Annotated in this window: 103 protein-coding genes and 2 tRNA genes (1 of these 105 cut by a window edge); 50 read left to right on the forward strand and 55 right to left on the reverse strand. The window is 71.1% G+C overall.

Annotated features, from left to right (window positions below; translation table 11 throughout):
- Nucleotides 1-55: 55 nt before the first annotated feature.
- The gene (locus ACFFRH_RS03975) at nt 56-382 is read right to left on the reverse strand and encodes a hypothetical protein (RefSeq protein ID WP_344743124.1); all 327 of its coding nucleotides are present in this window, start codon (nt 380-382) and stop codon (nt 56-58) included.
- Between the two features lie 344 nt (nt 383-726).
- Entirely contained in the window at nt 727-990 is a 264-nt protein-coding gene (locus tag ACFFRH_RS03980) for a helix-turn-helix domain-containing protein (protein ID WP_386155037.1), read from the reverse strand.
- Between the two features lie 9 nt (nt 991-999).
- On the opposite strand from ACFFRH_RS03980, the gene ACFFRH_RS03985 reads away from it, so the two are divergent.
- Nucleotides 1,000-1,191, forward strand: coding sequence for a hypothetical protein (locus tag ACFFRH_RS03985; RefSeq protein WP_386155093.1), 192 nt, complete (start codon nt 1,000-1,002; stop codon nt 1,189-1,191).
- Between the two features lie 213 nt (nt 1,192-1,404).
- Nucleotides 1,405-2,148, forward strand: a complete 744-nt coding sequence (locus ACFFRH_RS03990) for a helix-turn-helix domain-containing protein (RefSeq protein WP_344743122.1) — start codon at nt 1,405-1,407, stop codon at nt 2,146-2,148.
- Nucleotides 2,149-2,345: 197 nt separating this feature from the next.
- Here ACFFRH_RS03990 and ACFFRH_RS03995 read toward each other — a convergent pair whose 3' ends face one another.
- Nucleotides 2,346-3,050, reverse strand: coding sequence for a CPBP family intramembrane glutamic endopeptidase (locus ACFFRH_RS03995; protein ID WP_386154300.1), 705 nt, complete (start codon nt 3,048-3,050; stop codon nt 2,346-2,348).
- An 11-nt stretch (nt 3,051-3,061) separates the two neighbouring features.
- Nucleotides 3,062-3,655 (reverse strand): hypothetical protein, encoded by a 594-nt coding sequence (locus ACFFRH_RS04000; protein ID WP_386154303.1) that lies wholly within the window; start codon nt 3,653-3,655, stop codon nt 3,062-3,064.
- A 22-nt stretch (nt 3,656-3,677) separates the two neighbouring features.
- Here ACFFRH_RS04000 and ACFFRH_RS04005 point away from each other — a divergent pair, with 22 nt between their 5' ends.
- The gene (locus ACFFRH_RS04005) at nt 3,678-4,118 is read left to right on the forward strand and encodes a hypothetical protein (RefSeq protein ID WP_386154306.1); all 441 of its coding nucleotides are present in this window, start codon (nt 3,678-3,680) and stop codon (nt 4,116-4,118) included.
- Between the two features lie 348 nt (nt 4,119-4,466).
- Here ACFFRH_RS04005 and ACFFRH_RS04010 read toward each other — a convergent pair whose 3' ends face one another.
- Nucleotides 4,467-4,880 (reverse strand): PIN domain-containing protein, encoded by a 414-nt coding sequence (locus ACFFRH_RS04010; protein ID WP_344743120.1) that lies wholly within the window; start codon nt 4,878-4,880, stop codon nt 4,467-4,469.
- Nucleotides 4,877-5,140, reverse strand: a complete 264-nt coding sequence (locus ACFFRH_RS04015) for a CopG family transcriptional regulator (protein ID WP_344743119.1) — start codon at nt 5,138-5,140, stop codon at nt 4,877-4,879. Before ACFFRH_RS04015 ends, ACFFRH_RS04010 begins: the two co-directional genes overlap by 4 nt.
- Before the next feature lie 540 nt (nt 5,141-5,680).
- Between ACFFRH_RS04015 and ACFFRH_RS04020 the strand changes: the two genes are divergently transcribed.
- On the forward strand, nt 5,681-8,791 hold the full coding sequence (locus tag ACFFRH_RS04020) for an ATP-binding protein (protein ID WP_344743118.1): 3,111 nt from the start codon (nt 5,681-5,683) through the stop codon (nt 8,789-8,791).
- Between the two features lie 6 nt (nt 8,792-8,797).
- Here ACFFRH_RS04020 and ACFFRH_RS04025 read toward each other — a convergent pair whose 3' ends face one another.
- Nucleotides 8,798-9,646 carry an ABC transporter permease gene (locus ACFFRH_RS04025; protein ID WP_344743117.1) on the reverse strand — a complete coding sequence of 283 codons (849 nt, stop codon included), beginning with the start codon at nt 9,644-9,646 and terminating at the stop codon, nt 8,798-8,800.
- Entirely contained in the window at nt 9,643-10,611 is a 969-nt protein-coding gene (locus tag ACFFRH_RS04030; protein WP_344743116.1) for an ATP-binding cassette domain-containing protein, read from the reverse strand. Before ACFFRH_RS04030 ends, ACFFRH_RS04025 begins: the two co-directional genes overlap by 4 nt.
- 470 nt (nt 10,612-11,081) lie before the next feature.
- Here ACFFRH_RS04030 and ACFFRH_RS04035 point away from each other — a divergent pair, with 470 nt between their 5' ends.
- Nucleotides 11,082-11,492: a VOC family protein gene (locus ACFFRH_RS04035; RefSeq protein WP_344743115.1), complete on the forward strand. Its 411-nt coding sequence runs from the start codon at nt 11,082-11,084 to the stop codon at nt 11,490-11,492.
- Nucleotides 11,493-11,780: 288 nt separating this feature from the next.
- On the opposite strand, the gene ACFFRH_RS04040 is transcribed toward ACFFRH_RS04035, so the two are convergent.
- From ACFFRH_RS04040 to ACFFRH_RS04070, 7 genes are all read right to left on the reverse strand, one after another.
- Nucleotides 11,781-12,341, reverse strand: a complete 561-nt coding sequence (locus ACFFRH_RS04040; protein ID WP_386154313.1) for a YciI family protein — start codon at nt 12,339-12,341, stop codon at nt 11,781-11,783.
- A 245-nt stretch (nt 12,342-12,586) separates the two neighbouring features.
- Complete coding sequence (locus ACFFRH_RS04045) at nt 12,587-14,947, reverse strand: SDR family NAD(P)-dependent oxidoreductase (protein ID WP_344743113.1); 2,361 nt, start codon at nt 14,945-14,947, stop codon at nt 12,587-12,589.
- The gene (locus tag ACFFRH_RS04050; protein ID WP_344743112.1) at nt 14,944-16,278 is read right to left on the reverse strand and encodes a cytochrome P450; all 1,335 of its coding nucleotides are present in this window, start codon (nt 16,276-16,278) and stop codon (nt 14,944-14,946) included. The genes ACFFRH_RS04045 and ACFFRH_RS04050 overlap by 4 nt, the downstream gene beginning before the upstream one ends.
- Nucleotides 16,275-19,241 (reverse strand): KR domain-containing protein, encoded by a 2,967-nt coding sequence (locus ACFFRH_RS04055; RefSeq protein WP_344743111.1) that lies wholly within the window; start codon nt 19,239-19,241, stop codon nt 16,275-16,277. Before ACFFRH_RS04055 ends, ACFFRH_RS04050 begins: the two co-directional genes overlap by 4 nt.
- Complete coding sequence (locus ACFFRH_RS04060) at nt 19,238-22,342, reverse strand: SDR family oxidoreductase (RefSeq protein ID WP_344743109.1); 3,105 nt, start codon at nt 22,340-22,342, stop codon at nt 19,238-19,240. Before ACFFRH_RS04060 ends, ACFFRH_RS04055 begins: the two co-directional genes overlap by 4 nt.
- The gene (locus ACFFRH_RS04065; protein ID WP_344743108.1) at nt 22,339-23,685 is read right to left on the reverse strand and encodes an acyltransferase domain-containing protein; all 1,347 of its coding nucleotides are present in this window, start codon (nt 23,683-23,685) and stop codon (nt 22,339-22,341) included. Before ACFFRH_RS04065 ends, ACFFRH_RS04060 begins: the two co-directional genes overlap by 4 nt.
- Before the next feature lie 566 nt (nt 23,686-24,251).
- Nucleotides 24,252-24,554, reverse strand: a complete 303-nt coding sequence (locus ACFFRH_RS04070) for a hypothetical protein (RefSeq protein ID WP_344743106.1) — start codon at nt 24,552-24,554, stop codon at nt 24,252-24,254.
- Between the two features lie 446 nt (nt 24,555-25,000).
- Between ACFFRH_RS04070 and ACFFRH_RS04075 the strand changes: the two genes are divergently transcribed.
- From ACFFRH_RS04075 to ACFFRH_RS04090, 4 genes are all read left to right on the forward strand, one after another.
- Entirely contained in the window at nt 25,001-25,447 is a 447-nt protein-coding gene (locus tag ACFFRH_RS04075) for a cytidine deaminase (protein WP_344743105.1), read from the forward strand.
- 256 nt (nt 25,448-25,703) lie between these two features.
- Entirely contained in the window at nt 25,704-26,384 is a 681-nt protein-coding gene (locus tag ACFFRH_RS04080; protein ID WP_344743104.1) for an NADPH-dependent F420 reductase, read from the forward strand.
- A gap of 506 nt (nt 26,385-26,890) precedes the next feature.
- Nucleotides 26,891-27,055, forward strand: a complete 165-nt coding sequence (locus ACFFRH_RS04085) for a hypothetical protein (RefSeq protein WP_386154323.1) — start codon at nt 26,891-26,893, stop codon at nt 27,053-27,055.
- 139 nt (nt 27,056-27,194) lie between these two features.
- Nucleotides 27,195-27,830 carry a GNAT family N-acetyltransferase gene (locus tag ACFFRH_RS04090; protein WP_344743101.1) on the forward strand — a complete coding sequence of 212 codons (636 nt, stop codon included), beginning with the start codon at nt 27,195-27,197 and terminating at the stop codon, nt 27,828-27,830.
- Between the two features lie 38 nt (nt 27,831-27,868).
- On the opposite strand, the gene abc-f is transcribed toward ACFFRH_RS04090, so the two are convergent.
- The 4 genes from abc-f to sigJ all read right to left on the reverse strand — a co-directional run bounded on the left by abc-f (nt 27,869) and on the right by sigJ (nt 32,327).
- Nucleotides 27,869-29,536, reverse strand: a complete 1,668-nt coding sequence (gene abc-f, locus ACFFRH_RS04095; RefSeq protein ID WP_386154326.1) for a ribosomal protection-like ABC-F family protein — start codon at nt 29,534-29,536, stop codon at nt 27,869-27,871.
- A 464-nt stretch (nt 29,537-30,000) separates the two neighbouring features.
- On the reverse strand, nt 30,001-30,447 hold the full coding sequence (locus tag ACFFRH_RS04100) for a phospholipase (RefSeq protein WP_344743099.1): 447 nt from the start codon (nt 30,445-30,447) through the stop codon (nt 30,001-30,003).
- 364 nt (nt 30,448-30,811) lie between these two features.
- Nucleotides 30,812-31,168 carry a hypothetical protein gene (locus tag ACFFRH_RS04105; protein ID WP_344743098.1) on the reverse strand — a complete coding sequence of 119 codons (357 nt, stop codon included), beginning with the start codon at nt 31,166-31,168 and terminating at the stop codon, nt 30,812-30,814.
- A gap of 205 nt (nt 31,169-31,373) precedes the next feature.
- Nucleotides 31,374-32,327 (reverse strand): RNA polymerase sigma factor SigJ, encoded by a 954-nt coding sequence (sigJ, locus tag ACFFRH_RS04110; protein ID WP_344743097.1) that lies wholly within the window; start codon nt 32,325-32,327, stop codon nt 31,374-31,376.
- Nucleotides 32,328-32,621: 294 nt separating this feature from the next.
- On the opposite strand from sigJ, the gene ACFFRH_RS04115 reads away from it, so the two are divergent.
- The 3 genes from ACFFRH_RS04115 to ACFFRH_RS04125 all read left to right on the forward strand — a co-directional run bounded on the left by ACFFRH_RS04115 (nt 32,622) and on the right by ACFFRH_RS04125 (nt 35,730).
- Entirely contained in the window at nt 32,622-33,128 is a 507-nt protein-coding gene (locus tag ACFFRH_RS04115; RefSeq protein ID WP_344743096.1) for a carboxymuconolactone decarboxylase family protein, read from the forward strand.
- A 353-nt stretch (nt 33,129-33,481) separates the two neighbouring features.
- Nucleotides 33,482-34,984, forward strand: coding sequence for a CehA/McbA family metallohydrolase domain-containing protein (locus ACFFRH_RS04120; RefSeq protein WP_344743095.1), 1,503 nt, complete (start codon nt 33,482-33,484; stop codon nt 34,982-34,984).
- Between the two features lie 296 nt (nt 34,985-35,280).
- Nucleotides 35,281-35,730, forward strand: a complete 450-nt coding sequence (locus ACFFRH_RS04125; protein WP_344743093.1) for a phosphatase domain-containing protein — start codon at nt 35,281-35,283, stop codon at nt 35,728-35,730.
- 89 nt (nt 35,731-35,819) lie between these two features.
- Here the strand turns inward: ACFFRH_RS04125 and ACFFRH_RS04130 are convergent, their stop codons facing one another.
- The 5 genes from ACFFRH_RS04130 to ACFFRH_RS04150 all read right to left on the reverse strand — a co-directional run bounded on the left by ACFFRH_RS04130 (nt 35,820) and on the right by ACFFRH_RS04150 (nt 39,120).
- Complete coding sequence (locus tag ACFFRH_RS04130; RefSeq protein ID WP_386154333.1) at nt 35,820-35,948, reverse strand: hypothetical protein; 129 nt, start codon at nt 35,946-35,948, stop codon at nt 35,820-35,822.
- Nucleotides 35,949-35,987: 39 nt separating this feature from the next.
- Nucleotides 35,988-36,167: a hypothetical protein gene (locus tag ACFFRH_RS04135; RefSeq protein ID WP_386154336.1), complete on the reverse strand. Its 180-nt coding sequence runs from the start codon at nt 36,165-36,167 to the stop codon at nt 35,988-35,990.
- A gap of 200 nt (nt 36,168-36,367) precedes the next feature.
- On the reverse strand, nt 36,368-37,624 hold the full coding sequence (locus tag ACFFRH_RS04140) for a Dyp-type peroxidase (RefSeq protein ID WP_344743090.1): 1,257 nt from the start codon (nt 37,622-37,624) through the stop codon (nt 36,368-36,370).
- A gap of 28 nt (nt 37,625-37,652) precedes the next feature.
- Nucleotides 37,653-38,360: a copper chaperone PCu(A)C gene (locus tag ACFFRH_RS04145; protein ID WP_344743089.1), complete on the reverse strand. Its 708-nt coding sequence runs from the start codon at nt 38,358-38,360 to the stop codon at nt 37,653-37,655.
- 193 nt (nt 38,361-38,553) lie between these two features.
- Entirely contained in the window at nt 38,554-39,120 is a 567-nt protein-coding gene (locus tag ACFFRH_RS04150) for an MFS transporter (protein WP_344743088.1), read from the reverse strand.
- A 318-nt stretch (nt 39,121-39,438) separates the two neighbouring features.
- Here ACFFRH_RS04150 and ACFFRH_RS04155 point away from each other — a divergent pair, with 318 nt between their 5' ends.
- The 3 genes from ACFFRH_RS04155 (at nt 39,439) to ACFFRH_RS04165 (ending at nt 42,180) form a co-directional block, all read left to right on the forward strand.
- Nucleotides 39,439-40,131: a DUF998 domain-containing protein gene (locus ACFFRH_RS04155; protein WP_344743086.1), complete on the forward strand. Its 693-nt coding sequence runs from the start codon at nt 39,439-39,441 to the stop codon at nt 40,129-40,131.
- Nucleotides 40,132-40,183: 52 nt separating this feature from the next.
- Entirely contained in the window at nt 40,184-40,558 is a 375-nt protein-coding gene (locus ACFFRH_RS04160) for a YciI family protein (protein WP_344743085.1), read from the forward strand.
- A gap of 362 nt (nt 40,559-40,920) precedes the next feature.
- Nucleotides 40,921-42,180, forward strand: coding sequence for an RNA polymerase sigma factor (locus ACFFRH_RS04165; protein WP_344743083.1), 1,260 nt, complete (start codon nt 40,921-40,923; stop codon nt 42,178-42,180).
- 81 nt (nt 42,181-42,261) lie between these two features.
- Here the strand turns inward: ACFFRH_RS04165 and ACFFRH_RS04170 are convergent, their stop codons facing one another.
- Complete coding sequence (locus tag ACFFRH_RS04170) at nt 42,262-42,771, reverse strand: winged helix-turn-helix transcriptional regulator (protein WP_344743082.1); 510 nt, start codon at nt 42,769-42,771, stop codon at nt 42,262-42,264.
- Nucleotides 42,772-42,868: 97 nt separating this feature from the next.
- Between ACFFRH_RS04170 and ACFFRH_RS04175 the strand changes: the two genes are divergently transcribed.
- From ACFFRH_RS04175 to ACFFRH_RS04185, 3 genes are all read left to right on the forward strand, one after another.
- Nucleotides 42,869-43,555: a DUF899 domain-containing protein gene (locus ACFFRH_RS04175; RefSeq protein WP_344743080.1), complete on the forward strand. Its 687-nt coding sequence runs from the start codon at nt 42,869-42,871 to the stop codon at nt 43,553-43,555.
- A gap of 61 nt (nt 43,556-43,616) precedes the next feature.
- Complete coding sequence (locus tag ACFFRH_RS04180; protein ID WP_344743079.1) at nt 43,617-44,138, forward strand: pyridoxamine 5'-phosphate oxidase family protein; 522 nt, start codon at nt 43,617-43,619, stop codon at nt 44,136-44,138.
- Nucleotides 44,139-44,598: 460 nt separating this feature from the next.
- Nucleotides 44,599-44,883 carry a YiaA/YiaB family inner membrane protein gene (locus ACFFRH_RS04185; RefSeq protein ID WP_344743078.1) on the forward strand — a complete coding sequence of 95 codons (285 nt, stop codon included), beginning with the start codon at nt 44,599-44,601 and terminating at the stop codon, nt 44,881-44,883.
- A gap of 74 nt (nt 44,884-44,957) precedes the next feature.
- Here ACFFRH_RS04185 and ACFFRH_RS04190 read toward each other — a convergent pair whose 3' ends face one another.
- Nucleotides 44,958-45,287: a Rossmann-fold NAD(P)-binding domain-containing protein gene (locus ACFFRH_RS04190; protein ID WP_344743077.1), complete on the reverse strand. Its 330-nt coding sequence runs from the start codon at nt 45,285-45,287 to the stop codon at nt 44,958-44,960.
- 188 nt (nt 45,288-45,475) lie between these two features.
- Between ACFFRH_RS04190 and ACFFRH_RS04195 the strand changes: the two genes are divergently transcribed.
- From ACFFRH_RS04195 to ACFFRH_RS04205, 3 genes are all read left to right on the forward strand, one after another.
- A complete protein-coding gene (locus ACFFRH_RS04195) occupies nt 45,476-46,027 on the forward strand; it encodes a TetR/AcrR family transcriptional regulator (protein WP_344743076.1) in 552 nt (183 codons plus the stop codon).
- Nucleotides 46,028-46,584: 557 nt separating this feature from the next.
- Entirely contained in the window at nt 46,585-46,938 is a 354-nt protein-coding gene (locus tag ACFFRH_RS04200; protein WP_386154346.1) for an STAS domain-containing protein, read from the forward strand.
- A 142-nt stretch (nt 46,939-47,080) separates the two neighbouring features.
- A complete protein-coding gene (locus ACFFRH_RS04205) occupies nt 47,081-47,278 on the forward strand; it encodes a hypothetical protein (RefSeq protein WP_344743074.1) in 198 nt (65 codons plus the stop codon).
- A gap of 146 nt (nt 47,279-47,424) precedes the next feature.
- Here ACFFRH_RS04205 and ACFFRH_RS04210 read toward each other — a convergent pair whose 3' ends face one another.
- Nucleotides 47,425-47,907, reverse strand: coding sequence for a MarR family winged helix-turn-helix transcriptional regulator (locus ACFFRH_RS04210; RefSeq protein WP_344743073.1), 483 nt, complete (start codon nt 47,905-47,907; stop codon nt 47,425-47,427).
- 151 nt (nt 47,908-48,058) lie between these two features.
- Between ACFFRH_RS04210 and ACFFRH_RS04215 the strand changes: the two genes are divergently transcribed.
- Entirely contained in the window at nt 48,059-48,502 is a 444-nt protein-coding gene (locus ACFFRH_RS04215; protein ID WP_344743071.1) for an HGxxPAAW family protein, read from the forward strand.
- 515 nt (nt 48,503-49,017) lie between these two features.
- Here the strand turns inward: ACFFRH_RS04215 and ACFFRH_RS04220 are convergent.
- Complete coding sequence (locus tag ACFFRH_RS04220; protein ID WP_344743070.1) at nt 49,018-49,590, reverse strand: hypothetical protein; 573 nt, start codon at nt 49,588-49,590, stop codon at nt 49,018-49,020.
- A gap of 49 nt (nt 49,591-49,639) precedes the next feature.
- Here ACFFRH_RS04220 and ACFFRH_RS04225 point away from each other — a divergent pair, with 49 nt between their 5' ends.
- From ACFFRH_RS04225 to ACFFRH_RS04235, 3 genes are all read left to right on the forward strand, one after another.
- Nucleotides 49,640-49,912 (forward strand): STAS domain-containing protein, encoded by a 273-nt coding sequence (locus ACFFRH_RS04225; RefSeq protein ID WP_344743069.1) that lies wholly within the window; start codon nt 49,640-49,642, stop codon nt 49,910-49,912.
- A 534-nt stretch (nt 49,913-50,446) separates the two neighbouring features.
- Entirely contained in the window at nt 50,447-51,130 is a 684-nt protein-coding gene (locus ACFFRH_RS04230) for a hypothetical protein (RefSeq protein WP_344743068.1), read from the forward strand.
- A gap of 51 nt (nt 51,131-51,181) precedes the next feature.
- Nucleotides 51,182-51,814, forward strand: coding sequence for a thymidylate synthase family protein (locus ACFFRH_RS04235; protein WP_344743067.1), 633 nt, complete (start codon nt 51,182-51,184; stop codon nt 51,812-51,814).
- A 136-nt stretch (nt 51,815-51,950) separates the two neighbouring features.
- Here ACFFRH_RS04235 and ACFFRH_RS04240 read toward each other — a convergent pair whose 3' ends face one another.
- From ACFFRH_RS04240 to ACFFRH_RS04255, 4 genes are all read right to left on the reverse strand, one after another.
- On the reverse strand, nt 51,951-53,201 hold the full coding sequence (locus tag ACFFRH_RS04240; RefSeq protein ID WP_344743065.1) for an ankyrin repeat domain-containing protein: 1,251 nt from the start codon (nt 53,199-53,201) through the stop codon (nt 51,951-51,953).
- 165 nt (nt 53,202-53,366) lie between these two features.
- Nucleotides 53,367-55,607 (reverse strand): heavy metal translocating P-type ATPase, encoded by a 2,241-nt coding sequence (locus ACFFRH_RS04245; protein WP_344743140.1) that lies wholly within the window; start codon nt 55,605-55,607, stop codon nt 53,367-53,369.
- A 337-nt stretch (nt 55,608-55,944) separates the two neighbouring features.
- Nucleotides 55,945-56,964 carry a DUF8832 domain-containing protein gene (locus ACFFRH_RS04250; RefSeq protein ID WP_344743064.1) on the reverse strand — a complete coding sequence of 340 codons (1,020 nt, stop codon included), beginning with the start codon at nt 56,962-56,964 and terminating at the stop codon, nt 55,945-55,947.
- A gap of 309 nt (nt 56,965-57,273) precedes the next feature.
- Nucleotides 57,274-59,910, reverse strand: a complete 2,637-nt coding sequence (locus tag ACFFRH_RS04255; RefSeq protein ID WP_344743138.1) for a GcvT family protein — start codon at nt 59,908-59,910, stop codon at nt 57,274-57,276.
- 105 nt (nt 59,911-60,015) lie between these two features.
- Here ACFFRH_RS04255 and ACFFRH_RS04260 point away from each other — a divergent pair, with 105 nt between their 5' ends.
- A complete protein-coding gene (locus ACFFRH_RS04260; RefSeq protein ID WP_386154354.1) occupies nt 60,016-60,966 on the forward strand; it encodes a phosphotransferase in 951 nt (316 codons plus the stop codon).
- The gene (locus ACFFRH_RS04265) at nt 60,967-62,535 is read left to right on the forward strand and encodes an amino acid permease (RefSeq protein ID WP_344743062.1); all 1,569 of its coding nucleotides are present in this window, start codon (nt 60,967-60,969) and stop codon (nt 62,533-62,535) included. It begins immediately after the preceding gene.
- A 34-nt stretch (nt 62,536-62,569) separates the two neighbouring features.
- On the opposite strand, the gene lipB is transcribed toward ACFFRH_RS04265, so the two are convergent.
- Complete coding sequence (gene lipB / locus ACFFRH_RS04270) at nt 62,570-63,208, reverse strand: lipoyl(octanoyl) transferase LipB (protein WP_344743061.1); 639 nt, start codon at nt 63,206-63,208, stop codon at nt 62,570-62,572.
- Between the two features lie 125 nt (nt 63,209-63,333).
- On the reverse strand, nt 63,334-63,519 hold the full coding sequence (locus ACFFRH_RS04275; protein ID WP_344743060.1) for a PspC domain-containing protein: 186 nt from the start codon (nt 63,517-63,519) through the stop codon (nt 63,334-63,336).
- Nucleotides 63,520-63,734: 215 nt separating this feature from the next.
- Between ACFFRH_RS04275 and ACFFRH_RS04280 the strand changes: the two genes are divergently transcribed.
- Both ACFFRH_RS04280 and ACFFRH_RS04285 read left to right on the forward strand, forming a co-directional pair.
- Entirely contained in the window at nt 63,735-65,294 is a 1,560-nt protein-coding gene (locus ACFFRH_RS04280; protein ID WP_386154359.1) for a M28 family metallopeptidase, read from the forward strand.
- A 100-nt stretch (nt 65,295-65,394) separates the two neighbouring features.
- Nucleotides 65,395-66,897 carry a M28 family metallopeptidase gene (locus tag ACFFRH_RS04285; RefSeq protein ID WP_344743057.1) on the forward strand — a complete coding sequence of 501 codons (1,503 nt, stop codon included), beginning with the start codon at nt 65,395-65,397 and terminating at the stop codon, nt 66,895-66,897.
- Between the two features lie 348 nt (nt 66,898-67,245).
- On the opposite strand, the gene ACFFRH_RS04290 is transcribed toward ACFFRH_RS04285, so the two are convergent.
- Complete coding sequence (locus ACFFRH_RS04290; protein ID WP_344742722.1) at nt 67,246-67,878, reverse strand: mycothiol-dependent nitroreductase Rv2466c family protein; 633 nt, start codon at nt 67,876-67,878, stop codon at nt 67,246-67,248.
- A gap of 187 nt (nt 67,879-68,065) precedes the next feature.
- Here ACFFRH_RS04290 and ACFFRH_RS04295 point away from each other — a divergent pair, with 187 nt between their 5' ends.
- Nucleotides 68,066-68,896 carry an undecaprenyl-diphosphate phosphatase gene (locus ACFFRH_RS04295; protein WP_344742721.1) on the forward strand — a complete coding sequence of 277 codons (831 nt, stop codon included), beginning with the start codon at nt 68,066-68,068 and terminating at the stop codon, nt 68,894-68,896.
- 150 nt (nt 68,897-69,046) lie between these two features.
- On the opposite strand, the gene ACFFRH_RS04300 is transcribed toward ACFFRH_RS04295, so the two are convergent.
- Both ACFFRH_RS04300 and ACFFRH_RS04305 read right to left on the reverse strand, forming a co-directional pair.
- Nucleotides 69,047-70,255 (reverse strand): extracellular catalytic domain type 1 short-chain-length polyhydroxyalkanoate depolymerase, encoded by a 1,209-nt coding sequence (locus tag ACFFRH_RS04300; protein ID WP_386154363.1) that lies wholly within the window; start codon nt 70,253-70,255, stop codon nt 69,047-69,049.
- A gap of 169 nt (nt 70,256-70,424) precedes the next feature.
- Nucleotides 70,425-72,260 carry a helix-turn-helix domain-containing protein gene (locus ACFFRH_RS04305; RefSeq protein ID WP_344742719.1) on the reverse strand — a complete coding sequence of 612 codons (1,836 nt, stop codon included), beginning with the start codon at nt 72,258-72,260 and terminating at the stop codon, nt 70,425-70,427.
- 155 nt (nt 72,261-72,415) lie between these two features.
- Between ACFFRH_RS04305 and ACFFRH_RS04310 the strand changes: the two genes are divergently transcribed.
- The 9 genes from ACFFRH_RS04310 to ACFFRH_RS04350 all read left to right on the forward strand — a co-directional run bounded on the left by ACFFRH_RS04310 (nt 72,416) and on the right by ACFFRH_RS04350 (nt 83,209).
- The gene (locus ACFFRH_RS04310; protein ID WP_344742718.1) at nt 72,416-73,462 is read left to right on the forward strand and encodes an ABC transporter substrate-binding protein; all 1,047 of its coding nucleotides are present in this window, start codon (nt 72,416-72,418) and stop codon (nt 73,460-73,462) included.
- A complete protein-coding gene (locus tag ACFFRH_RS04315) occupies nt 73,459-74,313 on the forward strand; it encodes an ABC transporter permease (RefSeq protein WP_344742717.1) in 855 nt (284 codons plus the stop codon). Before ACFFRH_RS04310 ends, ACFFRH_RS04315 begins: the two co-directional genes overlap by 4 nt.
- The gene (locus ACFFRH_RS04320; RefSeq protein ID WP_344742716.1) at nt 74,310-75,137 is read left to right on the forward strand and encodes an ABC transporter permease; all 828 of its coding nucleotides are present in this window, start codon (nt 74,310-74,312) and stop codon (nt 75,135-75,137) included. The genes ACFFRH_RS04315 and ACFFRH_RS04320 overlap by 4 nt, the downstream gene beginning before the upstream one ends.
- Before the next feature lie 29 nt (nt 75,138-75,166).
- On the forward strand, nt 75,167-75,904 hold the full coding sequence (locus ACFFRH_RS04325; protein WP_344742715.1) for an ABC transporter ATP-binding protein: 738 nt from the start codon (nt 75,167-75,169) through the stop codon (nt 75,902-75,904).
- Nucleotides 75,901-76,911: an amidohydrolase family protein gene (locus ACFFRH_RS04330; RefSeq protein ID WP_344742714.1), complete on the forward strand. Its 1,011-nt coding sequence runs from the start codon at nt 75,901-75,903 to the stop codon at nt 76,909-76,911. The genes ACFFRH_RS04325 and ACFFRH_RS04330 overlap by 4 nt, the downstream gene beginning before the upstream one ends.
- Nucleotides 76,904-78,115, forward strand: a complete 1,212-nt coding sequence (locus ACFFRH_RS04335) for an FAD binding domain-containing protein (protein WP_344742713.1) — start codon at nt 76,904-76,906, stop codon at nt 78,113-78,115. The genes ACFFRH_RS04330 and ACFFRH_RS04335 overlap by 8 nt, the downstream gene beginning before the upstream one ends.
- A 25-nt stretch (nt 78,116-78,140) precedes the next feature.
- Nucleotides 78,141-78,581 (forward strand): cupin domain-containing protein, encoded by a 441-nt coding sequence (locus ACFFRH_RS04340; RefSeq protein WP_344742711.1) that lies wholly within the window; start codon nt 78,141-78,143, stop codon nt 78,579-78,581.
- A 303-nt stretch (nt 78,582-78,884) separates the two neighbouring features.
- A complete protein-coding gene (locus tag ACFFRH_RS04345; protein WP_386154371.1) occupies nt 78,885-81,683 on the forward strand; it encodes an ATP-dependent RNA helicase in 2,799 nt (932 codons plus the stop codon).
- 119 nt (nt 81,684-81,802) lie between these two features.
- A complete protein-coding gene (locus ACFFRH_RS04350) occupies nt 81,803-83,209 on the forward strand; it encodes an amidase (RefSeq protein WP_344742709.1) in 1,407 nt (468 codons plus the stop codon).
- A gap of 222 nt (nt 83,210-83,431) precedes the next feature.
- On the opposite strand, the gene ACFFRH_RS04355 is transcribed toward ACFFRH_RS04350, so the two are convergent.
- The 4 genes from ACFFRH_RS04355 to ACFFRH_RS04370 form a co-directional block, all read right to left on the reverse strand.
- The gene (locus ACFFRH_RS04355; RefSeq protein ID WP_386154375.1) at nt 83,432-84,400 is read right to left on the reverse strand and encodes an aldehyde dehydrogenase family protein; all 969 of its coding nucleotides are present in this window, start codon (nt 84,398-84,400) and stop codon (nt 83,432-83,434) included.
- 182 nt (nt 84,401-84,582) lie between these two features.
- On the reverse strand, nt 84,583-86,010 hold the full coding sequence (locus ACFFRH_RS04360) for an aldehyde dehydrogenase family protein (protein ID WP_386154378.1): 1,428 nt from the start codon (nt 86,008-86,010) through the stop codon (nt 84,583-84,585).
- Nucleotides 86,011-86,019: 9 nt separating this feature from the next.
- The gene (gene deoC, locus ACFFRH_RS04365) at nt 86,020-86,958 is read right to left on the reverse strand and encodes a deoxyribose-phosphate aldolase (RefSeq protein ID WP_386154381.1); all 939 of its coding nucleotides are present in this window, start codon (nt 86,956-86,958) and stop codon (nt 86,020-86,022) included.
- A 109-nt stretch (nt 86,959-87,067) separates the two neighbouring features.
- The gene (locus tag ACFFRH_RS04370; protein ID WP_344742707.1) at nt 87,068-87,565 is read right to left on the reverse strand and encodes an NUDIX domain-containing protein; all 498 of its coding nucleotides are present in this window, start codon (nt 87,563-87,565) and stop codon (nt 87,068-87,070) included.
- Nucleotides 87,566-87,877: 312 nt separating this feature from the next.
- On the opposite strand from ACFFRH_RS04370, the gene ACFFRH_RS04375 reads away from it, so the two are divergent.
- From ACFFRH_RS04375 to ACFFRH_RS04390, 4 genes are all read left to right on the forward strand, one after another.
- The gene (locus tag ACFFRH_RS04375) at nt 87,878-89,194 is read left to right on the forward strand and encodes a sensor histidine kinase (RefSeq protein ID WP_386154384.1); all 1,317 of its coding nucleotides are present in this window, start codon (nt 87,878-87,880) and stop codon (nt 89,192-89,194) included.
- A 172-nt stretch (nt 89,195-89,366) separates the two neighbouring features.
- Nucleotides 89,367-89,528, forward strand: a complete 162-nt coding sequence (locus ACFFRH_RS04380; RefSeq protein ID WP_386154387.1) for a hypothetical protein — start codon at nt 89,367-89,369, stop codon at nt 89,526-89,528.
- Between the two features lie 112 nt (nt 89,529-89,640).
- Nucleotides 89,641-92,529, forward strand: a complete 2,889-nt coding sequence (locus ACFFRH_RS04385) for a helix-turn-helix transcriptional regulator (RefSeq protein WP_386154390.1) — start codon at nt 89,641-89,643, stop codon at nt 92,527-92,529.
- A gap of 46 nt (nt 92,530-92,575) precedes the next feature.
- Nucleotides 92,576-93,175 (forward strand): helix-turn-helix domain-containing protein, encoded by a 600-nt coding sequence (locus tag ACFFRH_RS04390; protein ID WP_344742773.1) that lies wholly within the window; start codon nt 92,576-92,578, stop codon nt 93,173-93,175.
- A 38-nt stretch (nt 93,176-93,213) separates the two neighbouring features.
- On the opposite strand, the gene ACFFRH_RS04395 is transcribed toward ACFFRH_RS04390, so the two are convergent.
- From ACFFRH_RS04395 to ACFFRH_RS04415, 5 genes are all read right to left on the reverse strand, one after another.
- Nucleotides 93,214-95,001, reverse strand: coding sequence for an ABC transporter ATP-binding protein (locus tag ACFFRH_RS04395; RefSeq protein WP_386154393.1), 1,788 nt, complete (start codon nt 94,999-95,001; stop codon nt 93,214-93,216).
- A 1-nt stretch (nt 95,002) separates the two neighbouring features.
- Nucleotides 95,003-95,842: an ABC transporter permease gene (locus tag ACFFRH_RS04400; protein WP_386154396.1), complete on the reverse strand. Its 840-nt coding sequence runs from the start codon at nt 95,840-95,842 to the stop codon at nt 95,003-95,005.
- A 94-nt stretch (nt 95,843-95,936) separates the two neighbouring features.
- A complete protein-coding gene (locus ACFFRH_RS04405) occupies nt 95,937-96,899 on the reverse strand; it encodes an ABC transporter permease (RefSeq protein ID WP_386154399.1) in 963 nt (320 codons plus the stop codon).
- On the reverse strand, nt 96,899-99,028 hold the full coding sequence (locus ACFFRH_RS04410) for an alpha/beta hydrolase family protein (protein ID WP_344742779.1): 2,130 nt from the start codon (nt 99,026-99,028) through the stop codon (nt 96,899-96,901). The genes ACFFRH_RS04405 and ACFFRH_RS04410 overlap by 1 nt, the downstream gene beginning before the upstream one ends.
- The gene (locus ACFFRH_RS04415) at nt 99,025-100,665 is read right to left on the reverse strand and encodes an ABC transporter substrate-binding protein (protein ID WP_344742781.1); all 1,641 of its coding nucleotides are present in this window, start codon (nt 100,663-100,665) and stop codon (nt 99,025-99,027) included. Before ACFFRH_RS04415 ends, ACFFRH_RS04410 begins: the two co-directional genes overlap by 4 nt.
- 127 nt (nt 100,666-100,792) lie before the next feature.
- On the opposite strand from ACFFRH_RS04415, the gene ACFFRH_RS04420 reads away from it, so the two are divergent.
- Entirely contained in the window at nt 100,793-101,029 is a 237-nt protein-coding gene (locus ACFFRH_RS04420; protein WP_386154403.1) for a glutaredoxin family protein, read from the forward strand.
- 30 nt (nt 101,030-101,059) lie between these two features.
- Here ACFFRH_RS04420 and ACFFRH_RS04425 read toward each other — a convergent pair whose 3' ends face one another.
- From ACFFRH_RS04425 to ACFFRH_RS04460, 8 genes are all read right to left on the reverse strand, one after another.
- Nucleotides 101,060-101,629, reverse strand: a complete 570-nt coding sequence (locus ACFFRH_RS04425; protein ID WP_344742783.1) for a TMEM165/GDT1 family protein — start codon at nt 101,627-101,629, stop codon at nt 101,060-101,062.
- Nucleotides 101,630-102,029: 400 nt separating this feature from the next.
- Nucleotides 102,030-103,067 carry a UDP-N-acetylmuramate dehydrogenase gene (locus ACFFRH_RS04430; RefSeq protein WP_344742784.1) on the reverse strand — a complete coding sequence of 346 codons (1,038 nt, stop codon included), beginning with the start codon at nt 103,065-103,067 and terminating at the stop codon, nt 102,030-102,032.
- Between the two features lie 53 nt (nt 103,068-103,120).
- Entirely contained in the window at nt 103,121-104,389 is a 1,269-nt protein-coding gene (locus ACFFRH_RS04435; protein ID WP_344742785.1) for a glycosyltransferase family 2 protein, read from the reverse strand.
- A gap of 245 nt (nt 104,390-104,634) precedes the next feature.
- On the reverse strand, nt 104,635-105,063 hold the full coding sequence (locus ACFFRH_RS04440; RefSeq protein ID WP_344742787.1) for a MaoC family dehydratase: 429 nt from the start codon (nt 105,061-105,063) through the stop codon (nt 104,635-104,637).
- 1 nt (nt 105,064) lies between these two features.
- Entirely contained in the window at nt 105,065-105,511 is a 447-nt protein-coding gene (locus ACFFRH_RS04445; protein ID WP_344742788.1) for a MaoC family dehydratase N-terminal domain-containing protein, read from the reverse strand.
- 320 nt (nt 105,512-105,831) lie between these two features.
- Complete coding sequence (rpmG, locus tag ACFFRH_RS04450; RefSeq protein WP_030921771.1) at nt 105,832-105,996, reverse strand: 50S ribosomal protein L33; 165 nt, start codon at nt 105,994-105,996, stop codon at nt 105,832-105,834.
- An 80-nt stretch (nt 105,997-106,076) separates the two neighbouring features.
- Nucleotides 106,077-106,150: transfer RNA gene (locus ACFFRH_RS04455), tRNA-Met, on the reverse strand.
- 212 nt (nt 106,151-106,362) lie between these two features.
- Nucleotides 106,363-106,435, reverse strand: a tRNA-Thr gene (locus ACFFRH_RS04460).
- Between the two features lie 624 nt (nt 106,436-107,059).
- Here ACFFRH_RS04460 and ACFFRH_RS04465 point away from each other — a divergent pair.
- The 5 genes from ACFFRH_RS04465 to ACFFRH_RS04485 all read left to right on the forward strand — a co-directional run bounded on the left by ACFFRH_RS04465 (nt 107,060) and on the right by ACFFRH_RS04485 (nt 111,552).
- Complete coding sequence (locus ACFFRH_RS04465; RefSeq protein ID WP_344742789.1) at nt 107,060-107,371, forward strand: hypothetical protein; 312 nt, start codon at nt 107,060-107,062, stop codon at nt 107,369-107,371.
- A 373-nt stretch (nt 107,372-107,744) separates the two neighbouring features.
- A complete protein-coding gene (locus ACFFRH_RS04470; RefSeq protein ID WP_344742790.1) occupies nt 107,745-107,996 on the forward strand; it encodes a hypothetical protein in 252 nt (83 codons plus the stop codon).
- Nucleotides 107,997-108,443: 447 nt separating this feature from the next.
- Complete coding sequence (locus ACFFRH_RS04475; protein ID WP_344742791.1) at nt 108,444-109,736, forward strand: PP2C family protein-serine/threonine phosphatase; 1,293 nt, start codon at nt 108,444-108,446, stop codon at nt 109,734-109,736.
- Between the two features lie 109 nt (nt 109,737-109,845).
- On the forward strand, nt 109,846-110,253 hold the full coding sequence (locus ACFFRH_RS04480; RefSeq protein ID WP_344742792.1) for a YciI family protein: 408 nt from the start codon (nt 109,846-109,848) through the stop codon (nt 110,251-110,253).
- Nucleotides 110,254-110,295: 42 nt separating this feature from the next.
- The gene (locus ACFFRH_RS04485; protein ID WP_386154412.1) at nt 110,296-111,552 is read left to right on the forward strand and encodes an RNA polymerase sigma factor; all 1,257 of its coding nucleotides are present in this window, start codon (nt 110,296-110,298) and stop codon (nt 111,550-111,552) included.
- Between the two features lie 66 nt (nt 111,553-111,618).
- Here ACFFRH_RS04485 and ACFFRH_RS04490 read toward each other — a convergent pair whose 3' ends face one another.
- The gene (locus ACFFRH_RS04490) at nt 111,619-112,677 is read right to left on the reverse strand and encodes an LLM class flavin-dependent oxidoreductase (protein WP_344742793.1); all 1,059 of its coding nucleotides are present in this window, start codon (nt 112,675-112,677) and stop codon (nt 111,619-111,621) included.
- Between the two features lie 791 nt (nt 112,678-113,468).
- On the opposite strand from ACFFRH_RS04490, the gene ACFFRH_RS04495 reads away from it, so the two are divergent.
- Nucleotides 113,469-113,512, forward strand: partial view of a glycosyltransferase family 2 protein gene (locus ACFFRH_RS04495; protein WP_344742794.1) — the beginning only. It continues 1,219 nt past the right edge of the window; 44 of the gene's 1,263 nt are visible here — the first part of the coding sequence; it begins with the start codon at nt 113,469-113,471; its stop codon lies off the right edge, out of view.

A 113,512-nucleotide genomic window follows, 5' to 3' on the forward strand; every position in this document is an offset into this window, starting at 1 on the left:
CCGGCCACCGACTCGACGCCCGAAACGGCAGCCGCCTAAGATCAGCCCGCGGCACCTACCTCGTCGAGCCTTTTACACCGCTCCGAGGACGCGACCCAAACCGTGACGACCTGTAGGCGACGTAGCCACAAGGCAAGCTTGCTGTCTCCTCCACGGTCGGATCCAGCTCGACGACATGGCGAACATGGCTGATGATCGAGGCCGTCGGATCGCTCGCATCCGTGACGCCATCGCCAATCATCCAGTCGTTCTCTTCGTCGTGGATCACGATGAGTACAGGAAACTCACCACTTACAACCGTGCGCTGAACCACTGCTCCCAACTCCGGAGGGAACCTGTCATCAGGAAACGGGAAGGGTGTATCTCTGATGACCTCACTCATGATGGAGAGTCTTCCAGGCGTGCCCGTTGCGTGCCCGTCAGGAGGGTGGAACAAGGGGGACTCGCGGGGAACCACGGGTACTCGCCCCGCTCCCCCGCAGGTCAGCGTCTTCCCAGCTCAGCAGCCAGGGGTAATAGAGACTTCCCAAGCTGACAGCGCGGGTTCGATTCCCGTCACCCGCTCCAAGACCGAAGGCCCGGCTCAAGAATGTGATCTGGAGCTGGGCCCTTCCTCGTTCCCCTGGCGCCGGCGACTCCCCGAGCAAGCCTCTAACGGCTGAAGACCGCTACCGCGGAAGGAACAGCGGAAGCCTACGGTCTGAGCCTCGAAGTTACGCCTGCGACTTATGCGTTCGTGAGCTGTCGGTGATGCACTGTTAGGGGCTCGATTTCAGTGGTGTCGTCGTCGACGACGAGCTCGACGCGGAACCGAACCCCCATTGCCGCCCCAAGGCGCAGCAGTGTCGCTATATCCGGAATGCCACCACCGCCCTCGATGCGAGACAGGGCGGGCTGTGACATCCCGGAGCGCTCCGCTACGACCTTCTGAGACAAGCCTCGGCGCTTACGGATTTCACTCACTACCACTCCGGGATCGGCTATCACCATCCCGCCGACGTGCACTGTGGCAAGGCCGGCATGGTCCGCGATCGGCGCGCCCACGTCCTGTCCAGTGCCCAGGCCGCCTATCCCGAGCGTTTCGCCTCCGGCGGCACGCCCACCCCGCCCGGCCTGCCCGGACCGGCATGGATCAACAAGCCCAACGACCTAGACCAGAAGGACGAACAAGAAAAGCCGACACAGAATTAGACCAGCTCAGCTGCCCTGATCAAATTGACAGGTTCCGGGACGCTGCCCCGGAAAGATCTGGCCGAGCGTGGTCGCCTGTGTCTTCGACGAGCATGATGATGGTCGTCTGGTCTTGCAACGAGGATCGACGACCCGGCGGTTGAGCGTGCCCCTGGGGCATGAGCTGGGCTCGATCCAGGACGATCCGGCGCGACATCAGAGGAGGACCTGGGCATGGCCTGGAGCACGCGACAGCTCGCCGACCTCGCCGGCACCACCGTCAAGACGGTGCGGCACTATCACCGAATGGGGCTGCTCAAGCTGCCCGACCGAGCGCCCAACGGGTACAAGCAGTATCAGACGACGCACTTCGTCCGGCTGCTTCAGATCAAGCGGCTGACCGAGCTCGGACTGTCGCTCGCCCAGATCCGAGCGATGGGGAGTGCGGACGAGGAGCCCGACGAAGCCATCCGCGTGCTCGACGCCGAACTGGCAGGCACGATCGAGCGCCTGCAACGGATCCGCGCGGAGTTGGCGGTCATCCTCGAGTACCGGGTCCCCCTGGACACCCCGGTGCCGTTCGGCCCGGTCGCCGAAGGACTGTCGGAGCGGGACCGGGCCTTGCTGACCGTGTTCTCGGGGGTGCTCAAGGACGACGCGCTCGACGACCTCCGTCAGCTGATGACAGAGGTCACCGGGGGCAAGGCCGAGGACGAGTTCTACCACCTCCCAGCGGACGCCGACGACGCGACGATCGAGGCCGTCGCGCGCCATCTGGCCGAGTCGATCCGGCGGAGCCAGGCCCGGTTCCCCTGGATGGCGGACCCCGGCTCCGCGGCGACGCACAGCCCGGGCTTCACCGAGGCCGCGATCGGGTCCGCTTTCGCCGAGCTGTTCAACGCCGCCCAGCTGAAGGCACTCGCTCGCGCCCAAGCGCTGATCGAGGAGACGGAGCCGCCAGGGAGGCGGGAACCGTGAACCTCTTCAAGCCCCGCCAGGCTCACGTGGAGTGCCCGTCCTTCTCCTACAGCCGGTGATCGTCGCGCTCGCCGGTGCCATCAACGCACCAGGACCGCGTACGGCCACGCAGCGGTAAGAGGCGATCGACCCCGTCCCCGACAAGATCGCGGCACTCATGCGTGAGATCTCGACCGCGGGGAGGCTCGTCGAACGGCTCAGTATCCGATGCTGTGGTACAGCAAGCTCGCACTGTTGTGGACGACGTGGATGACCACGGCCGGCCAGATCGAGCCGGAGAGTCGGAACAGCAGCCCGGCGCCGAGCCCGACGACGAACGCGATCGGCATGATGCTGTTGACGCCGTGCGCGACGGCGAAGACCGCCGCGCTCACGATCACGCCGATCCAGGTGCCCCAGCGGAACAGGAAGCTCGCGAACACGCCGCGGAACAGGACCTCCTCGCCGAAGGGCGTCAGCAGGCCGCCGAGCACGATCGTCACCACGAGGGAGAGCGCGCCCGCGCGCGCAGCGTCGCGATAGCCCTCCTGGAGGCTCTCCGACCCGGGGAAGAACGGGTCGAAGATCGCCGAGACCGGCCAGCTGAGCGCGAAGCACGCGAGGCCGATCGCGATGGCCGCGAGCAGCCAACCAGGATGAACGCGCCGCATCCCGAACGGGCGGACGTCGCGGATGCGGATGAGCACGGCGACGGCGAACGCTCCGAGCGGCGCGAGGCCCGAGACAAGGAAGTTCGCCTGGCCGGGCGAGACCGGGGAGCCGGCCGGCAGCAGGTAGGCGATCGTCGCCCCGACCCCGTACAGGATCGCGGCCGCGAGCACGGCGACGCCGAGCTCGGGCCAGCCGGGCCGGGCGGGCGTGCGGCGGCTCTGGTTCATGGGGGCTTCATTCACGGTGTTCATGGCAACGAGTCTCATCCGTGCCCTAAGGGCATGGTCAAACCGACGGTCCCCACCATGGAAGTGGGCTTACATCGACCGCATGGGCGTTGTTGTGCTTGGCGCCTGCTTGCGGCTGAACTCCGGCCCCAGTCTCGCGCCCGCTGGTGGTCGCAGCCAAGAGCAATGAGATCCCCGCGTTCACGCTCTTGCTGTCCAGGCTTGACCTCACCAGCGGGGTCAGCACCGCCGACGCCCTGCACACCCAGCACGAGCACGCCCGGCAGATCGTCGCGGCCGGAGGGCACTACCTGTTCATCGTCACGGACAACCAGTCCGCGCTGCTGCGCCGGCTCAAGGCTCTGCCCTGGCGCGAGGCCATCCTCAACGACCGCACCGACGAGACCGGGCACGGCCACCGCGAGATCCGCCGCATGAAGATCTGCGCCGTCCGCCCGGGCCTGCCCTTCCCCCATGCCGCCCAGGCCATCCAGATCAAACGCCGCCGCACCGACCACACCACCGGCAGACGGGGCTTCCCCCTGGCTGAGCGGAGCCCTCGGCGAGGTCGGCATCGGTGTCGCACGCACCGACACCTTCCTCGGCTCGCGATATCGCAGAATCGCCAAACGAAGAGGAAAACGCCGAGCTTTGGTCGCCGTCGGCAACTCCGTCCTCACCATCGCATGGCATCTGCTATCCGACCCCGACGCCCGCTTTCACGACCTCGGCGCGGGCTTCTACGAATCCCGCCTTAACAAAGATGGTGTTCCGACTTCCCCCTTCCCCGGCTTCGGCTCCGTCGAGGATGCCCGACTGTTCTGCCAGGAGTTCTACGCCTGGTACAACCACGAGCACCATCACTCCGGGGTCGGCTGTCACCGCCCGGTTGACGTGCACTACGGCCGCGCTGTCGCCGTCCGCGATCGGTGGGCCGTCATCCTGGCCGCCGCTCAAGCCGCTCACCCTGGACGCCACACCACCGGCGGCACGGCCCCCCCCACCCCGCCCGATCTGCCTGGTCCCGGGTGGATCAACAAGCCCAAGAACGAGAACCAGAAGGACACCACAGAGAAGCCGACACAGAATTAGCCAAACTTAACTGCCTTGATCGAATTGGCAGGTTCCGCCCATGTTGTGAGGTGGAGTCGGGGCGACAGCCGTGCAATTAGCGTGCAATTAGACAGGGTGACGAGGGGGCAACCACGGTCACTCACGACCAGTCGAACCCCCAGCTCAGCCGTCTCACCTGCCGTGCTCGATGCACTTCCCAAGCCGACAGCGCGGGTTCGATTCCCGTCACCCGCTCCACACTTCAAGGCCCAGGTCAGGGATGGATTCCTGACCTGGGCCTTAGTTGTTTCCAGGGCTGTTCGATCTTCTCGGGCCATTGGCTCTCGTTGCTCCCACCGCTCCGTCATGCTTGTCATCGCGCGCAGCTCAGACCTTGATGACGATGACGCGTCCGCCGCACAGGGCGGCGAGGTCCTCCGGGTCGGAGGTGAGAACCGTAACGGGGCCGGGGGCAGCGAGGGCGGTTGCGCTGAGCATCGCATCGATGGCGTACTTGTGCCCGTGCAGGCCGGCGCCAGACAGAAGTGTGGCGGCGTGGCGGGCGATCGGTTCGGTGACCGGTTCAACGACAAGGCGGGACAGCGACCACTCCAGAGCCGGCCGGTTGATGCGGGGGTGGACCACTTCGACAAGGGTGGCGGCGGAGGTGATGACGCGGAGGTCGTCGGCGCGGGCGAGGGCGAGCCATGTGGTGACCGTGCGGTCACGCAGGACGACTTTGGCCAGTCCCTCGCTGTCGAGGACCAGCGTGCCGCCGGGGGTGGCGGGAGAACGGGTCATGCAGCGTCCGCCCCACCTTGGGCCTGCCCCTGCCGGGCCTGGTTGAGTTGGTCGCGCAGGGCCTGGACTTCGTCGTCGGCAATGGGGCCATGCTCGGCCTCGGCGACCTGGATGAGTTCGCTGAGGTTGTCGCGCTCGATCTGGCGGGCGACGGCGGCGGCGACGTAGGCAGAGAGACCGGAAGGGCCGCTCCGGGACCGTGCGGCCTCCGCGATGTCACGCGGCATGGTGATCGAATACTTGCCGGTAGGCTCACTCATACTCTCTATCCTACCTTCTATGCCCCTGGCAGCGATGGCCGCACCCAGCGGGAATGAGCACCAGGTCTGTCCCGCATCCACTTCTCGATCTTGGTTACTCGTCCAGGTCTCCTGGGCGGCGTTGATCACGTGCCTGATCCGTGCCAGAACAGGCGGAGAACACCAGTCATCCACAGGGACTCACGGGGAACCACACCTCGTCTACCCACACACCTGCTTTCCCAGCTCAGCCCGCCAACATCAGCAGCCGATTCCCAAGCTGACAGCGCGGGTTCGGTTCCCGTCACCCGCTCCAGACGAAAAGGACCAGGTAACAGACGGTTTTCCGATCCGGGCCTTGATTGTTTTCAGGGCCATGTCGGTCTTCCGCGCCCGTTACGTACCCGATCCCGATGGATCTTCTTGCCTGAGGGCTGGTATGCGCGTCGCGGATCAAAGGGGCGCGGGTCAAAGGGGCGCGGGTCAAAGGGGCGCGGGTCAAAGGGGCGCGGGTCAAGAGCGAGAACGGGTGGAGGGCTCGGTGAAGCCTAAACTTACGTCATGCCCATCTACCTGAGCCTGCTCGACGGTGTGCGGTGGCGGGGGCAGCCGGTGGTCGGCGAAAGGGCTCAGGCGCTGCTCGCAGCCCTCGCCCTCGCCTGCCGGACCGTGAACGCGGACCAGCTCGTCGCGGAGGTCTGGGCGGACAGCGAACCGGCCAATCCAACGAAGGCGCTGCAGGTCCTGGTGTCCCGGACCAGGTCGATCGTGGGGCCGGAGGCGCTGGTCACGGAAGGGGGCGGCTACCGGCTCGAGGTTCCGCGCGACCTGGTCGACGCCGGTCGGCTCCACGGTCTGGCGGACCGGGCGCCGAGACTGCTCGTCGAGAATCCGGCCGCCGCCATCGTGGCGGCGGAGGAGGCGCTCGCGCTGGGCATCGGGGCGCTGCCGCCCGAGGGCGACGGCCCGCTGGCCGAGGTGCGCCGGTGCGCGGAACGCGACCTGGCGTCCGCGCGGGTCGTGCTCGCCCGGGCCCGTAGCCGGAGCGGCGACCACGGCCCCGCCCTGCCCGAGCTCGAGGAGGCCGTGCGCGTCCGCCCCGAGGACGAGGGGCTGCTCGCCGACCTCCTGCACAGCGAGGCGGCGGTGCGCGGAACGGGCGCCGCGCTCGACCGCTTCGAGCGCTACCGGTCGGACCTGCGCGACCGGCTCGGCGCCGACGTCGGCCCGGAGCTGCGGCGGATCCATCGTGAGCTGCTGGCGCTCGACAGCCCCGTGCGTGCCGGCGTGCGGTTCGACGCGACCCCGCTGCTCGGCCGCGACGACGACCTCCGACGGGTGCGGGCACTGCTCGCCACCTCCCGGGTGGTCTCGATCCTCGGTCCGGGAGGGCTCGGCAAGACCCGGCTCGCCCATGCCATCGCCCGTGAGGCCCAGCAACCGGTGGTGCACTTCGTCGAGCTGGTCGGCGTGACCGCGCCCGAGGACCTGGTCGGTGAGGTCGGCTCGGCGCTCGGCGTCCGCGACTCGGTGACCGGACGCCGCACGCTCACCCCGCGACAGCGCGCCGACATCCGTGCGCGGATCGCCCAGCAGCTCGATCTCGCCCCCACGCTGCTGGTGCTCGACAACTGCGAGCATCTGGTGGAGGCTGTCGCCGACCTGGTCGCCTATCTGGCCGCGACCACACGGGAGCTGCGCGTCCTCACCACAACCCGCTCGCCGCTGGCGATCGCCGCCGAACGCGTCTATCCGCTGCCCCAGCTGGGAGCCCGTGAGGCCGTCGAGCTGTTCCACGACCGCGCGACCGCCGCCCGGCCCGGTGTGCGCCTCGACGAGGACGACGTGCGCGCCGTCGTGGTCCGCCTGGACGGCCTGCCGCTCGCGATCGAACTGGCCGCCGCGAAGGTGCGGGTGATGTCACCGGCCGAGATCGCCCGCCGGCTGGAGGACAGGTTCACGCTGCTGCGCGGCGGCGACCGGAGCGCCCCCTCCCGGCACCAGACGCTGCTGGCGGTGATCGACTGGTCCTGGAACCTCCTCGGCGAGCGGGAGCGCCGGGCCCTGCGCCGCCTCTCGGCCTTCCCGGACGGCTTCGTCCTCGACGCGGCGGAGGAGGTACTCGGCGACGACGCTCTCGGCGACGTCGAGGAGCTCGTGGAGCAGTCCCTGCTCACCGTCGTGGAGACGGCCGACGGTGTCCGGTACCGCATGCTCGAGACGGTGCGCGAGTTCGGCCGGATGCGGCTGGACTCGGCAGGCGAGACCGTCGGGGCGCGCGCCGCCGTACGCGGGTGGGCCGTAGGGTACGCCGACCGGCACGGTGTCCGGCTGTACTCGCCGGAGCAGGTCGACGCGATGGACCGGCTGCGTCCGGAGGAGACGAACCTCGCCGACATCCTGCGAGAGGCACTCACCGAGCCCGACCCCGAAGCGGTCGTGGTGCTGTTCTCCGCGCTGGGCGGCTACTGGACGATCCGCGGGGACCACCCGCGCAGCATCGTCCTCACCCCGGCCGTCACCGCCGCGCTGAGCGGCTGGGCGCCTCCGCCCCGGCTCCTCGACCGGACCCGGCTGGCCCTGAGCATCGCGCTGTTCGGCACCGTCGTCTTCCCCTTCGAAGGGTCCGGGACACTGACGCGGCTGCTGTCCGGGCTGGGCGTCGACTCGGCGAACCCGGCCGTCCGGGCGCTGGTGACCACCCTGCTCACCATGGTGTCGGATCCCGAGGGCGGCCTGGACGAGCTGGCCGCCGATCCCGATCCGCTGATCCGCCGGATCGCGCTGCACTGGCTGAGCCACGGCCGGGAGAACGTCGGCGACCCGGCCGGCGCGATCGAAGCCGCCCGAGCCGCCCTCGAACTCACCGGCGACGACGGCGGCCCCTGGCACCGGGCGGTGCTGCACACCCAGCTGGCCGGCCTGTACGCGCACCTCGATGACTCCGCGTCGGCGTCCAGGCATGCCACCCAGGCGCTCCCGGTGCTCGAACGCCTCGGGGCGGTGGAAGACGCAGTCCAGATCCGCGCCGCCCTCGCCATGACGGCGCTCGCCGAGGGGCGCCGTGACGAGGCCGCACGGATGATCGACCACCTGGAGACGCTCACTTCCCAGAGCGCCTACGGCGCGGTCCTGTCGATCGCCACCGCCAGAGCCGAGCTCGCCCTCGCCGACGGCGACATCGCCGGAGGGCTGCGGAGGCACCGCGAGACCGCCGAGATGCTCCGGAACCTGCGCGGCCCGGGCACTCCGGACGGTTTCCCACCGTGGGCCGTCCTGAGCGAGGTCATCACGCTCGCCGCCTTCGCACAGTACGGCGAGGGCGACGACGGCGCGGACCTCTTCGAGTCGCTGCGGGCCGAAGTCCTGGCCGCGTCCGACCTGGACCAGGCTTTCCGGGACCTCCCGGTGCTGGGGATGGTGTTCGCCGGGCTGGGCATCTGGGGTCTGCGGAAGGGGGCGCTGCCCGCCGAGGAGGCGGTCCGGCTGCTCGTGCTCGCCGACCGGTTCGCCTACAACCGGTTCACCCCGACGATGCGGTGGTCGGTGCTGTCCGCGCACGCCGAACGGGTCGCCCCCGGCGCCATCTCCCGGATCGAGGCCGAATACGGAGAACGACGCGGCCCCGGCCTGCTGGCCGAGGCCCGTACCGTCCTGGAGCGGGTGGCCTGACACCGCCTACATCTTGCGGGAGTAGGAGCGAACCGCCAGTGGAGCGAAGATCGCGACGATGACCACGCAGCCGAGGACCGCCCAGCCCACCTCGGCCGTCACGGCTCCGTCGTTGAGCAGGTCGCGCACCGCGGAGACGACGTGCGACACCGGGTTGACCTTCACGAACGCCTCCAGCCAGCCGGGCAGCGTCTTGGCGGGGACGAAGACGTTGGACAGGAAGGTGAGCGGGAACATGATCATCATCGAGATGCCCTGGACACTCTGCGCCGAACGCGCCATCGTGCCAAGCCAGGTGAAGATCCACGCCAGCGACCAGCCCGCGATCACGGTGAGCGCGATGCCCCCGATGCAGCCGAGCACACCGCCGCCAGGGCGGTAACCGATGAGCAGGCCGGTGACGAGCGTCAGCACCGACGCGATGCCGTAACGGATCAGGTCGGCGATCATCGGGCCGGCCAGGGGGGCGATCCTCGCGATCGGCAGGGACTTGAAGCGATCGAAGACCCCCTTGTCCATGTCTTCGCGCAGCTGCACGCCTGTCGCCATGCAGACGGTCAGGGCCGTCTGGGCGAGGATGCCGGGGATCAGCGTCGGAAGGTAGTTCGACACGCTGCCGGAGATCGCGCCGCCGAAGATGAACGCGAACATCGCGGTGAACAGCAAGGGCTGTATGAGGACGTCGAAGAACTGCTCGGGTTTGCGGCGCATCTTCTTCAGGGCTCGCCATGCCATCGCCAGGACCTGGACCCAGGTCGCCTGGAGCGAACTGCGGGACGTGGTGCGGGCGACCACGGCAGACGGGTCGATGCGCTGGGGGTCGAGGGTGGTCGGGGTCATGGTGCTCGTGGTCATCGGACCGCCTCCATCTGGGGTTCGTCGGCGCTGTGGCCGGTCAGCGCCAGGAAGACCTCGTCCAGCGTCGGCTTGGCGACGCTTACCGAGGAGATGCCGAGACCTGCTTCTCGCAGGCCGATCAGGACGTCCGCGGCCCGGTCGGGGTCGGGGAGAGGGATGTTCATCCGTCCTGATTCCGGGGACAGGACCGGGTCCTCACCCAGCAGTCGGCCGACGATGCTCGCGGCCAGGGCGATGTCGGAGCCGTCCGCGAGCCTGAGCTGCAGGGTCGAGTCACCGACCTGGGTCTTCAGGGCGTCGGGGGTGTCTTCGGCGACCTTCCGGCCTCGGTCGATCACGGCCACGCGGTCGGCCAGCTGATCGGCCTCGTCCAGGTACTGGGTGGTGAGGAGGATCGTGGAACCGTCGGTGACCAGCTCGCGGATGGTGTCCCACATCTGGCCCCGGGTTCTCGGGTCGAGGCCGGTCGTGGGCTCGTCCAGGAAGATCAGGGGCGGGCGGGTGATCAGGCTCGACGCCAGGTCCAGCCGGCGGCGCATGCCGCCGCTGAAATGGGCCAGGGGACGGTCGGCCGCCTCCTGGAGGTCGAAGCGTTCGAGCAGGTCACCGGCGATGCTCTTGGCTCGGGTGCTCGTCAGGCCCTGCAGGCGGGCGAACAGCCAGAGGTTCTCCCGGCCGGTCAGATCCTCGTCCACCGAGGCATACTGGCCGGTGACGCCTACCAGCTGCCGGATCCGGTGAGGTTCCCGCCGGACGTCGACACCGAAGATCTCCGCATGGCCGCCGTCGATCGGGAGCAGGGTGGTGAGCATCCGGAGCATGGTGGTCTTACCCGCCCCGTTGGGGCCCAGGACTCCGAAGATCTCGCCTTGCCGTACGTGAAGGTCGATTCCGTCCACGGCCCGGAAGTCTCCGAAGGTCTTGACCAAACTGTCGGCCCGGACGGCGCTGAGGTCCGCCATGGCGCGTCTCCTCTCTCCGCCGGGTATCTCCCGGCGTCCGAGGAAAGCTTCCGCGTTGCCGGCTTCGTCACGGCTTCACGCTGGTTTCGCTGCTGACGTGGCGGTTTCACCGGCTCCGGTGTCCTTCTCCACCACGGCATGTTTTCGCCGCCGGGTGGCTGGATCCGATGTTCCCTGACTGGACCGGCGGCGATGATCCAGAACAACTGCGGGAACCTCGAAGAGCTCGGCATGCTCCGTGAGGCGGCGTGGGCGCCGGTCCCGGTCGGCGGGCCGTGTGGCGGGAACGCGGACCGCCCGCCGTACGCGGCACCCGCCGTACCCGGCCTCATCCACCGACCAAGGACACGCCGTCGACGACCCCGCTACCGCGTCCCCCCAGAAGGCAGCTCGGGCAAGGCTCCTGTGGCCACCCGGTTCCCGCATCGCGGGCAATGCCTCCATCGAGGAGCTTGTGAAAAGATCGTGGGATGCTGCGACTCACCGATTTCATCATCGACTGCCCGGACACGATGAAGCTGGCGGCCTTCTACTCCGAGGTGACGGGACGGCCGGTCAAGGAAGGCAGCGACGAGAGCTGGGCCGGCATCAAGTTCGGCGAGGTCGAGCTGGCCTTCATCCGGGTGGACGACTACCGCGCTCCGCAGTGGCCCGACAGCGAGCACCCCAAGCAGTTCCACCTCGACTTCGAAGTGGACGAGATCGAGTCCGAGCAGCGCCGCGTCCTCGACCTCGGCGCGACGCTGCGGCAGGACTTCATCGGACCCAACGGCTACGGCTGGCGGATCTACACCGACCCGATCGGCCACCCCTTCTGCCTGTGCCGCAACAAGGGCGTCACCTGGACCGACCAGGGCCCGATCTGGCCCAAGCGCGACTAGCGGCTGTCTCAAAGCCACATGCCCTGCCGCGCGACGACTTTGAGGCAGGTCCTGGCTACGCTGATCTTCGTGCACCGACCTGCGGAATCATCCTGACCCGCACCCCTGTTTTCCCTGCTCAGGATGGCAGGGTCAGTAGATGATCCCCGAGCTGACAGCGCGGGTTCGATTCCCGTCACCCGCTCCACGCTTCAAAGCCCAGGTCGGGGATGGGTTCCCACCTGGGTCCTGGTCGTTTCCAGGGACGTTCGGATCTCCGTGGGTCTCCGTGGGTCGTCAACTCGATGATCACTTGATGGGCGTCTTGCCGGGTCTGCCGCCGAAGCGCCAGGGATGCGACTCCGTACGGCCGTCGGCGCCGACAGGCAGCAGCGTCGCGGCGGCTTCCCGGTCCGGCGCCTCCACCATGGCCGCCCGGCCGATCCGTGTCTCGCCGTCGAGGGAGAGCAGCTCGCCGTACACGATCAGGTGTTTCGACGGGGCCGGCGCGGGGCCGGACCCGCCCGTGGTGATCACCAGGAACCGGCCGTAGCCGTCGACGGCCTCGGTGAAGTCCCACATGGTGCGGCCCAGGACGTTGTGAAAGCGGCACAGCAGCACCGACTCGAAGACGCCGGCGCGGTAGTACGGCTCTTCGTAGGCGAAGGTACGGGCGGCCTCCTCGTCAGGAAGATCGACGATGTGCAGGCTGCCCGTCGACTCGGCGTCGTCTCCATGGCCGGTCAGCGTGGGACCGCGGGCGACCAGCAGTTCCCCGTACCCGTCCATGAAGGACCAGTGCTCGCCGTTCAGGCTCATCTTGAGCCCGAAGGAACCGGGGCGGTCACGGCCGTACACGAAATACTCCACGGTCGTTCAGGGTAGATGATCGTGACGGTACGCCCCTGGCGGCCTCGTGGAGGAAGAGCTCGGCCAGTGCGGGGGCCAGCACGAGCGTTGGTCCCGTCCCCGTCCGTTCGAATCCGATCCGTGTGCCGTCGCGTGACTTTGCCGTCGCCATGGTGATCCCTTCACCACAGTGGCTTCGGACGCTACGGAGCTCCGCCGACAATTCGGGACAGGGGAAAAGTCACAGGCATGTACGTCACAGGTCGTCAGCTCCCCTGTTCCACCCGCGCGATGAACAGGACGGGCTCGCCCGCCCGCGATCCGGACCACCCACCTTCCACGGGCAGCAGCCGGTCCACGTGCTGCGCCCCTGGACGGGGCACGATCCGGTCGATGGTGAGGAGGTCGCCGGTCACCGGGCCGGCCGCGCGGACGGCGGCCTCCAGGGCGGCGGGCGCGATGCCGTGGGCGGGTGGGAAGGGGGTCGTCCACAGGTCGGCGGCCGTCACGGCGGGCAGCGGGTCGTTCGCCGTCCCGAGGACGAGCCCCGACCAGGCCAGGCGGCCGCCCCCGTGCGCCTCGACGACGAACGGGGCACTGTGCTCCTTGACGACGGGCGGGGCGGGGGGCAGGGGCGGGAGCTCGGGGGGTTCCTGCTGGTAGAGCAGGCGCATCGAACCGGCGACCGCGCCGTCGGCGGCGGTGATCGTGACGTGGACCGTCCAGCCCTCGTCCGTCATCTCACCCACTGCCGACGTGGTGAACCGGCCATCGTCCAGGACCGGCGCCGTCTCATCCACCGCCGACGTGGGGAACTTCCCACCGTCCAGGACCAGCGCCGACGGGTGTACCCGTATGTCACGGACCGAGGCCAGGTGCTGCAGCGGCCAGCCGGGCGGGACGACCCAGTCGGCGACCGAGCACGCCTGCTCCAGCAGTACCGACACCGGCAGCGCCGGTCGGCCGTCCACCGTGAAGTCGGCCAGGCAGGGGTGGGAGCCGGGCCGGTGGACGATCGAGCCGCGCAGTGAGCGGAAGGGGCGGAAGTCCTCGACCTCGCCGAGGAAATGCGCGAGGCCGTGCAGCCGGGGCAGGTCGGGGTGGCCGGTGAACAGCCAGAAGCCGCGCAGCTGGGTGGGCACCAGCGCGCCGCCCACCTGGCCGATGAACATGACCTCGCCGGTGCCGCCGGAGCGCAGCTCGTCGATCCAGCGGCGTACGCCCTCGGCGGGGTCGAGGGTGGACACGTAACGGACCGCCGCGTCGTAGTTGGCGATCACGCCCAGGCGCTCCCACGTCGGCCAGCAGAGCGTCTGCGTCGGCAGCCCGTACGTGTTGCGCGCCCAGAACCCCAGCCGCGACAGCGCCTCGTTGCCCGCCGCGTAGTCGATCTGACCGATCATGCCGCCCATGCGCCCGGCCAGCGACCCCACGTTGCAGAAGACCTTGAGCGCCGCCCGCCGCTCCGGGGTGGCGAGCACCGCCCTGGTCAGGGACGCGAACCCCGACACCTTCACCTCGACGGTGCGCACGACCTCCTCGGTGGTCTTCCCGTCGAGCCTGGTCGGCAGGTCGATGCCCGCGTTGTGCACCACCACGGCCGGGGCGGGGAGCCGGGCGAACAGGGCGTCCACCTGTTCCTGCCGGACGCAGTCGCACGCCTCGTACGCGATGCGCAGGCCGTCCCGTTCGGCGGCGGCCAGGTTGGCGGCGACCTGGCGCAGCTCCGACTCGCGCTTGAGCGCCGCCCGCGTCTCCCGCAGGGCGTCGGCGGTGCGGGCGGCGGCGATCCTGGCGCGGCGGTGGCCGTCGTAGCGGTCGTCCGGCAGCGTGAGCCAGTCCGCGGCGGGCAGCTCGTCGCGGCCCGTCACCACGACGCGGCAGCCGAACCGCTCGGCCAGCCCGCGCGCCAGGGCGAAGCCGACGCCGCGCGCGCCTCCCGAGATCAGCACCAGGTCGTCGGCGTCCAGGTCCAGGCGCGGCGGCGGTTCCAGGCTCGGCAGGGCGGTGAGCGCGTGGCGCACGCCCCGCCGGTAGCCGATCTCGAACAGGTCCCACGCCGCCAGCTCCGACTCCAGCAGCCCGGCGAGCCCGTCCGGGTCGGCGGAGTCGACGTCCAGTACCTTCACGGCGAGGTTGGGCAGCTCGCGGGGCAGGCACTTGGCGAACCCCGCCCAGATGCCGCCCAGAGGCGTGTCGATCGGCCCGTCGTCGTAGCCCATCAGGCCGCCCAGGTGGGTGACCGCGACGTAGCAGCATCGGTCGGCGCGCGACTCCGCCTGCCAGGAGGCGTAGCGGCGCTGCACCATGCGGGTGGTCCTGGCCAGCGCGTCCCGCCACTCGCCGCCGCCGAGCCGGTACGGGACGCCGGTGACGTTCAGGTCGACGATCCCGTCCCAGTCGTCGTGCTCCGGCTCGCGGCCGGGGGCGCACACGTCGGCGCCGAGGCGGCTCGCCAGCCGTACGGCCAGGTCGGTGTCCGAGCCGACGACCAGCAGCCGCCGCGCCACGGGGGACGGCGCCGGGAGCGGGTGCGGCACCGGCTCCCAGACCATGCGGCGCACGGGCCGCACGAAGGAGCCGGTCTCGAACGAGACCAGGTGCGGCCGGACCGCCGTCGCGGTCATGCCCGCTCCTGTACGACCGCCGGGAGCCCCGAGCTGGGGAAGAGAGTGATGTAGTGGCCGCTGCTCACCTGGCGCGCGCCCGGCAGCCGCAGCCGGTAGCGCCGCGACAGCATCGCCACCGCCGTCACCAGCGTCGCCATCGCCAGTCCCTTGCCGACGCACATGCGCCGCCCTCCCCCGAACGGCAGGAAGGCGTGCTTGTGCCGCTGGTCCTGGGCGTCGCCCAGGAAGCGCTGCGGGTCGTAGGCCTCCGGGTCCGCCCAGTGCTCGGGCGAGCGGTGCGTGCCGTACACGCTGAGCAGGACCGTCGTGCCCGCCGGGACGTGCCGCCCGGCCAGGGTGTCCGGCTCGACGGCGTCGCGGGGGAACTGCCAGACCGGCGGGTGCAGGCGCAGCGCCTCGTTCACCGCGGCCGTGGTCTGGGGCAGCTCGCCCAGCCGTTCGAGGTCGGGCGGCCCGTCGGCCAGCACCTCGTCCACCTCGCGCTCGACGGCGCGGCGGGCCTGCGGGTGGCGGGCCAGCTCGTACATGGTCCAGGCCAGCGCCTGACCGGTGGTGTCGGAGCCGGCCAGCAGCAGCGTGCGCAGGTTGTCCGACACCTCCGTGTCGGACAGTCCGGCGTCCAGCAGCAGCCCGGCGGCGTCCGTGCCGTGCTCTCCGGCGGCCCGCCGCTCCTCGATCACCTCGCGGATGATGGTGTCGAGCACCCGTTCCGACCACTTGCGGTCGCGGTGGTAGCGCGTCGGCACGAAGGACGGGATCAGCGCCGAGAGGCCCTTGATCGTGCTGGTGTATATGACCTTGTTGGCGATCGCGGCGGCCCTTGTGTAGTCGGTGCCCGACAGGTCACGGCTGACCAGCGCCATGCCCATGACCCGCGCGGACACGTCCATCAGGCCCGGCGCGACGTCCACGACCGCGCCCGAGGCGGCGTGCTCCGACCAGCTCCGCAGCAGTTTCTCCGTGGCGGTGACCGCCTCGCGGGCGCTGCCGGTCACCCGCCGCGGGGTGAAGGCCGGCTGCACCGCCTTGCGCGGGCCGCGCCAGTCGTCGGTGTCGAGCGTCAGCAGGCCCGACCCCATCATGCCGAAGAACCCCTGGTAGAGGGTGCCGCGCTGGTAGTTGTCCGGGTTGACGCGCAGCACCCGCTCGATCGCCTCCGGCTCGGTGACCTGGACGAACGGGATGGGCAGCTGGACCGACACCAGCGAGTCGCGCTCCTGCATGGACAGCGTGTAGGCCAGCGGGTCCTTGAAGTAGGGGATGGCGTCGCCGATCACCGGCAGCCCTCGCGGGCCGTGGGCGACCGGGCAGGTCCCTTCGGGGTTCATCGGCGCTCCTCGCGGTCGAATCGCTCGTCGAATCTCTCTCTGTCGACGTACTCGCCGGTCTCCTGGTCCACGTAGCCGACGATGGCGCCGATGATGTCCTTCACCTGCAGCAGTACCTCGCCGCTCGACGCGACCGCGATGGCCCGGTTGTCCGGTTCGGGGTCCTCCAGGTCGAGGTCGACCGGGGTGACGTACAGCTCCACCGGCTCGGTCAGCGCGGCCAGCGTCAGGTCGGTGTGCCCGCCGTACAGGTCGACGCGGCGGATCGAGCGGGGGATCGCGACCGGCGTCCAGCGGCCCGCCACCCGCTCCAGGACGGCGACGCGCACCAGGCCGTCCAGCGTCACGGACGGGACCAGCAGGTCGGGGAACCAGCGGCGCAGCGCGGGCGCGTCGAGCGCGAGCCGGCCGCGCCGTCCCAGCGGATGCGTGCGGGTGCCGGTCGTGGACTCGAACACCTCGCGCAGCAGGACGTCCGACCCCGGGACGTGGTACGGGTCGCGCAGCGGCCTGCTCCCGTGCTCGTCCCAGTGCGTCCACGAGGGGCCGGGCACCGGGGCGTCGCGCAGCCGTACCGTGACCGAGAAGTGCAGCCGGTCGCGGGCGACCGTGACGCCGTTCGGGGCGACCACGTCCCCCAGCACCCGAACGGCCACCACCGACTCGCGTTCGTCGGCGCGCAGCAGCCTGGCGGTGAGCCGCTTCACCTCCGGCCGGTCCGCGCGGTAGATGCGCAGGAACGACTCCAGCCGCAGGTCCTCGAAGACGACCGGCACCCGGCCCGGCACGAGGGAGACGGCGGCCTGTGCCGCCAGCTCCGGGACGAACGTGCCCGGCAGCGTCGGATACCCGCGGACCTGGTGGAGGTCGAGGTATCCGTCCCGGTCCAGGGAGAACGTCCGCTCGGCCACCAGCTCGGCGGCGTCGCGGCGCAGCACCCGGTCGATGTACGGCAGGGGCCGCGTCACGCCCGCCGAGAACTCCAGGAACTCCGGCACGGCGGCCCTGATCGCGGCCCGCTCCTTGGCGCCGAAGAACACGGTGACGGGCGCGTCCGGGGCCGCTGCCAGCTCGGCCATGAAGTGCTCGACGCCCTCCTCGGTCGGCGTCGGCGTGAACTCTCCGCTGCCCTCCAGGAAGTCGCGCATCAGCGGCGACGCGCCGAGGCCGATGTCGCGCCAGAGCGTCCAGCCGATGGTGAACTCGCCGGTGGCGTTCATCGCGGCCGTGTTGAGGAAGTCGTTGGCGGCGCCGTAGTCGGTCTCGCCGCGCTGGCCCGTCAGCCCGATGAACGAGCCGAAGTTGCACCACAGGCGCGGCTCGCGGCCCCGGGTCGCCTCCTTCAGGTTCAGGTACGTGCGCACCTTGAGGTCGCGCACCACCCGGAAGTCCTGGACGGACTTGGCGGTGACGTCGGAGGCCCGGTTCGTACCCGCGATGTTGAGCAGCAGGTCGATGGGGCCGTCCACGGTGGCGAGGGCCCGTTTGACCGCGTCGCCGTCGCGCAGGTCGCAGCGCAGGTAGCGGACTCGCCCCGGCCCGCACAGCCGTTCCAGCCCGGCCAGCGTGCGCCGGATCTGCCGCGCCTCGCCGAGCCGGTCGTACCGGGCGTTCGCCTCCGGCACCGAGGCCCCCTGCCGCATCTGGGCGCGGATGAACGCGCTGCGGTCGAGTTCCTCGTCGGCGTCGTCGGGGAGCTCGGAGCTGCCCAGTATCACCAGGCGCGGACGGTGGCGCGCGGCCAGCGCCTCCAGCACCGGGGCGCCGATGCCCCGCGCCCCTCCGGCGGCCACGACCAGCGCGTCCTCGCCCAGCGACGGGATCGCTTCCCCGCCGTGAGGTGGGACCGCTTCCTCCCCGTGAGATGGGGTCGCGGACGGCGGGGCTTGGGACTGCCGGGCCGGGGACGGCAAGGCTTGGGACTGCGGGGCCGAGGGGCTCGGGACCGAGGATCGCGGGGCCTGGGGTCGCGGGGCCTGGGGTCGCGGGGCCGGGGTGGGCACCGCTCTCGGTGTGAGCCGCAGGCCCCCCGCGTGATAGGTCACCGGGATAAGCCGCCGCGCGCCCAGCTCGGCGCTCACCGTGGCCAGCACCTCGTCGAGCGGCACGTCCTCGTGCACGGTGGCCAGCACGTCGGCGCCGGGGAACTCCAGCGCCAGGCTCTTGACCAGGCCCGTGAACAGGCCGGTGAACGGCAGCGGCACGCCCGCCGCCGTCACGCCGCCCACGACGCTCACCACGAACGAGCCGCCGTCCAGGTGGGCGGCGCACTCCTTGGCCTTCAGGAACATGCGTTCGTGCAGGCCGAGCAGGTCATCGACCGCCTCCGACCAGCGAGCCGCGCGCAGGCGGGGGTCGGTGGCGTCCACGATCACCCTGACGTGCGCGGACACGCCGTCGTCGCGGCCCGCCCTGAAGCGCGGCGCGTTGGTGAGCACGACGGCGTCCGGCGGGATCGCGGGCGGGGCCGCGCGGACGGGACGGCGCGGGTCGGGGGCGAGCTCGAACACGTGACGGTCCAGCAGCCGCTCCGGCTCGTGCCGCGCGGCAGGCATGGGAGGTCGCGTGTCCTGCGCGGCGGGTACGAGGGGTCTCGTGTTCTGGGCAGCGGGTCCGGTCTTCCGCGCGTCCTGCGCGGCGGGTTCTACCTTCCGCGCGTCCTGCGCGGCGGACTCGGCCTCCCGCGCGTCTCCCACGGCAGGTCCGGGAGGTCGCGTGTCCTGCGTGTCCTGCGTGGCGGGTCCGGAAAGTCGCGTGTCCTGCGTGGCGGGTCCGGGAGGTCGTGTGTCCTGCGTGGCGGGTCCGGGAGGTCGTGTGTCCTTTGCGGTGGGTCTCCTCAGGGTGATGAGGCGCGCGCCGGTGCCGGGATCGGGCCTGAGCTCGATCGTCCCGTCGCCGCCGCCCTCCAGGAACGCGATCAGCTCGCGGGCGCCCTGCGCGCCCAGGAGGTTCGCCCTGCTCATGCCGTGGCCTCCAGTCTCTCCTCGGTGACCGTCTCGACGGACACCTCGGCCAGCACCGGCAGCCCCTCGGCCAGAGCCAGCGACTCGCGGGTGACCGCGAACAGGAACGTGCCCTCGCCGATCGGCCCGCAGCCGAGCAGGTCGCTCCACGACCGCAGGCTGTTGCCGTTGCTCCCCGCCACCAGGGCGACGTCCACGTCGCCGAAGTCCAGGTAGCGTCCGGCCAGGTCGAAGGCGTCGGCCAGCGAGGCGGCGCCGCCGTCCACGGCGATGTTGAGCCCGCGCAGGTCGAAGTAGCCGCTCAGCCGGGCGGCGATGACGTTCGGCATCTCGCCGGGGAAGGCGTCCTCGTCCGGCGGGCCGATGAGCCCCGTCACGCGCTCGCGCAGCTCCGCCGCCCGCTCGCCCGCCAGCTGGTCGAGCTCGTCCAGGTAGGCGCGCACGGCGTACAGGACGGCGTTGCGCGTGGGCCCGGTGTGCCCCACGACCACGCCGGTCGTGCGGCTGTGACGGGCGCAGAACTCGCGGACGCGCGGCTCCAGCCGCTGCATGCACTCGATGATCATGAGCTGGGTGCGGTCGGTCGCCCGGATCGTGGACGCCGGCAGCCGCAGGCGGGCGAACGGCGGATGCGGATAGCGGTCGCCGAACGAGTCCGGCTGGAGGTGCCGTCCGCGCGCCCACGCGCCGACCTGCTCGTTGTCCTCGGCCCCGGGCACGTGCGCCGACCAGCCCACGATCACCATGGGCTCTCCGTTCCTGGCCCCGTAACCCGCCCGGGCGGGCCGGGCGGGCCGGGCGGGCCGGAACTCCTGCACCAGCAGGTGCGCGTTGGTGCCGCCGAAGCCGAACCCCGACACGGCGGCCGTACGCGGCCCGTCCGGCCGGGACGGCCACGGCACCGGCCGGGTGGGGATGGTCAGATTGCACGTCTCCAGGCCGAAGGCGTCCGGCGCGGCCGAGAAGCGGTGCTGGGGCGGGATCATCTCGTGCCGCAACCCCAGCAGCGCGTGGATCACCGACACCACGCCCGCCGCCCAGCCGGTGTGGCCGATCAGCGACTTGTTCGAGGTCACCCGCACCTGGCGGGTCCCGCTGTAGGCGGCGCGCAGGCTCAGGAACTCGGCCTCGTCGCCCGCCGGGGTGCCCGTGGCGTGCGCGATCACCCAGTCGACGTCGTCGGCGCCGACGCCCGACTTGCCGAAGGCTCGGGCGATCGCCAGCTCCTGGCCCGCGCTGGACGGCGCGTAGATCGCTTTGCCCTTGCCGTCCGCCGAGAGCCCGACGCCCGCGATGAGGCCGTGCACGGTGTCGCCGTCCGCCAGCGCCCGCGACAGCCGCTTCAGCACCACGACGCCTGCGCCGTCGGAGAACAGCACGCCGTCGGCGCTCCTGTCCAGGGCGCGGACCTCGCCGCCGCGCGACAGGCCGTGCAGCTTGGAGAACAGCACCGAGCCGCCGGGGGCCAGCGCGAACGCGCCGCCGCACACGGCGACCTCGGCCCGGTCCGCCAGGAGGTCGCGCAGCCCCAGATCGATGGCGTAGAGGGAGGAGGAGCACGCGGTGTCCACCATGAGCAGCCGTGTGTCCGCCGGGAGCAGGCCCTCGATCGCGCCCGCGCCCACCCGGTGCGGGAACGGCTCCGACCGGGAGGTGTCGCCGTGCGGCAGCACGCCGGGGCCGCCGAGCTCCCGGTCCACCAGCGCCTCCTGGAGGTGCTGGCTGCCGTCGGGGGTGTAGCCGAAGCAGGCGGTGAAACGGTCGGTGTCCCGCCTGCTCACGCCCTCCAGCGCCTGGTGGACGCTGTGCCGCAGCCACAGCGTGGTGTGGTCGAGCCCGGCGTCCGGGCGTTCGGCGGCCAGGGCGGGGTGCGGGGTGAAGTCGGTGATGAAGCCGGAGCGGCGCTGGTAGGTCTTGTCAGAGGCGCCGGGATCGTCGTCGTGGAAGCTCGCCAGCGGCCAGCGGTCCGGCGGGACGTCCACGAACAGGTCGGCACCGTCGGTGAGCAGCCGCCAGAAGGCCTCGGGGTCGGCCGCGCCCGGCACGGCCAGCCCCATGCCGACCACCGCGATCGGGTCCACGCCCTGGATCCGCTCCGTACGCGGCTCAGGGACGGGCTCGGGCGCGGCCTCGGACACGGGCTCGAACGTGGGCGCGGGCGCGGGCTCAGACGCGAACGCGGGCCTGGGCTCAGACACGGGCTCGGGCTTGGGCTCAGACACGGGCTCGGGCGCGAACGCGAACGTAGGTGCGGGCTCGGGCGCGGACACAGGCCGCGACCGTGCGGACTCCGGCGCGGACTCCGGTACGGCCCCTGGCGCGTGTTCTGGTACGGGGTCCGGTGACAGTGCCGCACGGTGCAGCGACATGCCGCCGTCCGCGACCACCGTCTGCCCCGTGACCCAGGCCGCGCCCGGCGAGGCCAGCAGCAGCACCAGGTCCGCCAGGTCGGCCGGGGTCGCGAGCCGGCCCATCGGGGTCGCGGCCACGGCGTTCGCGCTCATCGAGTCGAACCCGGGGAACATCCGCCCGACCGGGTTGTCCAGCAGCCCGGCGGAGGCGGTGTTCACGCGGATCCCGTCGGGCGCGAACTCGGCGGCCAGGTAGCGGGTCAGCGCCTCCAGCGCCGCCTTGGACAGCCCCACCGGCAGGTAGTTCGCCGGCGCGTACAACGCCCCGACCGAGGAGACGTTGACGACGCAGCCCGCGTCCGAGCGCGCCAGCAGCGGACGGGCGGCGCGGGCGCACCACAGCGCGCCCTTGACGTTGGTCTCGTACGCCTGATCCAGGTGCTCCTCGGTGAGCTCGTCCCAGCCGACGAAGGTCCCCGCGGCGGCGTTGTTGACCAGCAGGTCCAGCCGTCCGTACGCCGAGGTCACCTCGTCGAACATCCGGCGCACCTGGTCCTGCTTGGCCACCGACGCCCTGATCACCCGGACGCCGCCGCCCAGCTCGGCCGCGAGCGCCTTGGCCGCGTCGTAGGAGTGGAAGCAGTTCAGCACCACCGTGGCGCCGGCCTCGGCGAGCGAGCGCACGAGGTGCGCGCCCACGCTGCCCGCGCCGCCCGTGACGAGGGCCACCCGGCCCTCGAACGCCGTCATGCCGCGTCCGCCTTGGCCAGCGAGTCGACCACGAAGTCCACCACCTGGCCGAAGGTGCGGTAGTCGGACATCCGCAGGTTTTCGGGGCGCGGGCCCAGATCGAACAGGAGGCTGAGCCGGCTCATGAGTTCCACGCGCTTGACCGAGTCGACGCCGAGGTCGGCCTCCAGCTCGGCGTGGTCCTCGAAGACCTCCTCCGGGTACTCCAGGGTGGTGGCGTAGAGGTCGCGCACGCGGGCGGCGATCGCCTCCCTCGACTGCGCGACGGCGCTTTCGGCTTCAACGGGGACAGCGGGAACATTGAGGCTCTCGGCGAGGACCGTCTGAGTGGTGGCAGTGGTGGCAGTGGTGGCAGTGGTGGCAGTGGTGCCGCCAGTGGTGACCACCCGGGTGATGGCGCCGTCGGTGGGAGTCGCCCGAGGTGCGGGGTCCTCGACGGCCACCGATCGGGGGGCGGGGTTCTCGACGGTCACCGACCGGAGAGCGGAGTCCTCGGCGGTCACCGACCGGGAGGCGGGGTTCTCGACGGTCACCGACCGAGAGGTGGCGGCGGGGGCGAGGAAACGTCCGGTCTCCCGCAACGTGTCCACGTCCGGCAGCAGCGGCGTGTGCACGGACGCGGTCCGGTGCGCCGACCGCACCCGTGACGTCAGCGCCCGCCCCGCGCCCACCTCCACCCAGACGCCCGCACCGGAACGGTGCAGCCGCTCCACGGCGGCGCCGAAACGCACCGGCGTGACGAGATGGGAGGCGAGCAGCTCGCCGAGGTCGTCCGAGTCACGGTAGTAACGGCCCAGGATGGGCGAGAAGACGGGCACGTCCAGCCCGCGCCGCCCGTACCCGGTGAGCCTGCGGCCCAGTTCCTGCCCGGCTGCGGCGAGCAGCGGGCTGTGGAACGGATGCGACGCGCGCAGCGCGGTGGCGGACAGGCCCACGGCGTCGGCGATCGCGGACGTGCGCCGCAGCGCGTCGGCCGGTCCCGACACCACCGTCTGCTCCGGCCCGTTGTCCACCGCGATCACGGCCCCGGAGGTGGGCAGCAGGTCCAGGATCTGCTGGGCCCGCTCCGCCGCGCAGCCCAGCGCCAGCAGCCCGCCGCCGCTGCTGTCGTGCTCGCGCAGCGCGATGACGCGGTGGCAGAGGATCTCCGCGCCCTCGGCGACGTTCAGCGCGCCACCGGCGACCAGCGCCGCGATCTCGCCGAGGCTGTGCCCGACGAGCACGCTGAACCGCGCCCCCTCCTCGGTGAGCGCACGGTGGGCCGCGGTGGACGCGGCGAACACGGCCAGTTGCAGGACGTCCGGCGCCTCGTCCAGCAGCCGCTCCAGGGAATCGCCGGACAAAGCGCGATCCAGCCCTTTGCCCAGCATTCCCCTGGCTACGTCGTCAATGATTTCAATCGCTTCGGCCGGGCCATTTCCATATGCTTTCAGCCGCTGTAGAGCATTCGGCGCATAGGCGCCTTGACCTGGAAAAAGACCGACTACGATCTCGATGGTGTTCAGCATTGTCTTCCCCTTCCCGAGCACGACGAATAGGCGGATGCGTCGCCTCTGGTGATCCCCGTGAAAAAGTGCGTGCGGGGGATTGACACATCCGACGATAACCACGGCCGTGATGCGCGGGACACCCCTAAGGTCTTATCTCTGGGGTGATCGGCCGGGCGCTCGTTCGCGGCGCGACCAACCTCACGTCGGTGCCGTACGCGGTGTGACGTGAGCTGTGACGCCGGGTCGGAGACCAGGACACCGGGTCGTTCGGACCGGCCGTGTACCGTCGCACCACTGCGGGCCGACGATCACCTTCCCGTGGCCGTCCGCCGCCCACGGCCGGGGACTCCAGAGGGCGGCCCCATGCCGGAACAGGCGGGGAACCACGGTCACTCAGGGGAATTCGAAGCCTTCACGGCTCAGGGCGAGGTGGACTCGTTCGGAGGGCTCACCCTGTCGCGTGCCGCGACAGCCAGGGCGATGAAGTCACGAAAACGCGCGAACTCCGCCCGGTCCATCTTCAGTCTCACCCCACCCACGACCTGATCGTCGCCCTGCCTGGCACCAAGCCGAACCTTGAACCCGTCGCCGTGCGGCTGGACGTCCACCCCGAGAAACGCGACGTGGTAACGACTGCTCTCGGAGAGACCCCGGTGGAAGATCTCAAGGGTCCTGCCGTCCTGCACCAGGATGTAATCGTCGAGCTGAAACTCCGCTGCCATAGCTCCCGCTTCGAAACCGTATAGATAACAATGCTCCCGACTGTCCCATACGATCGGGGGCCGCACACGAGTGAGACAGCCGTCGTGACGGCTCCGCGAACACGGGCGGTCGCACAACCACGACACTCCCGGTGTCATGCCTCATGACCTGGGGCCGCACTGTGGCGGTGTCCCGAACCGACCTCGGCGAGATCGAGCACCCGGCGCGCGAGATCGTCCTACCCGCTGGGCACCGGTGCCGGGGTGAGCCGCTCGCGAGCCGCAGAGCCGACCGAGCGGGCATGGGAGCGGGAGCACATCGCAGCGGGAGCACATCGCGGCGGGAGCACATCGCGGCGGCGGCCGAGGATCGCACCCTGATCGCGCGACACGCATGACGTCGTCACCCATTCCGTCGGACCGATGGCGGTGCGGGCCGAGGGACGGTGGTGTGCCACGATTCCCACATGCAGCTCGATCAGAATCTTGTCGACGCGGCCATCGCGCAAATGGATCGGCGATGGCCTCCCGGGGAGCAGGGGGGCGCCGCGGCCGTCTACCTGGATGACGGGCACATCCTCACCAGCGTCGGCCTGGACAACCTCAACGGCGGGGTGTCCCTGTGTCACGAGACCGGCGCCATCTGCCAGGCCTACACTCTCGACAAGAAGATCACCGCCTCCGTGTGCGTGTACCGGGACCCCGGACGCGAGCGCGTCCTCGTCCTTCCTCCGTGCGGCATCTGCCAGGAACGTCTGGCCCTGTGGGGGCCTGATGTCCAGGTCGGTGTGCCCGACGACTCCAGCGCCACAGGATGGGGCGCTCGCACCCTTCGCGACGTGAACCCGTTCTACTGGGGATCGCAGTTCACCGAGGACGGGGCCTGGCCCGCCCCTGAGGTCCACTACTCCTGACCGGCGCGGTACGGCCCTCAGGGGCCGTGATCCCGGCCGGCGCGCCTGACCGGACTGCGGTCGTCGTGCCGTCGGCGGGAGACCCGACCTGCCCGGACATCCTCCGTTTTCTCAGCTCGGAACGGCAGGGCGAGCAGATGGTCCCCGAGACGACAGAGGAAAAGACCGTCAAGTCGTCCGCGGTGGCCGGAACCGCGGGCTCGGCCGCGGGAGGCGGCGGGGAATGCCGGGTACGGCGCGGAAGTTGGTGGTTGTCATGACAACCATTGGACTCATCGGCAGCGGAAACATCGGCGGCACGGTCGCCCGGCTCGCCGTCGCGGCGGGCTATGACGTGGTGCTGAGCAACTCACGCGGCCCCCACACACTGAAGGAACTGGTCGACGAGCTCGGGCCGAGGGCCAGTGCCGCGATCTCCGCCGAGGCCGCCGAGGCCGGTGACCTGGTGGTGGTCAGCGTCCCGCTCCGGGCTTATCTCGACGTACCGGTGGAGCCGCTCGCCGGCAAGACCGTCCTCGACACCAACAACTACTATCCCCAGCGGGACGGGACCTTCCCGGAGCTCGACGCCGGATCCACCACGTCCAGCGAGCTGCTGCAGCGGCACCTGACGGCGTCAAAGGTCGTCAAGGTCTTCAACAACATCTACTTCGAGCACCTGCGGGCGCTGGCCCGGCCCCCCGGCGCGGCGGACCGCAGTGCCCTGGCGATCGCGGGCGACGACGTCGGCGCGAAGGGGGAGGCGACCGCGTTCCTCGACCGGATCGGCTACGACACCGTCGACGCGGGAGCACTCGCGGACGGGTGGCGTTTCCAGCCGGGAACCCCCGCGTACGGCTTCGTCTACGCGGGTGGGATCGAGAACTTCTGGGAGTCTCCGGGAGTGCCCTTCGACGGCGCGGCGCTCCGCGCGAAGCTGGCCGAGGCCCGGCGCTGACACCCGGGCCGGCCGGGGCATCAGCGCGCCGACCTGCCCTTCGGCGGCGCGGGCCCGGTCCTCGCTGCTCTCTTCGGGCCGGGCCGGGCCGGACCAAGCCGGGCCAAGCCGAGGCGGGGCAGGGCAGGGCAGGGCGCCGAGCGCCGCCGCCCGCAACGGTCGTCACCCGGCCGGAGCGGCTCAGACCCGTCTCCCGATCCGCTGTCTTCCGGCCGTTGCGTCGAGCACGGCGGCGGGCACGACGAGCGCCTCGGAAGATGACCGAGCGCGTACCCCGTGATGCGGGGCGCTCGATCGCCGCGGCGCCCGCGAGCGCAGGAGGAGCAGCACTATGTCGGGGGAAACCGCCCAGGAGGTACGGTGCCGGGGAGGAGGGCAGACGCCATATGGCAGATGAGCGGATTACGACAATCGGCAGATGCTACGTATGCAAGCGCACCTTCGGTTTCATCCCGGCGAGCGTCACGACAGTCACGATCGACCCCCAGACCGGCCTTCCTCCCGGTATGACGGTGCTGGCCACCTTCCGCGAACCGACACCGGAGGCGACGGCCAGATCGGTCCAGGAGCCCGTCTGTCCCGACTGCCTGGACAGGGCGAAGCAGTTCCTGGAACTCACCCGGTCGCCCGCTCCTCCCTTCGAGAAGTGGCACAACCCTGACCGCGGCTGACCACCCGGCCGGACCTGTGACAATCCCCCGGACAGCCGGGTAACCACACAACCGGGTAACCACACAGCCGGATCCCCGTCGCCCCTCGTCGAGTGGAAATCCCGTGGCGGTCCCGGCCGCCGGTGGTGAGGATTCCGGCATGCGTATCTTCCTGGAGACCGACCGGCTCGTGCTCCGCGCGTTCACCGAGGCCGACGCGGACCACCTGCTCGCGCTGGACGACGACCCCGACGTCATGCGCTTCATCAACGGCGGCCGCCCCGCGAGCCGCGTGGCGATCCGGACGCACACCTTGCCGCGCCTCCTCCACGACCACCCGTGCTTCGGCACCCGCGGCTACTGGGCGGCTGAGGAGAGGACCACCGGCACCTTCCTGGGCTGGTTCGAGTTCCGGCCGCTGGCCGACCACAGCCCCGCCGTGGCCGAACTCGGTTACCGGCTGAACAGGGCCGCCTGGGGCGTCGGCCATGCCACGGAGGGATCGCTCGCCCTGGTCGACAAGGGATTCACGGACCTCGGGGTGGAACGAGTGACCGCGAACACCATGGCCGTCAACACGCGATCCCGGCGCGTGATGGAGAAGGCCGGCCTGTCGTTCGTCCGCAGCTTCACCGAGGACTGGCCGGAGGCGATCGAGGGCTCCCAGCACGGCGAGGTCGAGTACGAACTCACCCGGGCCGACTGGGAGCGGCGCCGGCAGGCGTCGGTGTCGAGACAGAGCTCCGCGAACGCGTACCGCGGGGCCTTCAGCTCCAGCTTCCCGCCGAGGTCGTGAACGAATGCCTCCCGGCCCGCTCGTACGCCACGGCGAGGTCATCCGCGCCCGAAGCCGTCCCCGGGTGCCTCGGTCGCCGTCGGGGCTCCCGTCTCCAGCAGCCGGCCCTCGGAGAGCCGTAGCCAGCGGTCGATCTTGATCTCCGCGAGGAAGCGCTCGTCGTGGCTGACCACCACGAACGCACCCTCGTAGGCGCTGAGCGCGCTCTCCAGCTGGCCGACGCTGACCAGGTCGAGGTTGTTGGTGGGCTCGTCCAGCAGCAGCAGCTGGGGCGCCGGTTCCGCGTACAGCACGCAGGCCAGGGTGGCGCGCAGCCGCTCACCGCCGGACAGCGCTCCGACCGGCAGGTGAACGCGGGAGCCGCGGAACAGGAAGCGGGCGAGCAGGTTCATCCGGTCGGCCTGCGGCATCCCCGGGGCGAACTCGGCCAGGTTCTCCGCCACGGTCCGGCCGAGGTCGAGCAGGTCCAGCCGCTGGGACAGGTAGGCGACCCGGCCGTCGGCCCGCCTGGCCTGGCCGCCCTCCGGTTCCAGGTCGCCGTTGACCAGGCGCAGCAGGGTGGATTTGCCGGCGCCGTTGGGGCCGGTCAGCGCGATCCGCTCCGGCCCCCGGATCGTCAGGTCGGCGCCCTCTCCCGCGAACAGGGCCCGCTCACCGTAGCGGACCTGCATCCCCTCACCGAGGAAGACCGTGCGTCCGGCAGGGACGTTGGTCCCGGGCAGTTCCAGCGTGATCTTCTGCTCGTCGCGCAGGGCGCGGCCCGCCTCGTCGAGCCGGGCCTTGGCGTCGCTGACCCGCGCGGCGTGCATCTCGTTCGCCTTGCCCGCCGACTCCTGGGCGTCGCGTTTCATCGTCCCGGCGAAGATCTTCGGCAGCCCGGCGTCCTTGAGGTTGCGGGCGGCGTTGCCGGCCCGGCGCGCAGCCCGCTCCCGGGCCTGCTGCATCTCCCGCCTCTCCCGCTTGACCTCCTGCTCGGCGCTGCGGACGTTCTTCTCCGCGACCTCCCGAGCGGCGCGCACGGCCTCCTCGTAGGCGGTGAAGTTCCCGCCGTAGGAGCGGACCTCGCCCCGGTCGAGCTCGGCGATGCGGTCCATCCGGTCCAGCAGCGCCCGGTCGTGACTGACCAGCAGCAGGCAGCCGTTCCAGTCCTCCAGCACGCCGTAGAGCTTGCGGCGCGCGTCCAGGTCCAGGTTGTTGGTCGGTTCGTCGAGCAGCAGGACGTCGGGCCGCTTCAGCAGCTGTGCCGCCAGGCCGAGGGAGATGACCTGGCCGCCGCTGAGGGTCTCCAGGCGCCTGGAGAAGGAGAGCTCCCCGAGGCCGAGCCGGTCCAGCTGGGCACGGGTGCGCTCCTCGATGTCCCAGTCGTTGCCGATCGTGGTGAAGTGCTCCTCGCTCGCGTCCCCGGACTCGATGGCGTCCAGGGCCCTGATCACCGGAGCGATCTCCAGCACCTCGGCCACGTTCAGGTCACCGGTCAGCGGCAGGCTCTGCGGGAGGTAGCCGAGCACGCCCTGGACGGACGCGGTCCCGCCGCCGGGCCGGTACTCGCCGGCGATCAGCTTGAGCAGGGTGCTCTTGCCGGCTCCGTTCGGGGCGACGAGGCCCGTACGGCCGCCGCCCACGGTGAAGGAGAGATCCTGGAAGACCGGGGTGTCGTCGGGCCAGGAGAAGGAAAGGTTCGAGCAGATGATGAACGCATCGGACATGCGAGAAAACCTCGTGTGGGATGCGGGCGCGCGAAGGCCGCCCAGCCGGGGAACAGGAATCGGTGAAACGACGACAGGGCCACGGCGACAGCGCTTCTACGCGCCGGCCGGTGGCCGATCACTTCCGGTATCACCCGGAGATGTCGTCGTCACCTATCACGTCTGATCTCCCTTTTGCCCTATCACTCGCGGCCCCATCATATGGGATGTGACGGGGAGGGTGAGCAAGATCCCCCTACGGAGCGTGCGCGCGCCGACCGGGGATCCGGCCACGCCCCGGGGTGGTTCCAAGGCCGTGGCCGCCGACCGGCACGAACCCGACCGGCACGAACCCGGGTGAGCGCGAACCCGGGCAAGCGCGAAGCCGGGCCGGTACGAGACCGGCCCGGCATACGTCGGCAGGAGATCAACGAGAGATCAGCGGGACGCGACGATCCCTCGTCCGCGAGGAGCAGCGGGACGGATCACACCCCCGCGTCCTGGTTGGCCCGTTCCGCGGCCTGGCGGATCCGCTCGATCTGCGCCCCGGTGACGTTGAGGGTGCCGAATTCCTTGACCGCCTGGTAGTAGGTCCAGGCGAGGCTGTTGCAGGTGCCCCTGGGGATGGTGGAGTATCCCGCGCAGACCTGCTTCATGTCGAAGTAGAACGCGTCGTCGATGCGCGCCTTGTTCGCCGGGAACTGACTCACCGCCTTGTAATTGCGGTAGCCGAAGTCGTGGCGCCGGCACGGCATTCTGAAGTCGAAGCCGAGCGGCTGGTCGGGGCTGCTCGAACACAGATCGGTCGACCAGTCGAAGGCGTAGTCCCCCCAGGCACCCTGGTTCTGCCAGGCGGACAGCCAGCTGGCGGCGCTGGCCGCCGTGGGCTGGCTGAAACTCGAAAGTGCGGCGAGCTTTTGCTCCAGTGTCACCGCGTGGGCGGGCGGCGTTAACCCGAGCAATGCGAGGAGAGAGAGGGCTACGGTTGCGAGGGCGCGTTTGACCATGGACTCTGCCTTTGTCCGGGGGGTGACCTCTCGCGGCAGGAGTCTGCCACGGCCTAACAATGAGGCGAAATATCCGGTGACGCCGGAACAGATCTTCGTCAACATCGGCGCCGATATTCGTAAACGGCAGCTCTTTACAATGTTTACAAACTCAAGTAAAAGCTGTTTTCGGCTTCGCGCGGGCGAGTGGCCGTCCCCTCCGCGGAGAGGACTGACCGCGATCGCCGGGTCGTCGTCACGTCCGGCCCACAGGCGATGACCAGGACGGCCGGGTGCCGCGTGGACGTCGTCACCCCTGCGCCCTGCGGCGGCCCGCCGAGACCTGGCTGAGCTGGAGGACGCTCAGGCCGAACAACAGCACGCCCAACGGGACGTGCAGGGTCTTCACCTGCGCGATGCCCAGCGCTATCTGCGCCAGTACGAGCCCCAGGAACCCGGCCGCGTACAGGATGGGCCTGGGCGAACCGCCACCGGGACGCCACAGCAGGATCGCGATGACCAGGTGCGACACCGCCACGGTGAACACCCCGTACGCCGAGACGCTGTGCAGCGTTCGTCCGCCGGGCGAGGACAGCAACAGTCCTGCGGTGATCGGTGCGGCGAAGAGGGCCAGGGTCTGCAGGGTGACCGCGACACGCAGGAACACGGGTGTCTCCTTGACTGCTACGGGACGGGTGAAGATGGCGACGACGGCCGACGAGCCGATCGGCGCGGCCCTCCTCGTCGTGCTCGGGTCGAGAGGGTCGGGAGGGTCGGGAGGGTCGAGAGGACCAGAAGAATCGGGAGGATCGGGACCCCGGCCGGGCGTGTCGCGCGCGTGGCGCAGCGGCTTCGGCCGCGTCCGGCCGCTCCTAGTGCTGTTGCCCCACGGTCCAGGGCCGGAGCTTCTCGGGGTTGCGTACCGCCCAGATGCGCGTGATCCGGTCGTCCGCGACATGGAACGCCATCACCGTCACGGTGACGCCGTCCCGCTGGGCCACGAGGCCGGGCTGGCCGTTGACCGTGCGCTCCAGGATCGTCAGGCTGGGCACCATGTCGACGATGTCGACGGCGTAGCGCGCGATCCTCTCGCGGCCCTCGACCGGGCGGAGCACCGCGCTGACCAGGCCGCCGCCGTCGGTGACCGCCGTGGCGCCGGGGGCGAGCAGGCCGATGAGGGCGTTGATGTCCTTGGCCTCCCAGGCCAGCTTGAAGTCCCTGACGATTTCGGCCTGCTGGGCCGTGGGAGTCGCGGGAGCCCGCGAGGCGCGGATGCGGCGGCGGGCCGAGGAGGCCAGCTGGCGACAGGCCGCCGGGGTACGGCCGACGATCTCGGCCACCTCCGCGAAGGGGTAGCGGAAGACGTCGTGCAGGACGAACGCGACGCGCTCGGCCGGGGTCATCGATTCGAGCACGACGAGGAAGGCCATGTTGATCGACTCGTCGAGAGTGACCCGGTCGGCCGGGTCCGCCGGGTCCGCCGTGGTGCCGCCCGGCCGCCCGTTGATCCACTCGGTGCGATCGGGCAGCGGCTCGGGAATCCACTCACCCACGTAGCGCTCGCGACGGGCCCGTGCCGAGCCGAGCAGGTCCAGGCAGACGCGGCTGGCGACCGTCGTCAGCCAGCCGCCCGGGGACTCGACGGCCTCCCGCCGCTGCCGGGACATGGCGTACCAGCGGGCGTAGGTCTCCTGGACGACGTCCTCGGCATCGGCCAGGGAGCCGAGAAGGCGGTAGGCGAGATTGATCAGCTGACGCCGCTCGCTGACGATCGCGCTCAGGCCCGGATCGAGCCGGTCGTCTCCCGGCCCGGATGGGGTGGTCATGGTGTCGTCGGCTCCCTCGGTCGCGGCTGCCCTCACCCGTTCGACGAGACAGCGCCCCGAACTGTGAGGCGGCGCGCCGCCTCACATTCCCGGCGGTCGTGTCGTCGGACTCCTGAGACACCGTCCAGCACGCGAGAAGGCCCGGCGACCCCGGGCCGTACGCGGATCGCCGTCGAGAACCCGCGCCGGGACGTGTGGCCGTCCCCGTGGGCGGCCACTTCGTGACGGCGGTCCCGCCCCACCGGGTCGCGAGCCTTGAGAGCACCGCTGATATCGAGAGAGGAAGACCTCGTGATGTCCACATCCACGACGACCGAGCAGAACGACCTCCGGTCACGTCTGCCCGACCCCGCCCAGTTCTTTCCCGAGGCGGCGACGATCGCCGGGGCGATGGCCAAGGCCACCCTGAACGGTTCGATCCCGCGGACCACCGTCGGCCTGGTGCAACTCCGCGCCGGGCAGATCGCCGGCAGCACCTACCACACCGTCCGGCAGACGGGCGGCCTCCGCGAGGCCGGGGAGACGGAGGAGCGCATCACCGCCGTGGCGTCCTGGCGGGACGCCCCCTACTTCACCGACGCCGAACGGGTCGCGCTGGAGCTCGTGGAGGCCGTCCTCACCCCGAACCCGTCCGGGGAGCGCGTCCCCGACGAGTTGTACGCCAGAGCCTGCGCCCACTACGACGACACGGCGCTCTGGACACTCACCCTGGCGATCGCCCAGATCTGCTTCTTCATCCCCGTCGCTCTCATCGCCAAGCCGATCCCCGGCGAGGCTCCGGGGAAGAACTACCGCAGGTAACGCCTGTCGGCCCAGGGTGAGAACACGCGACCGCGCCTCCCCCTGGGCCGTGCCCGGCTCTGCGCCAACTCCGGCGTGCCTCGACCCGAGAGTCCGGCGAAGCCCCGAAACTCCGAAGCCCCACGTGGTCCGGAACCGTCACGGCGCCGCGCGTGGTCCGGAGCCGTCACGGCGCCGCGCGTGGTCCGGAGCCGTCACGGTGCCACGCGGCCGGCGGATGCCACACGGAGATGATTTATAACCTTCTGAGGCAGTTGTTCTTTACTGTCCCGTTCCCTGTTCACGCTGCGTTCAGCACGGCCTTCGAGACTCGCGGATTGGCACCCAACTGCAGATGACCGAAAGGCTTCCTCGTGAAGGACCAGAACATCGAAGACCCCGAGCGCTCGTCGCTCTCGCGGCGCCGGTTGGTCAAGTACGCCGGCCTCGGGGCGACGCTCGTCGCCGCGAGCCCGCTGGCGACCGGCAACGCGGCGTGGGCGGAGGAGAACCCCGAGCTCGCGAGCGAGAACCGCGGCAACTCCCGCAACCGGGTGTGGCGCGCCGGTGACCACCACGTGCACTCGGAGTACAGCGGCGAGTTCGACACCTCGACGAACCCGCCGAAGTTCCACAAGGGCGCCGACGCCGTGTACCCGATCGTCACCAACGCGATCATGGCCAAGTATTTCGGCCTGAGCTGGGCGATGTGCACCGACCACGGCGGGCCGACGCACTCGAAGGTGAACCTTGAGCAGGCCTACCCCGACCTGCTGCGCTCGCGTGTCCTCGTGCCCGAGGTCCTCCAGTTCTGGGGGATGGAGTTCGACGCCCCGGCGCTGGACCACCACACGCTGATGATTCCCCACCACTCCGATGAGGCGCAGCAGCTGTTCGAGCTGGAGAGCCGCTTCGCCAAGCACGACGCGTTCCCCGCCGACCCCGGCCGCGACACCGAGGCCAAGATGGTGGAGTTCCTGAAGGCCGCGAAGGGCATGCGGCAGAAGCCGCTGGTCATCGCCCACCACGCCTCGCGGTCGGCGCCCGGGCTCGGCGTCTACGGGCAGGACACCCCCCGGGAGTTCCGCAACGGCAACAACGCCGCACCGGAGATCTACGTCGGCTTCGAGGGCGCCCCCGGCCACCAGGCGGGCCCGCTCAACGGCGGCGCGCGCGGAGGGTACGGCAACCACCCGACGTACGGCGGCTTCGACCAGATGACGGCCCGCGTCGGCGGTCTCTGGGACTCGCTGCTCGGTGAGGGCCGGCGCTGGTGGATCACCGCGACCTCGGACTCGCACGTGCACTGGACGCGCGGCGGCTCCGACTTCTGGCCGGGCGAGTACAGCAAGACCCACGTGCTGGCCAGGCAGGACTACGCCGACATCATGGACGGCCTCCGCAACGGGCGGATCTGGGTCGGCACCGGCGACCTGATCACCAGCCTCGACGTCACGGCGAGCACCCAGGGCCGCCAGGCCACCACGGGCGAGACCCTCACCGTGAGCCGCCGCAACCGCACCGACGTCGACATCGAGATCAGGTTCCGGCCGCTGGAGGGCAAGAACGCCAACGGCGACCACCCGGAGGTCCGGCGCGTCGACCTGATCACCGGTCAGATCACCGGCCCGAGCGGCAACCTCGACGCCGACACCAACCCCACCACGAAGGTCGTGGCCCGGTTCGGCCCGCGCGACTGGCGCAGGTCGGGACGCGAGTACGTCATCCGCCACACCCTGCGCGACGTGCAGGGCGACTTCTACGCCCGCGTACGTGGCACGAGCACCGACGAGGCCGAGCCGCTCGCCGACGGCAAGGAGAGCCCCTGGGAAGACCTGTGGTTCTACTCGAACCCGGTCTTCGTCCAGTACCGATAGCCCTCGCCGTCCGGGCGACCCCTACTGACCAGGAGGACCACCTTCACCGTCACGCACGGCCGAAGCGGGCCTGAGGGGGGCGGAGCAGGACTGAAGCGGGCCGGAGCAGGCCGAAGCAGGACTGAAGCGGAGCCGATGAGCCTGCCCTCGTCCCTGGAGCGGACCCGACGGACCTGGCCCTCGTCCCTGGAGGGAACCCGGCGGACCTGGCCCTCGTCCCTCCCGCAGGGCAGACCTGACGGGAGGGACGAGGGTTCCGCCGCGACCGGCCGGCATCCGTGAGCGACAATCACCTCATGACGGCATCACTGACCGGCGCGGTCCGGTTCCCCGACGGTGTCCGGATTCGCGGCCGGGGGCTGCGCGATGCCACCCCCACCGGCCCGGCCCCCGACTTCGCGCTCTATCTCGGTTCGGCACGCCTCCGGCGCCGCCACCAGAGCGCTCTGCCGTGGCCGCACGAATGGATCCGCTGGCCGGACTTCCTGCTGCCCGTGGACCGGCACGCGGCCGCCCGCTCCATCGTCCACCTGCACGACCAGGCGAGGTCGGGGCTCGGCGTCGAGGTCGCCTGCGGCGGCGGGGTCGGCAGGACCGGCACCGTCATGGCCTGCCTGGCCACCCTCACCGGCCTGCCCCCTCGACAGGCCGTCGAGTGGACACGTGAGCACTACCACCACCGCGCGGTCGAGACACCCTGGCAACGGCGGTGGGTGACGTGGTTCTCCATCCACACCGGTACGTGACCCCGCGAGGCACCCGTCCCAGAACATGACCCCGCGAACCGGAAGCCTCGCCCGGTAGCGTCCGGGGGTCGTCCCAGTCCGCGCGTGCGTCACCGGGCGAGCGCGGCATGCGGAGGAAGGGAGTCGGCCATGCCGGGGAGAAGCTCGTACGAGCCGGGAACGTTCTGCTGGGCGGACCCCATGGCGCCCGATCCGGAGACCGCCACGGCTTTCTGCACCGCCCTGTTCCGCTGGAAGGGCGACACCGGCCCCGCCCTCTACGCGGAGTGGCGCACGCCCGGTGGCACGCCCGCCGGGTGGATGACCCGGATGGACGAGCGGTGGCCCGCCGAGACCCCGCCCCGCCGGACGGCCGCCTTCACGGTGTCCGGCTGTGACGCCGTCGCGACGCGCGCCGCCGAGCTGGGCGGCACGGTGACGGTGGCGCCCCGTGACATCCCGGCGGGACGGTTCGCACTGCTCGAAGGCCCTCAGGGCGGTCGCTTCCCGGTCATCCAGCCTGAGCCGCTGACCGGTTCCCGGTGGTTCGAGGAACGGGCTCTCCGGGTCCGGGGAGGCCCGCGGAACGCGGGACGGCCGCCGTACGCCCGTGACGGCCGTGGGCATCACGGGTGTCACGGGCGTACGGCGGCCCCTGTCACGCGAGGAGGCTGTCCCCGATCCAGCCGTTGGGGGAGCAGCCCGGCGGGATGGCGAAGACGGCCGAACCGATCGGGGTCGTCCACTCGTTGAGCAGGTCGGCCTCGGCCAGCCTGCGCTGGATCGGGACGAACTGCCGGGAGACGTCGGCCTGGTAGGAGGCGAACAGCAGCCCGGAGTCGGCGTGCCCTTCCGGGGTGAGCCCCTCGTCGTAGTTGTAGACCCTGCGCAGGATCCGCAGGTTCGGGTCGGCGACATGGGCCCGGCGGATGTGGGCCTGCTCGGAGATGACGGGGAAGCCGATCGCGTTGAGCTTCTCGAAGTCGGCCACGTCATGCTCGTCGCGCCCGGTGAGCGGGGCGCCGTTGTCCAGGCGCCGGCCCACGCTGAACTCCTTGGCCACCCGGTCCACGGCGTCCCAGGTCTCCATCTCCACCCGGATGCGCCGCAGCACCAGCGTGGTGCCCCCGCGCAGCCACTCGGGGCCGTCGCTCACCCACACGGCCCGGTCGAACCCGGGGGCGCCGGGTGCCGGGTTGACGGTCCCGTCGAGCTGGCCCATGACGTTGCGCTGGGTCAGCCCGGCGGGCTGGGTGCCCGCGCCGCGCCGGAAGCCCCGCTGGGTCCAGCGGACCTTCGCGAAGGAGCGGGCGTCCTTGACGATCATGCGCAGGGCGTGGGTCAGGGTGAGGGCGTCGTCGGCGCAGATCTGCAGCAGCAGGTCCCCGCCGCTCCACTCCTTCCTGAGCCTGTCGACCGCGAAGGCGGGCAGCGGCGCCGCCGCCTCCGGACGGCGGTCGGCGAGCCCGGCCGCCGTGAAGAGGCCGGGGCCGAACCCGAAGGTCACGGTGAGCCGGGCGGGCAGGACGGCCAGCTCCGGCTCGGTGTCGGCGAGAGCCGGCCTGCCCTGGGTCAGCCGCCGGGCGTCGTCGGTGAGCAGCCGCATCATCCGGACCAGCGCCTCACGGCCGGTGTCCGGCAGCAGATCCAGGCCGACGAACACCCCGTACGTCTGGGGCGCCGTCGCGACCCCGGCCTGGTGGATCCCGTCGAAGGGTTCCGTCGCGGAACCGGCGGGACCGCCGGTTCCGCCGGAACCTCCGGAGACGGGGGACGCCGCCGAGGCGGCCTGGGGATCGGTTCGGGGGGCGACCGGGGGGACAGCCTGGTCGGGGGCGCACCCGGCGAGGGCGCCGACCGCGGTGGCGGCGCCTCCCGCGAGCAGTCCCCTACGGCTGAGTCGGGGTTCCCGCATGGGTTCTTCTCCGTTTCCCGCTTCCCGCTCAGCCGTTGCCCTCGCCCATGTCCATGCCCTTGTCGTCACCCATGTCCATGCCGGGCTGGTAGTCCTCCTTGCCCCCGGCGAAGTCCTTGCCGACCGCGGTGAACTCCATGGTCTTGCCGTCCTTGAGGGTGAGGGTGAAGGGAATCTGCGCGCCGGGCTTCACCGGTTCGGTGATGCCCATCAGCATGATGTGGTCGCCGCCGGGCTGGAGGTGGTGGGTGCCCCTCGCGGGAATCACGATCCCGCCCTCCTTGGGCCGCATGATCATCTTTCCCTTGGAGTCGACGACCTCGTGCAGCTCGATCTTCGGAGACAGCGGCGAGGCGCCGGAGACGACCGTCACCTCGGCGTCGGTGTTGTTGACCAGGGTGCCGAAGGCGGCGCTCATCCCCTTCTTCGCGGTCTTCACCCACGGATCGGTGATCGTCAACCCGGCGGCGGCGGCCGTGGAGGGGGTGGCGGCGGAGGAGGTGGCGGGCGCGGCGACACTCGGGGCGGTGGCCGGTGCCGTACCGCCCTGGGAGCCACACGCGCCCAGGACCATCACGGCCGCGATCAGGACGCCCGCGGGTGCGGTACGGCGGACTACGGCGCGGTTGACTCCGCGACGGCTGATCACGGCGAGGCCGGTTCCGGCGCGGCTGACTCCGTGACGGCTGATCACGGCGAGGTCGGTTCCGGCATGGTTGACACGACGAGCAGACACGTTGACGCCTTTCTTCTGGCCGGACCGGCAGGCCGCGGCGGAACGCCGCCTCGACAGGGCCATGCCGGACACGCGGCCGGGATTGTCACACTGATTCGGTCCGCCGATCGGCCGTAAGGCCGCGTCGGCGCGGGCCCGCGCGTGCGTGCGCGCGGGTTCGGGAACGAGTCACGCCCCCGGGTGACCTGGGCGGTCAGCCGGAGGTGACGGTGACGATCCGGGGAGGGCCGCGCCGGCTGACGACGTGGCGCAACGCGGCCGAGCGGAGGACGCCCGGCTCGATCGCGCCCGCGGTGAGGAAGGACGTGTACGCCGGGGTCACGACCACGACGAGCACGCGGCGCAACCGGGCACCGAGCCGCCGGAGCAGTGCCCACAGCACCGCCTCGCCGCGCGCCAGCCACAGCGCGGTCAGCCCGACGGCCCAGCCGTGCGCCACCAGCATGCCCAGGCCGGGCAGCAACCCCGAGTGGACGTGCCCGATCATCTCGGCCATCTCGGCGGGGGACGCGGCGTGCGCGAGGGAGAACAGCACGTGCACCCCGGCCTGCACGCCCGCGAGCAGCGGCAGGATCACCGCCAGCGTCCGTTCGCGCCCCGAGGCCGCGAGGGCCGCGACGAAGGCGAGCACCAGGGCCACGGTCGCGGTCGGCACGGAGACCGAACCTCCCGCGAGGACGTGCGCCATCACGCTCAGCCCCAGGCAGACCGCGGCGAAGGCGGCCGCGCGGGCGAGGCGGAAGGGCAGCGTCGCGGGCATGATGAGGAAATCATCCCACGCCACCCCGGCGGTACGAAGTCCGGCGCCCACGGCGGTTCGCGCCCGCGCCACCGCCGCGTGTCTCCGAAGCCCCGGGGCGTCTCCCCCGCCGCGGATCGCGATCGCTCCGCCCGCGCCCGCCCACCCGAACCACTGTTCTCGCAGCTCAGAGCGGCAGAGGTCCTTCGGAAGACATCGGCTCAAAAAATCTCGAAAGAAATCCGGCCGCCGTGTCGAATCGGGCCGGGCCCGTTCGAAGCGTAGTCAGAGGGCCGGGAGGAACACGGGAACCGGCCCGGGACACGTGAGGAGAGGGCCATGGTCCAGCAGACGACGAGCACCGCGAACACGGTGACCTGCGACCCGCAGACGAGCGTCACCAGGTCGCTCCTGGGCTACGGCGTCATCGCCGGGCCGGTGTACATCGCGGTGTCCCTCGCCCAGGCGCTGACCCGCGAGGGCTTCGATCTCACCCGCCACGCGTGGAGCATGCTCGCCAACGGCGGCCTCGGCTGGATCCAGATCGCCAACCTCGTCGTCGCCGGACTGGCGAGCATCGCGTGCGCGGTCGGCCTGCGCCGGGCGCTGGCCCCGGGACGCGGCGCGACCTGGGCTCCCCGGCTCGTCGGCGCGTACGGGGTGAGCCTGGTCGGCGCGGGGATCTTCCGGGCGGACCCGGGGATGGGCTTCCCCGCCGGGACGCCCGAGGGCCCGGGACCGGTCAGCTGGCACGGGATGCTCCACTTCGCCTGCGGCGCCGTCGGCTTCCTGTGCGTGATCGTCGCCTGCTTCGTCATCGGCCGCCGGTTCGCCGCGGAGGGCCGTACGAGATGGGCCGTCCTCTCAAGACTCGCCGGTGCGCTGTTCCTCGTGACCTTCGCCGCCATGGCGAGCAGCGGAGGCGCCGTCTGGGCCAACCTGGCCTTCGTCACCGGGATCGTGGTCATCTGGGGCTGGCTCTCGGCCCTCTCGCTCCACCTCTACCGGCGCACCGCGTCCCAGCACGCCTGACCCGACCAGACCGTTCAACAAACCACAGAACACAGGACAAAGGAGATACACGATGCGATACATGGCCACCCTCAAGGTCACCCACCAGCCCGACACCCCGCCGCCCGCCGAGCTGATGGAGGCCATCGCCAAACTCGGCGAGGAGGCCACCAGGGCGGGTGTGCTGCTCGACACCGCCGGGCTGGCGCCGAGCACGCAAGGCGCGCGGATCGAGCTCACCGGCGGCAGGCTGAGCGTCACGGACGGCCCGTTCGCCGAGGCCAAGGAGCTGATCAGCTACGCCGTCTACCAGGTCCGGTCGAAGGAGGAGGCCGTGGAGTGGGCTTCCCGCTTCATGAGGCTCCACCGCGACCACTGGGAGGGCTGGGAGGGCGAGAGCGACCTCCACCGCGTCTTCGGCCCCGAGGACTTCGCCGCCCCCGCGTAGAGCCACCGTCCGAAGCCGTCACTCGAAGCCACGTCCGAAGCCACGTCCGAAACCGTCGCCGCCCCGGCCGAAGTCCCATCGGGACCCCCGGCCGGGGCGTCGCGTTGCACGGCACCCCAGATGCCCAGACGGCCAGGCGGCCAGGCGGCCAGACGCCCGGCTTCACCGGTCTCACGCCTGGGGCACTCGCGTCTCCCCGGCGTCCTCCCCGACTCCGGCCCGGCCCCGCCCCGCTCGTCCAGGAAAGCCCGGGAAGGGCGCCGGGAAGGATCGCCGGAAAGGACGGCCAGGGAGCCGGGAAGGACGCCGGGGAGGGGCAGGGCGGTGTCGCGGGCGGGGACGAAGTGCTTGGATCGGGGAGCATGACGGTTGGGAGCCCTCACCGGGTGGTCGAGGCGGTTTGGCGGATCGAGTCCGCGAGAGTGATCGCGGGGCTCGCCCGGATGGTGCACGACGTGGGACTGGCCGAGGAGCTGGCGCAGGACGCCCTGGTCATCGCGCTGGAGCAGTGGCCCAGGACGGGCGTACCGGACAACCCCGGTGCCTGGCTCATGCTCACCGCCAAGCACCGGGCGATCGACCTGCTGCGCCGCAGGAGCCGGTACGAGCAGAAGCTCGAAGAGGTCGGCCGGGACATGGAGATCCGCCAGGAGTCGGCCGAGGCAGAGCTGGACGACACCCTCGACGATCACATCGGTGACGACGTGCTGCGCCTCCTCTTCACCGCCTGCCACCCCGTACTGTCCACGGAAGGGCGTCTGGCGCTCACCCTGCGCCTGCTCGGCGGCCTGACGACGGAGGAGATCGCGCGCGCCTTCCTGGTGCCCGAGCCGACCGTCGGACAGCGGATCTTCCGGGCCAAGCGCACCCTCACCGAGAAGCGGGTACGGATCGAGATGCCCACCCCGGCCGAGCTGGGCGACCGGCTCTCGTCGGTCCTGGAAGTCGTCTACCTCATCTTCAACGAGGGCTACTCGGCGACCGCCGGTGACGACTGGATGCGTCCCTCGCTCTGCGAGGAGGCGCTGCGCCTGGGCCGGATCCTGGCGGGTCTCATGCCGGGGGAGTCCGAGGTGCACGGCCTCGTCGCCCTGATGGAGATCCAGGCGTCCCGCACGCGCGCCAGGACGGGACCGGGCGGCGAGCCGGTCCTGCTGCTCGACCAGGACCGGGGGCTGTGGGACCGGCTGCTCGTCCGCCGCGGGCTCGACTCGCTCGCCCGCGCCGAGGGGCTCGGCACGCTGGGGCCGTACGGCCTGCAGGCCGCGATCGCCGCCTGCCACGCCCGCGCGCCGTCCGCCGACGACACGGACTGGGAGCGGATGGCCGCCCTGTACCGGGTGCTCGCCCACGTCGCCCCCTCACCCGTGGTGGAGCTGAACCGCGCGGTCGCGGTGGGCATGGCCTACGGCCCGGAGCGCGGCCTGGAGATCGTGGACGGGCTGGTGACGGAGCGCGCGCTCAGGGGCTATCCGCTGCTGGCGGCCGTACGAGGTGATCTGCTGGTGAAGCTGGGCCGCCTCGACGAGGCACGCGAGGAGTTCGAACGGGCCGCCGGGCTCACCCGCAACGAGCGCGAGCGGGCCCTCTTCCTCGCCCGCGCGACCGCCACGGACGGTTGACAGGCCTCGCCACACCGCGAGCAGGGACTCCACCTCACCGGCGACCGGCCGCGTCCGGCGCCCAGGGGGCAGGCGCACGTCTCAGGAGTCAGTGTGTTCGTACCGGTCCGTGCCGGTCCGATCGTGTGAGGCGGCCGGGGGCCCGGCCCCGGGGCCGGGCAGCACGTCGACGTCGGCCGCGCTCATCGGCCGGTCGCACACCGAGCAGCGCAGCTCGACGTGGCTGATCTCGCCACAGGCGTGGTGGCGGTAGAGCACCGGCGGACCGGCCTCGCCCGCCGTCCACCGGTCGCCCCAGCGCACCATCACCAGGAGCAGGTCGCACAGCTCCAGGCCCTTGGCGGTCAGCGTGTACTCGTGGCGGGGTGGCCGGCTCGAATACTCCCGCCGCTCCAGCACATCGTTCTCGACCAGCCACTTGAGCCGCTCGGTGAGCACCTTGCGTGAGATGTCCAGGCTCTGCTGTATCTGGTCGAAACGGCTGATACCGACATAGATGTTCCGCAGGATCAGTGGCGACCACGGCTCCCCGATGACATCCAGCGTGCGGGCGATCGAGCAGGCCATGTCACCGAATCGGGTTCGCTGCATGAGAGCAGTCTAGGCGAGAGGGTTCCCTTAAGGAACGATCCCCTGTTACCGTTTCCCCAGTAAGTTCCTTTAGGGAACTCGTTGGAGGGAGCACGTCATGAACCATCCCCAGGTCGTCTCGGCCCAGGATTGGCGGGCCGCGCGGGAAGCGCTGCTGGTGAAGGAGAAGGAGCACACCCGCGCGCTGGACGCGCTGGCCGCCGAACGGCGCAGGATGCCGATGGTCCGGATCGGAGGAGACGGCGAGGAGGGGGACGGCGGCGGGTACGTGTTCGAGGGCCCGGACGGGCCGGCGAGCCTGGTCGACCTATTCGACGGGCGGCGCCAGCTCATCGTCTACAGCTTCATGTGGCTGGGCGGCGACACCTTCTGTTCGGGGTGTTCGATGTTCACCGACAACATCGGGCACCTGAGCCACCTCCACGCGCGCGACACCTCCCTGGTGCTGGTGTCCCGCGGCCCACTGGCCGAGATCACCCCGTTCAGGGAGCGCATGGGCTGGACGATTCCGTGGTTCTCCTCGCTGGGCAACGACTTCAACGACGACATGGACGCGGGCGACGGGTTCGCGCTGAACGTCTTCCTGCGCGACGGCGACGCCGTCTACCGCACCTACTCCACCGCGGGGCGAGGAGTCGAACGGCTCGGCAGCGGCTGGACCTTCCTCGACCTGACGCCGTTCGGCCGCCAGGAGACCTGGGAGGACTCCCCCGAAGGCCGGCAGCAGACCCAGCCCTACGCGTGGTGGCGCCTGCACGACGAGTACGACAGGCACGAGGTGTGAGCACCACCCGACCGGCCCTCGCCCGGCAGGGGCCGGGGCTCCGAGGACGAGGAGGTCCGCGATGACCGAGACGACCCCCGTCGCCGAACTTCTGTTCGGCGAGGCCGACGCGACGCCGTTCAGCACGGACGAGGCGACGGTCAAACCATGGGACGAGGCGCGGGCGTGCCTGGAGTCCGCGCCGAAGGCCTGGCTCTCGACGGTGTGGCCCGACGGCCGCGCGCACGCCGTACCCGTGCTGCTGGTCTGGGCCGGCGACGCGCCCTGGATCACCACCCGCCCGACGTCCCGCAAGGCCAGGAACCTCGCCGTCAACCCCCACTGCGTCATCACCGTCGCCGGCGAGACGCTCGACCTCGTGGTCGAGGGGAACGCCACCCGGGCACGGGACGAGGACGAGCTCAGGCGGGTGGCCGCCGCCTTCGGGACGAAGTACGAGTGGGAGCTCGCGGTACGCGACGGCTCCGTCCACGAGGACGGCCTTCCCGGCTCCCCGGAATACGGCTTCTACCGGGTCACGCCCACGCGTGCCTTCGGTTACGGCGCGGACGGCAGGACGGCGACACGCTGGCGGTTCGGATGACCAGGGCCGCCCGGCCTCACGCCTGTTCGCGCCCGGCCCGTTCCCCGCGGGAACAGTCCTTGAGCCCGATCGTGTCGTGCAGGCGCACGCCCGTACGCCGGAGCCTGGTCAGGGCGCGGATCACGCCGTGGGGAAGGCGGGCGAGGAGTTCGAACGGGCCACCGGGCTCACCCGCAACGAGCGCGAGCGGGCCCTCTTCCTCGCCCGCGCGACCGCCACCGGCGGTTGACGGGTACCGCCCACCGGCCCCACCGGCCCACCGCTCGGCCAGGGGCCCGGTGCCGCGAGCCGGGGGCCCACGCCCGATGACCCGTCTCACCACCAGGGGCCACCTCACGCCAGGGCCTGTCTCACCGCTGAGAACCCGCCTCGCCTCCGAGGGCCGCAGGCTGTCGTACTCACCGGTAACTAAGTAGCGGCGCTCATGATCCGGGAACGGATCGTCGCGACGATGGTGCGTATGACACGACCGGCGAAAAACACGACGACGACCGCTTTCTACGCGCAGGCCGTCATCTCCTTCGGACTGTCCGTGGCGGCCCTGGGGATCGGTATCGCCTACCTGCCCGTGACCACCTGGGTCCGGTCCTTCATGGGGCTCGGGCTGCTCTACGTGGTGACGTCGACGTTCACGCTCGCCAAGTGCGTCCGGGACCGGAACGAGGAGGCCTCCGTCGTCAGCCGCGTCGACCAGGCCAGGCTGGACAAACTGCTGGCCGAGCACGACCCCTTCAAGAACGACTGACACCCGCACGGACCGCCGGTCGCGCCCGCGCCCGGCGGAGAGCCCTCCGGCGTGGCTCTCGACCAACGCGACTCTCATCCGGAGGACAACGAGCGTCCCGGGCCTGCCGGGGTGGCCGCGTAGTCCTTGAGCTCGATCGTGTCGTGCGGGCGCACGCCCGTACGCCGGAGCCTGGTCAGGGCGCGGATCACGCCGTGGGGAAGGTGGGCGAGCAGCCACGTGCCCCGCAGGGTGGTCCACAGCTGGAACCGGCTGTCCGGCACGAGGGTCCCCGCCATCCTGCGGCCCATCTTCCAGCTGTGTCTCACGTACTCGCCCAGCTCGCTCTCGTACGCGCGGAAGGCCCGCTCGTGGTCGCCGCCGGCCACCGCCAGCTCCCCGGCGAGGACGTAGGCGCCGACCACCGCGAGGCTGGTGTCTTCCCTCCCTCTCAGACCGTTTTACTTAACGGAAGGTAAGTCATCGGGCGTCCTCACACAAGTACTTACCTATCGTTAAGTCAGTCTCCTTCGGCGTGCCGGTACCCTTGGTCCGAGCACGAGGACCCCGGCGCATACGGAAGGTCCGGCGCGAGGACAGGAGAGGGCAACAGGTGGCGAGGCCGTCCGACACCAAGGCGCGCATCCAGGCGGTCGCACGGGAGCTGTTCGCCGAGAAGGGCGTGCAGCAGACGAGTCTGCGCGACATCGCCGACCGGCTCGGGATCACCAAACCCGCGCTCTACTACCACTTCACCTCGCGGGAGGACCTGCTCCTCAGCATCGTCCAGCCGCTGATCGACGACGTCGACGCCTTCCTGGCCGACACGGAGGCGAACGCGCCGCAGAGCCCTCGTGATCTCCTCCAGGGCTACTTCGACATCACCTTCCGGCACCGGGAGGTGACCGTGATGGTGGTACGCGACCTGTCCACCCTGGCCCACCTCGATCTGGGTTCCCGCATGGGCAACTGGCGGCGGCGGCTCATCGCCCTGCTGCTCGGCCCGGATCCCGACCTGGCCGCCCGCGCCCGCGCGGTCGTGGCCATCGGCGGGCTCTCGGACTGCACCGTGGAGTTCGCCGACGTGCCGGCCGCGACCCTCGGCCCCCCGGCGGTGGCCGCCGCGCTGGCGGCACTCGGGTCCGGCCCCCCGGCGACCGGGTGAGGCCCGCGTACGACGAACCGGCCGACGTGGATCCCCCCGAAAGCCCGAAGACCCGAAGGCGCGAAGACCGGCGCACGCCCCGACGGAACCCCCGAGAACCGGCGTCGGTCTCGGCGGAGCCCCAACGAACGGCGCAAGCCCGACGAAAATCCGAGGAACGGCGTCGGTCTCGGCGGAGCCCCGAGAGCCGATGCAAGCCCGACGGAAACCCGAGAACCGACGCACACCCTGACGAAAACCCGAAGATCGACGTGAGTCCCCGCGGAAAGCGGAAATCCGAGGGCCGGAGTGAGCCCCGGCGGAAACCGAGGACTCCCGGAAGACGGATCCGCCGGATCGGAGCCCGGCTGAAAGCGAATTCACCGGGCCGGGCACCGGTGACACGCGGACCCGCCGGTACCGGAAACGTCGGTGACGGCGAACAGGCACCACGGAAACACACCCTGGTGTGGCACACTTTCGACATCGCCACAGCGGCGTCGATCGGTCACACCGCCCGCCCCATTTCAACGGACGCTCCACGGGCCGATGCCCGCGGCCGCCGATCGGAGGTCCATATGGACCTGTCCACGCACGCCCACCCAGACTGGATGGTCTGCGACGTCGCAGGGGAGATCGACATCTTCACCGCCCACGCGCTCCGCGAGCACCTGCTGGCCGCGCTGGGCCGTCCGGGATACCGGCTCCTTCTCGACATGTCCATGGTCACCGCCATGGACCCCAGCGGGGTGGCCGTGCTGCTCTCCACCCTGCGCAGGGCCGTACGGCACGGCGGCACGCTGCGGCTGATCGCGCCGACACCGGTGGTGCGCGGGCTACTGAAGGTCAGCGGGCTGTCGGGAAAGTTCGCCGTCAGCGCCGACCTGGCCGGGGCACGGATCGCGGAGCCGCTGCCCGCCGGCGTCGGGTGAACCTCCGCCCGCACCCGTCGTTCCGGTCCGGGGAGCCCTCCCTCTCGGAAGGCGGAGCGGCTCCAGGCCCACGTAAATTGATTTATTAGTAAAAAGAGCGAGGAAATATCATAAAAGCGTCAAAAGAGTTTAAAGTTAGCTCATGGTGACTCACCGCACGGCGGTCGTGCCGGCAGACGCCGAAACTCCCGGCAAGTGTCTCTGCGGTCATCCGGCCGACTACGTGATCGAAACGCGCTGGTTCTCCGGCAGGCACTCCCGCGATCCGGTCTGCGCGCCCCATGTCACCGAGGTCCTCCAGGGGATCGCGAAGCAGAACGCGCGCCGCGACGGAGGATGAACGTTCGACGGGAACCGGCCGCGAGCTCGCCCGTGCGCCGCACCAGCCCTCCGGGTCGCCCCCTTCATCCGTTCTCCCCTCCCTCCCGAGCGGCGAGCACATAAGGCCGCGGGTACGGCGACCAGGCTCGGACACGACCTCCGGCCTCAGGGAGCCGGAGATTCGCGGATCTCGGCCAGAGAGATCCGCATGGCGTCGGCGGCGCGCGTGAACCAGTCGGAGATGGCGGCCAGCTCCTCCGGACCGTAGCTCTCGAAGAGCTCGGTGAGCCGCCGGTAGGTGGGCTCGTACGCCACCGCGATGCGGGCGGCCGAATCCTTTTCCGGGACGATCCGGACACGACGGCGGTCGTCGGGATCGGGAACGCGCCGGGCGTAACCGGCACCTTCCAGGCGATTGACCACCCCTGTGACGGCCCCCGTGGTGAGACCGGCCAGCTCGGCGAGGCGTCCCGCGGTGAGCGCCTCCTCCCCGGCACCGAGGACGAAGCCCAGACACGTCAGGTCCGTGACGTTGATGCCGAGGCGCTCGGCGAGCGTGTGCTGCCCGACCAGGCTCAACGCGATCAGCTGGTCCATCCGGGCCAGGACCTCCAGCGGCGAGGTGCCTGCGTCCGGCTTGCGTTCCACCACAAACTCTCCTTACCATCTAAGAAACTTAGCTCGTGAGATAAATGATACGGGCGGACTCAACCTAGCGCCCGCCATCCGGCGATCCGCCACGGCCCGCGGAGAGCGGCGAAGGGCGGCGGAGGGCGACGCTCCAGACGGAGGAGACATCGTGGGGATAAGGAAAGACCTCGCGGAGTTGGCGGAGATCCACGAAGAGCACGACATGGGACACACCGTGGCGGGCTGGACCGGCTCGATCGTCTGCATCACCGGCTTCGCGATCTCCGGGGTGGCGATGGTGGCCGCCAGCGTCCCCTTCTTCTGGATCGGCGCGGGGGTCGTGGTCCTGGGAGGTGCCCTGGGGTGGCTTCTCCACCAGATGGGCCTCGGCAAGGAGATCGGACCACGCCCGGCGTCCGAACGGGGCATGCGCCGGCGTCCGGCATCGAGAACGCCGAGAACATCGGGAAGGGCGGGAAGGGCGGGGATACCAGGAGAAGCGGCACGATCCCGTACGGAACCTCACCCATCCGCCCGCGCGGCCCAGCCGGTGACGGCGGTCCAGCCGGTGACGTCGGTCCAGATCACCTCGGGCCCGCGGTCCGGCCTCTGATCCGGCCGTCCCGCACGATCCATCCGGCCCCGGTGTCACCGGAGCGCGCAGGCCGGCCCCTCGACCGAGGGGCCGGCCTGCCGGTTTTCCGGCCCCTTCCCGCCCGCGCCGACTCGCTCAGGACCGTCCCGTTCCGGTCTGGCCGGGCCCGGCGGGGTGGGGTGGGGTGGGACTGTCCGCTCAGTACGTGGCCCGTCCCGCGCGGCGGGGACGTCCACCCGATACGGCCCGTCCCGCGCCGTCCGGGGCGAAGGTCCGATGGTCAGGGCTTCGAGCGGGCGACTCTCCCCCGGCCATCCGCCAGATAGGACGAAGTCGCACAAGTACACTGTAATTCCCCGCCACCGGGGCGACCAGAACTGCATACCTGGTAAGACGGAGGGAACGCCCGCCCTGTGAACTGCGGGTCTAAGGAGTCTTTCCATGCCACCCGAAGGTGTGAACACGCTCTCGATATCGGCCGGTGTACGCGGAAGCGCCATCGTGGTCCGGGCGATCGGCGAGCTCGACTACGACTATGCGCCGATCTTCCGGAGAGAGATCATCCGGGCCTGGAGCATAAGCGCCGGCGACTCGCCCTCCGAGCTACCATCCCCCTCGTCGCTCAACTCGGCCCCCGAACTGACGCCCCCGTCGTCGCTCGACCCGCCGTCCGAGCTCTCGGCTTCTTCGCCACTCGAACCACCGTCCGGGTTCCCGGCTTCTTCGCCACTCGAACCACCGTCCGAGTTCCCGGCGTTTCCGGCGGCGTTCTCCGGCCTGCCACCGCTTCTCCCGGAGACACCGTTCCTCTCGGAGACGTCGCTTCTCCCGGAGACGCCGTTCCTCTCGAACGTCCCGCTCGCCTCAGGAGGTCCGCTCCCCTCGGAGCCACCGTCACCGCTGTCGCCCGAGCCGCCTTCCCCGTTCTTTCCCGGGAGTCCGCCTCCCCCCTCCCCGGAAAGCCCGCCGCCCCCGGGAAACCCGCCACCACTCTTCCCCGATGAACCCTCTCCCCTCTCCCCGGACAGACCACCACCGGACGGGCAGCCATCGGACGGACAGCCATCGGACGGACAGCCATCGGACGGACAGCCATCGCTCTCCACGACGGCCTCGCTCTCTCCACCGCCGCAGGTCCTCTCCTCCTTCGAGTCCTTGGAGGCGTCTCAGGACACGCGTGCCCAGGCCGGGCCCTGGCTCATCCTCGACCTGGAGGGGCTCACCTTCTGCGACTCCACCGGGCTCGCGGAACTGCTGTGGCTCCTGCGCAGGAGCCAGGAGACCCGGACGCGCCTGGTGCTGGCCGGGGCGAGCCGGACGCTGCGCCACATGATGGCCATCACCGGGCTCCTGACCTACTTCACGATGGCCGCCTCCGTGGAGGAGGCCCTGCTGGATGAGGGGTTCAGGACGGCGGAGGGGCCCTGACGCGCGGCGGACGGCGGTTCCGTGCTCCGGTGTGAAGCGGATCTCGCGGTCGTGAGGCGGACCTCACCCTCCGGACTCTCCGGGCCGGAGTTCGCGGTCCCGAGCCGGAGCGGTCCCGGCCCAGAGCCGTCCCGAGCCAGAGCCGTCCCGGGGCGGAGCTCGCGGTCCCGGATCGACGAACCGACTCCGGGGCTGACGAGCCGACTCCGGGGTCGGTGAACCGGCTTCGGCCGCAACGACCGGCGGAGTGGTCGTCCCCGTCCACGGGAGGCGACCTCGCGGAAGGCACCCACGGGAAACACCTCTCGAAAGACACCTCTCGGAAGACAGCCCACGGCGGCATCCAAGGGCGACGCATCCGTACCCAGGGGTGACGTATACGTGGGACCGCGCCTGCGGAAGACGCCGCATAGATGTCTGAGACGTATGTCGTTAAAACGCACTCATTCACCTGACAAGTGGGTCAATATCTTCTTACGGGAAAATCCACTATCCGGCGAAAGTGGGGTCCCGATGCGGAAGATGTCGCCGCGGATGACCGCGGAAGCACTACCCGAGACGCTGGACGGGCTGCCCGTGGCACCCGGGGAATTCCTCGCCCTCGTGTCCGTGGACTTCACCGGGACGTACCAGGTCTACCTGGCGGCCAAGGACGAGCGCATCAAGATGACCCGGCTGTCCATGAGCCTGCTCGCCGCCCCGTTCGCCGCCGCGGTCGCGCTGGCCAGCGCGAAGGTGGTCAGTCCTGCCATGCTGACCACCTGGCACAGCGTCCCCTGGCACCTGTTCGCGATGGTCGCCGCGTTCGGGCTGCTCAGCGTGCTGCCCTTCCTGCGGCTGATCGAGGCGGTCAACGCGCACATGAGGACCGCGCGGGCGATCAACAACTTCCGCCTGCTCTACACGGTCCACCTCAAGGACCAGTTCTCGGCCCTCGGCTGGACCCCCAACCTGCCGGTGGACCCCCGCTATCCGGAAACGTACGCGCCGATGGCCTGGCCGGGGATCAACGTGATGATGCTGGCCCTGGTCAACAGTTCCTACATCGCGGTCGGCGTGCTCGGGATGGTCGGGGCGGCACCGGCCACGGCCCTGCTGCTGGTGATCATCGGCCTGCTCGCGCTGGTCCACTATTTCGTCTACTACGTTCGCGCCAATGTCTCCCGGCAACGCCGGCTCCCACACAACCCCTTCCATTTCCCCAACGTGGAGACCTGAATGTCCGACCTCCTCAGATTCGCGTCTTGTGGGGAGACGTGGATCTGGCTGATGCGACACGTGACACACAACGGCGGGCCCGCCCTGGACGACCGCGGCCCGATCATCGAGGCTCCGGCGGTGCTGTTCGAGGTCACCGGCCTGGCCTGGGACGATCCGGTGCTGAAATGCTACGGTGACGCCGGGAAGATCCCGCTGTACTCCAGCAAGTTCAGCGAACGCTCGGTCGTCCCGCCGTTCAAGTACAGCTACGGAGGGCGACTCCGCCAGTTCCTCGGCGTCGACCAGCTCGGCTGGATCGCCGACGTGCTGCGCGCCAAGCCGTACACCAAGAGCGGCTGGATCTCGCTGACCGCTCCCGGCGAGCCTCCCGACGCGGTGCCCTGCCTGACCAGCCTGGCCTTCAGGCTTCGTGCCGGGCGGCTGGTCATGACCGCCGCCTTCCGGTCGCAGAACGTGTTCACCTCCTATCTGAACTACGTACCGCTGCGCGGCATCCAGAGCGAGGTCGCGGACGACCTCACGGTGGGCTGCGGGTCGATGAGGGTGTTCGTCGACGTGCCGCACATCTACACCGCGGACGAGGCCGCGGTCGGGGAGATCCTCCAGTTGTCGGAACGCGAGGGGTCCGGCACGGGAGACCCCGTACCGGACCCTGATCATCGGCCCTGTCCCATCTTCTGACCCCGCGGACGCGGCGGACCCGGCGGACCCTGCGGACCGGCGACGCGGTGACCGGCCGCCTCCCGGTTTCCGCTGTTCCGGGCGTCGGAGGATCGCGTTTCCCGACGCGAGGGACCGGCGATCACCGGTCGGCGCGTCAGGGCGCGATCCTCGCCCCGGCCTCGGCGAGCATTCCGGCCAGCTCGGGATGCCCGCCGAGCACGGCCAGCTCGTAGGGTGTACGGCCCTCGAAGGCCGGATGGCCCGTGCCGGGGCCGTCGAGGCCCGCGCCGTGCTCGATCAGGAGCCTCAGGCGCCGGGGCCGCCGCCTGATGACCGAGGCGTACACCTCGTCCTGGAGCATCTGCTCCGGTGTCGCGTGCGTGGGACCGAGGCGCCGGTGCCACGACCCGCCGTCCCCCCGGCCGAGACCGTACTCGAAGAGCAGTTCCAGGTGCTCGGTGTCGTCGGAGCCGAACCCGCAGAGCCCCCGGTTGTAGAGGGTCTGGCTGTCGTTGGGATCGGCGCCCGCCTCCAGCAGGAGCCTGGCCAGCTCGGCGGAGCGCGGGTGCGGCGGCTCACCGCGCTCGCCACCGCCGAAGGCCCCGGTGAGCGCGGTGAACGGCGAGGTGAGCCCGTCCCACAGGTATCCCGCGTCCGGATCGGCGCCGTGTGCGAGCAGCAGCCGGGCGGTCTCCGGCGCGTCGCCGCCCTCGACCCGCGAGTACACCAGGTAGAGCAACGGCTCCCACCGGTACGGCCCGCCCTCGGCCCGCGCCTGGCCCGGGTCTGCCGCCAGCGTCGCGGCCATCGCCTCCACCTGACCGGTCGCGGCCATGGTGTGGACGCTCGCGACCGCGAGTCCCGGGTCCAGGGCGAGCGCCCGCGCCGCCTCGCGACGGCGCGACGGGTCGTCGTTCCCGTACGGCAGGCAGGCCAGCCGGAGGAACTCCGCGACCGGGTCCGCGCTCCGGGGCACCAGGTGGGGTGAGCGGGAGTGCAACGCGAGGATGTCGAGGTGGGCGCGGAGCCGGGGCCAGCTCGCGAAGCCGTACGACCTCGCGACCGTCAGCTGTGCGTCGGCCAGCGTGAACCCCTCCGCCGGGCGCGGGGCTCCCTCGGCCGGCGGCGATCCGTAGGGCCGCGCCGAGAGCCCGGGGAGCGGACGCGGGTCTCCCCCGCCCGGCGACCCGGCGGGCCGCGCCCGGAACCCGGGGAGCGGGCGCGGGCCATCGACCTGCGGCGACGCCGCCGGCCGCGCCGGAGGACCGGGGAACGGGCGGCGGTGGAACTCGGCGACCAGCTCCAGCGCGGCGGTGTCGGCGGCACGGACCGCCCTCTTGAGGCGCTTGGCCTGGTTCCTCAGGTATTCGAGGCTGGGGTTGTCGGGAAGACGGCGAACGGGCACGGGGGCCTCCCTTTCGTCACGCCCGACGTCCGCGTGATCGGGCCGAAAAGGAGGTCGGCCGACGAGCAGTGTGGTGCTCAGGTGGGCTCTGCCCTTCCCGCGGACCGGGTGCGCCCTGCCGCGCGGACTCCACCATAACGCCCGTGCCCGCCGTGAGGGCGCCCCTCACCTGAAGCGGCGCAGCCTCAGGCTGTTGCTGACCACGAACACCGAGGAGAGCGCCATCGCGCCCCCGGCGATCATCGGGGTGAGCAGCCCGAGCGCGGCCAGCGGGATGGCCGCGACGTTGTAGGCGAAGGCCCAGAACAGGTTGCCCCTGATGGTGCGCAGCGTGCGGCGGGACAGCCTGATCGCGTCGGCGGCCACCCGAAGGTCGCCCCGGACCAGGGTGAGGTCGGAGGCCTCGATCGCGACGTCGGTGCCGGTGCCCATCGCCATGCCGAGGTCGGCCTGGGCGAGGGCGGCGGCGTCGTTCACCCCGTCGCCGATCATGGCCACGGTACGGCCCTCGGACTGGAGCCGCTTGACGACCTCCACCTTGTCGGCGGGCAGCACGTCGGCGATCACCTCCTCGATGCCGACGGCCTCGGCGACCGTACGGGCCACCGTCTCGTTGTCGCCGGTCAGCAGGACCGGGCGCAGGCCGAGCGCGCGCAGCGCGGCGACCGCCTCGGCCGAGGTGGGCTTGATCGCGTCGGCGACGGTGAGCACCGCGCGGGCCTTCCCGTCCCAGCCGACCGCGACGGCCGTCTCCCCGCGTGCCCGTGCCCGCTCCAGTTCCTCCTCCAGCTCGGGCGGCAGGTGCTGCGACCAGTCGGCGAGCAGCTGGGGCCGCCCGACGAGCACGGCGTGCCCGTCGACGACGCCCTGGACGCCGAGACCCTCGACGTTCGTGAAGTCCTCGACCTGGGCGGTGGAGTTCGCCGCGCGGGCGACGGCGCGGGCCACGGGGTGCTCGGAGGCGCCCTCCAGCGCCCCGGCCAGCCGGAGCACCTCCTCGCGCTCCTCACCGGCGGCGGGGAAGACGTCCTTGAGGGTCATCGTGCCCGAGGTCACGGTGCCGGTCTTGTCCAGGACCACGGTGTCGATGCCGTGGGTCGACTCCAGCGCCTCCGGGCCCTTGATCAGGATGCCCAGCTGGGCGCCCCGGCCGGTGCCGACCATGAGCGCGGTCGGCGTGGCGAGGCCCAGGGCGCAGGGGCAGGCGATGATCAACACCGCCACGGCGGCGGTGAAGGCCGCGGCGGCGCCGGAGCCGGTACCGAGCCAGAAGCCGAGGGTGGCCACGGACAGCGCGATCACGATCGGCACGAACACCGCGGAGATCCGGTCGGCCAGCCGCTGCACGGCGGCCTTGCCGTTCTGGGCGTCCTCCACCAGCCTGGCCATCTGGGCGAGCTGGGTGTCCGAGCCGACCCGGGTGGCCCTCACCACGAGGCGCCCCCCGGCGTTCACGGTGGCGCCGACCACCGCGTCACCCGGCCGCACCTCGACGGGGACCGACTCGCCGGTCAGCATGGACGCGTCCACGGCCGAGGACCCCTCCTCGACCACGCCGTCCGTCGCGATCTTCTCCCCCGGCCGTACGACGAAGAGGTCGCCCACCGTGAGCCCGCCGACCGGGACGACCTCCCCGGAGGCCAGCGTGACGTCCTTGGCGCCCATCGACAGCAGCGCGCGGAGCGCGGCACCGGCGCGGCGCTTGGAGCGGGCCTCGAAGTAGCGGCCCGCGAGGATGAAGGTGACCACCCCGGCCGCGGCCTCGAAGTAGATGCTTCCTGAGCCGTCGCCCCCGGACAGGGTGAACTCGAAGCCGTGCCGCATGCCCGGCATGCCCGCCGTGCCGAGGAACAGGGCCCAGAGCGACCAGGAGAAGGCGGCGATCGTCCCCAGCGAGACCAGCGTGTCCATGGTCGCGGCGCCGTGCCGCAGGTTGGTCCAGGCCGCCCGGTGGAAGGGCCACCCGCCGTAGACCACGACGGGGCCCGCCAGGGCGAGGGAGAGCCACTGCCAGTTGTCGAACTGCAGCGACGGGATCATCGCCATCGCGACGACCGGCACCGACAGCACGGCCGAGGTGATCAGGCGCTGCCTGAGGGGAGCGAGCCCGGCGCGCTCCGTCTCTCTCTCCTCCTCCTCCTCGTCCGTCCCGTTCCGCTCGGTGGACACCGGCGGAGCGGGCGGTTCGGCGGTGTATCCGGCCTTCTCCACCTCCGCGACCAGGTCGTCGGGGGTGACGCCTGCGGGGTAGACGACCTTCGCCTTCTCGGTGGCGTAGTTGACGGTCGCGGTCACGCCGTCCAGCTTGTTGAGCTTGCGCTCGATGCGGGCCGCGCAGGAGGCACAGGTCATGCCGCCGATGGCGAGCTCGATCTCACCGTGGGCGGGTGCTTCGCCGGTGGTCATGGACGTCACGGCCTCTCCTCGTGCCTTCTCTGTCTCTGTCGTCGTACGTGTCGTCTCCGCTGTCGTACGCGGCGTTGTCGTACGCGGCCCGGAGCCGTCGCCGTCTCGGCGCCTTCGACCGTCTCGGCGTCTCCGATCATCGCGACGCCTTCGACCGTCCCGACGGCCGGAGCCGTCATCGGCCGACCGGCCGGGGCCGGAAACCTCGCCGCCGACCTCGCCGCCCCCCGGGGGCGGGCCCGTCCCCCGACCCGGAGCGGGGCGTCGACCCCGCGATGGGTGTGTCCAGGCATGTATCTCTCCTCGTTATGAGAACACCTAACCCCTACGGGGTATTTCACGGCTGGTGGCTGTGCCCGTGGCCGTCCCCGGACGGCGCCGTGGCCGTGCTCCCCTCGGGATCCGGGCTAGTGGCGGCCGTGAACACGGCGGTGCGCACGGTCCCGGCGTGCTTGAAGTCCAGGTAGAGCCCGTAGGTCCCCGCGCTCGGCACCTCGGCGTAGAAGGTGATGTTCGGGCCGGGCGCGGTGCGCCCGTCGTCGGGCGCGCCGTCGGGGTGCACGTGCAGGTAGGCCAGGTCACCGTCGCGCAGCGCGACCAGGTGTCCGTACGCGGCCAGGTAGGGCTGCAGGTCCGTGACCGGCTCGCCGTCCTTGGCGATCGAGAGCGTGAGCATGCTGGTGCGGCCGGGGATGAGATCTCCCGTGAGGGTGACGGTGTAGTCGCCCACCTCGGCGGTCTCGGCCGGGACGGCGGGCGGCTCGGGCCGGTAGTCGCCCGCCACCGACAGGTCCATGCCGAGCGTCAGGGGCTGCGCCCCCTCGGGGGCGAAGTCGGCGAACGCGCGGTACTCCCCGGCGGAGGGGAGTTCGAGCGGGACCGACCAGACGCCGCCTCCCAGCTGGGTGGGGTGCAGGTGCTGGAAGCCCGTCAGATCGCGGCGGACCACGATGAAGTGCATTTTCTTGTCGTGCTGGGTGGTGAAGCCGGTGACGGGGGATCCACCGGGGCCGATCACCGAGAAGCGGAAATCGGTTCGTTCGCCCGCCTTGACCTCGTCGGTCTCCGGCATGAGCATGTATCCGCCCTGGGCGACCTGGAGTCCCGCGGGAAGGGCCGGAGTCCTCGCGGCCGCCGTCTCCTGCCCGGCATCCTGATGGCCGCCGTGGTCCGCGCCCGCCCCGGCGTCCTCGCCCGCGCCCCGCTCGGTGCCGGTGCCGTGAGAGCTCTCGGCCGCCGCGCTCCCCACCGGCCCGACCGGACCGGCCAGCCGCCCCGCCCCCAGGGCTCCGCCGAACACCACGGCCAGCCCCAGCGCGTACGCCCCCACCTTGATCGCGCCGTTCATCTCGACCATCCCTCCTCGATACCCTTAGGGGGTATACGTTCGCTCGACCACAGTGCCACACCACCACCTTTTCGGCAACCCCAGGGGGGTATACCTGACGCCGGTCTCCAGATCACAGGATGGCCGATACGCAGGCCCACGACGGGACCTATGGGAAATCAGGGACGGGTGTCGATCCCTCGCCGCCGGACCCGCGAGGGGCCATGAGGGGCCGCGAAGGGTCGTGAGGGACCGCGATGGGCCGTGAGGCCGGCCGGCCCCCGGCCGACCGGCCTCACGGCGCCCTCCGGGATCCGGCGGAGCCCCTCCGGGGACGGGTCAGGACGGCAGGCGCCGGACGCGTTCCGAGGACGGGTCGTAGAGGGGTTCCGCGGCGACGGCGGCGCCCACCCAGGTGCCGGTGACGCCGACCTCCACGCGGTCGCCGGGGGCGGTGCCCTCCGGCAGGTAGGCGTAGGCGATCGAGCGGTCGACACGGTGGCCGTACCCGCCGCTGGTCACCCGCGAGACGGGCAGGCCACCGGCGCGGACCGGCTCCCCGCCGAGGCAGACCTGGCGGGGGTCGTCCAGGACCAGGCAGAACAGCCGCCGCGCCGACGCACCGGTCCCCGCGCCCGCACCGCCGTCGGCCTTGGCCTTTGTACCGGCACCCGCGCCCCCGTCGGCCCTGACACCGGCCCCGGCACCGACCCCCGCTCCCGCGGCGGCCTCCAGGGCCGCGCGGCCGAGGAAGTCCTTGTCGCGGGCGACCGCGAAGCCCAGGCCCGCCTCGTGGGGAGTGGTCTCCGGGGTGATGTCCATGCCCCAGACGCGGTAGCCCTTCTCCAGGCGCATCGAGTCGATCGCGCGGTACCCGGCCGGGCGCATGCCGTACGGCGTGCCCGCCTCCATGAGCGTGTCCCACAGCGTCAGCCCGTACTCGGACGGGCAGTACAGCTCCCAGCCGAACTCGCCGACGAACGTCACCCGCTGGGCCAGCACCGGGACGTTCCCGACGCTGATCTCCCTGGCCTTCATGTAGCCGAAGGTCAGGTCGTCGCCGGAGACGGAACCGAGGATGTCGAGCGCTCTCGGACCCCACAGGCAGTAGCAGGCGTACGCCGAGGTGACGTCGCGGACGTCGAGGCCCTGGCCGCGGAGCCAGGCCGCGTCGTGGACGCCGAAAGCCGTACCGGTGATCAGCCGGAAGCGGTCCTCCGTCAGGCGGGTGACGGTCAGGTCGGCCTCGATGCCACCGCGCTCGTTGAGGAGCTGGGTGTAGACGACCGAGCCCACCGGCCTGTCGAGCTGCCCGGCGCACGCCCGCTGCAGCCCCTCCAGGGCCCCGGGCCCCGACACCTCCAGCTTGGAGAACGAGGTCTGGTCGAAGAGTCCGGCGGCGTCGCGGGTGGCCAGGCACTCCTCACGTACGGCGGGCGACCAGATCCGGCCCGCCCAGCCGTCCGGGCGGGGTCCCGGGGCGTCCGGGGAGACACCCTGGTCACCGGGGCGAGGACTCCCGCCGTCCGGGTCAGCGGCCCGGCCGTCGGCGTGGAGACTTCCGCCGCCCAGGGGAACAGCCCGGCCGTCGAGGTGGACGGCCTGGTCGTCCACGGGGGGACCGTCGCCGGGCTCGTACCAGTTGACCCGTTCCCAGCCGGACTTCTCGCCGAACGCCGCTCCCAGCTCCACATGGCGCACCCACGCGGGCGAGCGGCGGAGCGGCCGGGCGGCGGTGCGCTCCTCACCGGGGTAGACGATGTCGTAGTACTTGGAGTACGAGTCCAGGGCCTTGGCCCGGGTCCACGACGTGGAGCGGGCGTGACTCCCGAAGCGCCGCAGATCCATCCCGAACATGTCGTACTCGGGCGAGCCATCAACGATCCACTCGGCCATGACCTTGCCCACGCCCCCGGCCGCCGCCAGGCCGTGGACGCAGAAGCCCGCCGCCGCCCACAATCCGCGGACCGGGGTCTCGCCGAGAAGGAACTCGCCGTCGGGGGTGAACGCCTCGGGGCCGTGCACGACCTTCGTGATCTCGGTACGGGCCAGCTCGGGAACTCTCCGCACCGCCGATTCCCACGATTCCTGAAATTTCGGCATATCCGGGGGAAAGACGGTCCGCGGCTCATCCAGGGGAACAGCCGTGTCCCAGATTTCCGGATTCCGAATATATCCGCCTACCAAAATCCCGCCATTTTCTTCCCGGAAATAGACAATGTTGTCCGGATCCCGCACCGTAGGCATGGACGACGGAACCCCGAATGATTCGGTGGTGACATATTGGTGTTTGATCGGCACGACCGGAATATCGACCCCGGCCAGCCGTCCGACCCGTCCGCTGGCCGCGCCGGCCGCGACGACCACGGTCTCCGCGAGGACCGACCACTCCTCGAAATCGCCGGTTCCCCCGGAGTCCCCAGTCCCCGACGCGAGCCGGACCCCGGTGATCGCGCCTTTCGCCACGTCGAGTCCCGTCACGCGCGTCCCGGTGTGAATGCGCACACCCAGCTTCCGCGCCCCGGCCGCCAGCGCCCTCGCCAGCAGCGCCGGGTCCAGCCAGCCGTCCCCGGGCAGCCAGAGTGCGGCTCGCACGTCGTCGGCGCGCAGCAGCGGGAGCATCTCCTTGGCCTCGGCACCGGAGATCACCTCCAGGCCCAGGCCGTAGGTCTCCCCGGCCCCGGCCAGCCGCAGCGACTCCTCCACCCGCTCGGGCGTGGTCGCGAGGCGGAGGCCGCCCACCCCGTGCCATCCCGGGTCCAGCCCGGTGAGCTCGGCCAGTTCGGGGTAGAGACCGGCCGAATACATGATCATCTTGGTCTGGGTGACCGTGGAGCGGAGCTGGCCCACGAATCCCGCCGAGTGCCAGGTGGTTCCCTCGGTGAGTTCGTGCTGCTCGACGAGGATCACCTCGGTCCAGCCAAGCCTCGCCAAGTGATAGGCAACGCTACAACCGGCCACCCCGCCGCCGACCACGACGGCTCGCGCGGAGCTGGGAAGTTTCAAGGCGCGCAACCCCTCTGTAACAACTAGTCCACAGAATCGGATCAATGGTATGAAGGTAGGCCAAAGGAGGGCGGCATGCCAGATCCTCTAGCGGACGTCCGTAAATGGGCTGACCAGCCCGTGACCGAGACTCTGATCAAGGGTGGGCTCAGCCACCGGATCTCCCGTCTCACCACGGCCGACGGTCGGCGATGGCTGCTGCGCGTGCTGGATCCCCGGGTCTCGGAGGCCGGCCTGGGCATACCGCTCGACCAGGAGATCGCCAACACGCTCCACGCGGCGGACGCGGGGGTCGGCCCCAGGGTGCTGCACCGGCTGCCGGGCGCGCTGGTCCTGGAGTATCTCGACGGCGTCACCCTGGACGCCCACACCGTGCGGACGATCCCCGGCCCCATCGCGGCGGCCTGCCGGCGGCTGCACGCCGGGCCCAGGTTCGTCAACGACTTCTCCATCTTCCGCAAGCTGGACGAGTTCCTCGCCCTGTGCCGTACCCACGAACTGGCCACACCCGACGGCTACCGGGACCGCCTTCCCGCGGCGGCGGAGATCGAACGGGCGCTCGCCGCCGATCCGCTGCCCACGGTGCCGTGCCACAACGACCTGCTGCCGGAGAACTTCATCCGCTGCGGCACCGAGGTCAGGATCGTCGACTACCAGCTCTCCGGGAACAACGACCCCGCCTTCGAGCTGGGCGACATCGCGGCCGAGGCCGACTACGACCCCGACCTCACCGTCCGGCTGGCCCGCGCCTACTTCGGCGTCGACGACCGGCGACTCACCTCCCGGGTCCGGCTCAACCTGATCATGTCCAACCTGACCTGGACGCTCTGGTTCGCCGTGCACCACGGACTGCTCAAGGAGCAGGCGGCCGACGCCGACTTCGACTACGAGGCCGAGGCGGCCGACAAGTTCTCGCAAGCCGTACGGGACCTGGACGACCCGGGGTTCGGACGGCTCGTCGACGACGTCCGGGGCGCGAGCACCGGATCTCCCCACCCCCCCGCACCACCACGCAAGGAGGCTTGAGTGACCAAGCCAACACCGGTCGACGAGGACGCGAAGCGCCTCGCCGAACTCGGTTACAAGCAGGAGCTCTCCAGAACCTGGAGCGGCTTCTCCAACTTCGCCATCTCCTTCTCGATCATCTCCATCCTGGCCGGCTGCTTCACCACGTTCGGCCAGGCCTGGAACAACGGTGGCCCCGTCGCCATCGCGTGGGGGTGGCCGCTGATCTCGATCTTCATTCTGATCATCGGGCTGTGCATGTCGGAACTGGTCTCGGCCTATCCGACCGCGGGCGGCATCTACTGGTGGGCCGCCAAGATGGGCAGGCCGATCCACGGCTGGTTCACCGGGTGGTTCAACCTCATCGGCCTGATCGCCGTGACGGCCTCGGTCGACTACGGCTGCGCGACCTTCCTGAACATCACCCTCAACCGGTTCTTCCCCAGCTGGGACCCCAGCCTGACCAACGCGTTCATCCTGTTCGCGGTGATCCTGGTGCTGCACGGCCTGATCAACATCTTCAGCCACCGGCTGATCTCGACGCTGCAGAACGTCTCGGTGTGGTGGCACGTGTTCGGCGCGGCGGTGGTCGTGCTGATCCTGGTCTTCGGCCCCGACTCGCACCAGTCGATGTCGTTCGTCTTCACCGAGACGATCAACAACTCCGGCTTCTCCGACTCGTCGTACTGGTTCTACGTGCTGCCGCTCGGCTTCCTGCTGACGCAGTACACGATCACCGGGTTCGACGCGTGCGCGCACGTGTCCGAGGAGACCCAGGGCGCCTCCACCGCCGCCGCCAGGGGACTGTGGCAGTCGATCTTCTACTCGGCGATCGGCGGCTGGGTCCTGCTGCTCGCCTTCCTGTTCGCGGCCACCGACGTGGACGCGGTCAACGAGGCGGGCGGCTTCGTCGGCGCCATCTTCGACAGCGCGCTCCCCGGCAACCTGGCCACGGCGATCTTCGCGATCTCCACCATCGGCCAGTTCTTCTGCGGGATGAGCTGCGTGACCTCGATGTCCCGGATGACCTACGCCTTCTCCCGGGACGGCGCCATCCCCGGCTGGCGCCTGTGGTCCAAGGTGGACCGCAACCGGACCCCCGTCAACGCGATCGTCTTCGGCTGCACGGCCGCGCTGATCCTCACCCTGCCCGCGTTGTACGAGGCCCCCGGCGGTCTGCCGCTCGCCTTCTACGCGGTCGTGTCGGTGGCGGTCATCGGCCTCTACATCGCCTTCGCGATCCCGATCTGGCTCCGGCTGCGGATGGGTGACCGGTTCGAGCCGGGGCCCTGGACGCTGGGGCCGAAGTACAAGGTCATGTGCTGGATCGCCATCATCGAGATCGTCATCGTCTCGATCTACTTCATCATGCCGCTGGTCCCGGCCGCCGTGCCGTTCAGCGACGACTTCACCTGGACCGCGGTCAACTACTCGCCGATCGTGGTCGGCGTGATGGTGCTGGCCGTGGGCCTGTGGTGGACGCTGTCGGCGAAGCACTGGTTCACCGGCCCGCGCCGTACGGTCGACATGGCCGAGGCGTTCGACCCGGCGGGCCCGGCCGACCCGGTCGGCAAGGAGCCGATCGGCTGATCCCCACCCCGGGGCGGGCCGGCCGGAAAGCCGGTCAGCTCGCCTCGAAGGCCTCCGCCACCGCCGCGCGGACCCGGTCCATGGCCGCGGCGGCGGGGGCCTCCCGCCCCATGGAGGTCATGTCGACGTCGGGCATGCCGCAGGCCACCGCCCAGCCCCACGGGGTCAGGTCGCCGTCGACGTTGAGGGCGAACCCGTGGCTGGTGACGCCGCGGCTCTGCCGCATGCCGATCGAGACGATCTTGCGTCCCGTCTCGGCCGTCCACACGCCGGTCAGCAGCTCCGAACCCGGAGGGGTGTCGCGGCGCTCGGCCGCGACCCCCAGCGCGCCGAGCGCGCCGACGAGCCTCAGCTCGACCTCGCGGACGTAGTCGACGATCCCCTCGTCCTCGCCGAGCTTGACGACCAGGTACCCGACCAGCTGGCCGGGGCCGTGGTACGTGAGCTGCCCGCCGCGACCCGTGCTCACGACAGGGATGCCGTGAGCGGGGTCGGGCAGGTGCTGCTCAGGGGTTCGCCTGCCCACGGTGTACACCTGCGGGTGGCTGAGCAACCAGAGCGTGTCGGAGCGCTCGTCGCGCTGCCGCTGACCGACCAGGTCGGTCATCCGCTCCATCGCCTTCTCGTAGTCGACCAGGTCGTCCTGGACCAGGGACAGTGGGCGTCGCCTCATGCCCCCAGCTTATTTTCACCGGCGGCCCGCGAGCGCCTTGGGGACCCCTTGACCCTTGAGGGGCCCCTCAGGACCCCCTGAGGACCTTTGGGGACCCTTGGAGACCTTCGGGGACCCTTGAGGACTCAGTAGCGGACAGCCGGCGCCTTGGGGACGAAGATCCACATGAGCACGTAGGCGACCCACAGGGGTCCGGGGATGAGCGAGAGCAACAGCCAGAACACCCGGACAAGGGTGGGCGGCATGTTGAGGGTCTCCGCGATCCCGCCGCAAACTCCGGCGATTATCTTGTGGTTTCTCGAACGGTGCACGATACCTCTCCCCGAATCGGTGTTCTTCGTCTCTTCAAACGAACGACCGGAACTCACCCGTTCCCGGGACGACCCTGAGAAAACCCTGTCAGGGTCGCTTGATAACTTTTCGTGCACCTGAGCGTCGGCGCATCTAGGCGAAACCAGTTGATCACGGTACGTTCCGCCATGTACGTAATAGGGGATCTCCCCTCCGTTCCACCCCGAGGAGCGCTATGCGCCTGAGGTTACGACGCAGCATGGTCAAGACCGCCACCCTGGTCACGGCCATCGCTCTCCCTCTCGCCTTCACCGTCCCGGCGAGTGCGACCATCGCGACCACCACGTCTCCCGGCGTCACCGACGTCCTCGCCAACGTGTTCGCGACGCAGATCAAGGGCAGCAACGTCAAGAAGCACCTGGACAAGTTCCAGCAGATCGCGACCGCCAACGGCGGCAACCGCGCCGCGGGCTCGCCCGGTTACGACGCCTCCCTCGCCTACGTGCAGGACAAGCTGCGCAAGGCCGGTTACAAGACCTCCACAACGGACGTCGAGTTCCCCCTGAGCTGGGAGGAGGCGAGCCCCTCCGTCCTGCAGCAGACCGCTCCCGTGGCGAAGACCTACGCCAACCCGGCCGACTTCGTGACCGTGATCTCCTCCAGCGCAGGCGACGTCACCGCGCAGGTGCAGGTCGTCGACGCCGTGATCCCGCCGGCACCGACCCCGAACACCTCGACGGCGGGTTGTGAGACCTCCGACTTCGCCGGGTTCGTCCCCGGCCGGATCGCGCTGATCCAGCGCGGCACCTGCCCGTTCGTCGACAAGGCCACCAACGCCAAGGCGGCCGGCGCGGCCGGTGTGATCTTCTTCAACGAGGGCCAGCCCGGCCGGACCGACCCCCTCGTCTTCGACATCCGCGAGTGGCGCTTCGGCTTCCCCATCGTGATGGCGAGCACGGCCGTCGGCCTCGACCTGGCCGCCGCCCCGAACACCACCGTCCGGCTGAAGGTCGACGCCGAGACCGAGGTCGGCCGTACCAAGAACCTGATCGCCGACTCCCGCTGGGGCAAGTCCGGCGAGATCGTCGCGGTCGGCGCCCACCTCGACAGCGTGCCCGAGGGCCCCGGCATCAACGACAACGGCTCCGGCAGCGCCGCCACCCTGGAGACCGCGCTGAAGCTGGCCCACGTGCCGACCAAGTACAAGGTGCGCTTCGCCTGGTGGGGCGCCGAGGAACTCGGCCTGCTCGGCTCCGATCAGTACGTCGCGGGCCTGTCTCAGTCCGAGAAGGACAAGATCAGGCTCTACCTGAACTTCGACATGATCGCCTCGCCGAACGACGCCACCTTCCTGTACGACGGTGACGACTCCGACGCCGAGGGCGCCCCCGCGGGCCCGGCCGGCTCCCCCGAGATCGAGAAGCGCCTCGAGGCATTCTACGCCAAGCGCAACCTCTCGTTCGAGGGCACCGACTTCGACGGCCGCTCCGACTACGGGGCGTTCATCGCCAACGGCATCCCGGCCGGCGGCATCTTCACCGGCGCCGAGGGCGTCAAGACCGCCGAGCAGGCCGCCAAGTTCGGCGGGACCGCGGGCGTCGCCTACGACCCCTGCTACCACTCCGCCTGTGACGGCATCGACAACATCAACGCCGCCGCGCTGGAGCGCAACTCCAAGGCCATCGGCTACGCCACCGCGTACTTCGCCTATGACCTGACCGGTATTCCCGACCGCAACGCGGCACTCGCCAAGTCCGCGGCGAAGTCCGCGGCACCCACGGGCGCCACCCGCTAGGGAACCGCTCCGCAAGCGCACCACCACGCTGTACGGCGCGCACCCGCCATGGGTGCGCGCCGCTCGGGGGACCCACACACCCTCAAACCCGAGGAGCATGATGCGCAATCTGTGGACCATGGGCATGGCGGCGATCCTGGCCATCCCGTTGGCGTTCACCGCACCGTCGGCGTCGGCGGCCGTCCCACCGGACATCTCGCTGACCGCCGTGAAGGCACACCTCACCCAGCTCCAGTCCATCGCGACCGCCAACGGCGGCAACCGCGCCCACGGCCGCCCCGGCTACCTGGCCTCGGCCAACTACGTAAAGGGCCTGCTGGACGGCGCGGGATTCACCACCTCCCTGCAGTCGTTCACCTACAACGGCGCGACCGGCTACAACGTCATCGCCGACTGGCCGGGCGGCGACCCGAACGACATCCTCATGGTCGGCTCGCACCTCGACAGCGTGACCGCGGGACCGGGCATCAACGACAACGGCTCCGGCAGCGCCGCCATCCTGGAGACCGCCCTCGAGGTCTCCCGCCAGTCGCTGGCACCCACCAAGCACCTCCGCTTCGCCTGGTGGGGCGCCGAGGAGCTGGGCCTGCGCGGCTCGCAGGCCTACGTGAACAGCCTCTCGGCCACCGAGCGGGCCAAGATCAAGGGCTACTACAACTTCGACATGGTCGGCTCGCCCAACGCCGGTTACTTCGTCTACGACGGCGACAACTCCGACGGCGTCGGCTCGGGCCCCGGCCCGGCGGGTTCGGCGCAGCTGGAGTCGACGCTCCAGGCGTACTTCACCTCGATCGGCGTGGCCACCCGGGGCACCGACTTCGACGGCCGCTCCGACTACGGGCCGTTCATCGCCGTCGGCATCCCCGCGGGCGGCACCTTCACCGGCGCCGAGGGCGTCAAGTCCAGCGCCCAGGCCACCCTCTGGGGCGGTACGGCGGGGCAGGCGTTCGACCCCTGCTACCACCGGGCGTGCGACACCACGTCCAACATCAGCGACACCGCGCTGAACCGCAACGCCGACGCCATCGCCTACGCGGTGTGGACGACCGCGACCGCCGTACCTCCGACGGTCGTCTGGCAGGACACCTTCGAGACCGCGACCGGCTGGACGACCAACCCGTCCGGCACCGACACCGCCACCTCCGGCCTGTGGGAGCGGGGTGACCCCGAGGCCACCACCTCCAGCGGCGCCAAGCAGCTCGGCACCACCGTGAGCGGCAGCAACGACCTGGTCACCGGCAGGCTCGCGGGCGCCGCGGCGGGCGACTACGACATCGACGGGGGCATCACCAGCGTCCGGTCGCCGGCGGTCACCCTGCCGTCGACGGGAACGCTCAAGCTGGCGTTCTCCTGGTACCTCGCGCACGGCTCCAACGCCTCCAGCGCCGACTTCCTGCGGGTGAAGGTCGTCGGCTCCACCACCACACAGGTGTTCCAGCAGCTCGGCGCGGCCTCCAACCGCAACGGCGCCTGGGGCGCGGCCGACGTCGACGTCTCCGCCTTCGCGGGACAGAGCGTCCGCATCCTGATCGAGGCCGGTGACGCCTCCGGCGCCTCCCTGGTCGAGGCCGGGGTCGACGACGTCAAGCTGACCCGCCAGTGAGCGGGACGGTGACCCGGCGACGGTAGGCGAGACCGGGTGCGGCCCGCGCCTTCCCCTCCACGGGCCGTCCGGAACCCTCCGGAGGGCCCGGCACGCGGGCCGCACCCCCTCGCGGAAACCCGCTCCCGGAGAACCGCTCCCGGAAAGACCTCTCCTGGGAAGACCCTCCCGGGAGAGCCCTTCTTGGAGGGACCGCTCTCAGGAGAGCCCTTCTCGGAGCGGTCCTCTCGGGAGGACCGCTCCCGGAGGGACCTCTTCGCTCCTGGGAAGACCTCTCGGGAGGCCCCTTCCCGGAGGCCCCTCCCGGGAGGGCCCCTCTTCGCAGGGGCGCTCTCGGGCCCCGGCCCGTCAGCTCGGGTCGTCGAGCCGGGGCACCTCGGGCGGGACGCCCTTGAGCTCGTGGAACCCCGGGGTCGCGGCCACCAGCAGCGTCCCGTCCCACAGGCGGCCCGCCCGCTCGCCCACCGGGACCCGGGAGATCACCGGGCCGAAGAACACCACGCGCCCGCCACCGGTGGCGGGGCCGGTGACGGCGACCACCGGGGTGCCGACGTGCTCGCCGATCAGGCCGATGCCCTCCGCGTGCGAGGCGCGCACCGCCTCGTCGTAGGCCGTCGACGTCCCGGCCTCGGCCAGCTCCGGCGGCAGGCCCGCGGCGGCCAGGGAGTCGTGCAGGGAACCGGCCCAGTCCTCCCCGCGGGCGCGTCCGACGGTCCACATCGCGGTGTAGAGCCTCCCGAGCGCCTCCTGGCCGTACTCCTGCCGCACGGCCGCGCAGACGCGCACGGGCACCCACAGGTAGCCCTCGGGGTCGCCCTCGGGGTCCTTGTCGCGGCCCTCGTTGAGCACCGACAGGCTCATCACGTGCCGGCGCACCTCGACGGGCCGCACCCGCTCCACCTCCGCCAGCCACCGGGAGGTGATCCAGGTGTACGGGCAGGAGGGGTCGAACCAGAAGTCCGCGATCGTCTTGTCCGTCATTCCCAGCTCTCCGATCGTCGTCCCGGGGTCGTGCCAGGGAGGTGTTCCACACGATGGCGGCCGGATGCGCCCATGGCCGGGCCTTCCGACGAGAGTCGCCGCAAGGGTGGATGCTCGGGTCACAGTTGCCCCGCCGCTCCGCTAGCCTCGCGTAGGTTACGCACGCGCTGGTACGGAAGGTGCTCAAGTGATCGGCTGGTTCGAAGCGGTGGTCCTCGGACTGATTCAGGGATTGACGGAGTTTCTGCCGATCTCCTCCAGTGCCCACATCAGGGTCGTGTCGGCGTTCTTCGGCTGGCAGGACCCGGGAGCCGCGTTCACCGCGGTCATCCAGCTCGGCACCGAGGCCGCGGTGGTGATCTACTTCCGCAAGGACATCTGGGAGATCATCTCCACCTGGACGCGGTCCCTGTGGACCCCGGCCCTGCGCGCCCACCACGCCGCCCGGATGGGCTGGTACGTCATCGTCGGCACCATCCCGATCGTGGTGCTCGGGCTGCTCTTCAAGGACTCCATCGAGAGCGCCTTCCGCGACCTGCGGCTGATCGGCACGACGCTGATCGTCTTCGGCCTGGTCCTGTGGTTCGCCGACCACACCGCCCGCAACAGGCTCACCCTGGAGCGGCACCTCAGCTTCACCCACGCCCTCATCTACGGCTTCGCCCAGTCGCTCGCCCTCATCCCCGGCGTGTCCCGCTCCGGCGGCACCATCAGCGCCGGACTGCTGCTGGACTACCGCCGCGAGGAGGCCGCCAAGTACTCCTTCCTGCTCGCCATCCCGGCCGTGCTGGGCGCGGGCTTCCTGGAGCTGTTCAAGATCGGCGATGGCAGGGCGCCCGAGTGGGGTCCCACGATCCTGGCCACCGTGATCTCGTTCATCGTGGGTTACCTCGCGGTCTCGTGGTTCCTGAAGTACATCAGCAGCCACCGGTTCACCGGTTTCGTGATCTACCGGATCGCCCTCGGGATCGTCATCATCGCCCTGGTGAGCTTCGGAGTCCTCGACCCCTCGGCCTAGGAAGGCTGACTGCCTGGACGATTTGGCCGGATTTTAGGGCGTGGGTCCGAGTTCCGTACGGGCCCCGGAGCCCCGTCCTCGCGAACGACCGGCCGGCCGATCCGCCGGCCGGCCGGTCGTTCGTTCGGGCTCCCGTCGTCCGACGGCGCTCTAGCACTGGCCGTCGGCGAGGACCCAGTGGTTGGGGCCGGTCTGCTTGAGGCCGTGCGTGACGAGGGTGTTCCACAGGCCCATCGCGTCGTTGGACCCGTTGGCGTAGGTGTAGCCGCCCGACTGGTAGGCCCGTCCGGCGGTGGTGTGGGCGTAGTTGCTCGCCCTGACGCAGGTCTGCGGCACGGTCGGGGTGGGCGTCGGGGTCGGCGTGCCGGTCGGGGGCGGGGTCGTCCCGCCGGTCAGGCCGAAGAACTGCGCGTCGTGGTAGGCCGAGCAGATGGTGTCGAGGAAGTACGCCGCCGCGTTGCCGCACTGGTCGGCGGCGCCGCCGGGATCGACCGGCAGGCCGTGTCCCATGCCGGTGATCTCGTACACGCGCACCACATCGCTCCCGTACACCTTCAGCGAGGTGCCGCCGGTGAGGCTCCGCGTGGAGGTGGGGCTCTGCGAGACGCCCCGCACGTTCGTCCACTGGTCGCGCAGCTGGGTGGCGTTGGCCGGGACGACGGTGTAGTCGGACAGTCCCTGCCAGATCGCGACGCGCGGGTACGGTCCCGAGTAGCCGGAGTAGGCGCCGCGTACCAGGTCGCCCCACTGCTGCGGGGTCTTGCTGACGGGACCGTACTGGCAGGTGGAGGCCTGGGTCAGGCTGGCGGCGCACCGGTACGCGAGCCCCGCGCCGATCGAGCCGCCCGCGAAGACGTCCGGGTACGTGGCGAGCATGACGGCCGACATGGCACCGCCCGCCGACAGGCCGGAGACGTAGACGCGCGCGGGGTCGGTCCCGTAGGTGGAGACCGCGTAGGCGACCATGGCGCGGATCGAGGCGGCCTCGCCCTGGCCCCGGGTGGTGTCCCCGGTCTGGAACCAGTTGAAGCAGCTCGACGAGTTGTTCGCGCTGCTGGTCTGCGGCAGGACGAGGGTGAATCCCGACTGGTCGGCGTACTTGCGCCAGCCCGAGTTGGCGAAGTAGCCGCTCGCGTTCTGCGTGCAGCCGTGCAGCAGGACCACCAGCGGGCGCCCGGCGGCCGACCCGTCGGGACGGTAGCTGAACATGGTGAGGTTGCCGGGGTTGCCGCCGAACGAGCCGACCTGGACGAGCGACGCGGCTCGCGCGGGGGACGTGGTCGCGGTCGCCGCGCCGACCAGTCCGAGCGACAGGGTGAGGAGGATGCGGAGTAGACCTGCGGGAAGGGATGCGGCCATGACGTGCTCCTTTGTGGCCCTGTGACCTGTATCACCGGCCCTTACCAGCGCACGTTAAAATCGCCGTAACCCATTTGACATGTTCACGAGACACACTTTTCGCCTCCGTGTTATGGATCACCCGGTGGAGAGCGGGTCCTCCCTTCCGCACACCGGCACTTCGGACGAGTCACTTCCCGGTCCTGCCGAGACGCGGCTCTCGCAGACCGGCGATCCGGGCGACCGTCAACGAGGTCGTGATCTCGAGAAGGTCGCGCGGACGTGAGAGCTTCAGAGCGGTCAGGTCCTCGATCCGGCGCATACGCTGGAGCACGGTGTTCGGGTGGATGTGCAACTCCCTCGCCGCCGCCCTCCTGTCCATGTCGTTCTCCAGGAGGACGTGCAGGGTGGTCACCAGGTCGGTCGAGCGCTCGCGGTCGTAGTCGAGCACCGGCCCGAGCACCCGCCGGGCGAACTGGCGTAGCCCGTCGGTGTCGCTGACCTGGAGCAGCAGGTTGTCGACGGTCAGCTCGGCGAGGTGGAGGACGACCGGGTCCGGCGACTCGGCGGCCAGTTCCAGTGCCCCCCGCGCCGTCCGGAAGGCCGTCCGAAGTCCCGGCAGGGCCGGCGTCGGAGCCGCCACGGCGGCGGTCACCTGTTTCACCGAGCGGGCTTTGGCGAGCGCGTCGGCCAGCCGCTCGGTCGCCTCGCGCGGCGTGTCCGTCGTGCCGTCTCGCCAGGCGATCCGGTCGGGCCAGAGCACGACGACCAGGCCCCGGTGCGCGGCGGCGAGCGGGAGCGGGTCCATACCCGCGAGGAGGCGGGTGATGGTCGCGAGCGCGCGTTCGGCGGCCGGGAGTCCGGCGGCGCCGTCGGTCTCGCGTACCGCGATGGCGCTGAGGGTGTGCGGGCCGGTGAGGTCGTGGCCCATGCGGCGTGCCCGTTCGGTGACGGCGGCGACGTCGAGGGACTCGTCGGAGAGCAGGTCGGCGACGATGGAGCCGCGCAGGCGCCCCTCGACGTCCGCGGCGGTGCGCTCCCTGAGCAGTTCGAGTGCCGCGACGACCGACGCGTGCTCGGTGGCGCGGATGTCGAGCCCGGTGAAGGAGGCGAGAGGCCGGCGGACCCAGATCCGTCCCACGACCTCGCCGTCGAGCAGGACCGCCGACACGACGAAGGTCCCGTCCTCCAGCACCGTTTCCACCAGCGACCCCTCGGTGAGGTCCAGAGCCGCCGGTGGCGGCGCGTCGGTCTCGAGCGGCCTGCCGTCGCTACGTGCCAGTACCGATCCGTGGGCGTCGTCGGCGAGGACGTCGGAGCCGAGCAGGTCCGCGAGCGCGGTGACGACACCGCCGATTCCCTCGCCGCGCAGGGCGATCGCGGTGAGCTCGACGTGGATCTCCTCCGCCCGGTGGAGCATGGCGTGCTGCCTGGAGAGGGAGCGGTTGAGCTCGCGCAGTTCGCCGATGGTCGCCCGCTCCCGGACCTGCAACTGGGCGGTCACCAGTGCGATGGCGACCTGGGTCGCGAGGGTGCCGACGAGCTCGCGTTCCGCGTCGTCGAAGTGGTGGGGCCACTGGCGGTAGCAGTTCAGGGTGCCGACGACCGTACCGGCGCGGCGCAGTGGCACGGACACCAGTGCCCGGTAGCCCTGTTCCTGAGCGACGCCCCCCCATGGGCCGAACCGTGGTTCGAGGCCGATGTCCTCCAGGGCGACGATGTCGCCGGTGCGGAACGCCCGGCTGGTGGGTGCCTCACCCTCCCGTCCGACGCCGAGCAGGATCGGGCGTTCGGCGTTGACCAGGTCGACGTACTCGGGGGAGAGGCCGTGGTAGCCGCGAATGACGAGCGCGGTGCCCTCGGGGTTGGGCAGGAAGACGCCGCAGAAGTCGTATCCCATGAGTGAGCAGGCGGTCCGGGCCACCCGGTTCAGGAGATCACCGAGTGGCTCCTGGCGACTGACGGCGGCGCCGATGTCGGCGATCCCGGCCAGCCAGCGCCGCAGCTCATCATGATGTGGTCCCACGGTCGAGGCACCCCCTCATGTATGAACTCACACTATAAAGCCCACAGGTGTGAGCACTGAAACATTGAGGAGGCGGCTCCCCCTGGAGCATCGTTGTTCTGGCCGGTGACCTCCGTCACACGGCGTCACGAAAGCAGGGTAGGGAAGCCGTGCGGTTGAACAAATACAGAACCCGAGCACTGGCGGCTCTGCTCACGGTCGGCGCCATGTTCGTCTCGACGGCCTGCGGAGCGGGCCTGGGCGGTCCCGCCTCCTCCCGGGCGGCCCGCGACGGTGTCATCCGGTTCACCTTCGCCCCCGACCCGATCTGGGACTACATGCACGACGAGGGGATCATCGAGGACTTCGAGAAGGAGACAGGGATCTCCATCGAGACCTCGGCGACCTGGGACGAGTTCGGGCTCTTCGCCGGCGGCCACGCCGACATCATCTCCTCGGCGTCCTTCGAGGTGCCGGGCCTCGAGGCGGAGACCGAGCGGGCCACGGTGATCATCGGGCGCTACAACTCCGAGCGGAGCCGGCTGATGGTGCGCGCCGACGACCCGGCGAAGTCCCTCGTGGACCTCAAGGGCAAGCGGCTCGGCGTGTTCACCTCGGTCTCCGGGACCCTGGTGTGGCACGCCCTGGTGGAGAAGATGCACAGGCTCGCCATCGCCGGCGAGAAGCCCGACTTCAAGATCGTCGTCGCCGACATCCAGAACCTCTCCAACCTGCTCGCCCGCGGCGAGATCGACGCCTGCATCTGTTATCCCGACCTTTCCGCACGCGAGCTGCGCGAGGGCGGCGTCCGCGCGCTGTACGACGGCAAGTCGTCCGCCGAACTGTTCGCCGACCTGGAGGCACCCGGCCACGACGGTCCCATGGGCAACGTGTTCGTCGCCCGCGAGGACTGGGCCGAGGAGCACCCCCGGGAGGTCGAAGCCTTCCTGGACCTGTGGTCACGCGGTCTCAAGGAATGGCGCGCGCACCGCGACGAGATCATCGAGCGCTACCCGCAGCACTTCGCCGTCGAGTCCCCCCGTTACGTGGAGTTCATGAAGAGCTACGTGGCCGAACACGACTGGGTGGTTCAGGACATCCGCTTCGACAAGCGGTGGGCCGACGACGAGAGCAAGATCTTCGACCTCATGCGCGAGACCGGTGTCATCGAGGCCGACGTGAAAAACCCGAAATTCCTCCCCACGGCAGGAGATCGCCGGTGACTTCGCCGACCACCACCACCGAACCGCCCATCACCCGGCCCGGCCAGGGCTCACCGAACGCGCGGGTCCGCGGCCGACGTCCCAGACCCGGCGGAGCCGGAGGCTCCTCGCGGTGGCTCGTCTCGCCGGTCGCACTGCTGGGGGCACTCGCCACCTGGGCCGTGGTCGCGTGGATCATCGATGACAACATCCTGCCCACCCCGTTCAAGGTCTTCGGGCGCGTCGCCGACTTCGTCGTGTCCGGTGAGGCGTTCGGCAACTTCGCCGCGAGCATCGTGAAGATCGGGGTCGGCTTCGCGCTGGCGCTCGCCGTCGGCCTGCCGATCGGGTTCGTCATGGGCCGCAGCCGGTTCATGACGACCTACTTCTCGATGCCGCTGTTCGTGCTCGGCAACGTCCCCGGCCTCGCCTACGCCGTCTTCGGACTGGTCATCTTCGGCGTGGGCTCCACCGGGCCGATCGTGGTGTCGGCCCTGGTGGCCGTCCCGTTCATCGCGATCAACGTCGCCGAGGGCGTCCGTTCGGTCGACGGCGGGCTGCTCCGCATGTGCCGGGCCTTCGATCGGCGGCCCGCCGACGTGGTGCGCCACGTCTACCTGCCCGCCGTCACGGCCTTCGTGTTCGTGGGCGTCCGCTACGCCTTCGCCATGGCCTGGAAGGTCGAGGCCCTCACGGAGGTCTTCGGCGCCGACAACGGGGTCGGCTTCATGATCCGGCGCGCCTACCAGGAGTTCAAGGTCGCCGACATGCTCGCCTGGACCATGTTGTTCGTCATCGTGATGGTGCTGATCGAGCGCGGTCTCGCCCGGATCGAGACCCGGGTGTTCGCCTGGAGGAAGGAACTCACATGAGCACCGCAACCGCGCCCGAGGCGACACCTCGTCCCCTGCCGGCCGACGGGGCGGCGTCCCTGTGGTCGCGACACGGACGCTCGACGTCGTCCTCCGTGATCGCGCTCGCCGCCTCGCTGCTCTCCATGCTCGCCGTCTGGCAGCTCGCGGCCGAGTACGGACACCGCGTCCCCTCGATCGGCGAGACACTCGGCCGGCTGGCCGGCGAGGCGGCCGGCGGTCACCTGTGGGCCGACCTGGCCGTGAGCATGAACCGTTTCACCCTGGGCCTCGTCGCGGCGCTCGTCGCCGGAACGGTCCTGGGCGTGCTGATGGGACTGTCCCGGTTCGCCGAGTACGCCCTGGCCGACCTGACCATGGCCGCGCTCGCCGCCCCGGCGGTGATCTGGGCACTCCTGACCACGATGTGGTTCGGCTTCGGCTGGCTCACTCCGGTCACGACGGTCTTCCTCTCGGCCCTGCCCTTCGTGGTCGTGAACATCGCCAAGGCGGTGAGGGCGGTCCCCGCCGACCTCGTGCTCATGGCCCGCTCGTTCGGTGTCGGCCGCCCCCACGTCCTCCGCCACATCGTGGCTCCGGCGGTCGCCGGCTCGACGGTCGCCGCGGTGCGCTTCGCGATCATGAGTGCCTGGAACGGCCTGCTCCTCGCGGAGTGGTTCGGCTCGACCTCCGGCGTCGGCTGGCGCTCCCGCTACTGGTACGACGCCAACCAGCTCGACGGCTTCCTCGCCTGGGTCGTCGTCTTCATCGTCTTCCTGGTCCTCGCCGACCAGATCGTCCTCGGCCCGATCGAGCGCTTCGTCACCCGCTGGCGCACCGCCTGAGCGGCGTGTCCCTTCTGGAAAGGAAACCCATGGCCTCCATCGAAATCGACGGCCTGGTGAAGGAATACCAGAACCGTCAGGGCAGGCAGACGCGCGTGCTCGACGGGATCGACCTCACCATCAGCGGCGAGACCTTCGTCTCCGTCGTCGGCCCCTCCGGCAGCGGCAAGACGACGCTGCTCAACATCGTCTCCGGAATCGAGAGCCTCAGCGGCGGCTCGGTCCGCCTCCGCGCCGGTGACCGTGACGCCAAGATCGGCTACGTGTTCCAGGACCCGCGGCTGCTGCCCTGGCGCACCGTCACGCAGAACCTCAAGTTCGTCCAGCGCGACCGCTCCGGCTGGGAGCGGCGTGCCCAGCACTACCTCGACCTGGTCGGCCTCGGCCACCTCGGCGACCGCTACCCGGCCCAGCTCTCCGGCGGTCAGCAGCAACGCATCGGCATCGCCCGGGCCTTCTCCGTCGAGCCGGACATCCTGCTCATGGACGAGCCGTTCAGTCACCTCGACGCGATGACCTCACGCTCCCTGCGTGAACACCTGGAGCGCATCTGGCTCGAGTCACAGCGCACGGTCATGTTCGTCACCCACGACGTCACCGAAGCGGTCCAGCTCTCCGACCGGATCGTCGTCCTGGCGCCGGGCGGCCGGATCCACGAGACCATCGAGGTGGACCTTCCCCGTCCACGCCGCGCCTCCGACCCGGCCGTCGCCATGCTCCAGGCCGAGGTGCTCGCCCGCTTCGAGGCACTGGAGGCGGCGGCGTGACGGCCCTCGGCCACCCGGCGGTGCGGCGGGGTGTCATCGACGTCCATGCCCACTGGCTGCCCCGGGAGCTGTTCGACCTTCCGCCGGGCTCGCCGGTCCCGCCGCTGAACGCGCGAGGCGAGGAGCTGTACCTCGGCGACACCCCTTTGTCCATCGCGGCGTCGGCGATGAGCGACCCCGACCGGGTGCTCGCCGAGACCGACCGCGCCGGCCTGGGCGCCCGGGTGCTGTCCGCTCCGCCATTCGCGTTCCCCGTGGTCCCGGACCCCGGAGCGGGCGAATACGTCGGCCACTTCAACGAGGCCCTCACCCGCCTGTGCCGCGACAGTCACGGCCGGCTGCTCGGCCTGGGCCTGGTCTCCCTGCACGACCCGGCCGCGGCCCGGACCGAGATGAAGGCGATCGCCGCGTCGGCGGTCGTCCGCGGCGTCGCGGTTCCCCCGCTGGTCGACGCCACCTCCTTCGACGAAGGCCCGCTCCACGAGATCGCCCGCATCGCCGCCGAACTGGACCTGGCCGTTCTGGTGCACCCCATGCAGCTGCCGCGGCCGGAGTGGAGGTCGTACTACCTCGCCAATCTGATCGGGAACCCCACCGAGACGGCGACGGCCGTCGCCTCCTGTGTGCTCGGCGGGGTCACGGAGAGGCTTCCTTCGCTGCGCATCTGCTTCGTCCACGGCGGAGGGTGCGCGCCCGCGCTCCTGGGCCGGTGGCGACACGGCTGGGAGCGACGCGCGGACGCCGGCGCCGGCACCGGCCGAACGCCGCACGAGGGCTTCCGCGACCTGTGGTTCGACACGCTCACCCACGACGGACCGGCGCTGCGGTTGCTGCGCTCCAAGGCGGACCCCGACCGGCTGTTGTGCGGCAGCGACCACCCCTTCGACATGGGCGTGGACCGCCCACAGGACCTGCCGGTCTCGGAAGGCATCGGAGCCGAGGCCATGGAGGCCGCCGCCCGCCGCTTCCTCGACCTGCCCGGACTCGGGAGCGACGACGATGTATGAGACGAACGGCCACTCCCCCTACTCCGGCCGGCGGGCACTGGTCGTCGGCGGCTCGATCGGCGGCCTCACGTGCGCGCTGCTGCTGCGTCGCCTGGGCTTCGACGTGACCGTCTTCGAGCGCACGCCGACCAGCCTGGACGGCCGGGGCGGGGGCATCGTGCTGCAGCCTGACACGCTGCGCTGGTTCGCCGAGTGCAGCGAGCAGCACCCCGAGCAGGTCAGCACCGCGACCCGGTACGTCCAGTACCTCGGCGCCGGCAACGAGGTCCTGCACCGCGACCCCACACCGTGGCGGTACACGTCCTGGGGCACGTTCTACCGGGCCCTGCTGGCCGACTTCGGCACCGAGCGGTATCACCTCGGGGAGTACGCCGCCGGCTTCGACCAGGACGGCGACGGCGTCGAGGTCCGTTTCGTCTCCGGGCGCCGTGAGCGGGCGGAGCTCGTGGTGTTCGCGGACGGGATCGGTTCCGCGAGCCGCGGCCGGATCTCACCCGGCAGCGTCCTGGAGTACTCCGGCTACGTCGGCTGGCGCGGCACCGTGCAGGAGTCGGAGGTCTCGCCCGAGACCTTCGAGCTCCTGCACGACTCGATCAGCTTCAACGTGGCGCCGTACACCCACATCAACATCTACCCGATCCCCTCGGACGAGGGTGGGCTGACGGCGGGGAACCGGCTGCTCAACTACGTCTGGTACCGCAACGTCGCCGAGGGCGCCGACCTCGAGGAGATGATGACCGACAAACGCGGCTTCCTCGGCAAGGTGTCGGTGCACCCGGGCCAGGTGCAGGACCGGTTCGTCGAGGAGATGCGCGAGGTAGCCGGCGCGGTGCTGGCGCCCGCCGCGGCCGAGGTGGTGCGGCGCACCGAGCAGCCCTACCTTCAGGCGGTCTACGACGTCGGCGTCGAGCGCATGGCCGTCGGCCGGGTGGCACTGATCGGCGACGCGGCCGGCGCCGCCCGCCCGCACGCCGCGGCCGGTACGGCGAAGGCCGCCGCGAACGCCTGGGCCCTGTACGACGCGCTGAGCGAGGCCGACGGCGCCGTTCCCGTCGCCCTGGCGAAATGGGAGCCGGGCCAGCTCGAACTCGGCCGGCGTCTGCTGCGCCGGGTCAAGGAGATGGGCACCCGCTCACAGGTCGACTGCACCTGGGTGCCCGGCGACCCCGAACTGCGATTCGGCCTCTACGGCCCGGGTCAGTGACGACAACGTACGAAAGAAGGCCCCGATGACCACCACACCGGCATTCCTGACCGACGCCCCCCTGGCGGGCACCGTCGTCGCCACGGACTTCGAGGGCTGGTCCGACGCGCTTCGCGAGGAGTTCGAGACCCATGCCCACGACCCGCACGTCGGCTCGCGTCTGCTCAGCGAGAACGACCGCGTCCGGGTGTGGGAGATCCGCCTCGCCCCCGGGGAGCGGTGGCACGCGCACCGGCACGTCCTCGACTACTTCTGGACCGCCGTCAACGCGGGCCGCAGCCGCCAGCACACCGCTGACGGCACCACCCGCGAAGTGTCCTACGGCGCCGGTGAGACCCGGCACTTCACCTTCGGCGCCGGAGAGTTCCTCCTGCACGACATCGAGAACGTCGGCGACGACGCCCTCGTCTTCACCACCGTCGAGCACCTCGACTCGGCCAACCCGCCGCTGCCGCTGTCAGGCTGAGGACCTCGGGGACCTCGGGGACGCCGGCGGCGCCGAGGCGTCATGATCGACCCGCTCATCGGCCACCTGTCGCTTTGACCTCGGGACCGATGCCCGCCGAGGCCCGGTCCGGGCGCCCGGGTCGCCGCTCACACGAGGGCCCGTCCCGTGCGCGGGCGGACTCGGGATCATGGTGCCGTTCCCGCTCCCGCCCCCGGTTCCGGCCGCCCGTCCCAGGCGGGCGGACTCGGGATCATGACGCCTATCCTGCCCCCGGTTCCGGCCGCCGTCTCGTGCGCGGGCGGACTCGGGGACACTGGACGGGTGCGTTCCGACTGGTCCGGCCTGCCCGTACGTCACGCCCTGCCCGAGTTGCTCGCGGCGCTCGACGGGCGGGGCGTCGCCGTGCTCACCGCCCCTCCGGGCACCGGCAAGACCACGCTCGTCCCGCTCGCGCTGGCCGGGCTCCTCGACGGCTCGGCGCCCAGGCGGGTGATCGTGGCCGAGCCGAGGCGGATGGCGGTACGAGCGGCGGCGAGGCGGATGGCGTGGCTGCTGGAGTCCGAGGTGGGGGCCGAGGTCGGGTTCTCGATACGCGGCGAGCGCAGGACCGGCCCGAGGACGGTCGTCGAGGTCGTCACCACCGGAGTCCTCCTGCAGCGGCTCCAGCGCGACCCCGAGCTCGAAGGCGTGGACGCGGTCCTGCTCGACGAGTGCCACGAGCGCCACCTGGACGCCGACACCGCGCTGGCCTTCCTCCTCGACGTCCGTGCCGCGCTCCGCCCCGACCTGCGGATCGTCGCCACCTCCGCCACCGCCGACGCCGCCCCCTGGGCCCGCCTCCTCGGCTCCCCCGGCGATCCCCCGGCGCCCGGCGACACCGACGTACCGCCCGACGACACCGGCGAGAGCGGCGGCACCGGCGAGAGCGGCGGCACCGGCGAGAGCGGCGAGATCTTCAACGCCTCCGGCGGGCCCGCGCCGATCGTGCACGCCTCCGGCACCATGCACCCGGTCACCCCCGTCTGGGCCCCGCCCACCGGGACCATCACCCCGCCCCACGGCATGCGGGTGGACCCGGCGTTCCTCGCCCACGTCGCCGGTGTCGTACGGCGCGCGCTGGCCGAGCACGAGGGGGACGTGCTCTGCTTCCTGCCCGGCGTCGGCGAGATCGGCCGGGTGGCCGCGATGCTCCCCGGCGTCGAGGTCCTCCAGGTGCACGGCCAGGCCCCGGCTCGCGTCCAGGACGCGGTCCTGTCCCCGGGCGAAGGGAGGAGAGTGGTGCTCGCCACCTCGGTCGCCGAGTCGAGCCTGACCGTGCCTGGCGTGCGGATCGTGGTCGACTCCGGCCTGGCCAGGGAGCCCCGCACCGACCACGCCCGAGGTCTCGGCTCGCTCACCACCGTCCGCGCGTCCAGGGCCTCGGCCACCCAGCGGGCGGGGCGGGCGGGCCGCGAGGCGCCGGGGGTGGTCTACCGGTGCTGGTCCCAGGCCGAGCACGACCGGCTGCCCGAGCACGCGCGGCCCGAGATCGCGCTCGCCGACCTGACCGGCTTCGCCCTCCAGGTCGCCTGCTGGGGCGATCCCACGGCGACCGGCCTGGCCCTGCTCGACGCGCCGCCGCCCGCCGCGATGGACGCCGCCCGCCGCACCCTGTACGCCCTGGGCGCCCTGGACTCCCCCGCCACCCCGCGGCCACCGGACGGACCGGAACACTCGCCGGCCCCTCCTCCCACGGGCCGGGTGACCGACCGGGGACGGCGGATGGCCGGGGTCGGGGTCCATCCGCGCCTGGCGCGGGCCCTGATCGACGCCGGTACGGCCGGTACGGCCACCGGCACGGACGGGATCGACGCCGGGGCCCGGGCCGCCGAGGTCGTGGCGCTGCTGTCGGAGCAGCTGCCCCGGGACGCGGGCGACGACCTGGTGGCGGTCTGGCGCTCCGCGCGCCAGGGCGGTGACGGCTTCTCCGCCCGCTGGCGCCAGGAGGCGGGACGCCTGGCGCGGGCCGTACCCGCCACCGACCGGCACCGGGGACGGAAACCCGCCGGTAGCGCCCGGCCGGGGAAAGGCGAGGCCGGGGGGAGACCCGCGAGAAGCGGCGGCACCGAGGCGGCCCGCGCCGACGACGCCACACCTCGAAGCGGCCGGACGGCCGGGAGCGACGACGCCGTGGCCGGGACGGTCGTGGCGCTGGCCTACCCGGAACGGGTGGCGCGGCGGCGCGGCGGCTCGTACCTGATGGCCTCGGGAACGGCCGCGGAGCTGCCGCGCGGGTCGCGGCTGGGGACGGCGGAGTGGCTCGCCGTCGCGGTCGCCGACCGGCCCGCCGGAGCGGCGTCCGCGAGGATCAGGCAGGCGGTGGTGATCGACGAGGAGATCGCCAGGCTCGCGGCGGCCTCCCTGTACAGCTCCGGCGAGGAGATCACCTGGCACACGCCGCCGGGAGAGCGGCGCGGCGACGTGTCGGCGCGGCGGGTGGAGCGGCTGGGCGCGATCGAGCTGTCCAGCGGCACGCTGCGCGGCGCCGACGTGCGGCCCGCCGTCCTGGAGGGCCTGCGCGCGGAGGGCCTGTCGATCCTGCGCTGGACGCCCGAGGCCGTGGCCCTGCGCGAGCGGCTGGCCTTCTGCCGCCGCACGCTCGGCGACCCGTGGCCCGCGACGGACGACGACGCGCTGGTCGGCGCGGCCGACCGCTGGCTGGAGCCCGAGCTGTCGCGAGCCCGCCGCCGGTCGGACCTGGAGCGCATCGACGTGGTCTCGGCGCTGCACCGCCTGGTCCCGTGGAACGCCCGGCTGGCGGAGGTGGCCCCGGAGCGGATCGAGGTGCCGAGCGGGTCGCGGGTCAGGATCGACTACTCGGGCGAGCGGCCGGTGCTCGCGGCCAAGCTGCAGGAGCTGTTCGGCTGGGCCGAGGCCCCGCGCGTCGCGGGGGTCCCGCTCGTGATCCACCTGCTCTCCCCCGCGGGCCGCCCGGCCGCCGTCACCGCCGACCTGGCCTCCTTCTGGCGCGAGGGCTACCGCGCGGTCCGCGCCGAGCTTCGCGGGCGCTATCCCCGGCACCCCTGGCCCGACGATCCCCTGTCGGCCACCGCCACCCGCCGTACCAACCCCCGACGCTGACCCCGGCGGGCCGGGAGCCCGGGTGCGCGGGGGTGAAATAACGCCAACGAGCCGGACAAGTCATCTGATTGAGATGTGGGGCGCTTCCCCTTACGCACTCGCCGGACCACACTCGGTGCATGTCGTGGGTGGGAAGTTCCGCAGTGGAGATCGCGGAGGCCGTGCGACGGGGGAAGGTCACGGCACCCGTGGTGGTCGCCGAGCACCTCGACGCCATCGCCGAGCGCGACGGGCGGGTCGGGGCGTTCCGCGTGGTCCTCGCCGAGCGGGCGCTGGCCGAGGCGCGGACCCTGCAGGAGCGGGGGGACCTGTCCGGGTTGCCGCTCGCCGGGGTGCCGGTCGCGATCAAGGACAATGTCGCGGTCCGGGGGGAGACGTCGCGCAACGGTTCGTCGGCGACGCCCGACGTGCCCGCGGACGAGGATCACCCCGTGGTCGCCAGGCTGAGGGCGGCGGGCGCGGTGGTCGTCGGCATCACCAACGTGCCGGAGCTGTGCCTGGCCGGATTCTCCGACAGCGCGTACGGTGTCACCCGCAACCCGTGGGATCCGAGCCGCACCCCCGGCGGCTCCTCGGGCGGGAGCGCGGCGGCCGTGGCCGCGGGGATGGTCCCGCTGGCCCACGGCACCGACGGGCTGGGCTCGCTGCGCATCCCCGCCGCCTGCTGCGGCCTGCTCTCGATCAAGCCGGGCCACGGGCTGGTCCCGGCGCCCGAGCGGGACTGGTACGGGATGTCGGAGAACGGGCCGCTCGCCACCACCGTGGCCGACCTCGCCCTCGCCCTCGCCGTCATGGCTGACGACATGTCGCTGGCGACGCCCGGGGAGAGCGAGACCCTCGGCGTGGGCCACGCCATCGACGACTACCCGGGCGGGCTCACCCTGTCGGAGCCGCTGAGGCTGCGGGTCGCGGTCGCGCCGATGCCGCTGCCGCCGGGGCTCTCGGTGGACGCCGAGTTCCAGCGGGCGGTGACCGGGGCCGCGGAGGCGCTGGGCGCCGCGGGGCACACCGTGGTGGACCACCCCGAGCGGATGTCCCTCCGGGTCGGCGCCGCCGCCGTGGCCACCTGGTTCGCGTGCGCCAGGGGCGACGCCGAGGGCCTCGACCCGCGCGGGCTGGAGCGGCGCACCAGATCCCTGGCGAGGATGGGCCGGCTGCTCGCCGGGTTCGGGGCGGACGGCGCGACGGGCCGCGACCGCTGGCGCGCGTACGGCGCCGACCAGTGGTTCGGGAACGCCGACGTGCTCGTCACCCCGACGCTCGCCGCCGTACCGCCGCCCGCCGAGCGCTGGGGCCGCCGGGGGTTGCTGGCCAACGTCCGCGTCAACCTGGCGTACGCGCCCGCCACCGCGGCGTGGAACATGGCCGGCTGGCCGGCCATGAACGTCCCGTACGGCAGGCACTCCAACGGCACGCCGATCGGGGTCCAGCTCGTCGCGGCGCCGGGCGGCGAGGCGCAGCTCCTCGCCTTGGCCGGTCAGCTGGAGACCGCCCGTCCCTGGCCCCGCCACGCCCCGCTCACCTGACATCGGGCCCGCTCAACCCGCCTGGCCCACCGGACCAGGCGGGCCCGGCGAGCCGGACGGCGGCGTGGCGCGTCAGACCCGCCGGGGCTGGCGCGTCAGACCCGGCGCACCGGAGCCGGCGGACCAGGCGTGGCCTGCCGGGGCCGGCCCGCCGGGCGTGGCGGTCCGGCCCGAAGCACCGGAGCCGACGGGTCAGACGCCGATGGACCAGACGCCGGCGGGTCAGACGCCGGTGGGGTGCCAGACGGTCTTGGTCTCCAGGAAGGCCGTCAGGCGCCTGGTGCCGGGGTCGGCGGACCAGTCGGTCGCGGCGGGACGGAAGACGCGCTTGAGGTTCTCCGCCGCCGCCTCCTCGCACGCGACCGCCAGGCCCTCGTCGGTGACCCCGGTGAGGTCGAGGGCGTTGACGTCCATGTGCGCGGCGAGCCAGGGTGCGATCTCGGCGGCCGAGCCGGTGAGGATGTTCACCACCCCGCCGGGCAGGTCGGAGGTGGCGAGCACCTCGGCCAGGGTGATCGAGGGCAGCGGGGCGCGCTCGCTCGCGACCACGACGCAGGTGTTGCCCGTGACGATCACCGGGGCGATCACCGAGACGAGCCCCAGCAGCGGCTCGTCGGGGGCGACCACCGCGACCACGCCGGTCGGCTCCGGCGTGGAGACGTTGAAGTAGGGGCCCGCGACCGGGTTGGTGGCCCCGGCGACGGCCGCGATCTTGTCGGACCACCCGGCGTACCAGACCAGCCGGTCGACGGCCGCGTCCACGACCTCCCCGGCCTTCTTCGTCCCGGCCTCCGCCAGCTCGGCGGCGAACTGGGCCCGGCGGCCCTCCAGCATCTCGGCGACGCGGTAGAGGACCTGCCCCCGGTTGTACGCGGTGGCGCCCGACCAGCCGCCGAAGGCCTTGCGCGCGGCCGTCACCGCGTCGCGGGCGTCCTTGCGGGAGGCCCTGGACGCGTTGGCGAGGAAGTCGCCCCTGGAGGAGGCCACGGCGTAGGACCTTCCGCTCTCGGAGCGCGGGAACGCCCCGCCGATGTACAGCTTGTACGTCTTGCGCACGGCGAGCCGCGCGGACCCGCGGCCCGCCTCGCCCTCGCCGGTGCGGTTACCGGCGTCCTCGCCCGTACCGTCTCCCGCGGGGGCACCCGCCTGCTTGCCCGCCCGTGCCCGGCCCGGCCGCTCCGCCTTACTCATTTCCCAGCCCTCTCCACGAGCTCTCCTGCTGCGCCAGCCGGGCCGGCACGAAGATCTGACCGCAGCGGCTCACGCCGCACCGGTGGGCGAACCAGCCCCGCAGCACCGGCCGTCCGGCGCGGGCGAAGCCGTGACCCCGGGTGCTCTGGGCACGGCGGGGGCGACGCTTGGCCCTGTGATGCTCACACATCGAGATACGCCTCCAGCCCGTGCCGTCCGCCCTCGCGCCCGTACCCGGACTCCTTGTAGCCGCCGAACGGCGAGGTGGGGTCGAACCGGTTGAAGGTGTTGGCCCAGACGACGCCGGCCCGGAGCCTGTCCGCCATCCACAGGATGCGCGAGCCCTTCTCCGTCCACACGCCCGCCGACAGGCCGAACGGGGTGTTGTTGGCCTTCTCCACCGCCTCGGCCGGGGTGCGGAAGGTCAGCACGGACAGGACCGGGCCGAAGACCTCCTCGCGGGCGATCCGGTGCGACTGGGCGACGCCGGTGAAGATGGTCGGCGGGAACCAGAAGCCCTTGTCGGGCAGCGAGCAGGCCGGGGACCAGCGCTCGGCGCCCTCCGCCTCGCCCAGGTCGGACAGCTCGCGGATCTTGGCGAGCTGGGCCGCGGAGTTGATCGCGCCGATGTCGGTGTTCTTGTCCAGCGGGTCGCCCAGCCGGAGGGTGCCGAGCCGCCGCTTCAGCGCGTCGAGCAGCTCCGTCTCGATCGACTCCTGCACCAGCAGCCGGGAGCCCGCGCAGCAGACGTGGCCCTGGTTGAAGAAGATCCCGTTGACGATGCCCTCGACGGCCTGGTCGAGCGCGGCGTCCTCGAAGACGATGTTCGCGGCCTTGCCGCCGAGTTCCAGGGTGACCTTCTTGCCGGTGCCCGCGACCGACCTCGCGATCTGACGGCCGACCTCGGTGGAGCCGGTGAAGGCCACCTTGTTCACGTCGGGGTGGTTCACCAGGGCGGCGCCGGTCTCGCCCGCGCCGGTCACGATGTTGACCACGCCGGGCGGCAGGTCGGCCTGCGCGCAGATCTCCGCGAACAGCAGCGCGGTGAGCGGGGTGGTCTCCGCGGGCTTGAGGACGACCGTGTTGCCGCACGCCAGCGCGGGCGCGATCTTCCACGCGAGCATGAGCAGCGGGAAGTTCCACGGGATGACCTGGCCGGCCACCCCGAGCGGGCGCGGGCCGGGTCCGTACCCGGCGTGGTCGAGCTTGTCGGCCCAGCCGGCGTAGTAGAAGAAGTGGGCCGCCACCAGGGGCAGGTCCACGTCGCGGGACTCGCGGATCGGCTTGCCGTTGTCCAGGGACTCCAGCACGGCCAGCTCGCGCGAGCGCTCCTGGATGATGCGCGCGATCCGGAACAGGTACTTGGCCCGCTCCGAGCCGGGCAGCGCCGACCAGACGCCGAACGCCTTGCGTGCGGCCTGGACCGCCCGGTCGACATCGGCCTCGGTGGCCCAGGCGACCTCGGCCAGGACCTCCTCGGAGGCCGGGTTGACGGTCTTGTTGCGGTTGTCACCCTGGGAGTCGACCCACTCGCCGCCGATGAACAGGCCGTAGGACGGCCTGATGTCGACGACGTCACGCGACTCGGGCGCCGGTGCGTACTCAAACATGTGAACGCCTTAGTCGAGGGTGAAGTAGTCGGGACCCGCGTACCTGCCGGTGGCCATCTTCTGGCGCTGCATCAGCAGGTCGTTGAGGACGCTGGAGGCGCCGAGCCGGAACCAGTCGGGGTCGAGCCAGCCGTCGCCGACGGTCTCGTTGACCAGGACGAGCATCTTGATCGCGTCCTTGGTGGTCTTGATGCCGCCCGCGGGCTTCACCCCGACCTTGCGGCCGGTCGCGGCCAGGAAGTCGCGGACCGCCTCCAGCATGACCAGCGTCACCGGAACGGTCGCGGCGGGCTGCACCTTCCCGGTGGAGGTCTTGATGAAGTCGCCCCCGGCCAGCATGGCCAGCCAGGACGCGCGGCGCACGTTGTCGTACGTGGACAGCTCGCCGGTCTCCAGGATCACCTTCAGGTGGGCGTCGCCGCACGCGGCCTTGATCGCGACGATCTCCTCGTAGACCTTGAGGTAGTCGCCCGAGAGGAACGCGCCCCGGTCGATGACCATGTCGATCTCGTCGGCGCCGGCCGCCACCGCGAAGGTGGTGTCGGCGATCTTGACGTCGAGCGAGGAGCGCCCGCTGGGGAAGGCGGTCGCGACACTGGCCACCTTGACGCCGGAGCCCTTCACGGCCGCCGCGGCCCCGGCGACCATGTCGGGGTAGACGCACACCGCGGCCACCCTGGGCACGGAGGGGTCGGCCGGGTCGGGGCGGACGGCCTTGGCGCACATCGCGCGGACCTTGCCCGGGGTGTCGGCGCCTTCGAGGGTCGTCAGGTCCACCATGCCGATGGCGAGGTCGATGGCCCGGGCCTTGGCGGTGGTCTTGATGGATCGGGTGCCGAGCATCGCGGCGCGCTGGTCGGCGCCCACGCGGTCGACACCGGGCAGGCCGTGCAGGAAGCTTCGCAGCGCGACGTTGGACGTTGCCACGTCGGTGAGCGAGGTCGTCATAGTTGACACCTCTCCAGCATGCCTACTGGTGTGATTACTTCCAAACTGGACCCTGCACAGCAGGCTTGCCGGTTTTCGTCAACATCCGCCCAGAGGTCGCGCGCCGATCTCACAGGCCGAGCGGCACAGGTCCGGCCGGAACCCCGTCGGCGATCAGGGCCGCCAGCGGTGTGGCCAGGTCTCGCGGTGAGAACACGTCGGGGCCGCGGTAGTCCGCGATGTCCGGCAGCCGCCACCAGCGAAAGCCCACGATGTACTCGGTGGCGAGTTCGCCGTCGGACATCGCGCCACGGGGGTGGAACGACGCGACGCGGACCAGGAAGTAGTCGTTGATCACTCCGTCGTAGCCGACCGCGTGTCCGGGGTCGACGACCTCCTGGTGCCAGACATGCGGCGGGTCGGCGTCGATGACGAGTCCTGTCTCCTCGTGAAGTTCCCGGCGCAGGGCGACGAGGACGGCTTCGTCACGCTCGATGCCTCCACCGGGCGTCGCCCACACGGCGATCGTCCCGGTCGGCTTGGGAATGACCATCCGGCACAGCAGGATGCGGTCGTCCTCGTCGAGAACGACCGCGCGGACCGAACGACGCAGATGCACCAAGGACATCCGCACACGCTATCCGTCCGCCTTTGACCTGAGCGACCCTTTGAAAGCGATCATCCTGGACGCACGCTTTCGTACGGATGTTCCTCGCCCCCAGGCCGGCCGGAGCTGTTCCTCGCCCCCAGGCCGGCCGGAGCGCGCGGCCCGGTGCGCCCGGGCCGTCTTTGACCAAATTTGCACCACGTCACGACATAGATCTTGGACTTCCACTTTCGTGCCTGTATGCATGAGAAGAGGCAAATATGGCGGGGGATTTCGTTTATGTGGCCCTTTGGGGGTTATAGCTCGATCCGGGCGCGCTTCACAGCCCTTGCCGTGGTGCTGTCCCTGATCGTCTTCACCGTGATCGCGGTAGGTCTCGACCTCATGATCCGCAATGCGATCCGAGACAACATATTCCGTGAGACGCAGCGGGTCGCGATCGACTGGATCGCGTCGATGGAGCCCGGCCGCCCTCCGGCCGCGGTGCCGACCGCCGAGGTCAATCTCCTGCAACTCGTCGACTCGCGTGGCCGGGTGGTGTCGGCCAGCCCCGCCGCCGCCGGGAAGCCGCCGCTCAGCACTGTCCGGCCGCCCTACGACGACCGCATCCTCCACCTCACCGAATGCTCCCGCACCGGCTGCGTCATGGTCACCGCCAACCGCGTCTCACCCCAGGAGGCCCACTTCGTCTGGAAGGGCGACTCTCACATCGTCTACGCCGGAATGGTCGAACCGCCCGCTCTGGCCACACACATCCTGGAGGTCGGCACGCTGACCATGGCCCTGCTGGCCACCGTCTTCACCACCTGGATGGTCTGGGCGCTGGTCGGCCGGACACTGCGACCGGTGGAGGCGATCCGCGAGAGAGCCTCGGAGATCGGCGTCAGCGACCTGAGCCTGCGGGTGCCGGAACCGGCCTGCGACGACGAGATCGGGCGGCTGGCACGCACGGTCAACGAGACTCTGTCCCGGCTGGAGGAGGCGGTGGGGCAGCAGAGGCACTTCGCCTCCGTCGTCTCCCATGAGCTCAAAACCCCGGTGACCGGCCTTCAGATACAGCTCGAAGAAGCGGTGCTGTACCCGGACCACGTCGATCAGCGCGAGGTGATCCAAGCGGGGCTGGCGACGACGGAACGGCTCCGGGCGCTGATCGACGGCATTCTGATCTTCGCCCGGATCCGCACGGCCGCTCCCGACCCCCCCGAGCCGGTCGACCTCGGGGCGCTGATACACGAGGAGTTGATCACCACAACGCGGCCGGTGCCGGTGCGCACCCGGGTGAAGAACGAGGTGACGGTCCTCGGCGACCGCGTCCAGCTCAGCGAGGTTCTCAACAATCTGGTCGTCAACGCCCAGCGGCATGCCGCGACCGGCGTCGAAGTCACCGCCGAGCGCGGGGACGGCGAGGCGGTGGTCACGGTGAGCGACGACGGAGACGGCATCGCCCCAGAGGCCCGCGACCGGGTCTTCCAGCCCTTCGTACGGCTGGGCGACGGGCAGCGCAGGGATCCCACCGGTAGCGGGCTCGGCCTCGCGATCTCCCGCGCGATCGCCACCGCCCACCACGGGACACTGGAGATCGAGGACAGTCCGCGAGGTGCGCGCTTCGTCCTCCGACTGCCGCTGCTCCAGCCTGGCATCACAGGCTGAACCCCTCCACTAGGTAGTACCGGCACGGCCCAGGGCCCCACCTAGGTAGTGCCGCGGCGAGAAGCGCCCAGGAGATAGGACATCCTCCCGATGTGGGACCGGGGGCCTTAGGACGAATCTTGAGTCTGTAAGGAAAGCGCGCCGCGAGGCGCCACACCAGGAAGGAACCCCCATGGGTCCCGAGCTTCACCTTCAGATGATCGCCCACCGCACCACCGAGCTCCGCCAGGAGGCCGACAGCTACCGGCGCGCCCGTGAGGCGCAGGAGGACAACAAGGCCCACTCGTCCGAGAAGCCCCGCCGGAGCCTCTTCGGCAAGATCATCCCGGCATGACCCCGCCCCGAGAGCCCGGCCGCCCACATCTGCCCGGCCGGGCCTCTCTGCCTCCCTGAACCGCTGATTTCACCGTACGAAAAATAGGGAGATCACACCTTTAAGGCATGACATGCTGGCAGACATGGTGGGCCGGGCGGTGAGTCCCGTCTTCGTGGGGCGGGAGAGGGAGCTTGCGGACCTGACCGAGGCGTTCGAGCAGGCCCGGAAGGACGCGGCGGTGACCGTGCTGCTCGGCGGCGAGGCGGGTGTCGGCAAGTCACGGCTGATCGGGTGTTTCGCGGAACGGGCCACGGCCGACGGCGCCCACGTGCTCAACGGGGGCTGCGTGGAGCTGTCGACCGAGGGCCTCGCCTACGCGCCGTTCACCGCGGTGATCCGCCAGCTCGTCCGCGAGTGCGGCGCCGAGGAGGTCGCGGCCCTGCTCCCCGAGGGAGGGGCGCGCGACCTGGCCCGGCTGCTCCCCGAGTTCGGTGAGCCCAGCGGCGACACCGAGAGCGACACCGCCCGCGCCCGGCTCTTCGAGCAGATCCTCACCCTGCTGGAACGACTCGCGGAGCGCCACCCGGTGATCCTCCTCATCGAGGACGTCCACTGGGCCGACAGCTCCAGCCGCGACCTGATCGCCTTCCTCAGCCGGAACCTCCGCGCCGCTCCCGTGCTGATGGTCCTCACCTACCGCTCCGACGAGCTCCACCGCCAGCACCCGCTCCGGCCGGTGCTCGCCGAGCTCGGCCGGCTGGACGGGGTCCTGCGGATGGACCTGCCCCGGCTCACCCAGTCCGAGGTGGCGGCCCAGATGGCCGGCATCCTCGGCACCACCCCCGAGTTCGCCCAGGTCGACCGGGTCTTCCAGCGCAGCGAGGGCATCCCGCTGTTCGTCGAGGCGCTGATGGAGTGCGGCGGCGACTGCACCTTCCCCGACTCCCTGCACGACCTGATCATCGGCTCCGTGGAGCGGCTCCCCGAGGAGACGCAGCGGGTGCTGCGCATCGCCGCGGCCGGTGGCATCCGGGTGAGCCACGCCCTGCTCGTCGCGGTCAGCGCGCTGTCGGACGTCGAGCTCGACGACGCGCTGCGCACCGCGATCGCGGCCAACGTGCTGCAGGTCGCCGACGGCCGCGCCTATGTCTTCCGGCACGCGCTGATCCGCGAGGCCGTGCACGACGAGCTCCTGCCCGGCGAGCACGCACGGCTGCACGCCCGCTTCGCCGAGGAGATCGGCAAGGACCGCACGCTGGTGCCTCCCGGCCGGGCCGCCATCGAGATCGCCCACCACTGGCACTCCGCCCGCGACGACCTCTGGGCCCTCGTCTCCGCCTGGGAGGCGGCGGGCAAGGCCGCCAAGACCTTCGCCCACCGGGAGATGATGCAGCTGCTGGAGCGGGTGCTCACGCTGTGGAGCAAGGTCCCCGACGCCGCCGGGCGCATCGGCGTGGACCACACCACCGTCCTGGAGCAGGCCGCCGAGGCCGCGAGCGCGTGCGGGGAGGTCGACCGGGGCAGCAAGTTCGTCAAGGCCGCGCTGCACGAGCTCGACGAGCGGACCGAGCCGGCGCGGGTGGCGAGCCTGCTCGTATGGAGGTCGCAGTTCACGAAGGCCAAGCGGCGGCCCGGAGTGCTCGACGACCTCCGCTACGCCGAGCGGCTCGTCCCCGAACCCGGGCTGGAGCGCGCCGAGGTGCTCTCCAAGCTGGGCTCGTACCTGATATTCAGCGGCGAGCTGGCGGAGGGGACGACGCACACCGAGGAGGCGCTGCGGATCGCGCGCGAGCACGGCGAGGAGACCCTGGAGGCGGAGCTGCTGCTCAACCTCGCGCTGGGCCACTCGATCGCGGGGCGCATCGAGACCACGATCGAGCTCAACGAGACCGCGCAGGCGATCGGCGAGCGGGTCGAGTCGGGCCGCAGCGTCCTGCGCGCCATCGCCAACAACGTGGACGCGCTGAACAACATGGGCCGCTCCGTCGAGGCGATCGAGCTCGCGCTCGAAGGCGAGCGGCTGTCGAGGAAGTACGGCCGCTACCGGAACCAGGGCACCTTCATCGCCAACAACCGGGCCGAGGCGCTGGAGGCGCTGGGCAGGTTCGACGAGGCGGCCGAGCTGGTCGAGCGGATCCTCGGCAACGACCCCACCCTGCGCACCCGCCACCACCTGCGGCGCGTCCGCGGGGACGTGGCGGTCGCCCGCGGCGAGACGGACGTGCTCAAGTCCGTCCTGGACGAGGTGAGCGCGTTCGGCACCGTCCCCGAGGAGTTCATGCAGGAGCTGACCACCGACGCCCGGCTCATGATCGGCCTGCGCATGCTCAGCGGGGAGCCGCTGGCCGCGCTGGAGATCGCCGAGCGGGTCGCCCTGGAGGCGCAGATCACGAGCAAGCCCATGCTGGGCTGGCGGATGCTCGGCCTGCTCGGCGGCATCTGCGAGACGGTCGAGGAGCTCGCGCCCGAACGGGTGGCGGCGCTGCGCGCCCACGTCGAGAAGGCCGCGGCGGCGATGACCGTGGACAGCCCCGTCGCCGAGGCCTACCGGCTCGGTCTCACCCGCGACCACGACGCCGCGGCCGCCGCCTGGGAACGGCTGGCCCGCCCCTTCCCCCAGGCGAAGTCGCTGCTGTACGGGGGACGGATGGCGGCCGGCGCCGGTGACCGCGACGGTGCCGCGTCCCGGCTGCGCGCGGCCCACCCGATCGCCGGGGCGCTCTCCGCCCGGCCGCTCGCCACCGAGATCGAGGCGCTCGCCCGCCGGGTCGGGATCTCCCTCACCGAGCAGGCCGGAGTCGTCGGGCAGACCGGAGGCGGGGAGTCCCCGCTGACCCCGCGCGAGCTGGAGGTGCTCCGGCTGGTCGCCCTGGGCCGGTCCAACCGCGAGGTCGCCGCCGAGCTGTTCATCTCGGCCAAGACGGTGAGCGTCCACGTCTCCAACATCCTCGGCAAGCTGGGCGTCTCCACCCGAGGCGAGGCGGTCGCGACCGCCCACCGCCTCGCCCTGATCGGCTGACCTCCTGCATCATGGGTATCGACCGGATCGGGAAGAGGAGACAGACGTGCAGCGCGAGAACGGCATCGCCGTCGGCATGACCCCCGCACCCCCGGAGTCTTCGGGGGTGCGCGGAGCGATCGCCGCCAACCTGCGCCGCACCCGCCTCGCCCGCGGGTTCAGCGTTCGCGAACTGGCCGAGCTGACCGGCGTGAGCAAGGCGCTCATCTCGCAGGTCGAACGCGGCGTGGCCAACCCCACGGTCGAGGTGCTGTCACGGCTCGCGACCTCCCTGGAGCTGACCTTCGGCGAGCTGACCCGGGTTCACCTGACCGGCCCGGAGGTGATCCGCCACGACGAGGGGATCGTCCTGCCCGCCGGGGACACCTCGGTCCGCGCCTTGTTCGCGGCCCCCGACCGGCGCCGCTTCGAACTGGCCGAGGGCCATATCCCGCCGGGCACCCGCAGCGCCAAGAGTTCCCATGGCCGCGGCTCGGTGGAACACGCCTACGTCGTCTCCGGCGAGGTGACCGTCGAGACCGAGGAGTGGTCGGTCACCATCGCCGCGGGCGACGCCGTGCGCTTCGCCGCCGAGTCCGACCACGTCTACGCCACCGGTCCCGCCGCCTGCCGCGTCCTCACCCTGATCTCGTTCTCCGAGGACTGACGGCCGTCGCGGGCGGCTCCCGCCGGAGCGCGAGCCGGTCAGTCCAGCCAGTCGCCGGAGCCGTCGGGGACGCTGGACAGCAGCGCCCGCGTGTAGGGGTGCTCGGGCGCGTCAAGCACCCGGCCGGCGGGTCCGGTCTCCACGCACGTGCCCGACTCCAGCACGTAGAGCCGGTCGGCGACCTGGCGGACCACGGCCAGGTCGTGGGTGATGAACAGCATCGCCATGGACAGGCGTTCCCGCAGCTCGGCGAGGAGGCCAAGCACCTGGGCCTGAACCGAGACGTCGAGCGCCGACACCGGCTCGTCGCAGATCAGCAGGCGGGGCTCGCCCGCCACCGCACGGGCGATCGCCACCCGTTGCCGCTCCCCACCGGACAGCCCCGCCGGGCGCATCCCGGCCATGTCGCGGGCCAGGCCGACCGACTCCAGGAGCCGGGCGAGGTCGTCCGGCCCCGCGGGCCGGCCGTCGGCCCACAGCGCCTCGCGCAGGGTCGCCCCCACGGTCCGGGCGGGGTTGAGCGTCGAATAGGGGTCCTGGAAGATCATTTGCGAGATCCGGCGGGCCTGGCGCACGGCCGCGCGCCCCATCCGACCGTAGTCGGAGCAGTCCGCACCACCGAGCAGGATCGCGCCCCCATCCGGCCGCTCCAGCCCGGCGACACATCGGGCCAGCGTGGTCTTGCCCGATCCGGACTCGCCGACCACACCGACGACCTCGCCCGGAGCGACCGTCAGGCTCACGCCCCCCAGCGCCGGGTGCGGGCTCCCGGCGAACCACCGGCGTAGGTCACGCACCTCCAGCAGCGGCTCGGCCGCGACCGGCGGCCTGGGGACGACCCCCGGTTCCGGCGCGGACGGCGCGGGCAGCTCGGCAGCCCGCAGGCACGCCGACAGCCGCCCGTCGAGGACGCGCCCCGGTGCGCGTACGGGACGTGGCTCCGGCACTCCCGCGCGGCATTCCGGCACGGCCAGCGAGCACCGGTCGGCGAAGCCGCACCGCCCGGCGGTCGCGTCGTGCGCGGGGACGGCCCCCGGCACCGAGGGGATCACCGCGAGCCGCCGGTCCGCGGGCGGCTCGGCCGCCAGCAGCGCCCTGGTGTACGGGTGGAACTGCTCCCGCCGCACGTCCGCCGCACGACCGGTCTCCATGACCCGTCCCGCGTACATCACCATGACCCGGTCGCAGGTGGAGAAGGCCAGGCGCAGATCGTGGGTGATGAGGACGAACGCCATGTCCCGTTCGCGCTGGACACGCCGGATGAGGGCGAGGACCTCGCGCTGGGTGGTGGCGTCGAGCGCGGTCGTCGGCTCGTCGGCGACCAGCACCCGCGGCCCTCCGGCCAGCGCGGCGGCCAGCCCGATCCGCTGGCGCATGCCCCCGGAGAGCTGGAAGGGATAGCGTCCCGCGACGTTCGCGGGCAGCCCCACCTCCGCCAGCAGCCGCGGCACCTCGACGCCCGCGTCCGCGCCCTTCGGCAGTCCGTCGGCGATCTGGCGCCCGGCCCGGCGCAACGGGTTGAGAAGGGTGAACGGATCCTGCATGAGGAGGGAGACCACCCCTCCGCGCTGCCGCCGCCGGGCACGCGGGTCGTCGTCCACCCGCTCGCCCGCGATGCGCACCCGCCCCGTGGCCTCCAGCCCCTGGGGCAGCAGGCCGAGCATCGCCCGGACCGTGAGGGACTTGCCCGACCCCGACTCCCCCACGATGGCGACCGACTCCCCGGCCGCCACCTCGAACGAAACCTCCGACAGGAGGGTCCGGCCGGTGGAGGGCTGCCTGACCTCGATTCCCTCGACCCGGATCGCGAGCGTGGGCTCCTTCATCTCAACGTGCCCTTCCCCTGCGGTCGACGCGTTCGTAGAGCCAGTCACCGACGATGTTCAGCGCGGCGGCCGTGAGGATGATGGCGAGGCCGGGGGCGACCACGGCCCAGGGGTTGACGAGCAGTTGGGCACGGTTGTCCGCCAGGGTGCGCCCCCAGTCGGGCGAGCCCGCGGGCACCCCCAGGCCGAGGAAGGACAGCGAGGCCAGGGACACCAGGGCATAGGCGAAGTTGAGGAACCCGTTGGCCAGCGTGACCGAGGCGATGTTGGGCCAGATCTGCCTCGTCATGATCCGCCACGCGGAGAGGTTCTTGAGCAGTGCGGCCTCGACGTAGGGGCGGTGCCGCTGTTCGAGCACGGCCCCGCGCACCACCCTCGTGTCCGTGGGGGCGAACAGCAGGACGAGCACCGCGACCGCCAGGCCGTACCCTCCGCCCAGCACCCCGGCGACGACGATCGCCACCAGCAGGGCGGGCAGGGAGAACATCAGGTCCGCCCAGCGCATGGCCAGCGCGTCGGCCCAGCCGCCGAAGTATCCGGCGGGCAGTCCGATGAGGTTGCCGATCAGCATCGACCCGACGGCGACGCACAGCGCGCCGGGAACGGCCGTACGGGCTCCCGCGACGAGCAGTTCCAGCACGTCGCGGCCGAGGTCGTCGGTACCGAGCGGATGACCTGGCACGGGACCGGTGATGCCGAGCACGAGGTCCTGGTCGGTCGCTCCGGGCACCGTCCACGGCGCGAGGACGGCGGCCGCGGCCACGGCGAACAGGACGGCCAGCGCACCGGCCACGGCCACCTGGGGACGGCGCCGCGCGATCATCGGAACCCGGCCTCTCACGATGCCCCCTCAGGCAGGACACGGCGAATCACGGCGGCCTCCCGTCCGGCACGGTGGGCCTCCCCGCTCACGGCGGCCCACCCGCCCGTGGAACTCACGATGTTCTCCCGCCGAGCCGGACCCGGGGGTCGGCCACCGAGTAGCCGACGTCCACCAGCAGGTTGACGGCGGTGATGAGCAGGGTGAACAGCAGCCCGAGCGCCTGAACGGCCGGAACGTCCTTGAAGGTGACCGAGTCGACGAGCAGCGATCCGAGGCCGGGAAGCGCGAACGTCACCTCGACCAGAACGGTCCCGGCCAGCATGCCGGTCACGATGAGCCCGGTCGCGGTGAGGATGGGGACCAGCGAGTTGCGCAGGGCGTATCCGAGAACGGCCGCGCCGCCCAGGCCACGCGCGCGGGCGAAGACCACGTAGTCCTGGTCGAACTCGCGGATGAGCGCCGCCCTGCTGAAGCGGACGAACATCCCCACGGCGCCGACGGCCAGCGCGACTGCGGGAAGCGTGAGGTGCCACACCTGGCCGGCCAGGCCCTCGCCCGTCCCGTACACGGGAAACCAGCCGAGTCCCGCGGCGAACACCACGAGCAACAGCAGCCCGACCGCGAAGGGCGGGGCACTCAGCCCCACCACACCGGCGGTGACGACGAGGCGATCGGCGGCCCGGCCCCGCCGCAGCGCCCCGAGCACGCCCAGCGGAACCCCCACGAGCAGGGCGAGCAGCGCGCCGTACCCGACGAGTGCCAGGGTGAGCGGCAGCCGCTGGCCGATCATGTCGGCGACCGGCATCCCGGTCCTGACGGAGGTCCCGAGGTCGCCGTGGAGAATGCCATCGAGCCAGCGCAGGTACTGCGCGGGCAGCGGTTCGTCGAGGTGGTAGCGGGCCTGGATCGCCGCGATGGTCTCCGGGGTGGCGGGACGGGTGCCCAGGAGGGTCTGCTGGATCGAACCGGGGGCGAGGTAGAGCAGACCGAACACGCCGGCCGACAGCAGCGCGACGACGGCGGCGGTTCCCGCGAACCTGCGCAGCAGGAAGAGGCCCCACTCACGCCCTGCCATCAGAGGACCCCGTTTCCTGTCAGCCACGCGACCACGCGTTCCGCCGCGTCCCTGCGGTGCGCCACCTCCGTCAGCTCGTGGCCCTCCCGAGGGTAGACGACCAGCTGAGTCCGGACACCAGCCGCTGACCAGGCACGATAGAGCTGTTCCGCCTGCCCGACGGGGGTGGTGCGGTCCTCGGCGCCGTGCAGGATCAGCGTCGGCGTGGTGACCCCGGCCGCGTGGCACACCGGCGAGCGGGCGGCGAGGAACTCCCTGCCCTGGGGCGTGGCGGGGTCGGCCCCTCGGTGGTAAAGGAGGTCGAAGCCTCCGCCGAGGTTGCTCGCGGTGGCGAAGCTGAGCCAGTCGCTCACCCCGGACATCACCACGGCTGCCCGGAACCGGCCGGTCCGGGTCACCGCCCACGCGCTCAGATAGCCGCCGTAGCTGAGCCCCATGACGGCCATGCGCTCCGGGTCCGCGACTCCGGCCGCGACGAGGTGGTCCACACCCGCGAGGACGTCGCCCAGGTCGTCCTCGCCGAATCGCCCGATGACCCGGCGCGCGTACTCCTGGCCCCGCCCGCTGCTCCCGCGCGGGTTCGGCAGTAGTACGGCCGCCCCCGCGTGCGCGAGCACGGCGGCGAGCCCGCCGGACTCGGCCGGCGCGAAGGCACTGGACCACAGCCAGGTCGGCCCTCCATGCACGATCACCACCAGTGGCGAAGGTCCCGCCCCGGCCCCTTCGGTTCCCGTGGGAACGGTGGGGGTGGCTGGGATGGGATCACCGGGGCCGGTGGAAGGCGCAGGGGCCGGGGAAACGGCGGGATCCGGGGAAACAGCGAGATCCAGGGAAACGGCGGGATCGGCGGTGACGGCGGGATCGGCGGTGACGGCGGGATCGGCGGTGACGGCGGGATCGGCGGTGACGGCGGGATCGGCGGTGACGGCGGATGAGATCGGCGGCCTCCGCAGGAGAAGGCCATGGACGGCGAGGCCGTCCGGGCCGGTCCAGGAGACCTCCTCCTGGTGCACGGCGAGCGGCGCCAGCGCGGCGTTGAGATCTGTGACCTGGCGCCAGTCGCCCTTGGCCACCTGGGCGACCGCCACCTCCGGAGGACGTTCGGCCGTCTCCCAGACGGCGGCGGCGAGCACACCGGAGCGATCCACCGAGAGTGACGGCTGCCCGTCGCGTCCCCCCAGGGTTCCCCGGGAGGTCCAGCGGGTCAGCGGGCGGCCGTCCGCGGTCAGGGTGCCGCCGTGCGTGCCGGTACCCGACCACCCGGCGAACCACAGGGTGTCCTCGTCCAGCCAGCCCAGATCGGTGACGTCGTCGACGGCGGTCAGCGTCGTCGCCTCCCCGGTGACGAGATCGACGCGGATGATCCGCCCGGAGACGATGGAGAGCCCCTCGACCACGACGGCGGTACGCCCGCCGGGCGCCAGCCGGGGGCGGCTGAGCTGCCAGGAGGTGCGCAGGAGTGTCCGAGAGTCACCGCTCTCGGGATCGACCAGGTCGAGGGCGGGCCGGTAATATCCGGCGGGCGTCTCGTCGGCCGAGGTGACGGCCAGTACGGCACCGTCCCGCCAGTCGGCGTCCCACACGGTCAGGCCGCGCAGCGGCACCGGCCGCGGCTCCCCGTCGCCCACCCGTGCCCACGCGAGCCGCCTGCGCCTGTCGCCCGGCGTGCGGACGAAGGGATCGGCCCCGTCGCGGACCCGGAGGCCGAGGTGGCTGCCGTCGCGCTCGCTGCCGGGGTCGGCGAACCGCACGAGCACGGTGCCGTCACCGCCGGGGACGAGGTCCTCGATCTCCCCTCCCGCGCGGACCCGCCAAACGGGGACCGGGTCGCCGGGCGAACGGACCTCGACGTGGTCGAGGTCCGGGCCGTCACCGGCGGCGAGCAGCAGCCTCCCGTCCGGGAGCCACCGCGTCATCGCGTGCCATTCCGTCCCCGAGCCCGGCAGGGGGACGGGGGCCGGCCTCCGGCTCCCGCTCCCGGCTCCGGACAGGTCGATCACGTGTGCGACGGGACGGCCGTCCGGGAGAGGGAGAACGCAGGCCGCGCGAGTCCCCTTCGGGTCCAGCACCACGGAGTCGGGGACGCGCAGACCGGCGAGTGCGGCGTACGCCTCCAGTGCCGCGGTCATGAGCGGGCGGTGATCTCGGTGGCCCAGGGACCGACGAAGAAGTAGGGCCCGAACTCACCGGTCCCCACCCCGGGTCCGAACGCCGTCGCCGCCTCGCCCCACCAGAGCGGCTGGTAGGGGACGTCGCCCGCGGCCTTGACCAGCGCCTCCCCGAGAAGCCTGCCGCGTGCCGTGTCGTCGGTCCCGGTCTTCGCCTCATCGAGGAGCCCGGTCACCTCGGCATTGGCGTACTCGGCGATGTTCGTGCCGTTCACACCGGTCGCGGCGCCGTTCAGGAGCTGCTGGACGTACTCCGCGGGGTCGCCCGTGGTGGCGAAGTACCATCCCAGGTAGACGCCGGAGTCGTGCTTGCCGAGCTCGGCGATCCACTGCTCCAGCGGGACCTCCTTGACCTCAAGCGTGATGCCGAGGCCCTTGAGGTTCTCGGCGAGGGTGAGCGCGGCCCTGCCGAGTTGCGGCCCGCTGTTCGGGTAGGTCAGCACGTCGGCGAAGCCGCCTGGCACCGAGGAGGCGGCCAGTTCGGCACGCGCCCTGGCCAGGTCGAACCCGTACTGCGGAATGCTCGCGTACAGGCTCTTCACCTGGGTCTCGTCGAGGACGCCGCCCCACTGGGCGGGGTCGGTGAGCGTGGTGGCCACCGTGCCGTGACCGCGCAGTACGCTGCGCAGGATTCCCTCCCTGTCGACGGCGTGAGCGACCGCCCTGCGGACGTGGACGTCGTCCCACGGCTTCTTCGCGGTGTTGAAGGCGAGCGTGACGAGGGAACGGTCGCTCGCCGTCTTCACCTCGACGCCCGGCAGCCCCTTCCACTGGTCGATCTGCTCGGCGGGCACGTTCAGCGCCACGTCGACGGACCCGCCGCGCATGGCGAGAAGCCTGGTCGACTCCTCGGGGACGAAGTCGATTCGAATCCGGCGGTACGGGGCCTCGCCTCCCCACCAGGCGTCGTTGCGCTCCAGCGTCACGTGCGAGTCGGGGGCGAACTCCGTCACCCGGTACGCGCCCGTTCCCAGGATCTTCGCGGTGGGGGTGCCGATGCCGTCGCCGGAGCCCTCGATGAACTTCCTGCTCGTGACCAGGAGGGTTCCGGGCGAGGGCGTCCAGGCGAACGAGGCGTCGGGCTGCTTCAACGTGATCGTGACCTCGGCCGGACCGCTCGCGTCGATCTTCTTCACGTTGGCGTACGCGTACGCGAAGGCCGAGGTGGAGCCCTTCCGCGCATGCAGATCGAGGCTGGCCACGACGTCGTCCGCGGTCAGCGGCGTCCCGTCGGAGAAGGTCACGCCCTGGCGGATGGCGTAGACGTAGGTCGTCGCGTTCTTCCTGGTCCAGGACTCGGCGAGCGACGGCTGGAGACCGCCGTCGCGCCCCACCCCGACGAGCGCCTCCTGGCAGAGGAGCGCGACGACGTAGTTCATGATGCCCGCCTCCTTGCTCACGTCGAGCGAGCCGAGGGAGGAGGGCAGCGCGACCCGGAGGACGTCAAGGGACTTCGCCGCCCCGGCCGGACCCCCTGCCGCCGGTTCGGACGACCCGCAGGCCGCGACGAGACCGGGGAGGGCGGCCAGGCCGCTCACGACGGCGATGGATCTCAGCAGGGACCGCCGGGTGAGGGCGGCGTCGGGGAGCTCGGCCACGGGGACCCACTTTCATGCGACCAGCCAGCCCGCTCAGCTGCTGTGTCTACCATTAACACCCAATTGGCGAGTTAGAGTATCCATCGATCGACGTCCCCGTCAAACCCACCTTTCGAATAGGGAATTCATGCGCCCTCTCACCGTCTACAGCGCTCCGTGGTGCGGTCACTGCCATCGCCTGAAGGCCGCGCTCACCCGCGCGGAGATCCCTTTCGTCGAAGTGGACGTCGACCAGACCCCCGGTGCGATCGAGGTCATCACCGACCTCGGCGGCGGCTCCTGGCTGATCCCCACCGTGCTCCTCCCCGACGGGTCGGCGCTGGTCAATCCCAGCCTGCGGGAGATCGAGGCCCGGTTGGCCTGACCGGGCACCGCTTCGGAGCGAGGCGCCCGGTCAGACGAACAACGGTTCGAGCAGCAGGATCACCCCGAAGACGGCGAAGGCCGCGGCGGCGCCGTACCGGATGATCTTCTCCGGCAGGTGCTTGCCGAGCATCCGGCCGACCACGATGGCCAGGGCGTCGGCGGCGACCATGCCCACCGTCGAGCCGATCCAGGTGCCGAGCCAGCCGTGCTGGGTGGCGAGCGTGATGGTCGCGAGCATCGTCTTGTCACCCAGTTCGGCGAGGAAGAAGGCGACGGTCACGGCGATGATCGCCGAGCGGGTGGTGCGCTGCGCCTTCCGCGACTCCTCGTCGGTCAGCTCGTCCCCGCGCAGCGTCCACAGCGCGAAGCCCAGGAAGGCGATCCCGGCGATGATCGTGATCGCCGTGGTGGGGAGGAAGTCGCCGACCAGCCCGCCCAGGCCCACACTGAACAGGTGGACCACCGCGGTGGCGAGGGTGATTCCGGCGAGGACCGGCCATGGTTTGAACCGGGTGGCGAAGGTCATCGCCATGAGCTGGCTCTTGTCACCGAGTTCGGCGACGAAGATCACAACAAGACTGATCCAGAACGCTTCCAACGAGGGTGCCCTTCCCGCGTACGCAGCCGGGCGGAAGGGGGAACCCGGGGAGTCTCGGGCACGTCTTCGGCCCGGCGGCATCCAACAATGCCTGCCAGGCCGAAGGTCTCGTCCGCCACGGAGCCGAGCCGGAACGGCCGGATCCGGGGCCCGCGCGACCGGGCGCCTCAGGCGCCAGCATGTCGATCACGCGATTGGGACTACTCCCCTTCGGTTCTTTCCATCAGACCATAGCAGCAGAAATCGGGTGCCCCTCACCGCTCCGAAGCACCTCAGGGGACCCAGCGAGCCCTCGGGAACCTTGGAGAACCCCCGAGGAAACCGGGGAAAACGGGGAAAGCCTGGAGGGAGGCCCCGAAGCCCCGGAGAACCGAAGGGCCTCGGAGAGTGCCGGGGAACCTCAGAGCCGGGTGCCGACCATCACGGGCTCGTTGACCAGCGTGACGCCGAACTTCTCCAGGACGCCGTCCCTGACCTCGCGGGCGAGGTCGAGAAGCTCCTCCGTCGAAGCCACCATTTCCGGATTTGTCATGGCAAGAGTGTGCTTGGTGGAGATACGGGCCGGGCCGCGCCGGTAGCCCTTCGGGAACCCGGCGTTCTCGATCAACCACGCCGCCGGGACCTTGACGGCCCCCTCCGGCATGTCCCAGCGGGGGAACCCCGGCGCCCGCAGCTCCAGCTCGGCGGCCCGCGCGGCGGTCAGGACCGGATTGGTGAAGAACGACCCGGCGCTGCGGGTGTCCGGGTCGGTGGCGTCCAGGACCATGCCCTTGCCCGCGCGCAGCTCCAGCACCGCCTCCCGGGCGTCCGCGAGCGGCACCTGGTCGCCCAGGGCGACGCCCAGCCGGGAGGCCAGCTCGCGGTAGGCGACCGGGCCCGACAGCGCGTCCCCGGCCAGCTCGTAGGTGACCGCGAGCACGACGTACCGCCCCAGATCATCCTTGAACGCGCTGTGCCGGTAGGCGAATCCGCACTCCCGCGCGGTCAGGTCCCGCACCTCACCGGCCCGGCGGTCGTAGGCCCGGACGGCGGTGATCGTCTGGGAGACGTCCTGCCCGTAGGCGCCGACGTTCTGGATCGGCGTGGAACCGACCAGGCCGGGGATGCCGGACAGGCACTCCACGCCCGACCGGCCCTCGCGCACCGCGCGCTCGACGAGGGCATCCCAGTCCTCGCCCGCCTGCGCGGTGACCAGATCCCCCACGACCTCGACACCCCGGGAGGCGACGCGCACGACCAGACCGTCGAAGCCCTCGTCGGCGACGACCAGATTGCTGCCGCCTCCCAGCACGAGCACCGGCTCACCCACCCGGTCGGCCGCCGCCACCAGCTCGACGATCTCCTCGGACGACCCCGCCTCCACGAACGCCGCGGCCGGTCCGCCCAGCCCCAGCGTCGTGTACGGCGCCAGCCGCACCCCCGCCACCCGCTCCGTCATGCGCTCTTCCCCACCCGCGACCACCCGCGACCCGGCCGAAATCCGCGACCAGCCTACGGGGAGCGCAGCAGCCCCAGCACCCGGTCGTAGGTTCGCCGGGACTCCTCGTCGCGGTACCCGGGATCCACGCCGTCGTCGCGGCGCCGCCGGTCCTGGTGGACCGGGAGATCCTTCCCCAGGGCGACGAGAGTGCCGGGCAGCCTGAGCGAGAACTCCAGGTCGGCGTTGCGGTAGTAGCGGACGTCGGCGGGGAAGCCGCCCGCGGCGAGCGCGGTGTCACGCCGCACCGCGAACAGGTGACCGAGCAGTCCCCGGACCTCGCCGGGCTCGGCCTCCAGCCACTCCTCGCCGTCCTCGCGAGGGTTCACCCCCTTCCACCCGGCCGCGGTCACGTCGTCGTCCAGCGCCTTTACCAGCGGGGTGACGGCGTCGCCGTCCAGGATCACGGAGGTGTCCATGACGACGTGCACGTCCGAGGTGTCGAGGCGCAGCAGCCTGTCGCGGCTCTCGCCCCACCCTGCGGAGCCGCCCTTCCAGTGCGGCGACTCGGCCACGTGCCAGGCCTCCACCCGGCGGGGGAACTCCTCCACCAGCTCCTGCAGGACCGCTCCCGCGCCGTCCACGTCTCCCAGGTCGAGGGCGAGGACCCTCGCCTCCGTACGGGCGACCAGGGCGCGTACGCACTCGCGCAGCTCGTCGGGACGGCCGTCGACCAGCAGGGCGACGGTCACCGTCGGCCGCGCGGCCTTCACCTCCTCGACGTCGGCCGGGGGAACGATCGTCTCGTCGAGCCGGGAGACCGACAGGCTGGCGTCCCACAGCAGCTGGGAGGAGACCATCCGCTCGGGATGGCCGTCGAGATCGTCGGACCGGCCGACCAGCTCCGACCCCTCGGGCCTCTGCTGGGGCGCCGCCTCGCTCTCGGCGACCTTCTTCGCGTCCAGGTCCTCAAGGCGCCCCGGGTGGCGTCCCGGCTCCGCGGCCTCGGCGACCCGCCCGGCGTCGGCCGAGTCGTCCCGTCCGGTGGCGGTGTCCGTGTCCTCGGCGCTGACCTGTCCCGGGGCCGTGGACGCTCCCGGTTCGCCGCTCGACTCGTCCCGCCCCGCCTCCTGGGAACCTCCCTCGGGCAGGGAGCTCACCGTGGGCCACACCTCGAAGGGGGGAGAGGGGATGAGCTCGAAGCCGTCCGCGGTGTCCCGGACGAGCCAGCCCTCGGCTCTGATCTCGTCACGGAGCGCGTCGGAGGCGGCGTGATCGTGCTCGGCTCGCGCCTTGGCCCGCCGCTCGGCCAGGCCGGTCACGTTAGGAGGTACTTCGCTCATGCTGGGGAGCTACCCCTGAACAGGGAGAAGATTCGGCCCCCGCCCACGAGCATGCCGCGAACCGCCTCATCACGGGGTGTATCAGGACCAGTCACGGCCCGTACCGGTGAACCGGCACGGACGAGACCGCCTGGGTGAACCCCTTCCCTGCCCACCGTGCCCCGGCCCGGCCCGGATCGGTCCGGGTGGGCGCCGGCGGCACCCGCGACGAGGCACCCACGGGCGGCACGCCCGTGACAGGGCGCCTACGACAGCTGGACCACCGCGCGGGCCTTGGACAGGACCCGGGAGTCGTTGGACCTGGCGGTGAGGGCGATCACCACGCGCTTGTCCTCGAGCTTCTCCTCGACGATCCCGCTCACCGTGATGACGGCGCCCTGGTCGTCGTCGGGGACGACCACCATGGAGGAGAACCGCACCCCGTAGTCGACGACCGCGCCGGGGTCGCCCACCCAGTCGGTGACGAACCGGCCGCCCTGCGCCATGGTGAACATGCCGTGCGCGATGACGTCGGGGAGCCCGACGGTCTTGGCGAAGCGCTCGTTCCAGTGGATGGGGTTGAAGTCACCCGAGGCCCCGGCGTACATCACCAGGTTGGCGCGGCGCACCGTGTATTCGGCGGGCGGGATCTCCTGGCCCGTCTCGACCTCGTCGTACTTGACCGTCGCGGCCATCTCAGCCCGCCCCTCCACGCTCGACGATGGTGTTGTAGGTGGTGCACACGAACTCACCCTCGACGGTGCTGACGTCGCTCTTGACGGTGATCAGCTCGTTGCGGCCGACGCTGCGGATGTCGGTCACCGTGGAGACGCTGACCAGCTCGTCCCCGGCGTGGATCGGCCGCCGGTACTCGAAGCGCTGCTCGCCGTGGACCACCATGGCGAGGTTCAGACCGAGCTCGGGGTCGGTCAGGATCGATCCTCCGGCCAGGCTGAACACGATGGGGAAGGTCGGCGGCGCGATCACGTCGGGGTGCCCCGCGGCCTGCGCGGCCTCCCTGTCCCGGTAGATCGGGTTGTTGTCGCCGATCGCCGTCGCGAACTCTTTGATCTTCACGCGACTGACCTCGTACGGCGAGGAGGGCGCGGACGCCCGCCCGACGAAGTCACGGTTCAGAGCCATCGTGCTCCTTTGCGGATATCGAACCGGTGGGGCCGACACCGGCGGGTCGGACGAGACATTAACAGAACAAGATTCCAGTATGTGCCCTTGGGTGGGTCCTCGGGAAGCGAGCTACCGGAAAGCGGTCCACCGGCAGGCGAACCGCCAGGAAACCGTAGCCCGGCCCGGTCCCGCACCGGATCTTCCTCCGTGGTCAACGCTCGTGCCAGAAAACTGTATGGATACGACAAACCGGCGCCTCGTCTGAGGACGCCGGTTTTCGTGGAGTGTGTGCGTGCCGAAGCACTCATCTCCCGCCGCGGCGGAAGGCTTCGCGCAGACTAACGAGTCTCGCGGTGCGCCTGGTGCGTCTTGCAGTTGGGGCAGTACTTCTTCAGCTCAAGCCGATCCGGGTCGTTGCGCCGGTTCTTCCGCGTGATGTAGTTGCGGTGCTTGCACTCCTGGCAGGCCAGCGTGATCTTCGGCCTAACGTCGGTGGCAGCCACTTGGGAGTGCCTTTCTACGTTCTGGACAGTGGACAACCCACGACAGGACTTCCCTGGTGGGAGAAGCCCCGGGTGGGTAGTAGCGGAGGCCGGACTTGAACCGGCGACACAACGATTATGAGCCGTTTGCTCTGCCTGGCTGAGCTACTCCGCCTTGAGGCCGACGAAATCGACCGACCTCGCAAGGATACCCGACCCGCGGAGCGCCTGCGAACTTGTGCAGGTCAGGGCGATCTCTTCTGGGTCGCCCCAGTATGCCCGCTCGCGCGTCAGGAACCTTGAGTATTTTCTGGCCCGCCTTTACCTGCCTCCAAGGCCAACCAAGCCGAAAGCCCTAACCAGGAGGTTAGGGCTTTTAGGCTGTTGAGCCCCTTTACGGAATCGAACCGTAGACCTTCTCCTTACCATGGAGACGCTCTGCCGACTGAGCTAAAGGGGCCTGTCCGTGTCGCTCTCGCTTGCGGACAGGTGTAACCATACACGGCTCCGCAGCGGGATGCGAAATCAATTGAGGACCGCCCGGACCACCACACGTCCCCCCTCGAAGCGCCCCCGCCGCCCCTCGCGCCGTCTCCCCGCGACGGACCCCGCCGTCCCCCGCGACAGACCCGCCTGAGACGAGAAGGATCGGCCGCTCTTCCTGATCATCAGGAAGCGTGGAGCGGGCAGGGAGGGGGGCGGAAAGCGCGGGTCCGTCGCCGACCGGCACCCCGGCGGACGTACGTGGCGGACGTCCGGGTTCGAGCCCTCACCGCGAACCTGTCCGCACGGACCCGGTCACGTGAGCCGGTCACGCGCTCCGAGAGGGCGACCGGGCGTCCCGGGCGGCGGTCGCCCGCGCCACGGGCCATCGATGAAACGATCGGGGAGACCACGCGCCCGCCCGCCACGGCTCGCCGCCGGGAGGTGCCCTGGTCCCCGTACGACCATTGATCCCCGCCCGGAGCGGTACCGAGAACACGCATCACAAGAAAAGGCAGGTTGCGCACCCATCGGCCACTATTGGTGGCCATCAAGCATTTCCCGGGAACACCGAGCCTTTCACCGAACACCAAGGAGCACGATGCTGCAGGATCGTCGCAGGGACACGATCCGGGCGCTCGACGAGAGCGACCGGCCGCACCTGTACTGGCACGGAGTGGACGGCGACGGCCACGTGTGGCTGTTCGAGACCGTCATCGACAGCGCCGGGGAGTACTGGCCCGTACGACACGCCGAGCTGGGGTCGGACGGCCTCGCCCGCACGTACTCGTGGCGGCACATCGAGGACGAGCACGGCTTCCTGGCCGAGGGACCGATCTATCCCGGCGACTTCGGCCTGAACGCCCTGACCTCCGAGGAGTTCGACACCCTGTGGGCCGCCCTCGGCGGCTGAGGGCACCTCTCGACCCCTCTCCTCCCCGCCCCCTCGCCCTCGCCCCTCGCCACGCTCCCCGCCCCCGGCCTCCGGGACCCCACCCCCAGCCCGCCGCCACACGTCCCGGCCGTCCCGCCACCCCGCACGCCGGGCCACCCCGCTCCCCGCTCCCCGCTCCCCCGCCACCCGGTCCACGGGTACGGCCCGGGATAACGGACCGCTCGACGGCCGTGCCGCACCGGCGAGTGATTAGCATTCACCAGCCCTTTTCATCGATTTTCGACTGTTTTCGACCACTGGCCAGCACCCGTTACGGCTGCGCCATAAGATCGCTGCATTCGGATGACAAAGTGGGTTATTCCGCATATATGCATAGGAGTAAGTTGCTCGCATGAGCGGAACGCCCGGCCTGAGGATGACAGCCTCGGACATGACCGCGCTGAGCCTGTGGACCGCCGACGCGGTGGTGCTGTTCGACTGGCTCCTGAGCGTGGATCTCGACCAGCTTCCCGTCCAGCACATGGCGCAGAAACAGGCCCTGATGGATCTTCTCCAGCAGCTTGACCGGAGCATTCCCGGCTACACCTCCGAGGACATCGAACAGGCGCACCACCTGCTGCTGACCCGCGAAATGGGGCTGTGACCACGCCATCGCACCCCTGAGGCCACGCCATCCCACCCTTAAGGCCAGGCCGTCCCAGGCCGTCCCCCCTGAGGCCAGGCCGTCCCGCCCCCGGGACCACTTCCGAGACCGCTTCGTCGGCCGCCGTACCGCGAGAAGGCGAGAACCCACGAGCCGATCCGTAACGTGACCACGAGAACCCGCATCGTGACCGCATGACTCAGGGCGGGGCCACGCCCTCCCGGCGGAGTCGTGCGGCTCGCGACAGATCGTGTGATTCACGACAGATCATGTGGGTCGGATCAGGAGAGGCATCGCCGTCTCAGGGATGCTGGCCTACAGTTTGATCTGTAGTGGTCTGTGTACTGCTCCGGGAGGCACGATCGCCTGCCCCTGGCTGATTCCGGTGGCTCCGGGTATGAGCGGCGTGATCGTGGATGGCGTACCCGGAAGAAGGCAGTCACGCACATGGGCGTTGAGATCCCGGCGGCGGTGTTCGATCCCAAACGCCTGTCGGCGGTGTGGGCCACCGGCCTGCTCGACACCGAGCCCGAACCGTCGTTCGACGATCTCGCACGTCTGGCCGCGCGGGCGACCGGAACGCCGCGGGCGTTCGTGACCCTGGTCGACGACCGGCGGTCCTTCTGGAAGAGCGCGATCGGGATGGGCGAGCTGTCCGTGTCCGAGCGGCAGAACCCCGTGTCCGACGCCCCCTGCCACATCCTGATCGCGACGAACGAGGCGCTGCTCGTCGACGACGCCGCCACCGACCCCCGCGTACGCCACCTTCCGGCGGTGGAGCGGCTGGGGATCGGCGGGTGGGCCGGGTATCCCATCCACGGCCCCGACGGCGAGGTCCTGGGCGGGCTCTGCGTGGTGGACTCGGTGTCGCGCGCGTGGTCCGACGCCGACGCGCAGACGCTGGCCATCCTGGCGCGCGCCGTGTCGGGTGAGATCCGGCTCCGGGACGCGCTGGCCCGTTCCGAGCGGCACGTGATGGAGCTGAAGGCCGCGGGCAAGGTGTCCGAGAGACTGGTCCGGACCCTCCAGGACAGCCTGCTGCCGCCGATGATGCCGACGGTTCCCGGCCTGCAGGCCGCCGCCACCTACATCCCGGCCACGGGCGAGGTGGACGTGACCGGCGACTTCTACGACCTGTTCCTGGCGAGCGGTTCGCGCTGGTGCGCCGTCCTGGGCGACGTGTGCGGGCACGGCGTGGAGGCCGCGCAGATCACCGCCCTGGCCCGGTACACCCTGCGGGCCGACGCGCCCCGCCACGTCTCGCCCAGCAGGGTGCTGGAGCAGCTGAACCGGGCGCTGCTGGCCCAGCGGGTCAGGGACGGGCGGTTCCTGACGGTGGTGTGCGCGATCTTCCGTCCGGACGGGGACGGTTTCACGGGAATGCTGTCCACGGCCGGGCATCCCTCCGCCCTGCTGCGACGGGCCGACGGAAGCGTGGAGTCCCTGAGGACGCCCGGCGTCGTGCTGGGCATCATGGAGGAGACAAGGCTCGGGAACGTCCGTTTCGACCTGAGGCCCGGTGACACGCTCGTGCTGTACAGCGACGGCGTCACCGAGGCGCATCCGCCGAGACGGCAGGACCTGTTCGGCGACGAACGCCTGATCACCCTGCTGGCGGAGTGCCGGGATCTCGACGCCGACGACATCGTGCGGCGGATCGGGGACGCCACGCTCGACCACAGCCAGGGGCACATGACCGACGACATGGCCATCCTGGCGCTCCGCGTCCCGCCTCCGTGACCGGAACTTTTCTCGCCGGACGCCCGGAAGAATGTCGAGAACGCGGCCGCCTGCTTCTACCTGCGAGTGAGAGCACCGACGAGGGCGCTCGCACACGAGGAGCGAAGACATGAAGTACATGATGTTGATGCAGGCCGGCCGGCAGACGAAGGACGAGATGCCGCCGATCGACACCTGGCCCGTCGAGGACGTCCAGGCCCACATCCGGTTCATGCACGACACGAACAGGAAGCTCGTCGACACCGGGGAGTTCGTGGACGCCCAGGGGCTGGCGGCCCCGGACCAGGTCAAGATCGTACGGGCCGGTGAGGGCGGTGCCGCCGTCGTCACGGACGGCCCGTTCCCCGAGACGAAGGAGTTCCTGATCGGCTACTGGATCATCGACTGCGACAGCACCGAGCGGGCGGTCGACCTCGCCGCGCACGTCTCGGCGGCGCCCGGCCCCGGCGGCAGGCCGCTGAACCTGCCGATCGAGCTGCGCCAGGTGATGTCGGGCGCCCCGGAAGAGGAGCTGTGACCGCTGGATAGCCCGGCCGACGACGACCTGCTGCGCCCGCTGGTGCCGCAGGTCGTCGGCGTGCTCACCCGGCGCTTCGGGGACTTCGCCGCCGCCGAGGACGCGGTCCAGGAGGCGCTGATCGACGCCGCGGCCCAGTGGCCGCAGGAGGGCGTCCCCGCCAACCCGCGGGGATGGCTCATCCAGGTCGCGTACCGCCGGATGACCGAGCAGGTGCGCAACGAGCGGGCACGGCGCCGCCGGGAGGAGCTGGTGGCCATCCAGGCGCCCCCCGACCGGCGGACGGCTCCGCCGACGGACGACGCGTACGAGACGGACCGGGACGACACGCTCACCACGCTGTTCCTGTGCTGCCACCCCGCGCTCACCCCGGCGTCGGCGATCGCCCTCACCCTGCGGTCCGTGGGCGGCCTGACCACCGCCGAGATCGCCAGGGCCTTCCTGGTACCCGAGTCGACCATGGCACAGCGGATCAGCCGGGCCAAGCAGCGCATCAGGGCGTCCGGGATCCCGTTCCGCATGCCGGCTCCCCAGGAACGGGCACGACGGCTCGGCTCGGTGCTGCACGTTCTCTACCTCGTCTTCAACGAGGGCTACGCCAGCAGCGCGGGTCCCGACCTGCAGCGCGTGGAGCTGTCCCGCGAGGCGATCCAGCTGGCCAGGATGACCCACGGCCTGCTCCCCGACGACTGCGAGGTGGCCGGGCTCCTCGCGCTGATGCTGCTCACCGACGCCCGGCGCCCGGCCCGTACCGACGCGAGCGGTACCCCGATCCCGCTGGCGGACCAGGACAGGAGCCTGTGGAACGGCGAGGCCGTCGCCGAGGGGATCGCGCTCATCACCGGCACCCTGGCCAGGGGCGCGGTCGGCCCCTACCAGCTCCAGGCGGCGATAGCCGCGGTCCACGACGAGGCGGCGACGGCCGAGGAGACCGACTGGCCGCAGATCCTGGCACTGTACGGCCTGCTGGAACGCATGTCCGACAACCCCATGGTCTCGCTCAACCGCGCCGTCGCCGCCGCCATGACGCACGGCCCCGCGGCCGGCCTCGACCTGCTCAGGACACTCGACGCCGACGGCCGCCTGGCGGGGCACCACCGCTTCTACACGGCCAGGGCCCACCTCCTGGAGATGGCCGGTGACCGGCGGGCGGCCGTCGACGACTACCGCGCGGCGGCGAGCCGCACGACGAGCGCCCCGGAGCACCACTACCTCACCACCCGCGCCGCCCGGCTCACCACACCGGACCATGCGGAACGAGCCACACCGGAACAGCCCGAACGAGACCTGACGGAGTAGCCGTCCGAGGTGGCCGGCGGGCCCGCCCGGATCAACCGGCCGAGGTGGCCGACAGGCCCGCCCGGATCAGCCGGCCGGTGTCGCGGCGGGGGCCTGGGCCAGCAGCCGCCTCACCCTCGGCACGACTTCCTCACCGTAGAGGCGGATCGTGGTCATCAGCCTCTCGTGCGCGAGCGTCCCCGAGCTGTACTTGAGCTCGAAGCGGTCGACGCCGAGCGTGCTCACCGTTTTGGCGATCTTCGCGGCCACCGTCTCGGGTGATCCGACGTAGAGCGAGCCCTCGTCGGCCTCCGCCTCGAAGCGGCCACGGCTCGTGGGGCCCCAGCCGCGCTCGCGGCCGATGCGGTCGTGCATCGCCCGGTAGTGCGGCCAGAGTTCGTCGCGGGCCTGCCGGTCGGTCTCGGCGATGTGCCCCGGCGAGTGCACACCGACCGGCAGCCGCTGGACCCCCAGCTGGTCGAGGGCGCGGTGGTACAGGTCGACGTACGGCGCGAAACGCTCCGGCGAGCCACCGATGATCGCGAGCATGAGCGGCATCCGGTAGCGCGCCGCGCGCACCACGGACTCGGGGCTGCCGCCGACGCCGATCCAGGTTCGCAGCCGGCCGGACTCCGTCTTCGGATACACGTGCTGGTCCTTCAGCCCGGGACGGAGCCGGCCCTGCCAGGTGACCGGGCCCTCCTCCAGGAGGTGGGAGAGCAGGTCGAGTTTCTCCTCGAACAGCTCCTCGTACTGCGCCAGGTCGAACCCGAACAGCGGAAACGACTCCGTGAACGAGCCACGGCCGAGAATGATCTCCGCACGCCCCTGGGACACCGCGTCCAGGGTCGCGAACTTCTCGAACACGCGCACCGGGTCATCCGAGCTGAGCACGGTCACCGCGGTGCCGAGACGGATCCGTTCGGTACGGCCGGCGATCGCCGCCAGCACGATCTCCGGTGCCGAGATCGCGAAGTCGTCCCGGTGGTGCTCCCCGACGCCGATCGCGTCGATCCCCACGCTGTCGGCGAGCACGGCCTCCTCGACGACGTTACGGATCACCTGCGCGTACGGCAGCCGGTTTCCGTCCGCGTCGGCGGTGACGTCACCGAAGGTGTCGATCGCGAACTCAAGCGGTGCGGACATCATCTCCCTCTTTCCCAACGACTTCCGGACGACTTCCCCGCGACTTCCCGACGGCCTCCCGGCCGTCTCAGCCGCTTCTCGGCCACTTCTCGGCCACTTCTCAGCCACTTTTCAGCCGCTTTCCGGCCGTCGTCCCGACGGCGCTGACAGGCCGTCGTCCAACGGCGCGGACAGTAGGCGGAAACCACCACACAACGGTGAGAATTCCAGCGGATGATCCCAGGCTCGTACCGGCCGGCACGAGCCCGGGGCGGGGGCGGCCTCCCCCAGCCACCCGCGTCTCGGTGAGGTCCTCCCAGAAGCGCAGCACGGTCACGGCGCGCTGCTTGGGCGTCAGCCTCGTGAGCGACGTGAGCGACGCGCTCCGGGTTCGTCCAGGGGGACTCGACGATGCGGCCGTGATGCCGCCGTCCTGCCCGCGCTCTTTCCGTAGGCGCGGACGGAGTGTCAGCCCGTGCCTCGGCTTGGCACGTCGGCTTGTGGCTTCGACCGGCGTCTCAGCCCTTGATATGACCCACTGCGATTCCTTAACTCCACTCCCGAAACCACTCAAAAGCTGATATATCTGGCACTCCGCGAGTGTCGTACGAAGTACGTGAGGTCCGTGAGGTCCGTGATGCCTTCCACATCACCTCATCGACCCCAGGTGCACCATGTGCAAACTCGCTCAGTCTTGTAACGGTTGTACCGTTCCAAGATACTTGGCCAATGTTGGCCCAGTAGTGTCCTGGTCCATCAGCTAAGGGGTCTTTCCCCATGGGCATGTTCGGACGATTCGCCCAGGAGGATCAGTGGCGTCAGTTGTCGATTGGTTTGATGCTGCCTATGAATGGAT

Source organism: Streptosporangium vulgare (assembly GCF_042428775.1).
Lineage (GTDB): Bacteria > Actinomycetota > Actinomycetes > Streptosporangiales > Streptosporangiaceae > Streptosporangium > Streptosporangium vulgare.

What these genes read in the sequence shown, in the direction of transcription:
- ACFFRH_RS04125 (WP_344743093.1), top strand. Translation starts at nt 35,281, where the DNA reads ATGACGGCATCACTGACCGGCGCGGTCCGGTTCCCCGACGGTGTCCGG.
- ACFFRH_RS04445 (WP_344742788.1), bottom strand. Translation starts at nt 105,511, where the DNA reads ATGGCTCTGAACCGTGACTTCGTCGGGCGGGCGTCCGCGCCCTCCTCG.
- ACFFRH_RS04180 (WP_344743079.1), top strand. Translation starts at nt 43,617, where the DNA reads ATGACCGAGACGACCCCCGTCGCCGAACTTCTGTTCGGCGAGGCCGAC.
- ACFFRH_RS04380 (WP_386154387.1), top strand. Translation starts at nt 89,367, where the DNA reads ATGGGTCCCGAGCTTCACCTTCAGATGATCGCCCACCGCACCACCGAG.
- ACFFRH_RS04020 (WP_344743118.1), top strand. Translation starts at nt 5,681, where the DNA reads ATGCCCATCTACCTGAGCCTGCTCGACGGTGTGCGGTGGCGGGGGCAG.
- ACFFRH_RS04350 (WP_344742709.1), top strand. Translation starts at nt 81,803, where the DNA reads ATGTCGTGGGTGGGAAGTTCCGCAGTGGAGATCGCGGAGGCCGTGCGA.
- ACFFRH_RS04475 (WP_344742791.1), top strand. Translation starts at nt 108,444, where the DNA reads ATGGGCGTTGAGATCCCGGCGGCGGTGTTCGATCCCAAACGCCTGTCG.
- ACFFRH_RS04230 (WP_344743068.1), top strand. Translation starts at nt 50,447, where the DNA reads ATGACCGCGGAAGCACTACCCGAGACGCTGGACGGGCTGCCCGTGGCA.
- ACFFRH_RS04150 (WP_344743088.1), bottom strand. Translation starts at nt 39,120, where the DNA reads ATGCCCGCGACGCTGCCCTTCCGCCTCGCCCGCGCGGCCGCCTTCGCC.
- ACFFRH_RS03975 (WP_344743124.1), bottom strand. Translation starts at nt 382, where the DNA reads ATGAGTGAGGTCATCAGAGATACACCCTTCCCGTTTCCTGATGACAGG.
- ACFFRH_RS04430 (WP_344742784.1), bottom strand. Translation starts at nt 103,067, where the DNA reads ATGACGGAGCGGGTGGCGGGGGTGCGGCTGGCGCCGTACACGACGCTG.
- ACFFRH_RS04015 (WP_344743119.1), bottom strand. Translation starts at nt 5,140, where the DNA reads ATGAGTGAGCCTACCGGCAAGTATTCGATCACCATGCCGCGTGACATC.
- ACFFRH_RS04175 (WP_344743080.1), top strand. Translation starts at nt 42,869, where the DNA reads ATGAACCATCCCCAGGTCGTCTCGGCCCAGGATTGGCGGGCCGCGCGG.
- ACFFRH_RS04250 (WP_344743064.1), bottom strand. Translation starts at nt 56,964, where the DNA reads ATGGTCGAGATGAACGGCGCGATCAAGGTGGGGGCGTACGCGCTGGGG.
- ACFFRH_RS04335 (WP_344742713.1), top strand. Translation starts at nt 76,904, where the DNA reads ATGTATGAGACGAACGGCCACTCCCCCTACTCCGGCCGGCGGGCACTG.
- ACFFRH_RS04185 (WP_344743078.1), top strand. Translation starts at nt 44,599, where the DNA reads ATGACACGACCGGCGAAAAACACGACGACGACCGCTTTCTACGCGCAG.
- ACFFRH_RS04025 (WP_344743117.1), bottom strand. Translation starts at nt 9,646, where the DNA reads ATGACCACGAGCACCATGACCCCGACCACCCTCGACCCCCAGCGCATC.
- ACFFRH_RS04470 (WP_344742790.1), top strand. Translation starts at nt 107,745, where the DNA reads ATGAGCGGAACGCCCGGCCTGAGGATGACAGCCTCGGACATGACCGCG.
- ACFFRH_RS04280 (WP_386154359.1), top strand. Translation starts at nt 63,735, where the DNA reads ATGCGCCTGAGGTTACGACGCAGCATGGTCAAGACCGCCACCCTGGTC.
- ACFFRH_RS04060 (WP_344743109.1), bottom strand. Translation starts at nt 22,342, where the DNA reads ATGACGGCGTTCGAGGGCCGGGTGGCCCTCGTCACGGGCGGCGCGGGC.
- ACFFRH_RS04205 (WP_344743074.1), top strand. Translation starts at nt 47,081, where the DNA reads ATGGTGACTCACCGCACGGCGGTCGTGCCGGCAGACGCCGAAACTCCC.
- ACFFRH_RS04325 (WP_344742715.1), top strand. Translation starts at nt 75,167, where the DNA reads ATGGCCTCCATCGAAATCGACGGCCTGGTGAAGGAATACCAGAACCGT.
- ACFFRH_RS04405 (WP_386154399.1), bottom strand. Translation starts at nt 96,899, where the DNA reads ATGGCAGGGCGTGAGTGGGGCCTCTTCCTGCTGCGCAGGTTCGCGGGA.
- ACFFRH_RS04320 (WP_344742716.1), top strand. Translation starts at nt 74,310, where the DNA reads ATGAGCACCGCAACCGCGCCCGAGGCGACACCTCGTCCCCTGCCGGCC.
- ACFFRH_RS03980 (WP_386155037.1), bottom strand. Translation starts at nt 990, where the DNA reads ATGGTGATAGCCGATCCCGGAGTGGTAGTGAGTGAAATCCGTAAGCGC.
- ACFFRH_RS04480 (WP_344742792.1), top strand. Translation starts at nt 109,846, where the DNA reads ATGAAGTACATGATGTTGATGCAGGCCGGCCGGCAGACGAAGGACGAG.
- ACFFRH_RS04245 (WP_344743140.1), bottom strand. Translation starts at nt 55,607, where the DNA reads ATGACCACCGGCGAAGCACCCGCCCACGGTGAGATCGAGCTCGCCATC.
- ACFFRH_RS04045 (WP_344743113.1), bottom strand. Translation starts at nt 14,947, where the DNA reads ATGACCGCGACGGCGGTCCGGCCGCACCTGGTCTCGTTCGAGACCGGC.
- ACFFRH_RS04300 (WP_386154363.1), bottom strand. Translation starts at nt 70,255, where the DNA reads ATGGCCGCATCCCTTCCCGCAGGTCTACTCCGCATCCTCCTCACCCTG.
- ACFFRH_RS04360 (WP_386154378.1), bottom strand. Translation starts at nt 86,010, where the DNA reads ATGTTTGAGTACGCACCGGCGCCCGAGTCGCGTGACGTCGTCGACATC.
- ACFFRH_RS04055 (WP_344743111.1), bottom strand. Translation starts at nt 19,241, where the DNA reads ATGAGCAGGGCGAACCTCCTGGGCGCGCAGGGCGCCCGCGAGCTGATC.
- ACFFRH_RS04010 (WP_344743120.1), bottom strand. Translation starts at nt 4,880, where the DNA reads ATGACCCGTTCTCCCGCCACCCCCGGCGGCACGCTGGTCCTCGACAGC.
- ACFFRH_RS04410 (WP_344742779.1), bottom strand. Translation starts at nt 99,028, where the DNA reads ATGACCGCGGCACTGGAGGCGTACGCCGCACTCGCCGGTCTGCGCGTC.
- ACFFRH_RS03995 (WP_386154300.1), bottom strand. Translation starts at nt 3,050, where the DNA reads ATGAACACCGTGAATGAAGCCCCCATGAACCAGAGCCGCCGCACGCCC.
- ACFFRH_RS04115 (WP_344743096.1), top strand. Translation starts at nt 32,622, where the DNA reads ATGTCCACATCCACGACGACCGAGCAGAACGACCTCCGGTCACGTCTG.
- ACFFRH_RS04370 (WP_344742707.1), bottom strand. Translation starts at nt 87,565, where the DNA reads ATGTCCTTGGTGCATCTGCGTCGTTCGGTCCGCGCGGTCGTTCTCGAC.
- ACFFRH_RS04160 (WP_344743085.1), top strand. Translation starts at nt 40,184, where the DNA reads ATGCGATACATGGCCACCCTCAAGGTCACCCACCAGCCCGACACCCCG.
- ACFFRH_RS04355 (WP_386154375.1), bottom strand. Translation starts at nt 84,400, where the DNA reads ATGAGTAAGGCGGAGCGGCCGGGCCGGGCACGGGCGGGCAAGCAGGCG.
- ACFFRH_RS04170 (WP_344743082.1), bottom strand. Translation starts at nt 42,771, where the DNA reads ATGCAGCGAACCCGATTCGGTGACATGGCCTGCTCGATCGCCCGCACG.
- ACFFRH_RS04285 (WP_344743057.1), top strand. Translation starts at nt 65,395, where the DNA reads ATGCGCAATCTGTGGACCATGGGCATGGCGGCGATCCTGGCCATCCCG.
- ACFFRH_RS04165 (WP_344743083.1), top strand. Translation starts at nt 40,921, where the DNA reads ATGACGGTTGGGAGCCCTCACCGGGTGGTCGAGGCGGTTTGGCGGATC.
- ACFFRH_RS04030 (WP_344743116.1), bottom strand. Translation starts at nt 10,611, where the DNA reads ATGGCGGACCTCAGCGCCGTCCGGGCCGACAGTTTGGTCAAGACCTTC.
- lipB (WP_344743061.1), bottom strand. Translation starts at nt 63,208, where the DNA reads ATGAGGCGACGCCCACTGTCCCTGGTCCAGGACGACCTGGTCGACTAC.
- ACFFRH_RS04155 (WP_344743086.1), top strand. Translation starts at nt 39,439, where the DNA reads ATGGTCCAGCAGACGACGAGCACCGCGAACACGGTGACCTGCGACCCG.
- ACFFRH_RS04090 (WP_344743101.1), top strand. Translation starts at nt 27,195, where the DNA reads ATGCGTATCTTCCTGGAGACCGACCGGCTCGTGCTCCGCGCGTTCACC.
- ACFFRH_RS04200 (WP_386154346.1), top strand. Translation starts at nt 46,585, where the DNA reads ATGGACCTGTCCACGCACGCCCACCCAGACTGGATGGTCTGCGACGTC.
- ACFFRH_RS04465 (WP_344742789.1), top strand. Translation starts at nt 107,060, where the DNA reads ATGCTGCAGGATCGTCGCAGGGACACGATCCGGGCGCTCGACGAGAGC.
- ACFFRH_RS04070 (WP_344743106.1), bottom strand. Translation starts at nt 24,554, where the DNA reads ATGGCAGCGGAGTTTCAGCTCGACGATTACATCCTGGTGCAGGACGGC.
- ACFFRH_RS04035 (WP_344743115.1), top strand. Translation starts at nt 11,082, where the DNA reads ATGCTGCGACTCACCGATTTCATCATCGACTGCCCGGACACGATGAAG.
- ACFFRH_RS04290 (WP_344742722.1), bottom strand. Translation starts at nt 67,878, where the DNA reads ATGACGGACAAGACGATCGCGGACTTCTGGTTCGACCCCTCCTGCCCG.
- ACFFRH_RS04440 (WP_344742787.1), bottom strand. Translation starts at nt 105,063, where the DNA reads ATGGCCGCGACGGTCAAGTACGACGAGGTCGAGACGGGCCAGGAGATC.
- ACFFRH_RS04235 (WP_344743067.1), top strand. Translation starts at nt 51,182, where the DNA reads ATGCGACACGTGACACACAACGGCGGGCCCGCCCTGGACGACCGCGGC.
- ACFFRH_RS04385 (WP_386154390.1), top strand. Translation starts at nt 89,641, where the DNA reads ATGCTGGCAGACATGGTGGGCCGGGCGGTGAGTCCCGTCTTCGTGGGG.
- ACFFRH_RS04395 (WP_386154393.1), bottom strand. Translation starts at nt 95,001, where the DNA reads ATGAAGGAGCCCACGCTCGCGATCCGGGTCGAGGGAATCGAGGTCAGG.
- ACFFRH_RS04135 (WP_386154336.1), bottom strand. Translation starts at nt 36,167, where the DNA reads ATGTCACGGGGCGCCACCGTCACCGTGCCGCCCAGCTCGGCGGCGCGC.
- ACFFRH_RS04420 (WP_386154403.1), top strand. Translation starts at nt 100,793, where the DNA reads ATGCGCCCTCTCACCGTCTACAGCGCTCCGTGGTGCGGTCACTGCCAT.
- ACFFRH_RS04140 (WP_344743090.1), bottom strand. Translation starts at nt 37,624, where the DNA reads ATGCGGGAACCCCGACTCAGCCGTAGGGGACTGCTCGCGGGAGGCGCC.
- ACFFRH_RS04490 (WP_344742793.1), bottom strand. Translation starts at nt 112,677, where the DNA reads ATGTCCGCACCGCTTGAGTTCGCGATCGACACCTTCGGTGACGTCACC.
- abc-f (WP_386154326.1), bottom strand. Translation starts at nt 29,536, where the DNA reads ATGTCCGATGCGTTCATCATCTGCTCGAACCTTTCCTTCTCCTGGCCC.
- ACFFRH_RS04050 (WP_344743112.1), bottom strand. Translation starts at nt 16,278, where the DNA reads ATGAACCCCGAAGGGACCTGCCCGGTCGCCCACGGCCCGCGAGGGCTG.
- ACFFRH_RS04340 (WP_344742711.1), top strand. Translation starts at nt 78,141, where the DNA reads ATGACCACCACACCGGCATTCCTGACCGACGCCCCCCTGGCGGGCACC.
- ACFFRH_RS04080 (WP_344743104.1), top strand. Translation starts at nt 25,704, where the DNA reads ATGACAACCATTGGACTCATCGGCAGCGGAAACATCGGCGGCACGGTC.
- ACFFRH_RS03990 (WP_344743122.1), top strand. Translation starts at nt 1,405, where the DNA reads ATGGCCTGGAGCACGCGACAGCTCGCCGACCTCGCCGGCACCACCGTC.
- sigJ (WP_344743097.1), bottom strand. Translation starts at nt 32,327, where the DNA reads ATGACCACCCCATCCGGGCCGGGAGACGACCGGCTCGATCCGGGCCTG.
- ACFFRH_RS04075 (WP_344743105.1), top strand. Translation starts at nt 25,001, where the DNA reads ATGCAGCTCGATCAGAATCTTGTCGACGCGGCCATCGCGCAAATGGAT.
- ACFFRH_RS04435 (WP_344742785.1), bottom strand. Translation starts at nt 104,389, where the DNA reads ATGAGCGAAGTACCTCCTAACGTGACCGGCCTGGCCGAGCGGCGGGCC.
- deoC (WP_386154381.1), bottom strand. Translation starts at nt 86,958, where the DNA reads ATGACGACCTCGCTCACCGACGTGGCAACGTCCAACGTCGCGCTGCGA.
- ACFFRH_RS04085 (WP_386154323.1), top strand. Translation starts at nt 26,891, where the DNA reads ATGACGGTGCTGGCCACCTTCCGCGAACCGACACCGGAGGCGACGGCC.
- ACFFRH_RS04260 (WP_386154354.1), top strand. Translation starts at nt 60,016, where the DNA reads ATGCCAGATCCTCTAGCGGACGTCCGTAAATGGGCTGACCAGCCCGTG.